We start from the raw sequence: 115,343 nt of genomic DNA, 5'->3' as shown, positions 1-115,343 counted from the left end.
CACCAGATACTTCATAAGCCTTTTATTATTGGCTTCCGGTTTGAGTGTGCAAGCCCAGGAAAAGAGAGCGATGACATTCGACGAAATGGTTGGATGGGAACGCATATCCGAACAGCGTATTTCCGATAACGGCAAATGGGTCTTCTGCAAAATGGAACCCTGGCGGGGAGATGCCGCCATTCGGTTATACAACGGCAAAGGAGAAGAGAAAGCAACTTTCAAACCTGCTTCGACAGCTCAGTTCAGCGCTTCATCCGAATATCTGCTGGTAACAAAAGTTCCTCCCTTGGAAATGGTAGAAGCCGAGAAACTAAAGAAAACCGGCAAGGATAAAATGCCGATGAACAGCCTTGTCATCTTCCGGCTGACAGGCGGAGAAGAAACGGTAGACTCGCTCAAGACATACAAACTTTCGGAAACGGCCGATTGGCTGGCTTATCAGCGCGGAAGCAAAAAAGACTCCATCCTCTACATCCGTTCGCTCGACGGGATGCAAAAAGATTCGTTTCCGGCAGTAAGCGATTTCGGATTTGCCCCAAAAGGGAATGTATTGTATTTCGTATCCGATTCGGTCTTATACACCTATATGCCGAAGAAAGGAAACAGCCGGATATCCGCGGGAAAAGGAGTATTCAAAAAGATCGCATTCGATGAAACGGGCAGCAAGCTCGCTTATCTTTTTTGTACAGACAAAGATTCCGCCTCGACCCAGAGCAGCCTGTATCTGGCAGAGAACAATGCTCCCGGCAAACGGATCGCGGAACGGGGAGACAAAGCCTTCCCCACTTCGTGGATAATCAGTGAAAACGGCACTCTCCTTTTTTCCGAAAATGCCAACCGCCTGTTCTTCGGTACTGCTCCGGAGCCCCGTCAAAAAGACACGACCATACTGGCCGAAAACCGGCCCGACATACAAGTGTGGAGTTGGGACGAAAAGATACAATACACACAACAGTCTTTCAACAAGGCTGCCGACCTGAAACGGTCTTACACGGCGGTTTACAACATCGGTTCCGGACGCCTTTTCCAACTGGCGACCGAAGAACTCCCCTCTCTGCAAACCGCCGATGAAGGAAATGCTTCACTGGCTCTTCTTTCGACTTTCAAACCATATGGGACACAAAGCATGTGGACGGCCAAAAACTTTTATGACATATACACGGTTGACCTGGAAACCGGAGAACGGCGGCAGATCAAGGGAAAAAGCCCTTCTTACATGCGTTTCTCCCCGAAAGGGAAATACACATACTGGTATCAGGAACAAGACAGCTCCTGGTACACCCGTTCCATGGCCGACGGGAAAGAATTCCGCCTGACTACACCGGAAACATTCACCGGCTGGAACGAGGATAACGATGTCCCGGACTACCCTTCCCCATACGGAATCGCAGGTTGGACGGACGACGACCGGACAATCCTGATCCGGGACCGCTACGATATCTGGGAATTCAGCCCGACCGCTTCCTCTTCTCCTGTCAACCTGACCGTAAACGGCCGGAAAGAGAAGATATCCTATTCGTTGATTCAACTGGATCGGGAAAAAAGATCGTATAACCTGAGCGAAAACCAGTATCTCAACGGCTTCAACGAAGCCACCAAAGGTTTCGGGTATTATGCCGCCCGCCTGAACAAACCGGCTGCCCCCAAAGCGTTGCTGGCCGGCGACTTCAAACTGGCAGCTCTGTCGAAAGCTAAAAACGCGGATGCCGTAATCTATACGCAGGAGACGTATGAACAATATCCGGACATCCTGTTGTCCGACCTCGGCTTCAAGAAATCCATCCGGCTGACGGACGGTATCCGCCAGCAAGATTCGATCATCTGGGGAACAGCCGAGCTCACCACCTGGCTCTCTCTGGACGGCCGGCCATTGGAGGGCGTCATCTACAAACCGGCCGATTTCGATCCGAACAAAAAATATCCGGTAATCATCAATTTCTACGAGCGTAATGCCAATACGCTCTACAGCTACCATATGCCCAGTCCACATCGTTCCACGATCGACTACCCGTTCTACCTGAGCCACGGCTTTGTCATCTTCAACCCCGATGTTCGTTTTATAGACGGCTATCCGGGCGAAAGTTGCTACAATTGCGTAATGCCGGGAATCACTTCCCTGATAGCGAAAGGGTATGTCGACGAAAAAGCGATCGGCGCACAAGGCCATAGCTGGGGAGGTTATCAGGTTGCTTACTTAGCGACCCGTACCCGTCTCTTTGCAGCAATCGAATCGGGTGCTCCGGTTGTCAATATGCTGAGCGCTTACGGGGGAATCCGTTGGGGATCGGGGTTAAACCGTTCCATGCAATATGAACACGGACAAAGCCGTATCGGAGGAAATATTTGGGAAATGCCTCTGCAATACATCGAAAACTCTCCTCTGTTCAACATGGACAAAGTGACTACTCCGATTCTGATCATGCACAACGATGCAGACGGACATGTGCCTTGGTACCAAGGAATCGAATACTTTATCGCCCTCAAACGTTTGCAGAAGCCGGCCTGGTTGCTCAATTACACCGGTGAGCCGCATTGGCCGACGCGTTTGGCAAACCGCATCGATTTCCAGAAACGAATGTTCCAGTTCTTCTGCCACTACCTGCAAGGCGCCCCCATGCCCCAATGGATGAGCGAAGGGGTTCCGGCGGTAGACCGGGATTTCGAGTTGGGATATTAGAGACATTAATTATGACAAAACAGCAAAAAGACATAGAAAAAATACGAATCTGGCGTTTATTTACGAATAAATAGTAATAAACTTGCTTTTAATAAACTAAATTGCTTTATTTGCATCAGACAATTTAATTGAAAGACAACAATTAATCTGGTGTATATGAACAAGACAATGACTTTTTTAGGAAGTTTGCTTATTGCAACGATAGCAACATCCTGCGGAACCGGGAGCAAAGACCTGGCCGAAAACACAAACGATCCTTTGGCCAACAGCCCGATAGTCGGTCAATATGTACAGGTAGGGACTGACAAAGTAATGGCATGCGACCAGAAACTACTGGCCGATACCGTACGCATACCGCTCAGCTTCTTTACGGAAGAAATGGAACTCGTAAAACTGGACAACCGGGACGAGGCCTTGGTCGGGCAAACCGGAGTGACGGTTTCAGACAATTACATTCTGGTATATGGCAGCCGGCAAAACCCATTCAAACTATTCGACCGCAAGGGTAAATTCCTGACCAACATCGGTGCGATCGGACAAGGGCCCGGCGAATATCAAATGGTGTATGATGCCAAACTGGACGAAGCGAACAACCGTATCTATATCCTACCCTGGAACGCATCGCAACTATTGGTGTACGACTTGCAAGGAAACGTCTTGGACCCGATCCCGCTTTGCTTGCGTTGTCCGAAAGCTAAATTCAATGTCGATCTTTCCGGAGGCAAGGTTTCGGTAGTCCTGCTGCCTTTCAAAGGTTATCCGGCCGTAGCCTGGACACAGGATTTGGAAGGGAAAAGAATCGATTTCATAGAACCGGGACATTTGGAAGCGCCCCAGGACTTCAGCAATGAAGTGACAGCCGGGTTCAATATTCCCGGTGTGTTCGATGTCAATATTTTATGCATAATGCCGACCCGTGTCGATTCGCTCTACCGATACGCCAGTGACAAAAACCGCTTGATCCCGACATTTACACTCAATTTTGCCAATACGGACAAAATACCCTGGCATGGATACGGAGAATACCCGCACCATTTCGTAGGTAATTTTTCAGAACCACCGGTTGAAGTCTCTCCCGGATCATGGACCAACGGACAAACTTTCCATTACATCGTGGACAAAGAGACAGGGAAAGGTTCATTCTTTACACTCTATAACGACTATTTCGGCAATCTGGAAATCGGCTATCCCAGTTCTGCATTCTTCAATGGCTATTACATCCGAAACATTGAACCGGGCAACCTCATGACCGACATCGAGAACGCATTGAAGAACCAGGATATCACCGCAGAAATGCGTAAAAAGCTGACCGACCTGCAGGCCTCTATCGACGAAAACGACAACAACTACGTCATGATCGCACAATTAAAGCGATAGACATCATGAACAAACTGTTACTTCTCATCCTGTTACCGGCACTCCTGTCGGCAACAGGATGTAAACAACAAAAGGTGTCTGAAACGGAAGGAACGACCAGTAAGATCGAGGCTCACCAACCGCTTCCGCCGAAATATACGGCACGTTATGACAAGTCCGTCACGCCCGTCCGTATCGATATTGAAAGGGCGACTGCCGACTCCGTCCCGGTCAACCTGAGCAAAGTGGCTTCGTCCATCGAATATTTCATGGTCGGAGACGACAAATACCCAATCACGGACGTGGTTGCGACAAACGAAGGATTCATCGCCCTGAACCAGCCTAAGCTATACCTCTACCGCAAAGGGATGAAACGGAAACGGGTAGGGTTGAAAACAACATACGGGAACTGGATCAATGTACCAGGGACTAAAATCAGTTTTGATACGGTCACGACCCGTCTGTATGCTCATCTGAAACGGATCAACCAGGAAACCGGTTATGGAGAAGAGTATATCGCGGAACTTCCTCCATTAGACTCCGTTTTGGCTAGAGTTTACTACCTGTATCCCGATTCACTGCCTGATCGCTACTTCCTCCCTTCAAAAAAATCTTTCCTCCGTTATTTATCACCTGGTAAATATGTGACTCAAAAGGAAAATAAAGATGGTCAGGATGAAGGCGTCACGCTCTTTCACCTGAATGGAGACACGATTTGTACGTTCATCGCCGGTATAGACCCCACTACCAAGAGAGGCCAGTATTTATACCAACCTCCCTTCTTCGACAAGATATACAGGCATGGCGATCAAATAACGTTCCGCCTGTCTTTCTGCGATACCATCTACCGGATCCGGGACGAACAGACCTATTATCCGGCATACGTGACCGATTTCGGAAAGCTGCGCCTGACCGCAATCGAAAACATTCAAGGGAAAGAGCGGAAAAACAAAGCCTGGATGACCGCACTCGAAGAAAACGCAAAAGCTCTCTTTATCCAGACATACAAAGAAGGTAAAAGCACACAGAGCGGTTGGCTGGATGGCAATCGTGAACCTGATATGCCATCGGAAGAACGTCAAATCGTCTATCTGAAATCCGACAAACAAACTTTCGCCTTACCCGTTAAAGCCCAAGGGCTGACAAATGACCTGGACGGCGGACTTCCCTTCTGGCCGGACGGACAAACGGACGGTTATCTTTACATGATCCGCCCCGCCAAAGAATTGAAAGCAAAGATCAAGCTGACGGGATCACCCAAACAAAAAGAACTGAAAGCATTTTTAGATAGCATGGATGAGAAGCAGAATGTGATGATCGTTGTCAAATAAAAAAATAAATCATTACATTCGCTACAAATACAAATTCAAGATGGAAAAGCACCTTTTTACCGTAAGTTTCCTGTCCGTTTTACTGTTAGCAACAGGATGCAAGCAGGCAGAAGAAAAGACACGACACATCCCGGCCGCCCCACAGATGGAAGCTCGGATAGACCGCTCCAAGCCTGTTAGGATCGTGGATGTGGAACAAGCCTCTGAAAATCCCGCTCCGCTGAAATTGAGCCAGATCGCTACCGAGATCGAATACTATACCGTCGGGGATGGACGGTTCACCGTCACCCAGGCAATCGAGTTGCCGGATAGCAATGCCTTTATCACATTCAACAACCCACGCATCTATTACCGCAAGCAAGGCGTTCCGAGTAAACGGTATGGCTTCAAAGCATTGGCCTATAAATGGAACAACGAGATGAACGGGCAGAACCTGTTTTACGATAAGAAAACCACCCGTATGTATGTCGCCCTCAGCGGGAAGACGCAGGAAACGCGGAGGACCGGGACAGACAGCATCCCCTTCATCGGCGTCTTGCCACCATTGGACACGATGCTGACGATCCAAAGCTACCTCTTCCCTGAAAGCCCCATCGAGAAATATCCGCTCGGCCGGCGCGACGACAAGCTACTCGGTTTCTCTTCCACCGGCTACACCTTATGCAACCAAAGCGAGGCGGCAGGAGAGCCGGACGGGATCACGACATTCAACCTTCAGGGCGATACGCTCTGCCAGTTCCGCTTGAAAGAGGGAAAGTCGGCTCCGCGCACGATGACCGACAACATTCCGTTTTTCCAGACATTTTATTGGAACACCGGACAGGACCGGATGACCTTTATGATGCCCTATTGCGACACCGTCTACCAACTGCGTGATCCGCAAACAGTCGCCCCGCTCTACGCTATCCGTTACGGGAAACAAGGGCTTAACCTGAAAGAGATGAAGGACGCTGAAATCCCGAATGGCAAAATGTGGCTGAAAACCTTCTACGAGAATCCCAAAGGGTTGTTCATGGGCCTTTACCAGAAAGGAGGACGGATAATCGCAAACTGGATTGGTTGGGAATACGACTATAAACCGAACTTGACCCATCAGGCGGTCTACCTGAAAGAAGAAGGACGAACGGTCATGTTGCCGGCTGACAATAACCGGGGCTTTATCAACGACCTGGACGACGGGATGCCTTTCTGGCCGGACGGACAAACGGACGATTGCCTCTATATGCTCCGCACCGTCACCGAAATGCGCGAACTGGTGAAACGCACCGGCTCGCCCAAGCAAAAGAAGCTGATCGAACTGCTGGACAACCCGAAGGTGCATGAACGGGATTATGTGATGATTGTCGTACGATAAGCAAACTTCCGGCTACAGAGGCGTATTCCCTCAAAATTCAAAGCACACACCGGCCCCGACGCCTATCAGTGTCATGTTCTCGGTGCGATAACTCACCGGCTGGTTGTTATCGAAGTAGTAAGAATAGCGCGGTTCCAGATACAGGCTCCAATCCTTGTAGAAACGGTAAGAGACACCGACAGACAGGTTCAACGACCATTGCAGCCCGTCTATACCGGAGCGGTATGTGGCAGATTTATGCTCATCGAAGTTATATGCCTCCACCTGATAGATGGACCGCAATCCCTTCTCCAGCATGAACCCACCGGAGACATACACATTCCAATTCGAGCTGTTCCACAGTTTCACCACCAGATTGACCGGAATGCCTAAATAGTGAAGCCCCAATGTCGCCCGGCGACTGACCTTCCGGCTTTCGTTCATCTTCGAATACAAATAGGTATAAACAAGTCCGCTTTCCAAGCCGATACGGTCGTTCAGGTTCTTTCTGACGGTTAACCCGAACGACAAAGGCGGCGCACAGTCCACATGCGAGAATGTCTCCGGGCCTCCACTCGGATTCAAGTCCGGCCTTTCAACCGGAGGAAGAGGCCCGTCAGGACCTGTCGGGTTATCGTACACGCCATCCTGGGAAGTGTCATCCACCCGCATCATATCCAACGAGAAATGTCCACTTGTTCCCATATTGGCTCCGATCTGCCATTTGCCGCCCTTCGTCTCCGGCTTATCCGCACTTGCCAATAATTTTTGAGTCCGGTGTCTTTCCGGTTCCGGTCCCAGATGCCGTACGGCAGAAACCGGGGTTGCCGGATGTGTAACCTCCGCTTTTGGAGGAAGCTCGATTTCTTCTTCTCCAATCATTTCTTCCCAGGCGACCGTATCGGCAGGAATGGGAACGACCGCCCTCTTTTGTACGGCATAGGCAACCACCCGTTCCTGCGTATCCGTTTTCTCTGGATTCGTCTTTCCGGCAATCGGTTCCTCCTTCTGCGATCCCGCGTCAAGCGTGGGAACGGGGACGGTCGGGTTCAGGCGGATCAGAAACAACAAGGCAAGAACAGCAGCGGCAAGAGTTGCCCAGCCACCGATCCGCCAGACGGAAAGACGCGGGCGTCCGCCCACTTTCGCCTCGATCTGTTCCCAGCATTCCACATCGACGGGCAGCCGGTGATCTTCCAGTTTCTGCTTTACCTTCAAGCTGAACAGGTCTAAATGCTCATTATGTTCTGTTTCTGTTGACATTGTCCTGCGCTATTAAAGATTGAACCATTTCCTGTAATGCCTTCCTTGCCCGTGCGAACTGGGAGCGGGAAGTGATCTCTTGGATATGAAGCATAGCCGCTATTTCCTTATGCGTATATCCTTCGATAGCATACAGGTTGAAGACGGTCCGGTAACCATCGGGCAACCGGGAGATGCATTCCAGTAAATCGTCGGCCGACAGACGATCCAGTACGGAAGCATCCGCATCTTCAACCTGTTCTCCATATTCATCAATCGAAGCACTCGACCGGAGAGCATCGTATTTACGGAGATATTCGAGTGCCGTCGTCACAAAAACCCTTCGTATCCAGGCGCCAAACGGACCTGTCGCCGAATAGGTCTGTATTTTGGTGAATACTTTGATAAATCCATCCTGAAGCAAGTCGCGGGCCGTCTCCCTGTCACGGACGTAACGGGCGCATACGCTCATCATGGCAGGTGCGTACAGCTCGTATAATTCCTTACGAGCCGATGCTTCGCCACGCTTACATCCGTCGATTAACAGTTGTTCGTCCATAAATACTTGCTACTCTCTGATTATATGATGAAACAGGTTTCCGAATAGTTGCACCTATCTCCATTATTTATACACAAATATCTAAATTTATTTTTACCTTCGCAGAAATTAAAGAGTTGTTGTATGAAGCGGGGAATTAGTTTAATCACATTGTTATTGTGCGCATTATGCCTGCAAGCGCAATCCGACCTGACCTGGGTCAGAACCGGAGAAGGAAGAATGGTGGCAGTGCCCAAACGGGCGGTTTTCGACTTGAACCTGCCCAAGTTCGCCTATAAAAGCTTCACACCATCGGACAGGCAACTGATCGAAGCCAAATTGCGCGAGTTCACCCCCAACTTCCCGGCTCAATCCGCATACGAACAGGAACGCCCGATGGACATGATCATTTCATCGGCCGCCTATCAGCCTTTCTTCAACCCGTACACGCCGATGATAAGACGTGTCTCGCCGATGGCATTGGATTTCCACGAAGTGTCAATCGTCCCCGTCAGCGAACAAGTCTCCTTTATCACAAGCGGGCAACAATACACATGGCCCGGTGTCGGCGGCCTTACCCGGATCAATACGGAACTGCTGTGGACACACGACCGGTTCTCACTGTCGGGAGGCGCTTTCGGCGGACGCTATTTCACGCCATTCAATCCTTCCCCCCAATTTATGGGCGGGTTCAATGCAATGGCCGGCTATGACGTGACCGATTGGATGACAGTGAGAGGATGGGGACAATATACGTTTTACGACCACAACGAGAGAAACAACCCGCATATGCTGATGAACCCGTTCTACAACCATACAAACGTAGGCGGAGCATTCGAATTCAAGGTGAATGACAGCGGCTTCAAGGTCGGCGTGGGGATCAACTACGAATACAATCCGATCCGCGGGAAGATGGAACGCCAGTTCATGTTCTACCCGGCTGGCAAGATCGGGACGTTCCGGATCGGCAACTGAACTTCGGCTGAAAGAAGCACAGATACCGAACAGGAAACACAAGGGATTTCAGACCATTATCCGATCAGCATAGACCAGGTCAGTCACTTGTAAACTCTCTGAACTCCAAACAACCACCTCCTAAGATACCGGTTCCACCTTCCACATTCGAGTAGATGCGGACCGGTTCGGCAAAGCCTATTTCCGCCAGATTGCCAACAAAGCCACTCTCATACAAATCATTCATGGTTTTCATATAGTTATAATAGGAGCGAGAAACGGAATACAGATAACAACGGTATTTGTAGGGAGTATAATCGACACTCTGAGTATAGCTAAGACTTATTTTCCAAGGGATCTTAAACTGATAGCTTTTCCCGTCGAACAACTCGTCCGAAAAAGCGAGTCCGTTATAACCACCCACACCATCATATCCGAAAATCTGATCTAAAGCCGAATTTTGAACAGCAAATACCGGTTCACTACCATAATCAGGTCTAAAAGAATACCAGGAATAAACGGTATCGTTTTCTCCTCCCCAAATATTTCCCTGACGGAAATAAATCAGATAATAATTATCTTCGCCCGGTTCGTCGTGAAGAGTGAAGCACACGGTATTATTTTGAGCCAAATGTATATATGCATCATCAAACCATTCAGTAGTATCTCTTACACTCTCCTGTTGAAGTTCGAAACCCGAGACAGAACAGGGGCGCGGGACTTCCGTCACGGCCTCCACCTCCTTAAAATCATCCCGAGAAGCCACAAGGCGTATCCGATCGCCTGCCACAGGTATATAAGATGAAGATTTGTAACGAACAGCATCGATATCAAGCTCTTCATACTTTACGGTCACTTCGGACAATGATTCCCGGAACACATCGTTCACATAAAGTCTCACATCCGCACCAGACACAAAAATATCTTTGACCTTATTATCCGCATAAAACCAGGTACGGGAAAGTTCTACCGATAGTGTATCACCTTGTACGGCCAGACAATTCAACACCAGTTTGGGTTCAGGACGCATATGTTCCAAATTTATCTCTTTCTCGCAACCGGACAAGACAAACAACAACAAAACCAATATACAAATATTATATCTCATCTTTTTCCTCCTTCAAAATTTATATGTATATGAAACCGACGGTATGATCGGAAAAATACCGATAGACTTGAATGCATTCCGATAGGTGACATTCGGATTCCCATAATCGTCTGATCCAGCCTCCTCTTTGACATCTCCTTTATAAACCAGGATAGGATTCATCCGGCTATACACGTTATAAATACTAATATTCCAAATACCCATACGCCCCTTCTTTTTAGGACGATATATATTAATGCCCACATCCAAACGATGGTAGGCAGGAAGTTGATAATTATTACGTTGGTCATAATAATCTTCACCAGCCCCATTCCCCCAGAAAGGTCTTTCTCCCGGTTGGTGCAGATGGTCACTCGAATAATAATTTTCCAGTGACAATGTTGTATAATTACCAGACGAATAAGTCCAGGCAGCCGACAACTCTACTTTCTTGGAGAGTTTATGCATGACAACAATATTCAATTTATGCCGATTGTCGTAACGGGAAGGATAGCGCCGTCCTTTATTTATTTCGTCAAACTGGCGATCCGCCCACGCCAGCGCATACCCGACCCATCCGGTGGTTTTTCCTGTTTGCTTACGAACCATAAACTCCACTCCGTAAGCACGCCCTTCACCGGAAGCCATCTTATTTTCCCATGAAACGGATGAAGGAATCAGACTATAACCATCCTTATATTCCAACAAGTTGTTCATCCGTTTATAATAACCTTCAACAGAAAAATCCAATAACTGATTCCAATTGTAATAACCACCCAAAGAAATCTGGTCACTGACAAGCGGCTTCAACTTATTAGTCACCGGCATCCAAGAATCAGTCGGCAAATCCATAAAGCTGTTACTGATCAAATGTACATACTGATTCATACGGGAGTAAGAAGCTTTCAAACTAACATCCGGTGAAAGCAACCAGCGCAGAGAAGCACGCGGTTCAATGCCGGTATACGTCCTGTTATCAATATTAAACAGGCTGAAACGAAGTCCGACATTTAAACGAAAAGCATCGGAAATCGACCAATCATCTTCAGCATAGGCAGCCAATTCATGTGCCCACAACTTGTCGTCGGAAAAAGTTTTAGTAACCTGCATAGAATCCGGCAGACTATTGTCCAATGCTTTCATCCGGTTATACTCCGGTTGAAAATAATGAATCAGGTAATCACCGCCAAAACGGATATGGTGTGCCGCCACTGGTCGATAATCAAACGAGGTACGAACACCAAAATCCGTGATTCCTGTCACATTGGTCGTCTCGTCCAAAGAATACTTATATCCGGAATCACCTTCCTTACCGGAAACATCTTCCTCTTTATATCTGATTTTAGAACGATATCGCGTATAGAAACCGGACAATTTTCCGAACAACTTACTACTGAACGCATACGTCCAGCCAGCAGAAGCGACCAAATTCCCCCAACGCATATAGGCGTCGATCGTATTACGATATTCGCTTGTATATTCGGAATAAGCAAAATCTTCACTTCCTACTTTCAAAACATCATTCCCGTTATAGAGGCTCAAATACATCCTACTCCGGTCGCTGAAACGATGGTCGATACGAGCATTCAAATCATGGAAAGCATAACGGACATTAATACGTTCCCCGTTCTTTTTATTTTTCTGATTCACAATCGCCAGTGTCGGGGCTGTCAGCACATCCAACCAAGTACGTCTGAGCGCAATATTAAAAGACGTGCGGCCCTTCCAGATCGGCCCTTCTAAGTTCAAGTTACCGGAAACCAGCCCTAAGGAAGCACTTCCATGAAACTCTTTCATATTCCCCTCTTTGGTATGTACATCCACCACTGAAGAAAGCCGCCCGCCATAACGGGCCGGAAAACCGGCTTTGAAGAAATTCATGCTTTTGATCGCTTCATTGTTGAACGCAGAGAAAAAGCCACCAATGTGATTCACCTGATAGACCGGATTACCGTCGATCAAGAAAAGATTTCCATCCGAATTGCCACCTCTGACATACAACCCCGAAATACCTTCCGTCCCGGCCGACACTCCGGGTATCAACTGCAAGGTACGAATAATATCGGCTTCTCCCAACAAGGTTGGCGTCGCGCGGATAGTAGCATGATTTATCTCCAAAGCTCCCATCTGCGTATTACGGACCGTTTGCCGGGTTGTTTCCGAAGCGGTCACCAGTACTTCTCCGATTGCAGCATTAGGCCGTAAATCGATTGCCAAAACCGTATCTTGTTGCAAGGTCGAAATGGTAAGCGAACGGCTCTCATAACCGATATAAGATACTTGCAAACGGACAGGAACGCCGTTACTACCCGGCGGCATTGACAACGAAAGACTAAAGAATCCGTATGCATTAGTTGCCACACCACTCAAGCTGTTCACATCATAGACAGAAGCCCCGACCAGGGATTCCGCGGAAGTTTTATCCCGCACGAAACCGCTGATCGTGACCTGCCTGGGTTTACGTTTCAAAACGACAATGTTTCCTGTCCTCTTGTACACGAGCGGATAGCCGTCAAAAAGTCGTGTCAGGCAATCGTCCAGTGCTGCATCTTCCACTTTGAAACTCGTCTTCTGAAACTCTTTCAACAAAGATGATTCATACGAAAAAGTCACTCCGGCCTGCTTCTCTATCTCTGTCAGGATCTCTTTCAAAGAAACGTTCCGCATATTCAATGTAACCGTTCGAACCTCATCTCCACCGTTTACCTCTGCCGACAACTTCTCCGGGATCAAAAAACAACTCAAACACACAAGTGCACAGGTAAACCATCCTCTCAACATTAACTTTTCCATCCTATCTTTATTGACTATTCATCCATAAGACAGGAAAAACAAAAAAACCCCTATCCGGTCCGGATTTTTTTAGAATCAATCATGGACGGCAAACGGAATCCAGCCGGATTCCTTATCGCCGAAAGGCATTGTGAAGCGGCGATGGGCCAATTGGCAACCGGCTACGATCCCGAAACCGCCTTCGACATTCGTATAAGTGGCGGTAGGTTCCACCAAACCGTCCAAATAAGCATCGCCCAACGAGATAGAGAAATTACGGATAACGACCAGATACCGGTAATATTCTTCCGAAATAGCCACCAGCCGGACATCATAATGCACCGTTGTCGTCACCGAACCGCCCTTAAAGGAATTCTCGACCGGCCAGAAAGAAGAGCGGACCGTATAGTCTTCGCCATCGAACATATCATCCGTAAACGTGCCCCGGCAAGTCGTCCCGTCCAACTGTTCGATAACCGGATTCGTCACCGTCGAGCGAAATACCGGATCTTCATACACCACGCTCAACCAATCCGTACAACCCGATTCCGACCGGTACATCGAACTGCAGGTGATCACACTGTCTCCTTTCTGGAACTCCGTCAGTTTCTCGATTATCAAGCGATAATAATTTCGTCTATCCGGCTTGTCACGAAACCGGACATACAGCCGCATGGAAGGATATTCATATCCGCCATAACCAAAGCGAGTAAAACGGACCGTATCGACAGACAACACCTCCACCGGATCCGGGATAACCGTCTCTCCTCCTACCGGATCGAAACCATCCGCTTCGGCTTCCAGCCGCAAACGATCGCCGGCCCTCACTCGGCATCCGGGCAATACATAGCGTCCCGTAAACCGGCTATCGGGAATGGGTTGCATACGTCCTTGCGAACGGTCGTTTACAAACACTTGTATGTTGCCGTTCCTCACCCCGTCGTCCGTGACCGTGTCCAGGACAAACCAGCTTTTGGACAAAAAAGCCGTCACATCCGTATCCGGCGAGACGGAAGCGTTCAGCACCAGGCGTGGCGGAACGGGCGGCAGGACCAGCACCACGTCGCGGGTACAGGAGGCAGACAAAAGCAGGCACAAGGCAAAAAGCATCTTTTTCATCGCCATCAGAATTTATATGTATAAGAGGCAGAGGGGACGAAAAGGAACAACAAGGTCTGTTCCAACACGACCTCCCGGCCTCTTTCCGTTTGATAATAAACAGGCCGGACCGAGAAAGGATTCGCCTTAAAATAAGCATTGCAAAGGCTCAGATTCCAGATCCCCATGCGCCCGTTCTTTTTATGCCGGAAGATATTAACGCCTAAATCAAGCCGGTGGTAAGCCGGGAGCTGGTAATTATTGCGCGAACTTGCGTTCTGTCCGTATCCCCATTCAAGCCCTTCCCGGTAGCCATGTTCCGTCAGTTCCGGCAACGGGCGGTATTGCACGTCCTGAATCGTCAGGTGATTGCCGGACTTATACATCCAGGCTGCCGTCAGCTCCACCTTCTTAGAGAGTTTGTAGGAAGCGACGATATCGACCTTATGCCGGTTGTCATATTTGGAGGGGAAACGACGTCCATTGTTGACCGCCCCGTCCGGAAACCAGCGGTCCGACCAGGAGAGCGTATAGCCGATCCATCCGTTAAACCGACCGGTCTTTTTCTGTACCATCAGTTCCAAGCCGTAAGCACGCCCCTTGCCCGCTCCGACCCGGTCTTCCCAACCTGCAAAAGAGGGAAGAACCGGACCGTTATCCTTATATTCCACCAGATTATTCATTCGTTTGTAATAGCCTTCAGCCGAGAAATCCAATTCTTTATAATGCCAAAACAGGCCACCCGTCACCTGGTGCGCATGCATCGGGCGGATATTCCCGGTAACCGGCACCCAGATATCCGTCGGCTGGCTGATATAGCTGTTGGACAATAAATGGATATATTGGTTCATCTTCGTATAGGAGACTTTTGCCGACAGGTTCCGCCCTAACAGGTAGCGGGCGGAAAAACGGGGTTGGAACGACTGGTACGTCTCTCCCTGCACGTGGAAAAGGGTAAAGCGCAGCCCGGCATTCACCCGCAGCCGGTCGGTCAGCGACATTTCGTCTTCGGCATACAGGGAAACCTCGTGGCCATGAATCCGGGAATGCGAAAAGACCGTATTATTCATTTGTGAAACAACCGAATCCTTATACCAGGAACTCATATTGCTCTGTTCGGGACGAAAAAGATGAAACAGGTAATCGCTTCCCATCCGGATCCGGTGGTCGACATTCGGGCGATAGTCGAAAGAGGCTCTCAGGCTCACATCTTCCATAGCCGAACGATAATGCCCTTCCTGAAAATAGACCTGCCCGCTCTTATCCGGCGAAGAGACAAAAGCATTCTGCTTCTGGATTATATGCGAACGATAGCGGGTATACCCTCCGGTGAAAGAGGCAAACAGTTTCCGGTTGATCAGGTAGTTCCATCCGGCAGACCCGATCAGGTTACCCCAACGCCAGCGGAAGTCCCGGTCCTCGCCATGTATGTCTTTCGAGTCTTCACCGTTGCGGTAACTGTCGCTTCCCATGTAAAAACTCAGATAGGCACGGCTGCGGTCCGTAAACGAATAATCGACTTTGGCATTCATATCGTAGAAATGGTATCCGCCTTTCACGTCGATATCGGCCTTCTTATTCACAGCCGTCATGGCCGGCCAGGTAATCAGTTCCATCCAGGTACGCCTTACCGAGACGTTGAAGGAAGAGCGGTCCTTGATGATCGGCCCCTCGATATTGGCACGCGCCGCCAGCAAGCCGACCGAGATATTCCCGTGATATTCTTTCCGGTTCCCCTCATTCGTACGCACATCTATAACGGAAGAAAGCCTCCCGCCGTATTCCGCCGGAAAACTTCCTTTATAAAAAGTGGCATTCTTCACGGCATCCGGATTGAAAGCCGAAAAGAAACCTAACACATGGTCCGTATGATAGACCGGATTGCCATCGAGCAAAAACAGGTTGTCATCGCCATCGCCTCCCCGCACAAACAACCCGCTCATGCCTTCCGTCCCTCCGGCTACACCCGGAAGCCGTTGCAAGGTCTTGACAACATCTGTTTCACCCAACAGGGCCGGCAACGATTTCACCCGGCTCGCAGGGACATCCGACATCCCTATCCGGCTGTTCAACACATCCGACCGGGGTGAAATTCCTTTTACCACGATTTCCCCCAGCACGCCGGCAGGCGACAAGGAGAGATCGATCATCGTGTCGCAGGCCAACTCGAACGTGACGGAACAAGGCTCGTAGCCGACATAAGAGGAAGACAACACCACCTTCCCCGGAGACAGCGTCATACTGTAAAAACCATAATTATTGGAAACAGCCCCTTTCCCGGACGAGCGATCTACCACGGTTGCCGCAATCAGGCTCTCATAAGAAGCGGAATCCCGCACAAAACCACTGATGGTATATTGCCGGGGTTTCCGTTTCAATATCACATAGCGTCCCGTAATCCGGTAGACAAGAGGCAAAGGTTCGAACAACCGTTTCAGGCAATAGGATAGAGATTCGTCACGCGCCGACAACGAAACATGGCGGAATTCTTTCAACATCGACGATTCATAGGAAAAAAACAGGCCGGTCTGCCTTTCGATCTCCAGCAAAATATCCTGCAACGGAACCCGCTTCATATCCAACGTGACAGTAGGAATCGGATCTTCCAACAGGGGCAAAGGCTCTTTCGCTCTGATCAGCGGGCAACACATACAAATCCCGATGACAAACAGGTAAACACGATACATACTTTCTTTTTTTATTTATCTTCCCGTGGAACCAGCCGGATATCCAACGTCTGATTGATGACCATCAGGACTTCGTCAAGAGGCAGATCGTTGAATGTCGCGGTCAGCCTGGATCCCGGCGAATCCACCTTGTTGACGATCTCCACCCGGTAATATTCGTTCAGGTCCCTGATCACCTTTTCCAAAGGCGTATCATTAAACCTCAGCTGCTTCGTTTTCCAGGAAAGATTGTTCGGATTCTCTTCCTTCAGAATATCTATCTCCTCTTTTTCACTCGAATAAGAGGCCGACATTCCTGCTGTCAGGATAACCGGCTCAGCCATTTTCCCTCCCGCAAAACGCACTTTTCCCGTAACGACATCGACTTCCGTCATACCCGGTTGTTCGTTTATCTGGAAGCTGGTCCCTAAAACCGTCACTTCCGTCATGGCTGTATAAACGGAAAAAGGGCGTGCCTCGTTCCTCTTCACCTGGAAAAAAGCTTTTCCAGTCATCTCCACCACACGCCTTTCCTTTCCATATTTCTTCACATCATACCGGAGTGTCGAATTCCCGGCCATCGAGACCAGCGTACTATCCGGCATATAAACATCTTTCAACTGCCCCGATGCAGTAACAACAGATACCCATTCGGGATTATTCCGCTCTTTCAAATAAAAAGTACCGACACCGATAAGCAAGAGCATAACAGACGCTGCCGCGGCCATCCAGTAACGGCGGAAAACGACCGGACGGCGGATTCCCTGCCGGGCGGCAAACCGTTCCCAAGCCTTATCCTCATCCAAGCTCCCCTCTTTGTAGCACCGGGCTACAAAACGAAGACGTTTTTCAAATCTATCATCTTGCTCGTTGTTCATCTTTTCAATTGACAATAGACAATTATCATTACACTCTCCATTGTTTATTTCCCTAATTTGAATTTATATCCGACAGACAGACTGAAGGTATGGTATTTCAAGTCGACCGAATCATATCCATATTCCTTGCCCAAAGAGGCATCATATCCGATATTCATCACACAGGAACCGATTTCCAATCCTGCCTGAAACGAAAGTCCCCAGTCCCAAGGATTGTCGTGCGTCCAACTTTCATGGCCAAAACCTTGCCCAACCCATCCGCCGCCATACGAATAACTACCGTTACCTCTATAATAGAGATAGCCTAAACTTTCATGGCTGTCACTATTACCCGGCATATATTCATTATACTCAGCTACATTTTTATCTCCCATCGAATAAGCGATATAAGGACCGGCAGCCAGATTCAACCGTACATTATCCGCTAAACGGAATGACAAATTCGCCATCAACGGAACCTGCAAAAAATGACGCCTCACCTTATAATAGCTCTCACTAAAAGTGGACTTTGACTGTTCGTCCGTTGTCGGGTAAATGCTTCCGAACGAAATAGATTGTCTCGAACACCCCCGTTGAGTATAATACAATCCCGATTTCAATGAAAAACGGTCCGGTTTGACAGCAAACTCCACTCCAGCCCCGATTTTCCAACCGGCATTCCAAATGTACCCCGGTTCATCGATATAAGAAGGGCCACCTCTTTTGACAGCCGTCATCCCGACTTCCGGCATCAACGACCACCGCTGTGCGCTCACCGATAGCCCACTCATCATCAACATCACAAATAATACGAATTTCTTCATTTCTCTTTTTTGAATTAGCGATACATAAACATTTTAACCTTTCTATCACTAAGACAAAAAAATCCGAAAAACCCCTATTCTTTCAAGAAAAAAAGAAACAATAAATCCGTACGGCCGTATCCCGCAAAGCCTTTAATGCTTTTCCTATTTGGTTTTCAACCGTTTTAACGGATATATGCAATTCCTCCGCGATCTCCTGATATTTCAATCCGTCCCGTTTGGATAACAAAAATATCCTCTTCCGTTCGGTAGGCAGCTCGTCGATAGCCGCCCAGAGACGCGCATCCCGTTCCGACTGATATATCTGTTCCTCTTCCGACAGGTCCTCCATATCGGCAATGCATTCTGTTGCCTGTAACACATCGGATGATTGGGCGATTAGCGTAAGGGAACGGTTCCGTACCGCCTGGTAGAGATAGGATTTGAGGTTGGCAATTACCACATTATGGCTGTTTTTATCCCAAATATCGGCAAAAGCCTGCTGCACGACATCTTCGGCATCTTCCGTTTTTTCAGTAAAACGAAGTGCAAACAGGCACAGAGGCTTATAAAGCTCCTTAAAAATACGTTCAAATTCGCCCGCAGATATTGCTGCCATACATTTGTTGCTTGTCTCTATTCATGGCAAAGTAAAGCAGTTTTCCATTCAATAATCCGATTTTCAGATTCTTTATTATGATTTTAATAAATTATATCGCACAGTATCATCCTCATACACACATAAAAAAACGCGGATCACACAGACTGCACGGCATTAATTAATCCGTGAGTTTTGTGTAATCCGCGCCTCTATATTTTCGGGCCCGAATAGGCTTATCCCCTGAATCCGATGATCTCGCGCACTTCACGCAATGTCTTTGCAGCGCTCTCGCTTGCTTTCTCGGCTCCCATCCGGGCTACTTTCACCAAATAGTCTTCGTTGGAACGAATATCCAAGATGCGTTCGCGAATCGGTGCACAGAAATTATTGATATCTTCAGCCAGTTGCTTTTTCAAATCTCCGTAACGGATCTCGCAATTGTTATATTTTTCATTGAAGAAATCGAACGTGTCTTTTGAAGATACGATTTCCATCATTGTAAACAAGTTGGCAATCGGTTCGGGTTTCACGCTGTTCGGTTCCGTCGGACCCGCATCCGTCACTGCTTTCATCACCTTCTTCTTGATCGTCTTTTCATCATCGATCAGGTAGATCGCATTTCCTTCGCTCTTGCCCATCTTTCCGGATCCGTCCAGCCCGGGCACTTTGATCGCCTTACTGGAATAATAGAAAGAGGCGGGTTCCGGAAAACATTCGACTCCGTAAGTCGCGTTGAAACGGCGGGCAAAACGACGAGCCATTTCCATATTTTGCTCCTGGTCTTTTCCAACCGGCACTTTCACCGCCTTATGGATAATGATATCGGCAGCCATCAAGGTCGGATAGGTCAACAATCCGGCACTGACACTGTGTTTATTCCCCTCGTTGAATATTTCTCTCTCCACATCGCCTTCCGTGGTGTTGACACGGTCTATGTGCAACTGTTGGCGTGCCTTATCCTTGAATGAAGTAGTACGCATCAACTCACCGATTCCGGCGTTCATATTCAGGTATAAATACAATTCGGGGATTTCGCGCACATCGCTCTGAAGATAGATGGTCGCTTTCTCCGGATCGATACCGCAAGCCAGATATTCAGCCAGGATAGTCTTTACGCTGTTACGGATATTATCGGGATGAGGATGTGTAGTCAACGAGTGCCAGTCTGCAATAAAGAAAAAGCAATTATACTCATTTTGCATTTGCAAAAATCCTTTTACTGCTCCGAAGTAATTCCCCAGATGCAAATTACCCGTTGGGCGAATGCCGCTTACTACTGTTTCCATTTTCTTTCTTAAATTGTTAATATCAATGGTGGCAAAGATACAAAATTATTTTGACAGATTCCGAATATTCATCTTTTCGGATGGTCCAATTTCGAACCGCAATATTTACAATATCCGGCTTCCTCTTCATGTCCGGTCCGGTGGCAATGCGGACATTCCAACCTATTCCTTTTGCGTTGTTCCCCGACCATTGTTGCCGACACAATCCCCGTCGGGACGGCGATAATCGTATAGCCGATCAGCATCACGATCGCCGACAGGAAACGTCCGACGGGTGTCACCGGCGTTATATCGCCATAGCCGACGGTCGTCATCGTCACGATCGCCCAATAGATACTGTTCGGAATATTATCGAATTGCGTACCGGGCTGGTTCCCTTCTATCATGTACATGATCGTACCGATCGAAGTCACCAAAATCAGGACAAAAAAGAAAAACACGAATATCTTCGGTGCACTGATCCTAAGCGATTTCAACAGCATATTACCTTCTTTCAAGAAGTTAAACAGCTTAAAGACACGAAAAACGCGGATCAACCGAAACGCACGAATCACAAGCAGGTAGCGCGTGCCGGCAAAGAAAAAACTCAGATAGACCGGCAATGTCGACAACAGATCCACAACCCCGAAAAAGCTGAAAACATATTTTTTAGGATTTGGCGAGCAATAGATACGAACCAAGTATTCAAAAGTGAAGAAAGCCGTAAACACATACTCCAATATCCGTAGTCCCAACGTGTAATGGTATGAAAAAGACTGTATACTTTCCAATATTACCACCAACACGCTTGCGATAATAAATCCGATCAGACAGGTGTCGAACAGTTTCCCCATCGGAGTATCCGATTCAAATATAATAACATACAGCTTCTTCTTCAAACTCTCATCATGAAGAAGAGCATCCACACGCTCCCGTATTCTCGAAAAAAGCCTCATATCCAGAATCTTCAATTTACTAAAAACAGTTGAAGTTGATTATTGTTACAAAGATACATAAAACAGACATATCGTTGCATATCCGTCCGATTGGCTTGACTATGCAAAGAAACATTACTATCTTTGTTGTATTACAGACTGAATACACTGTTCAAACAGATAAAAAGAACATTATGAACAATAAAATTTATCCGATAGGCGTACAGAATTTTGAAAAACTTCGTACAGGCGGTTATTTCTATATCGATAAAACCGAACTTATTTACCGGATCATCAAAACCGGCAGCTACTATTTTCTGAGCCGCCCCCGCCGCTTCGGGAAAAGTTTGCTCATATCTACGATCGAAGCCTATTTCCAAGGCAAGAAAGAGTTGTTCGAAGGGCTTGCCATGGAAAAGTTGGAAAAAGACTGGATCGAGCATCCGATCCTGCACATGGACTTGAACATCGAGAAATACGATTGCCAGGAAAGCCTCGACAATATGCTTGAGAAAACATTGGCCGGTTGGGAAAGCCTTTATGGAGCCGATCCATCCGAACGTTCTTTCTCCCTCCGTTTTGCAGGAGTCATCGAACGAGCCTGCAAGCAGGCCGGACAGCGCGTCGTAATCCTTGTGGACGAATACGACAAACCTATGTTACAGGCCATCGGCAATGAGGAACTCCAACAATCATTCCGCAACACCCTGAAACCTTTCTACGGTGTTTTGAAAACAATGGACGGCAACATCAAATTCGCAATGCTGACGGGCGTGACAAAATTCGGAAAAATCAGCGTATTCAGCGACCTGAACAACCTGGATGATATTTCCATGCGCGAGCCCTATGTTAATCTATGTGGCGTGTCCGAGCAAGAGATACACGACAACCTGGAAGAAGAGCTCCATGAGTTGGCTAAACTCCAGAACATGACATACGAGGAAACCTGCGCCAAGCTCAAGGAGTATTACGACGGATACCATTTCGTTGAAAACACCATCGGCATATACAATCCGTTCAGCCTGCTACACACGTTCAAATACAATAAATTCGGGAGCTACTGGTTCGAGACCGGCACGCCGTCTTATTTGGTCGAACTGCTGAAACGAAGCCATTATGACCTGGAACGCATGGCAAACGAAGAAACCAATGCGGATGTGCTGAACAGTATCTATGCTGATTCCTTGAACCCGATCCCGGTAATCTATCAAAGCGGCTACCTGACTATTAAAAGTTATGACGAAGAATTCGGAATTTACCGGTTAGGGTTTCCCAATCGCGAAGTAGAAGAAGGCTTTGTTCGGTACCTGATGCCTTTCTATACAAATATAAACAAAGTAGAATCCCCCTTTGAAATACAGAAATTCGTCAGTGAAATCCGTAAGGGCCAACCCGACGCTTTCCTCCAGCGCCTGCAAAGTTTCTTTGCGGACACCCCATACGAACTGGCCCGCCAACTGGAATTGCATTACCAGAATGTACTCTTTATCGTTTTCAAATTGGCAGGCTTTTATACGCAAGTAGAATATCATACAAGCAGCGGGCGTGTCGATTTGGTTTTGAAAACGAGTGACTACATCTATGTGATGGAATTCAAATTGGAAGGGACTGCCCAGGAAGCATTGAAGCAGATTGACGAAAAGCGGTATGCACTCCCGTTTGCCGCCGACTCACGGAAATTATTCAAGATCGGGATAAATTTCAGCAACAAGTTACGGAATATTGAAGAGTGGATTATTGAAGAATGAATCTGATTTCCTATGCCTTATTGTAAATAAAATATTTTTTTACATTTTGGTGTATAAGGTGCAAGGAAGCTTCTCCTATAGGTAAAACGGCGCTTTTTTCATTGATTTACTACTTTTCCTCCGCGACGACCGTCTTCATCGCTATGACAAGGGACTTCATCGCCATGAAGACGGTCGTCACTACCTATGATCTCGGCAACTCACAGCAACGAAGACGGTCGTCGCGGGAAAGTTCTGCGCACCTCACGGGGGAAAAGTGGAAAAAGCTTTTTGGTATATACGGGATGCGAACCGACTTCGTTTGCAAATATTCGATTCTCTGAAAGTTAATCCTTTTCATATTGTCGTTGTTTTGCTGTTTAGGATGACAAAACAGAGTTGGAATATAGACGAACTGCCGGACACATGGTGCTTGCTGTCACCATAAAACAGATCGATTGCACAATGTGTCAGATTAAAATGAAACAATATTCCTGGTGAAATAGAAATAATGACAAAAAGGGGTTATTGTATTATTTTTCAATAATCCATTCTTCAATATTCCGCAACTTATTGCTGAAATTTATCCCGATCTTGAATAATCTATCTAAGCCCTCTTCTACTTCTCGATTTGGAAACCCTAACCGGTAAATTCCGAATTCTTCGTCATACCCCTTGATTGTCAGGTAGCCACTTTGGTAAATGAGTGGAATAGGATTCAAGTCTTCGTAAATACAGTTCAAGACATCCGAACTGGTAACTTCGTTTGCCATGCGCTCCAGGTCGTAATGGCTTCGTTTCAGCAGTTCGACCAAATAGGACGGCGTGCCGGTTTCGAACCAATAGCTACTGAACTTATTATATTTAAATGTATTAAGCAAACTGAACGGATTGTATATGCCGATGGTATTTTCCGCAAAATGATAACCGTCATAATACTCCTTGAGCTTGGCGCAGGTTTCCTCATATGTCATGTTCTGGATTTTTGCCAATTCATGAAGCTCTTCTTCCAAATTGTGGTGTATCTCTTGCTCGGACACACCACATAGATTAACATAGGGCTCACGCATGGAGATGTCATCCAAGTTATTCAGGTCGCTGAATACGCTTATTTTTCCAAACTTGGTCACACCTGTCAACATCGCAAACTGGATATAGCCATCCATTGATTTCAGAACTCCATAGAAAGCTTTTAGAATATTACGGTAAGCCTCCTGCAATTCCGCACACCCGATTGCCTGAAGCAATGGTTTGTCATATTCGTCCACAAGGACCACAACCCGCTGACCGGTCTTTTTATATGCATAGCGAATCACTTGGTAAAAACGCTCTTCCGGTTTACGGTCTCCATACGGACTGCCATACGTCTGTTCCCAAATCTCAAGATATTTGTTCAATTCTTCGTACAAAGACTCCGCCCTGTCGTATTGGCGAGCATTCAAATCCAAATGCAAGACCGGATATTGCGACCAGTCCTTCTCTAATCGCTCTATCGCCAAACCTTCGAATAGCTCTTTCTTTCCTTGAAAATAAGCTTCAATCGTAGATATGAGCAAACTTTTCCCGAAGCGGCGCGGCCGACTCAGGAAATAGTAACGTCCAGACTTGACAAGACGGTAGATAAACTCGGTTTTATCGATATAAAAATAACCGTCTTCTTTTCCTGACATGTTTCTCACAAAAACAAAAAACATACACAGAGCATTCGGCTACCCCTTATTGCCATTTCAACCCTTATTGTACAGTTTGCCTTAATACCCATTAGTCCAAATCGAAACTCTACCGCATCTATTTTGATTTTCTACCCCCTATTTTTCAAAATTCCCTATAGGGTAATATTTTTTAAGAAACAGCTATTTTGATAATTGGCTGGGGAATAGACACATACAGATTTAAGCGTAATTAGGGGAGGATATTGTATTTTCTGTAGTTTCGCTCCCTTGTATCAGTTCCTCTTTTCAGGTTATTATAATCAACCTAATACAGGGATGGTAAAAGGAGGGTACTATAACAAATATATCAAGAATATTTTCAATATCTCCGAATTTGTTGCCATCTGTTTCCAATTGTTGCCAAAATTGTTTCCAAAATTAATTGCATGGCTTAACACAAAGAACTACCTTTACCCAAAACAACGGCAAGCCCCCCTAAGAAAGGAGGTGCATGATGGTAATATAAACCGGACAAAACAGAATGATGCAAGTTCAGTACATCATTTGATTATCTAAAACTATGCGGTACATTTTTCTTATTTTACTTACGATGTCATTATCCTCCTGTTCAGAAAAAGGAAGGATAGTTGCAAATAGATATTTAACACCTGTCGATACTTTGAATGTGGAAATAGGAGCTCCCGGTCTAATAAAGATATTAGGTAATCAACTTTTTGTCGATTATTCATTTTCGGGGGAGTATAATATAGATGTGATAGATATTCAACATGATTCGGTCATGTATTCATTCGCAAAGAAAGGACAAGGTGTAAATGAATTTTTACAAATAATGAATTTGGATATTTTCCAAAGGGAAGGCAATTATTATTTAGGCCTATTCGATAATATGCAAAGAAAATACATCGCTTATTCCATTGATAGCCTCAATAGATGCAAAGAAAAGAGTGTTCCGGATTTCATCAATAAATTAGATTTGAACAGTCGATTTCTGGAGATATATGAAATTGGGCACAAATATGTCGCGACAGGAAGAACGGAGAAAAAATACACCTTGCTGAACGATGATTTGTCTTATAATAATTCATATTGCGATTATCTGACTTGTGAAGGAAGAAAAGATGATGCAATATTATTGTCAAAAGCGAATTATGGCCACTCTTATTTATCTGAAGATAGGAAATTGATGGCAAATGTAGTCTTTATGTCCGGTACAATATATGAATCCGATCCTCAAATCTTAGTATACAAACTATAATCGATAAGAAACGCCATCCAATGGAAAGCACTCCATAACCACCAACTAAATAAACAAGCCAGACTCACACAACTTAATATCATATAAATCTTTTGTTTCATACCAAAAATCCTCCTATTTTATCCTGACTACAGGCTGAGTTTTCTGACAATTTGCTGACATGCATACTATAGATCAGGACGTTACCTACAATTTATCGCCCGCCTTCCTAAAAGCACTTGCCCAAGTCTATTTTATATATACTTTTGCATCAACCTCCTATTGCTATTAAAGAGGTTTTATGAAACAAATATAGGGAAACTAATTTAACAAATAGAATAAACATGAAAAGAAAGACTATTCAATCAGGTATCGTTCTCCTTTGTTCACTGGGAGGTTTGTATTTCTAACCCATCCAGTCAGATAAATATGATTACCAATAATTTTAGTCCTTATTCTATATAAGTCATAATTTTAACAATTAATATATATGAAATATTTATACTATTTATTGATATTTTTTCAATTTTCTTGCCACTATCAAAAAACAGAAAACAAACAAGAAAAGGAATTAGAGGAAAACACAAACTTACTGCGTGCTGAAATATTCTATCCCAATGAAATATTTGATGTCATAAAGATAAGTTCTATTGGTGATTTTTTTGTTATTGCAAGTGTAAAAGCGGATACTTTGATCCATATTTATGGAGATAGTCCTTTAACTTTAAAATCAAGCTTTGGAAAAAAAGGAGAAGGCCCTTTGGATCTGATGTTACCAATTTTATGCAATACAACTTCAGACAAAGCAATCATCGGTGGTTTCGACCGGCTTTCTACGTTTATCACTTACACGTTTGATGGGAATAATTTCGTCTTGCATGAAAAATACAAAATACCACAAAATGGAAACCCCATGAATGATATTGCATTTATAGATTCAACCCGACTTATATTTAATGATATTTTTGATCTACAATTAAAGAGCCTTGATTTAAATAATAATAAGCAAAAACTTTTAAGGAAATTCGAAAAAGATGACCACCGTGAAAGTTTTTTTTATTCAAACAAAGGGCACTTGGCTGTTTCTTCAGAAAGTATGGCTTATGCCTATTCATATAAAGATCAAATAGATTTTATGGATTTAAACGGAAATGTTATTCATGTCGTAAAAAAGGATAACAGAAAACCAAGTATAACAATTGATCCAAATGCCGATAATAAGTATTATTATGCAAATATTTTTGCAACAAAGAATTTTTATTACGCCTTGTATCGCAATAAAACAACAAATGAATTTATCAAAGGGCAATATAAAGGGGATGTGATAGAAGTTTATAATAATGAAGGCACTTTGGTTCGGACTTATTCGTTTGATATTTCACCTATTATCTACGCCGTAGACCAAAACGATAAACGAATGGTCGGGTTTAATGCCCAAAAAGAAGCCCTATTGATATATGATTTACCATGAAATTATATCTAATCTTTTTAATCAATTTATTCAATTCATGTTCCATACCAAAGATTGACAAAATCAGTATAGAGCAAGCTTTGTCCATGTCTGGAGAAAACAGAGGAGAATTGGAAAATATACTGAAACATTATCAGAATAACCCAAAACAGCTAACAGCATCTCAATTTCTAATCAGAAATATGAAATCCTGTTTCTCAGGCTTTTTCAAGATGGTGTATCAGATTAGAAGTATTATTTTTTAACATTTAATCGATAGAATGAACCGGAGTCATTTTCGATTGAGAATTCAGGGAAGGCATTCAGGTCCTCTCGAAGGCGCTTTATAGTTTGTACCATAGATTTCTTTATTGCTCGGTTTAGCATCTTATTTTCCTCTGTCAATTCATCTTCTTCGTTCAGAGGCCGCTTCAACACCTCTTTACAAAAATTGAGATAACTGACAGTATGATCCGGTGCTTCTAAAAAGCAGATAAAAGCAAGTAAACGATTTTTTGTCAAGCAGACTTCACAATTCGGACCTTTTAATCTTCCCGTTTTCTTATTGAAAAAAACATTTGGTGCTATCTCTATCCCCTTCGAAACATCCGAAGAGATCATTACCGGTATGGGTGTAGCAGGATTAACGAATTCCTTATGATCCATCTTTTTGCGCCGTTGCCATATATACATTGAAACAATAATGCACCACAACAAAATCAACCCCCAGATCAAAGGCATCCGGCTAATCAAGTAGGAAGAAGAAAACAAAACATACGCCTGCAGTTCTATTCGTTTCGCATCATGTTTCGGCCCAAACACGACAGGATACAAGGCAATTCCTCTCCGGCATACCGCTTCATTTGAGCAACCGGCCAGGCTATCACCTTGTGAAAAACATACAGCAGTCCGGGCAATTATCCCTTCATCTCTTAATTGCTCTTGATAAATACTGTCGAGGGTAAAGGCGCGATTAGGATTTTTGTAAGTCATGAATAGTTGGAAGCTCCATTCTCTTTTATCAATCAAAGCAAGGCTGTCCGCCTGCTCATTTCTTTCATACAGAACTCTTCCTTTTTCAGTTTCAATAATAACAGAGTCCGACCGGAGCTCGGCTTTTGAATCTCCCCAAAATATTTGTTCGGGTTGCATAAGCGTCTCTTCTTCTTCCACAGACTGCTTAAACAGATAAAAAGCTCTTTGAACTTCTTCCTTTTTTACGTGTACGGCATATCGGTAAGACAAGAACACAATCAATATTGTCAAAAAAACGACAATCGAAAGTATAACGTTCAGTTTATTGATTTTCATTTTGCTTTATTTAATAAAGCAAAGATAATCAAAGGACTCGTTACAAACAATAGGTTAAGGAAATTTTCAATCGTTCAGAATTTGTTGCCAATTGTTGCCAACTGTTGCCAAATTTGTTGCAAAAATCAGTTGCATGGCTTAACACAAAAAACGACCTTTATCCCAACAATAAACAGATACGAAAATGAAAAGGGAAACACTTGTAAAACTTATCTTAGTAACAGGCTGCTTAATGGCAGCATACTGTCTTTCTGGCAACAGGGAAACAACAGATTTAAACAAACTGGCATTCCAGAATATAGAAGCTTTGGCCCAAGGCGAAAATGATGCGGATGCCAATTGCTTTGGTTGCGGTTCGGTCGATTGCCGAGGTCACAAAGTAGAATACAAAATATCAGGTTTAAGTTTAGAATAACCGTGAAATGTTTTGCATACATATTATTAATAGGTATCAGTGCGATAATCTCCTGTACCGATTCCCCCGGTACCCACTATCCCCGATATTCGACTTTTCCCAATGAAAAGGCAATAAGTGCGCGGGTTATCGAACTGGATACTGCTCTTTTCCGCTACCCATTCCGGGTAACGGTTAAAGACAGTATGGCTATTGTAATGGATTTGCATAATGCCGATTACTATTTTCATGCTTTCACATACCCTAATTGGAAACATATCGTTTCTTTCGGAAAACGGGGGGAAGGACCGGAAGAAATGCTTTCGGCCGAAACATTTCAGTTCAACTCCCTCGATTCCATATATGCACTCGATGCAAACAAGATGCAGATCTCACGCTGGGCGATTTCAGCAAAAGACCATTCAGCTACAAGACAGGAAGTGATACAATTAGATAAAAATCTAATCCGTTCATTAGATTTCTGTGCCACAGATTCTTGTTTTCTGATCCCGGACTATTTAGGAGAGTACCGATATTGGCAAGTTGACTACAGTGGTAAACCTATCAGAAGCATCGGTAAAATACCTACCGAAAAAGATTTGGCTTCGGAAATCCGTCCGGCATTAGCACAGGCATGGCGTAGTTTTATTGATTACAACCCGCACAATGGCATATTGGCAATGGTCACCCAATTAGGGGAATCCATTGAAATATACAATACCAAAGAGAATACCCATACCGTATTATACGGTCCGAACGGCGAACCCCGGTTTAAAAGCGTCAAAGGAGAAGGCGTCCCAACCGGAATTATGGGATTCAGTGATATTGTTATCACTGACGAACATATCTATAGCGTATTCCAAGGAATCCGGTTTAAAGACAAATTAGCCTCCTACCAACGAGGTGAAAAGCCGGAAGACGGCGGTCGTTACATTTATGTGTTCGATTTACAAGGAAACCCGTTACAAAAATACATCTTAGACAAACCCATATACGGAATCGATATAAACGAAAAAACAAAAACAATCATCGCCACATGTGTAGAAAGTGATGAACCGATCATGGAATTCAAACTATAACTAAAATATGAAACGATTACTATTCTATATATTATTCCTGTTCCTCTTATCCTCCGCTTGCCAAGATAAGAAGAAAGAACAATTTACCCGCCTGGTCCAGAAATGGCAGGGAAAAGAGATTGTCTTCCCGCAGGATATGGAGTTTACCCGCTTTGTCACAAATCCGGTAGAATACCGGATACCCGATGCTGAATATAAAGTGCTGATTTATGTCGATTCAACAGGTTGCACCAGTTGCAAATTGCAACTGCCGAAATGGAAAGAATTGATCGCCCATGTTGATTCGGCAACAAACAGCAACATTCCGTTTATCTTCGTCTTCCAATCAAAAGACGACCGAGAATTACGATATATCTTAAAACGTGACAACTTCGACCGACCTGTCTGCATTGATCGGGACAGCCGGTTGGACAAGTTGAACCAATTTCCACAAGATATCACTTTCCAGACATTCCTGCTTGACAGGGACAACAAAGTGAAAGTAATCGGCAATCCGGTGCATAACTTGGCGGTTAGGGATTTGTATCTAAAACAGATCACCGGCATACAGGACAAAAAGGTGTTGCCAACGACTCTACTTGAAGCCGAGAAGAGCGAATACGATTTGGGAACGGTTAAAGAAGGAACAACCAAGAAGCAGACGGTCACAGTCCGGAATACCGGGACAAGTGTCTTTAAGTTGAAAGGTATCACCACCTCTTGCGACTGCACCGAAGCGACTTGCGATTGGAAAGAACTGCAACCGGGAGAGAGCGGAACAATCACAATCAGTTATGAAGCGGAACAGCCGGGTGATTTTTACCGGACGGTAGACATTTATGGAAACATCCCGAACAACTCGCTGATGTTGAGTTTTATCGGGACAGTAGAATAAAGCTATTAACGGGAAAAAGAAAGGAGTCTCTGCCTACTGACTCACAAACGTTAGCAGAAACTCCCGGACTTTCCCTCATTCAATAACTAATAAAGAAGGAGGTAACGACAAAAGTAGTAAATTTAAAGTAAAGAACAAAAGGGTTGGGAATCACCTGTTTCGAGAAATGATACCGAACGAAAGAGCCACAATTAATAATAAATAATAAAATAATATCAAAATGGAGAAGAAATTTTTTACCGTAATCGCTTTTGTTACGATCAGCATAGCAGCAAGCTGGAACTACCAGCAGAACAAACAAGAAGTTGAACTGTCTGACTTGTCTTAAAAAAATATCGAGGCTTTAGCACTAGGAGAATGGGGACAAGGAGGAGTATGTTATCAAAATATCCAATACGACCATGTTTTTCCAAACGATTATATTCTATATTGTGGAGAATGTAGATATATTTTAGGCTTTTCATATTGGGATACAAGTTATTGCCTACAATTTTAAAGATAAAGAGTCATGAAGAAATTATTTTTATCAGCATTTATAATTGTTAGTTGTTTTATCAATTCTCACATAAACAAAGATAGATTAGACGACTTGACTTTAGCTAACATAGAAGCATTGGCTCAAGGGGAATCAGGGAATATTACCACGCACTGCTATAAATATATATCAAGTAGCGGATCTGGATTAGGTAATTACATAAGGTATTGTGGAGGATGCCAATTGCTTTATGCGACCAGCTGGAATAATGAAAGTATTTGTTTATAAAGCATTATATAGATAAGGATTATAGTATTGATTACCAATAATTTTAGTCCTTATTCTATATAAGTCATAATTTTAACAGTTAATATATATGAAATATTTATACTATTTATTGATATTTTTTCAATTTTCTTGCCACTATCAAAAAACAGAAAACAAACAAGAAAAGGAATTAGAGGGAAACACAAACTTACTGCGTGCTGAAATATTCTATCCCAATGAAATATTTGATGTCATAAAGATAAGTTCTATTGGTGATTTTTTTGTTATTGCAAGTGTAAAAGCGGATACTTTGATCCATATTTATGGAGATAGTCCTTTAACTTTAAAATCAAGCTTTGGAAAAAAAGGAGAAGGCCCTTTGGATCTGATGTTACCAATTTTATGCAATACAACTTCAGACAAAGCAATCATCGGTGGTTTCGACCGGCTTTCTACGTTTATCACTTACACGTTTGATGGGAATAATTTCGTCTTGCATGAAAAATACAAAATACCACAAAATGGAAACCCCATGAATGATATTGCATTTATAGATTCAACCCGACTTATATTTAATGATATTTTTGATCTACAATTAAAGAGCCTTGATTTAAATAATAATAAGCAAAAACTTTTAAGGAAATTCGAAAAAGATGACCACCGTGAAAGTTTTTTTTATTCAAACAAAGGGCACTTGGCTGTTTCTTCAGAAAGTATGGCTTATGCCTATTCATATAAAGATCAAATAGATTTTATGGATTTAAACGGAAATGTTATTCATGTCGTAAAAAAGGATAACAGAAAACCAAGTATAACAATTGGTCCAAATGCCGATAATAAGTATTATTATGCAAATATTTTTGCAACAAAGAATTTTTATTACGCCTTGTATCGCAATAAAACAACAAATGAATTTATCAAAGGGCAATATAAAGGGGATGTGATAGAAGTTTATAATAATGAAGGCACTTTGGTTCGGACTTATTCGTTTGATATTTCACCTATTATCTACGCCGTAGACCAAAATGATAAACGAATGGTCGGGTTTAATGCCCAAAAAGAAGCCCTATTGATATATGATTTGCCATGAAATTATATCTAATCTTTTTAATCAATTTATTCAATTCATAAAACTTCATGTGCTATGGTTGGGAATCACCTGTCTTGGAAAATGATACCGGGAGAAAGATTCAAAACAAATATAGTATAAACTCCCTAAAAATAAATGTAACATGGGAAAGAAAATTATCGGCGTAATCGCTTTTGCTGCAATCGCCGTAGCAGCAGGCTGGAACTATCAGCAGAACAAACAGAATGTTGAACTATCTGATTTGGCATTGGCCAACATAGAAGCTCTCGCAAGCGGAGAAGAATCTGGAACAGGGAAATGCTACAATTCCATTACGACACAGCCAGGTAGTAAAATTTTATATTGTTCAACTTGTACATATATAGCAGACTCTACCAATTCATGGTTCTCAGGTACAGGGGAGTGTAATTAATATTTTAACTCAAAACATAGGCGGAACAAATAAAAAATATTTGTAAAGAAATAAAGCTAATTACAATTCACTGATATTTATTGAAATACTCTTATTTACATTTTCTTATCATGAAAAAAATATTTTACTTATTCTTTGTTTTTACCATGCTGATAGGTTGCCATGAATCATCCAATCCATCTAAAATCATGGCTTTTGATAAAATCGAATATGTACATTCGTTCCCTAAATCATACACTTTGTCCAATGAAAAATTAGTGGATTGGGATTTGATCGGTATGAAACAATTTCGAATTGTTGATTCCCTCCTAATTGTAAGCACTAATGACAAAAATGGATTTTGGTCTTTCTTTTTAGCAGACGATTTATCCTTTAAAGGATCTTTCATCAAACAAGGGCAAGGACCAAATGAATTTATATATTCTCCCGATATAATAAACTCTTCATTCCAAAGAGAAAAGGATCTATTAATTGCATATATTTATGATTTTCAAACTGGCAGATTGTATAAAATGAATGTTGACGATTCATTTAGTACACAAGAAAACATATTGGAATTGACTAAAGACAACCTTCCTCCGTTTCTTTTTGACTTTGCAATAATAGACGATGGTATTTTTTATTGTAAAGAGATTGCAAACGAACAGACACAACAATTAAGATATATCCTGAATCATGGGGAAAAAGAAACTCCCATAAAGTTTGACCGATTAAACAAAGCTCAAGTAGCCAAAGGAGAGGATTTTAATATTATTTCTTCTATCACCGTTAAACACCCCAAGAAAGATATTATAGTTGAAGCTCCTATCACTTTGAACCAAATCAATCTTTTTTCTTGTATGGGTGAATTACAGAAAACCATTTGCGTTGGCGACAAATTGGATAATATCGGCTCCATAGAAAATAAAATACAATGGATGAGAATTTATACATACGGGGCTGTACGAACATATAATGATTTTTTTGCAGTCCTCCGTATTGGGGATGATAAAAAAACATTTCAAACGACAAGAAAATCACTCCCTATAATCCAACTGTTCAATTGGGAAGGCGAACCTATTGCTGAAATAAAAGTGAATCGTTTCATTACGTCATTCGATTTTGACTTAAGAAATAAATATCTATATACATTAGATGGTCCAACAGATGAATTTTATCGTTATAACATCAGTTCTATTCTAAACGATATAATTCCAAATCTTACAAAAAAGTAAATATTCATCATCTCAAAGAAAAAATGGATCAAAATAAGTTAGTAAGACTTCTTGCACCTCTGCTTTTTTTCCTGTCCTCTTGTAGCGGATACAAAGACCGGGCTTTAACTCATGCATTTAAATTTGCTGATAAAAATGAGCAGCAGTTAAAGTGTGTTTTGGATCAATATCAAGATGCCCCCCAAAAATTTACAGCCTCTTCTTTTCTTATTAAGAATATGCTTGGGAAGCAAACCGTAGATAAGAATTCCATAAAGAAGTCTCAACTTTATTTTGATGCTCTGGCTGATCACTTTGAAATATATGGATGCTACAAAAACAGTGTCCAATATACTATTTGTGATAGCATCGAACGTTTATATCCCAATAGGCAGTCACATCCCCAATATCAGTCAGACCTCCAGCATATATCTGCTGATTTTCTAATCCGCCACATCAACAATTGCTTCCATATATGGCAACAATATCAATGGTGTAAAGACATTGACTTTGAGACATTTTGCAAATACATCCTCCCTTATACAACAAACAACTGTTATTGGGAACAGGCTTCGGATTTCTTTGAACAGAAATATGCAATATTAAGAGATTCCGTTTGCCATAAATCTTATAAAGAGATCGGCAAAATTATTTCTGATGATATAGATAAGACATTCATCCAAAACTGGGGGCTTTTTTCACTAAAGCATAAAGGACTACTTCCCACAACCTTTGAAAATCTTGCAAAAGCGCAGATTGGGACCTGTCTGGAAGCTAATATTTATAAAATCGCAGCATTACGGGCAAACGGCATTCCGGCAGTTTTAAATACTTTCCCCAACTGGGGTAATGCCAATTCCCCCCATTTTTGGACGGAAATAATCGGAGATGAACACATTGAGATATTATACGATAATACCCAAAGGCCATATTTTTCTGATAGTGATATATTGGTCGACAATATATTTTGGAAAAACACCTATAGCCCGGCAGTAAAAGATACACTTTCCAATGTTTCCATACAATACTGTAGAACGATCCCAAAGGTATACAGGATTAATTATGAGATACAACAAAACAGCCTGGCTCTCAAGGCAAAAGAGGATATTCCTGATTTCTTTAAAAATCCAGGGATAGAGGACATTACAGACAAATACATCGTATGCAAGGACATCAAAATCCCTCTATGGAACGAGAAACACGAAAAAGAATATGTCTATTTATGCTGTTACGACAATGGCAATTGGATTCCGGTATGTTGGAGCATTCCAAGAAAAAAGCAGGCCTTATTTACAAAAGTCGGAGTGAATGTGCTTTACTTACCGGCTTATTACAAAAACGGAGTAATTTTTCCGGCAGGAGATGCTTTTATTATCAAAGAGAATGGAGAATTAAACTATTTTTCACAAGATACTGATAAAAAGAAAATGTCTGCAACTTTCTACTCAAAAATGCCATACCGCCAGCATACGGCATTGCAAGCTGCAGGGACAATCGGAACCCGTTTTTCTGTTTGCAATAATAAAGATTTATCTGACAGTCTACATGTATATACGATTGAGAAACTGCCTTTTTATGAAGACAGTTTCAAGATTCAGACAAACATGAAATACCGCTATTTGGTTTGTGATTTTCAAAATACGCCGGATTTTCAGGATTCCTATTCCATTGCAGAAATAAAAATATTCGGAGAGAACCGACAATTGCTGGAAGGTAAACTGACAGGAACAAAAGGAATAAGTGACAATAAACTCGAAAACGTTATCGATGGAGACAGAGTCACATTCTATCAACCTGATAGAGCGGAGAAACGACAATATATCGTTTTCGACTTCGGTAAACCTTATACAATTGAAAAAGTCGAGTTTTACCCAAGGAGCGATGACAATAGAATTGTTACGGGAGAATTATATGAATTATTCTATTGGGACAAGAAATGGATTTCATTAGGTCGGCAATATGGTAAAGAGAACAGACTGCTGTTTCATAGCATACCCCAAAATGCTTTATTCCGTATTCATAATCATACACGAGGAAAAGAGCATAGGCCATTTACTTATGAAAACGGCAAACAGGTGTGGTGGTAATTAATAAAGAAGGAGATAACGGTAAAAGTAATAAATTGGGAGTTAAAGAATAAAAAGGTTGGGAATCACCTGTTCCGACTCCCTAAAAATGATTGTTGCAACCCGGATATAATATATTGTAGATGGTGAAACGATGGATTGACATATTATTGACTCTATTTCTCGTCTTGGCGGGACTGGTTGTGCTTTGGGTTTTCGTCCAAGTCTTCCTCCTCGCCTCCTTCCGCATCCCCAGCGACTCAATGGAGCCGGAACTGACGGAAGGGGACTTTGTGGCGGTCTGGAAACCGACACTCGGCGCACGGCTGTTCGACCTCAACGCGACGTTGCGGCTGGAACAGACCGAGATACACCGCATGCCGGGATTCCGGAAAGTAAAGCGGGGCGATGTGCTGGTCTTCAACTTCCCGCATCCCAACGGTTGGGACAAGGTCGAGATGCACATCTTGAAATACTACATCAAACGGTGTATCGGATTGCCGGGCGACACGCTTTCCATACGAAACGGGAAGTTCCGGATAAACGGGATGGCGGAACCGCTCGGAAACACGGACTCGCAGGAACGGATCGGGCGGACGTTGCCGGGAGAGTTCCCGGACGGTGTCTATAAGGCGTTCCCGTTTGACTCGATCTTGAACTGGAATATTCGGAATTTCGGGCCGCTCTATATCCCGAAAGCCGGCGATCGGATCAAAATGAACCGCACAAACTATGCTTTATATCGCAAGTTGATCGCCTATGAACAAAAAACAGTAATAGAATACAGGGATTCAACGGTCTATCTGAATGGGAAACCGATGCAGGACTATTGTTTCCAAAAGAATTACTACTTCATGGCGGGCGACAAAGGCATGAACTCGCAGGATTCCCGGTATTGGGGCTTGTTGCCGGAAGAATATATTGTCGGCAAGGCGGCCTTTATCTGGAAGTCGGCCGACCCCTACACCGGACGGTTCCGATGGGATCGGTTCATGAAGAAAATCGAATAAAAAACGGATAAGCATGGAAATAAATTACACTGGCATGGAATTCAAACTACATCGGCATGGAATCCCGTTTGTACTGGCATCCGTTTTCGGGGCGATGCTGATCGCCACGCCGCTTGCCGGCGATAGCGGGTTGGCAAGCGGCATTGTGATGGGGAAAGTCTTCTGGTTCCACCTGTCGATGGCGCTGATGGCGGTTGGGGCGGTTGTGACGGTATGGTTCGGAGGGAGGAAAAGCATTTCGTTTGCGTTGCCGGACGTCTTGTTGCTCCTGTTTGCCGGGATCACGCTCGCGACATACAATTGGCCGCTCGATCCCGAACCCGAAAAACTGCTTTTCGGCGGGCAGTTGGTTGTGTTGTGGTTCTTGCTGCGCTATTTCCTTACGGAGGCTCCTTGCCTGAAGTTCTTCTTCTTGTTTGTGCTGATGCTCACCGGGCTGGCCGAAGCCGTTTGGGGCATGCAGCAATTGCATGGCTATGCCTATTCCAACCATTCGCTTTTCCGGCTGACGGGCTCTTTCTTTAATCCGGGTCCCTATTCCGGATATCTGGCGGTCGTGCTGCCGGTTTGCCTGTGGACGGCGTTGAAGTTTCAAAAGGGGATGCACTGTTTTGCCTGGATATGCGTCGGAGCTATCTTGATTGTCCTGCCCGCCGGGATGAGCCGGTCGGCGTGGATGGCGGCGGTCGTGGCTTGCGGATGGGTGTACTGGGCGGAACGGATCGGATGGGAAAAGGCGAAAGCTGTATATATAAGGTATAAGAATGCAGCAGTCCCTTTTATTGCGATTGCGGCGATATTGGCGGGATGCGCTGTTGCCAGGGTTTACGGGATGAAACGGGATTCGGCGGACGGGCGGTTGCTGATGTGGAAAGTGACAGGGAAAGCGATTGCCGGACAGCCGTTTGCAGGAACGGGATTAGGCGGATTCCCGGCGGCATACGCAGAGGCGCAAGGCGAGTATTTTGCAACAGGGACCGCGACAGAGCGGGAGAAACTGGTGGCGGGATGTCCCGAATATGCGTTCAATGAATACCTGCAGATCGGTCTGGAACAGGGGATCGGAGGATTGATTGTGTTCGTGGCGTGGTTGGGAAGCATGGTGTACTTGGGAATCCGGAACAGGCAGAACGGGGCTGCCGGTGGCATCTTGGCGTTAGCTGTGTTCGCGATGTCGTCCTATCCGTTGCAGTTGCCGTCGTTTTGGGTGGCGCTGGTGTTTTTGGGGGCGATATGCGTGACGGAAGAGGGCACGCAGGCACGATCATCCGCCCTGCCTGCATCACCGGCATGGCATATTTCTATGATCAGCCTGCTGTCGCTTGCTTCGGTCTGCCTGTTCATTTTGCAGGGAGGGCAATATGAAGCGTACAAACGGTGGGGACGGATGCAGACGATCTATCATAACAAGGCGTATGAATCGGTTGCGGAAGATTATAAAGACTTGCATGACAAGTTGAAGCATAAACCGGAATTTTTGTTCGAAGAGGCGCAATACCTTGGCAAGACGGGACAATACATGGAGGCGATACAGGCATTGGAACGGGCGAAGCGGTTGAGCGGAGATCCGATGATCCGGTACATGATCGCCAAGAACCGGCAGGCGGCCGGAGATTACCGGCAGGCGGAGAGGGAACTGCTCCGGGCTATCAGGATACTGCCGGAGAGGTTGTACCCTTACTATCTGTTAGCCAAGCTGTATGCTGAGCCGGAGTTCTACCAAGCGGATAAGTTGCGGGCTGCCGCCGAAACCGTGCTGGCAAAAGAACCGAAGGTCGAAACGACTGCAATCAGGGAGATGAGAGCGGAAATAAGAAAGATATTAGAAAAAAAATAATTACGAATTGATCGTAAATAAAATATATTTGTATATTTGCGAAACAACTTTGATAAAACAATGAAAATATGAAATACTACAAATTGTTTGCTATACTGATTTTGACCGGGATGATGTCTTGCTCCGGTGAAAAGAAAGAGAATGGTCTTGAAGAAAGTGTAGAAACGGCTCTACCGGACGAGACGAACGAGGTGACGGTAATGAAATTGAATGTTTCAGATTTCAACCACGAACTGATCAGTAACGGCAAATTGTCTGCCCGTAACTTTGTCGACCTGAAATTCGAATCGGCAGAACCGATCGCCAAGATATATGTGAAGAACGGCGACCGCGTGACGAAAGGGCAAAAGCTTGCGGAGCTCTCGACCTTCCGCCTTGCCAACAAGACGGCTCAGGCCAAGGATGCACTCGAACGCGCCAAACTGGAATTGCAGGACGTGCTGATCGGACAGGGCTACAAACTGGAAGACTCCACGAAAGTGCCGCCTGCAACCATGCAGTTGGTCAAGATAAAAAGCGGATACGACCAGGCGCTGATCTCCTGGCAACTTGCCGAATACGAACAACGCAACGCAGTCCTGACCGCCCCCTTCGACGGTATCGTTGCAAATCTGTTCGCCAAACAATTCAACACGGCTTCGATCGCAGATGTTTTCTGTTCCATCATCGACACCCGCACACTGGAAGCTGCTTTCACGGTTTTGGAGAGTGAATTGCCACTTATCAAAACAGGCGACCGTGTGGAGGTAGCCCCTTTTGCCTTGCCCGATGTCATGGCTGACGGCCGTATATCCGAAATTAACCCGTTGGTAGACAAAGACGGGATGGTACAGGTGAAAGCAGCCGTAAACGATAAAGGCAGGTTGTTCGAAGGAATGAATGTACGCGTAAGCATCCACCGTTCGTTGGGCAAACAACTGGTCGTTCCCAAAAGCGCCGTCGTGCTTCGCTCCGGCAAACAGGTCGTATTCACATTGGCGGACAATAAAGCAAACTGGAACTATGTACATACAGGCTTGGAAAATGCAGACAGCTACACGATCGTCGACGGTCTGAAAGAAGGGGATGTCGTGATCACAAGCGGCAACATCAATCTGGCTCACGAAGCACCGGTCAAGGTTATTGCCAATTGACAATTCACAAATCATAAATTATAAATCATAAATCATAGTTCTAATACATGATAAAGTTTCTACTACAACGCCCTATCGCGGTACTGATGGCTTTTACGGCCTGCTTTATCGTGGGACTGGTTACCTACTTCACCATTCCGGTGTCGTTGTTGCCGGATATTGCAATCCCGGAGATCACCGTACAGGTGTCCGGCCAGAACACTTCGGCACGCGAACTGGAAAACACGGTAGTAAAAACCATCCGCCAGCAACTGATGCAGGTTGCCAGCCTACGCGACATCCATAGCGAGACTCGCGACGGGGCTGCCATCATACGCCTCAACTTCGATTTCGGGACGAATACGGACCTGGCTTTCATCGAGGTCAATGAGAAGATAGATGCTGCCATGAACTACCTGCCGCGCGAAGTAGAACGTCCGCGGGTAATCAAAGCCAGTGCAACCGACATCCCGGTGTTCTGCCTGAACCTCACTTTAAAAGGTGAAAGTGGAAGCAACTCTCAACTTTCAACTTTCAACTCTCAACTAAAAAACGACGCTTTCCTCGATCTTTGCCAGTTTGCCGAAACAGTGATCAAACGCCGGATCGAACAGCTGCCCGAAGTGGCGATGGTTGATGTGACGGGAATATTGAAACGGCAATTGCAGATCGTCCCGGACATGAAGCTGCTGAAAATGTCGGAGATCACGCTCGACGACTTGGAAGCGGCACTGGTGTCCAACAACATCGAACCGGGCAGCATGACCGTACGCGACGGTTACTACGAGTACAACATCAAGTTTTCGACACTGCTGCGCACACCGGAGGACGTCGAGAATATTTATATCCGGAAAAACAACCATATCTTCCAACTGAAAGACCTGGCACGCATCTCCGTCGTACCGGAGAAAGAGACCGGGGCTTCCCTTTCCAACGGGAAGAGAGCCGTGACGCTGGCCGTAATCAAACAGGCGGATGAAAACATGGACAACATGAAGGAAGCGTTGCAGGAGGTTACCGACTATTTCGCTTCCGTCTACCCGGACATCGATTTCAGTATCAGCCGTAACCAGACGGAACTGTTGGATTATACCATCTCGAACTTGAAACAGAACTTGTCGTTGGGATTTCTTTTCATCTGTATCGTAGCCATCCTTTTCTTAGGAGACATCAAGAGCCCGGCTGTCATCGGGCTGAGCATGGTGGTGAGCTTGATCATCAGTTTCCTGTTTTTCTATCTCTGCAAGATGTCGCTGAACATCATCTCCATCTCCGGGCTGATCTTGGCTTTGGGCATGATGATCGACAGTTCGATCATCGTCACGGAAAACATCACCCAATACAGGGCACGCGGAGATTCGCTGGAAGAGGCTTGTAACAAAGGGACGACCGAAGTAATCACCCCGATGTTGAGTTCCACCTTTACGACGATCGCCGTGTTCGTCCCGCTGGTGTTCATGAGCGGGATAGCAGGAGCGATCTTCTTCGACCAAGCCTTTGCCGTCACCGTCGGACTGATGGTTTCTTATTTCACGGGAATCATGTTGCTTCCGGTACTTTACAAACTGGTATACAGCATTCCGGATATCAAACACAAGGGGTTCAACATGCGAATCAACAACCCGATAAAAGAACATACGCTGGACCGTTTCTATGACGCGGGAGTCGATTTCATATTCCGCCACAAGAAAGGGACTTTGATTTTTGTAGTTGTCACAATTCCACTATGCGCCTTCCTGTTCTACGAAATACCCAAAAGCCGTATGCCGGAGATCGACCAGAACGAACTGATCGCCCACGTGGAATGGAACGAGAACATCCATATAGATGAAAACCGGAACCGTGTCAGCCGGTTATTCTCTTCGGTCAGCGACCGGACGAAAGAATACACCGCCTATGTCGGCCAACAGCAATTCCTGTTGAACCGGGACCGCGAAATGTCGGTTTCCGAAAGCGAACTGTACTTCAAGACTGAGAAACCGGCCGAAATCGCTCCTTTGCAAAAAACGGTAGAGAAATGGATCAGGACGCATTACCCGATGGCAGTGATCTCCTTCTCGCCCCCCGAAACGGTGTTCGAAAAGCTGTTTGTGACGGGTGAAGCCGACATTGTCGCCGAACTGCACGCCCGCAATAAGACTGAAGCGCCGGAAGCCCCCGTCCTACACAAAATTGAGCGGCAAATAGAGGCGAAGACAGGCCTGACACCTGTCGGCATAACTTTCGACAACCAGTTGAACATCACGATAGACAGGCAGAAACTGCTGCTTTATAATGTCGACTACAACGAAGTATACCGATTGCTGAAAACAGCATTCAAAGAGAATGAAGTAGCGACGCTCCGTTCCTACCAACAATATCTGCCGATCGCATTGGCCGGAGAAGGACAAACGGTAAACGAAGTCTTGCAGAAGACATTGGTGCACACTGTTCCCGACACGGAAGGCAACGTACGGTATATCCCGTTGCAATCGTTGGTGCGTGTCACTCCGGGAGAAGACCTGAAAACGATCACGGCAGGAAAGAACGGAGAATACATCCCGTTCAGCTTCTACGACGTAAAAAAAGCCGAACAGCTGATGGCAGATGTAAAAAAGGAGGTCGAGACTGACTGGGACATCGACTTTTCGGGCAGTTTCTTCTCCAACCGGCAGATGCTGAACGAACTGGTCGTGATTCTGTTCATCTCGATCCTGCTGATGTATTTCATCCTGGCAGCCCAGTTCGAAAGTTTCCTCCAACCACTCATCGTGTTGCTTGAAATCCCGATCGACGTGGCAGCCTCCCTGCTGGTGTTGTGGATATGCGGCCATACCATGAACCTGATGAGCGCCATCGGCATCGTCGTGACCTGCGGTATCATCATCAACGACTCCATCCTGAAGCTGGATGCCATCAACGAACTCCGCAAAGAGGGAGTCCCGCTTATGGAAGCCATACATGAGGCCGGACGGCGACGCCTGCGTGCCATCATCATGACATCATTAACGACAATATTCGGAATGGTCCCGCTGCTTTTCACCTTCGACATGGGTAGCGAACTGCAAAAGCCGCTCTCCATCGCCATGATCTCGGCCATGCTGGTCGGAACGGCTGTCAGCCTTTTCGTCATACCACTGGTATATTGGTTCATTTATCGCAAACATGACGTTGGGAATTTGAAAATTGAAAGTTAAAATTGAAAATTGGAAGTTATGGACAGGAAATTCATTTATAGATATATCATCACGTTGTTGATGCTTGCATGCGTGTTCGGGGGAAAAGCACAGCTCACACTGACACTGGAACGGACCATCACGCTGGCGGCGGACAGTTCGCTGGATGCTTTCCGGTACAAAAACATGTATCTGGCCGGATACTGGGAATACCGGACCTACAAAGCCGGTCGTCTGCCAAGCCTGACCCTGAACCTGACACCGGCGCAATACCGCCGATATTTTACCCAGCGATACGACTCGGAAGCCGATATCGACGTGTACAGGAAGCAACAATCGTTTTACGCAGGCGGGCAATTGGAGATCCAACAAAATTTCGACCTCCTGGGCGGTACGTTCTATTTGGACACGAACCTGGATTATATGCGCTATTTCGGCGACCAGACTTATAACCAGTTCTCTTCGGTCCCGATCCGCCTCGGTTACCTGCAAAACCTATTGGGATATAATGCCTTTAAATGGGAACGGAAAATCGAACCGTTGAAATACGAGAAAGTAAAGAAAGAGCTTCTCTATAATGTAGAGCAGATGAGCGAACAGGCGACGACCTATTTCTTCGCTTTGGCAATGGCACAGGTGGAATATGACCTGGCCAAGGAAAATGTCGCCACGACCGACACGCTATACCGGACAGGACAAGAACGGCACAAGATCGCTTCTATCAGCCAAGCGGACCTGCTGACATTGAAACTGGATGCCGTAAACGCACGCAACACATTGAAGAATGCGGAAATCGCCCTGAAACGAGCCATGTTCAGCCTCGCCTCCTACCTGAACTTCGACAAGAACACGGAAATACGCCTGCGACTTCCGAGCCGCCCGCGCGACATGGAAATATCGATCGACAAAGCACTCGAACTGGCACGTGCAAACAACCCGACCTTCCTGGACTTGCGCCAACAAGTGCTGGAAGCCCAGCGACAGGTGGACAAGACCAAGAAAGAAGCGATGTTCAACGCGCAGATCAATGCCAGCGTCGGGTTCAACCAGGTATCCAAGAATATACAGGATGCCTACAAGAACCTGCAACAGCAGGAAATCGTCTCTTTGTCCGTTTCGATCCCGTTGGTGGACTGGGGCGTCCGAAAAGGGAAGCATAATGTCGCCAAGAACAACCTGGTTGTCACGGAAACATCCGCCAAACAAAAAGAGTTGACGGTCGAAGAAGATGTGATCATGACTGTCGGCGATTTCAATATCCAACAAGCCTTGATCGGGAGCGCCGAAGAAGCGGTAGACCTGGCAGAGACAGCCTACAGCGAGACCAAGCAGCGCTTCATGATCGGGAAGGCAGACATCAACAGCCTCACCCTTTCGTTGAACCGCCAACAGGAGGCGCAGCGAAACTATATTTCGGCTCTGCAAAACTACTGGCTGAGTTATTATAAGATCCGCAAACTGACGTTGCACGACTTCGAAACAGGCGTTTCCCTTTCGAACGAGTTCGAGTATAAGTACGGATTGTAACAAAGAACGAAAAGAATGAATAATGAGCGCATCTCCTAAAATATCCTCTTTCACCATCATCGTGACCTTCCTTTGCGTGGCGCTGGCGGGAATCGCCTTTATACCGCTGCTGCCGATCAAGCTGTCGCCATCGCGCACGCTGCCGCAGCTGACTATCAACTACAACATGCCGGGCAACTCGGCACGTGTGATAGAGATGGAGGTGACTTCGCGCCTCGAAGCGATGCTGGCACGTATCAAAGGGATCAAGGAGATCAAATCCACGTCCGGCAACGGATGGGGATACGTCACGCTCGAACTGGACAAGCACACCAATATCGACGCCGCCCGTTTCGAAGCGTCTACTATCATCCGCCAGACATGGCCCAGCCTGCCCGACGGGCTGAGCTACCCGGTTCTGGAAATGAGCCGGCCGGACGATAAGGAAGCACGGCCTTTCATGAGCTACACACTGAATGCGGCAGCTACTCCCATATTCATACAACGCTTTGCCGAAGACCAGATAAAACCCCGCCTTAGCGGGATTCCCGGTATCTACCGCATCGATGTCAGCGGTGCCACACCGATGGAATGGCGGCTGGAATATGACAACCGCCAACTGGTCACGTTGGGTATCGGCATCTCGGATATACAGAGAGCGATCAACCAATATTATAAAAAGGAATTCTTAGGAACCGGGAATGTGGAAACCCGGTTGGCAACTTCGGGCGAAGGAGAAGAAAGCAGCCAGTGGATACGTCTCGCTTTGGTTCCGGAAAATGAAAAAGACGGGGTCAACCCGTCGCTCATCACCGTCCTGAACAAAGACGGCAAGCTGATCCGCCTGGACCAACTGCTGAAAGTCACCCGCCAGGAAGAGGCGCCACAAAGCTATTACCGCATCAACGGGCTGAACTCCATCTATCTGTCCATCCGCGCCGAGGAGACTGCCAACCAGCTGGAACTTGCCAAACTGGTAAAAGCAGAAATGGAACAGATCCGCACCTTGCTCCCGCCCGGTTATGAAATACATACCAGCTATGACGCGACAGAATTCATCCAGGACGAGCTGAACAAGATTTACATCCGTACGGGGCTTACTATCCTGATCCTGCTGATTTTTGTCTTGCTGATCACACGCGAGCTAAAATACCTGTTGTTGATCGTCATCAGCCTTTCGATCAACCTCTGTATAGCGGTCATCCTTTATTATCTGTTAGGACTGGAAATGCAGCTTTATTCGTTGGCCGGCGTCACGATCTCGCTCAGCCTGGTGATCGACAACACGATCGTCATGACGGAACATATCCGGAACCGGCATAACCGGAAGGCAATCCTGTCCATACTGGCCGCCACCTTGACAACGATGGGGGCGCTGGTCATCATCTTCTTCCTGGATGAGAAGATACGCCTCAACCTGCAGGATTTCGCAGCTGTCGTCATCATCAATTTAGGTGTTTCCCTGTTGATCGCCCTTTTCCTGGTTCCCGCCCTGATCGACAAGATGAACCTGGAATGGAAGAAAAACGGGAAAAAGAAAACATCCGGAGAAAAGACGCAGCATACATGGAGAAGCCGGATCAGGAAAGGGACGAACCGTTTTCTCAAACGTTTCCCCGTCTATTACAACCGCTACTATCAAAGGCAGATCAACTTCCTTTGCGGATGGAAAAAACTGGCATGTTTCATTTTGCTGTTGGCTTTCGGCCTCCCGGTTTTCCTGTTGCCGGAAAAAATCGAATACGACACGAAAGATAAAAAGAAGGTCTACACCGCAACCGACTCCCTGCTGATCGAAAAGTATAATAAAATCGCCTCCAACGAGACGTATAAGGAGAAGATCAAACCCTTCGTCGATAAAGCGTTAGGGGGAACCCTGCGCCTGTTCGTCCAGAAAGTATATGAAGGAAGCTACTTCACCCGCAACGAAGAGACCGTCCTGTCTGTCAGCGCATCACTCCCGAACGGTACGACTTTGTCGCAAATGAACACGCTGATGAGCCGGATGGAAGCCTACCTCAGCACATTCAAGGAGATACGGCAGTTTCAGACAAACGTCTACAGCGCACGCCAGGCCGGTATCCGCATCTATTTCACGAAAGAGAGCGAGCGGAGCGGTTTTCCGTACACGCTGAAAGCAAAAATCATCAGCAAAGCGCTCGAACTGGGAGGAGGAAGCTGGCAAGTCTACGGCTTGCAGGACCAGGGGTTCAGCAACGATGTGCGCGAAGGGGCCGGTTCTTTCCGTATCGAGATGTACGGTTACAACTACGACGAGCTATACGAATGGGCCGAACGGCTGAAAGCCAAGTTGCTCACCCACCGCCGCATCAAGGAGGTGCTGATCAACTCGGAATTCTCGTGGTGGAAAGACGACTACCAGGAGTTCTACTTCAATCTCAACAAAGCCCGTCTGGCACAAGAGAACATACAGCCGATCGAGCTGTTCGCCACCATCAACCCCGTTTTCGGGAAAGACATTTATACCGGAACGATCGTCGTGAACGAAGAGACGGAGAAACTGAAACTCACCTCCCGCCAGTCACAGGACTACGATGTGTGGAGCATGCAATATGTTCCACAGACTATCGGCGGCAAGCCTTACAAGCTGGCTGAACTCGCCAGTGTCGAAAAAGGGCAGATGCCGCAAAAGGTCAGCAAGGTAAACCAGCAATACCGCCTCTGCCTGCAATACGAATATATCGGCGCCTCCAACCAAGGGAACAAGATACAGGAACGCGACCTGAAAGAAATCAACGACATACTGCCGATGGGCTATACGGCCAAATCGGAAAGCGCCTACTGGTACTGGAACAAAAAGGACAACACGCAATACCTTTTGCTATTGCTGATCATCGTCATTATCTTCTTTACCACCAGTATCCTGTTCAATTCGTTGAAACAACCGTTGGCCGTTATCTTCGTGATACCGATCTCCTACATCGGCGTATTCCTTACGTTCTATTGGTTCAAACTGAATTTCGACCAAGGCGGATTTGCCTCTTTCGTCCTGCTGTGCGGCATAACCGTCAACGCAAGTATCTACATCTTGAACGAATACAACCAAATCCGGCAGCGCAAACCGCTTATGTCGCCCTACAAGGCGTACCTGAAAGCCTGGAATGCGAAGATCACGCCCATTTTCCTAACGGTCGTTTCGACCATCTTGGGTTTCATCCCGTTCATGCTGGGTCCGGACAAGGAAGCATTTTGGTTCCCGCTGGCCGCCGGCACCATCGGCGGACTCGCCATGTCCATCTTGGGCATCTTCATCTATCTGCCTCTTTTCACATTGAAAAAGCAGCCTAAACCTTAACTTCCATATCGATCATCTCTTGCATGTTTGAAATATAAGCCTTATCTTTGCCGAAATTTTGGAGATAGAGTTCATGACACAGAAAGCACATAAGGATGATCCAGCGTACTTTTCCGGTTATATGTCGGACAATGAATCTCATTTCTTTATTTTAAAGGATTATCATTTGGTTATATAAGATGCGTTAGTTATTTTTACTAACGCATTTTTTTTGTGCCTTGTGATCTCGTTAGACAGTTATAACATTCTATAAAATCAATAAATTAAAACAACCCAAATTACTATGTCGAAAAGTGGTATCAAAAAGGTGATTGTTCTGGGCTCCGGTGCCCTGAAGATCGGACAGGCCGGAGAATTTGACTACTCCGGTTCACAAGCATTGAAGGCGCTGAAGGAAGAAGGAATCAGCACCGTATTGCTCAATCCGAACATTGCAACCATTCAAACATCAGAAGGGGTAGCCGACAAGGTGTATTTCCTGCCGATCACTCCTTACTTTGTTGAAGAAGTGATCAAAAAAGAACAACCGGACGGCATCCTGCTGGCTTTTGGCGGACAGACCGCCCTCAATTGCGGAACCGAACTGTATACCAGCGGGACACTGGCCAAATATGGTGTAAAGGTACTGGGAACTTCGGTCGAAGCGATCATGAACACGGAAGACCGCGACCTGTTTGTAAAGAAACTTGACGAGATAGAAGTTAAAACCCCGGTCAGCCACGCCGTAGAAAACCTGGAAGACGCAGTGAAAGCCGCCTACGAAATCGGTTTCCCTGTCATGATCCGTTCTGCATACGCATTAGGCGGCATGGGCAGCGGCATCTGCAAGGACGAAGCCGAACTACGCACGCTGGCAGAAAGCGCTTTCGCCTATTCTCCCCAAGTATTGGTAGAAGAATCGCTGAAAGGCTGGAAGGAAATCGAATTTGAAGTGATCCGCGACAAGAACGACCACTGCTTCACGGTCGTAAGCATGGAAAACGTGGACCCGTTAGGCGTACATACCGGTGAAAGTATCGTGGTCGCTCCCACCTGCTCTCTGACAGACAAGGAACTGGATCTGCTGAAAGCGCTTTCGATCAAGACAATCCGCCACTTGGGCATCGTCGGCGAATGTAACATCCAGTACGCATTCAATTCCGAAACATGCGACTACCGTGTGATCGAAGTAAACGCCCGCCTGAGCCGCTCTTCCGCACTCGCATCCAAAGCGAGCGGTTATCCGTTGGCATTCGTGGCAGCCAAACTGGCATTAGGCTACAGCCTCGACCAGATCGGTGAGATGGGAACTCCCAACTCCGCTTATAAAGCTCCTGAAGTAGATTATATAATCGTAAAAATCCCGCGTTGGGACTTGACCAAGTTCGTCGGTGTAAGCCGCCAGATCGGTTCGAGCATGAAGTCTGTCGGCGAAATCATGTCGATCGGCAAGAGCTTCGAGGAAATCATGCAGAAAGGCTTGCGTATGATCGGGCAAGGCATGCACGGCTTCGTCGGCAATAACGACGTGGAATTCGACAACCTGGACGATGCGCTTGCCAACCCGACCGACCTGCGTATCTTCGCCATAGCCAAAGCGCTGGAAGAAGGCTACACGGTAGACCGCATCTACGAGCTGTCCAAGATCACTCCGTGGTTTCTGGAAAAACTGAAAAACATCGTAGACTATACGAAAGTACTGTCTGCCTACAATAAGATCGAAGACCTGCCGGCTGATGTGCTCAATGAAGCAAAACGCCTGGGATTCTCCGACTTCCAGATTGCCCGTTACGTTGAAAACCCGGAAGGCAACATGGAAAAGGAAAACATCCGCGTACGCAACCTGCGTAAGAAGTTAGGCATCCTGCCGAGCGTTAAACGCATCAATACGATCGCATCGGAACATCCCGAACTGACGAACTACCTGTATATGACATACGACGGCAGCCAGCACGACATCTCTTACTATCCGAACGACAAGAGCGTCGTGATCTTAGGATCGGGCGCTTACCGCATCGGTTCTTCCGTAGAGTTCGACTGGTGTTCGGTAAATGCCGCACAGACAGCCCGCAAGTTAGGCTACAAATCCATCATGATCAACTACAACCCGGAAACGGTTTCTACCGATTATGACATGTGCGACCGCCTGTACTTCGACGAACTTTCGTTCGAACGCGTACTCGACGTGATAGACCTGGAACTCCCGAAGGGCGTAATCGTGTCCGTCGGTGGGCAGATCCCGAACAACCTCGCCATGAAGCTGTACCGCCAGAATGTGCCGGTATTGGGAACATCGCCGCTGTCGATCGACCGTGCCGAGAACCGTCATAAATTCTCCGCGATGCTGGATACGTTAGGTATCGACCAGCCGCGTTGGGCAGAGCTGACCAGCATGGAAGAGATCGACGCCTTTATCGCCAAGGTCGGTTTCCCGATCCTGATCCGTCCGTCTTACGTGCTTTCCGGCGCTGCCATGAACGTATGCCACAACAAGGAGCAGATGATCGAATTCCTGAACCTGGCAGCCAAGGTTTCCAAAGAATATCCGGTAGTCGTTTCCGAATTCCTGCAGGGAGCGAAAGAGATCGAATTCGACGCGGTAGCCATGAACGGCGAAGTGGTCGAATACGCCATCTCCGAACATATCGAGTTTGCCGGCGTCCACTCCGGTGACGCAACGCTGGTATTCCCGGCACAGAAGATATACTTCGAAACAGCCCGCCGCATCAAGAAAGTCAGCAAGATGATCGCCAAAGAGTTGAACATCAGCGGACCGTTCAACATTCAGTTCCTGGCCAAGAACAACGAAGTGAAGGTAATCGAATGTAACCTGCGTGCATCCCGCAGCTTCCCGTTCGTGTCAAAAGTACTGAAACGCAACTTCATCGAAACAGCTACCCGCATCATGCTCGACGCTCCTTATACCAAACCGGACAAGAGCGCGTTCGACATCGACTGGATCGGCGTGAAGGCTTCCCAGTTCTCATTCGCCCGTCTGCACAAGGCAGACCCCGTGCTGGGCGTGGATATGAGTTCCACAGGTGAAGTCGGCTGCATCGGCGACGACTTCGACGAAGCATTGCTTTCTGCCATGATCGCCGTAGGAAACAAAATACCGCAGAAGAACGTGCTGGTTTCTTCAGGTGCCGCCAAGAGCAAAGCCGAACTGCTGGAACCGTGCCATATGCTGGCTGCCAAAGGATACAACATCTACGGAACGGCCGGAACGGCTAAATTCCTGAATGAAAACGGCATACCGGCGACAGCCGTTTGCTGGCCGGACGAACAAGGCGACCTGAACATCTTGGATATGTTCAGCCAGCATGTGTTCGAACTGGTTGTCAACATACCGAAGGACCACAGCAAACGCGAGCTGACCAATGGCTACAAGATCCGCCGCGCCGCGATCGACCATAACATTCCATTGATCACCAACGCCCGCCTGGCAAGCGCCTTCATCAGCGCCTTCTGCAACATGGATGAAAAAGACATCCAGATTAAGAGCTGGCAGGAATACAAGTAAATAGGAATTTCATTATATTTGTAACCTCATTCGGAGGTGTGTCAAAATGCACGTGTCCCCGCGTTTGGCACACCTCCTTTATTCATCTATACTTATGTACAGACTACTGATCATCCTCATTCCGTTCCTGTTCACGACACATACCGTGCACGCGTCAGTAGCCATTCCCTATGTCTTTGTAAAAAACCATACGGTCGACGATTACAAGGCAAGTTGCCAGAACTGGAGCTTCTCGCTGACACCCGACGGCATGCTGTATGTCGCCAACAACTCCGGCCTGCTTGCTTTCGACGGCAATACATGGAAACTATATCCGCTGCCGGGAGAGGAAGAGGTGACCGGCGTAACGAACTACAACGACACGATCTACACCCGCAACGAGACGATGCTGGGAAGATGGACATACGACAAAGAAGGAACCCTCCACTACCATCCGCTGAACACGGTTCCGCCCGAAGTCCGTTTCACTCCCCCACCCGTCCAAATACCTTTTACCTTACCGAAAGAAATAGAGGACGCACAACCGAGCGCCTTCGCAACCAACGGTACATACTTTTTCATCGGCACACTGACACAAGGATTATACATCACGGACTCCGACGGGGCCATCCTCCAACATCTGTCCCTGCAGAACCAGCTGCAGGACAACATCGTCCGCTTTATCAGCGTACAGGACACCCGGCAAATCTGGGTGGCGCTCGACAACGGGCTATCGCAGATCTCCCTCGACCCTCCGATCACCTTGTTAGGGAAAAGAAGCGCGATCGGCAAACTGGCGAACGCCGGGCTGGATGGCGAAGTCCTGTACATCCAGACCAACCTCGGCTATTTCAAATGCCCGTTGGGAGCCACAAGCTCTTTCGTTCCCGTAACGGAAACCGAAGCACGACCTTATCTCAAGGCAGACACTTCCCCCGTACCGACCGTCAAACAGCTGTTCCGGGACACGGATGTACTGGGGATATTCGCCCAAGCCGAACTTGTCTATCCTGCCGGAGACGGCCTTTACTGGCTCTCTATCGGGAACGAAGCCGGATTGTTTCATGCGGCAGACGGCATCGGGACACTGAAATGCCGCCTGCTCTTCGACAACTACAACATGAACCTCGTGACAAGAGGCAGACGGGTCATTCCTTTAAACGATTCGCTGGTCCTGGTTTCCGTCATGCAAGGGACTTTATTGATCAACCTCAGGGAACTGATCGGGAACAGCCTCGGCAGCACACCGCTGAAAGTTTCGGGGCTTGAGTTTGCCGACGCATCCGGCGTCCATCGCCTACCGGCCGACATGCAGCAGATTTCCCTTCCACACGATTTCCGGGAATTCAACGCCTGGGTAGGAACCACGATATTCACCTCCAACCATCAGATCAGCTACAAGATCGAAGGGGTCTCTTCGGACTGGTCCGCCTGGCAACACGACGGGAAAATCACTTTCCTGCAATTGCCGGAAGGGAAGTATGAACTGAAAGTCCGCAAATATGTGATCAAAGGCCCCTACCCTGAGCTCACATTATCCATCGAGGTGCGCCCATCCTGGTACAACACCGTATGGGCCTGGCTGGCCTATATCGCACTCGCCTGGTTTCTTGTCCAAACCGTGCTCCGCTATAACCTGAAAAACCTCCATAAGGAAGAACAGGCAAAAGCCGAAGCCGAACGGCAGGCCGAACAACAGCAAATGCAGATACTGAAGAACCGGATGCTTGAAACCGAGTTGCAAAACAAAAACAACGAGCTGACCCTCCGGACCACGGCTCTTATCAAACGCAATCAGGCTGTCCAAAGTTTGTTGGAAGAACTGGAAAAGCAGAAAGAGGCACTGGGCGAACGTTATCCGAACAAACTCTACAACCGCATGAAGACATTGATGGAAGAGACCCTGGACAACCAAGCCGACTGGGTCCTGTTTGAAAGCTATTTCAACAGTACACACCAAAACTTCATGGACCGTCTCAGACAACAATACAGTGATCTTACGGCAGGCGATCTTCGTATCTGCTGCCTGCTCCGCATGAACCTCTCCACAAAGGAAATCGCATCCCTCATGAACGTCTCCGTACGGGCGATAGAACTGCGCCGATACCGTCTGAGGAAACGCTTGGAGCTGGAAGGAGATACGAATTTAGTTGATTTCCTAATGCGTTTCTGAAAATATTTTCTCAGAAATACGTATTACATACACATCTATATATCAGACTATTACACACACATCAAGAGAGCTTGAGAAAGCAATGTAGTAGTATTTCCTTCCTCCCAAAGCACTTGCGCAAGCCATGTAGTAGTACTTTCTTTGTATGCCTTCACGGATAATCCTTTCTTTGCATATAAAATCTAATTTTCAGACATGATGAAACACGAACTGGAAGATCAATTAAAGGCGTTTGAGAAGAAAGGAATCGACCGCCGTCACTTTTTTAAGCTAATGACAATGGCCGGTTTACTGACAGCTGCAAGTACACAAAAGGCAAAAGCTTTTTCAAGCAAAGCCAAAGGTAAAATCGTAATTATCGGAGGAGGTGCTGCCGGTATCAGTATGGCTGCTCGTTTAAAGAGCTGGCTGGACAAACCGGACATCACATTGATAGATCCCAGTGACCGCCAGTTTTATCAGCCGGGCTTCACCCTGATCGCTTCGGGTGTATACAAACCGGATGAAGTCTGGAGAAAGCAGGAAGACTGCATGCCCAGCGATATCAAATGGATAAAAGATTCTGTAGCCGCCGTCGATCCCGTATGGAACCAGGTAACGACTAAAAACAACGGAAAGATCGCTTACGACTTTCTGGTCCTGACCCCCGGAATCCAGATCAACTGGGAGAAAGTGGAAGGCATCACACAAGCAACGCTTGGACAAGGGAATGCCCACAGCATCTATGATTTCGAAGGTGCACAAAAAACGTGGAAAGCTCTGCAGGAATTCTCCAAGACAGGCGGACGTGGAATCTACACGGACACTTACACCAAGCACAAATGTGGTGGCGCTCCCAAGAAAATCTGCTTGTTGACAGAACATTATACCCGCAAACAGGGCACACGCGAAAATGTGGATCTGAATTTCTACACAGCCTCCAAAGAGCTGTATGACGTTCCGTTCTTTACCCCTCGCTTGTTGGAAATCTACAAGGAGCGCAACATTCCCATCAACCTGAATGTACGCGTGAAAGGCGTAGACACGGCAGCCAAACAGGTACATTTCGAGAAGATCGAAACAGTGGGCGACCAGAAAGTCTACACGCCATTTGTAGAAGACTATGACTTCCTGCATTTCACACCGCCGATGTCGGCTCCCGATTTCGTAAAAGAAGCCGGTCTCGGATGGACGGAAGGCAAACTGGCAGCCGACGGTTGGGTGATGGTAGACAAAGAGACACTGGTCCACAAGACATATCCGAACATCGTCTCCTTAGGAGACGTAGCCGGAATCCCGACCAGCAAGACATCCGCCGCCATCCGCAAGCAGGTGCCTATCGCAGCCAAGAACCTCATTTCGCTGATGGAAGGCAAAGAGCCGGCAGAGAAATACGACGGCTATGCCGCCTGTCCGATCGTAACGGACTACGGGCATGTTCTCCTGTGTGAGTTCAACTACAAGAAAGAGGCTGAAAACACGTTCCCGTTCACGCTGATGGACACTTCGAAGGAACTATGGGCTGCATGGCTGTTGAAAGTCTATTTCCTGAAACCCATGTATTTCTATGGAATGCTGAACGGCTGGGCATAAAAACTAAAAACAACTCCCTATAATAAAAATGCCAAACAAAGATCCCTCCGGCTCAAAACAAGAGTTCGGAGGGATTTTATTTCTTTTCGGCTCTATCTCCCATGCTTAACAACATCAACACGGTGTTTAACTTATCAACCAAGGCAGATAAACCGCTTCACACCCCTGTCCCGGCTTCACGGAGATCCGGGTCTTCACATCCCCCACATCCGGGTCTCCCATGTCACCACACCCGGGTCTGAAGAAGCTTCTCAAGTTGTTTTTGGCAAAAAAGCTGCTTGTCCTTATCAAAAAACAGGCTGTTTCAACGTATTTGAAACCTCTTTTTGCTGGTCTCTGTATGTACCTGCATGTGCATAATATTCAATAAGCAACTGATGAAAAGCGTATTACAAATTTCAACCTATGATAGTAATGATAGATAAATGACAGTTGAAAACAGGAACTATCATGGCGTAACACACTGGTTTATAACGCCATGAATTCAAACATGTCAGTATGATAGTTGTTTTCTGAAACTTGCATTGAAGATTTGCTCTTTGTGGTTCCGTTGCCGGTTAGTCCTGCATCTTCCGATAGTAACGAGGAGCGTAGCCGGGCAGCAATTCCTGATGGAATATCCAGATCAAGTCTTTCAGCAGGTAATCGGGATGTAAAGGGAATTCCTCATAATAAGGGACAAGCCCTGTATTACAGGAATAAATCCGGCGGTTCTTAAAGGCGTCGAAGTTTTCGTACGGTGTATATTCGGCACGCAGGTCACCATAGGTCATATCTTCGGAGCGGTTATATTTAACCAGCCACATATCGGCATGGATAGCCCGGTCGAGCACCGTCTCGAAAGCCAAAGGCGTACTGCCTGCTCCGGGAAGTTCCTTAAAAACATAATCGGCTCCGGCATCGGCATACATATTGGCGATATAACTATCTCCCGCCGGCATAAACCAGGAAGCGCCGAATTTCTTTTCAGAGATAACGGTAGGGCGAGGCATATCGGCCTTGACCAGCCGTTTCAGGTCGAGATAGTTTTTTTCTGTTTGCCTGAAAATAGAATCGGCCAACGCCTCCCTTCCGAACAGCATCCCGTAGAAACGAATCCATTCGGTACGTCCCAAAGGCAACGACTCCATATAGTCCGCCCCTTCGAGGATGGGAATCCCCAGTTTCTCGACAGGTCCGTAACTGCTATTCTGGAAAGGGGAAACGATCACAAGCTCGGCCCCTTTGTCGATCATCATCTCCACATTAGGGGCGGTCGCCTCTCCCATATCGGCAATCCGTCCGGCCTTCAGTCCTTCCTGAATGGCAGGAGTGTCCATATAGCGAGGTTCGCAAACGCCTATGATCCGTCCCGTCTCGCCCAACTGGTCGATAATAGCCGCATGCACGGATGTATAAACAACGATATTCCGAGCCGGAACCCGCACAACCGTCCCTTTCGGAAGATTTTCGGGAACAGGCCGTTCACGATCCACCAAAAGATACCGTTGCAACAAACGCGTACTATCCCACGGATCGCGCACTTCAACAGCCGTATAACCATCAAAATGATGCACGGTAAATCCTTGAGCGTAACGGATGGTGTCGGAAGAAAGGGAGTTTTCGGTATGAGAGCTCTGCCTCACATTACAACTTAACGTGAGACAGAGCAATAATAGAAAAGAAGCAAGCGACTTCATTTTTATTTATCGTTTTACAAATACAGCTTTAACTGGGTTCAAGCCAACCTCAAACTGGAATAACTTCTTACCACTCGCATCAAATGCATAAACATCACCATTCGTCTTATAATCAGAAGCCGTAATATAAATATAGCCAGTTATCGGATCAGCACCAATTTTATACGGTTTAGCAATAGTGGTTCCATCTGTAATGAAGTTATCCGAAATAATCTTTTCATTTATTGCATCATAAGAAATAAATGAAATAATCTGATTCCAGTTTGCATCATATTGTGAATAGATCATATAAAGTTTATCGCCGGTAGAAGCCATTTCCGTTGCATTTGTTTCCGTAATAACAGTAGCTTCATCTGTCTTGGTATCAATACGCTGGAATGTATTCGGTATAGCGCCGTAATCACCCATAGAAACCAAATAGACATCTCCCTGGCTGTCAGTCACCAAGTTTACAGGATTTGTTATCACTTCGATCTTCTTTGTCTCCTGGAAAGAAGCCAAGTCGATAACCGAGACTGTTTTATCATATCCAACCGGCGTATTATAGTCCAAACCTCCGGAATTTGCCACATATAATTTATTATTAGCAACAACCAATTGTTCCGGATTACGGCCAACTTTCACTTTCTGTTCGATTTCTAAAGAAGCTGTATCCAAACGGGCTACATAACCATCATACAAGGACACATAAACTTTCCCTTCGTTAGCTGTAAAGAAACGGGGTAATAAGGCATCGCCACTCGATTTGATCTGTTTGATGGATTTTCCACTCAAGTCTGCCACTTCAATAATGTTGGAATTATAAACGGCTATATACATTTTAGAACCATATACAATCATATCATTAGCCGTGTCTCCCAATCCTCTTTCATTCACGTTCATAAAAGTATCAACAGTCATCGTCAATGTATTCAGATTGAAACATGAAAGACTTGCATTGTTGCTACCCATCTTTCCACTATTCAAAAAATATATACCGCCATTATCTATAGGTTCAGGTTCTGGCTCTGGCTCTGGTGTGAGGTCTTGTATTTTCACACTTGCCAATGCCTCAGATTCTCCCTGTGCATTACATGTAACCACAACAATATATGTATCGGCAGTTATACTGGTCTCAATAGCATAGCTGTTTGTTCCAACTTCAACTTCACCCAATTTCATATCTCTACCCTTTCCATCGGCAGACAGATAAATAACATACTTCGTGATGTTGGAGACATCTTCCGGAGCGATCCATTCCAATATTCCTTTAATGAAACCTTCAGTCTGATCCGTATCAGAAAAGGTCACCCCAGTAACAACTTCAGTTGGAGCAGAAGGTAAATTTTCATCCTCATCCTCACATCCAGTAAAAACAAAAGACATCAGCACACATAGAGCTGAAACCCAAAAAAAATTTCTCTTTTTCATACTATTTCTATTTTATCTAATTAATATGTAATACTTAAACTAAATCTCCACGAACGTCCCGGCATCGGATAATACTGAATAATATCATATGTTCTATCTGTCAGATTTAAGATGTCCCCCTGGAGCCTGAACACACACTTTTTCAACGCAAAACTCCGGTTTACAGAAAGGCTATGTTCGATATATGAATCTATTTGATTTACCTCTATATTCTGAGGAAGGGCATAACGATCACCGGCAGTCACAAGAGTATAAGTCACATTCACCCAGGGATTCTCCAATGATACCGAAACAGATCCTGAATGCCGTGGGGTATAAGGTATCTGGTTCTTATAGTTTTTTTCTTGCGGATCAGTTACATCAATGGCATCTTGATAGCTATAAGCAGACGAGAGCAAGAGGGACAGCTCCTTATACAAAGGAATATTGGTACTTAGATTTACATCTATCCCTTTTATTTCCACTTCCCCCATATTCATCATCTTCCAAATGTACATATTCGGAATGGCAACAATCTTATCACTAACCTTATTATAATACCCATCAACGGAAACACTCAACAAACGTATAAAGGATCCGAGCTCGTCATTCCATGTCAGTCCTATGTTATATTGAGTTGCTTTTTCAGGTTTCAAATTGATATTCCCCATACGCAAGTAATACAGATCCGTAAAAGTCGGAACACGAAATATATCTTTATAAGAAGTTCGAATACGAAAAGACTGTTCCGGAAACGGACGCCAGGAAAGACTTACTGCCGGAGAAAGCCTTTTCTTATCTGCCGGATTGTCTCCATTCTCCACCTTGTCTGTTATATAGGTTCCCAACAAACTGGCCGTTACTGTCAACACCGGGCTTTTATATTGTGCGGCAAATGCGGTAAGCGAAGTCCAACGTTTAGGAGTCGGAGCATTAACAAAATTGTTTTCCAAAGTATTCCGTGCGATATCCGTATTCAACGAAAAAGAAACATAAGAAAAGGGTGAATACAAAATTCCGGCCGATCCATAATACTCGTTTTGGGTATTCAAATCTTCCTGTTTGCCTCCGGAATATTTATTGCTGATATCACGATACTTGCTGAATGAATAATTGTATTTGGCATTTGCTTGGAATTTCAAACGATCGAACCACTCGTTCTCATAATGAAGCTGGGTGAAAAAATTATTATCCCATACCCGTTCACGGGCATTATTGTTATAAAGAATTACCGAGCCGGGAAGTCCCCGTTCCGAATCGTAATAATAAATCTTGCCATTCAGTTTTCCTCCCTGTCCGAAATGACCATACACATTTCCCTCCAAACGAAGAGACTGAATATCGCTATTCTTACGAATTTCTTCTGTAACTTCTTTACCATTTGTGAGTGTAAAAGGATAATCTCCTTTTGCACTCAACCAATCTGCATGCAGAGAAGCAGACCAATAATTTCCCATCCTCTGTTCGTAACGAACTACCGGATTAAACAATCCAAACGATCCGCCTTTCAATTTCACATAAGCATTATAGGATTTATCCTTAAAATGAGGTGCCGCAGTCTTTATACTCAATGCCCCTGCCGAAGCATACATTCGTGCTGTCTGAAAAATGTCGTCGGCTTGGCCGATTGACAGGGAGATCATGTCGACATTGTCCAGAGAGAAACGGCTGATATCCACTTGGCCGCTCTGCGCATCCGTGACCGTCACCCCATCGTAGCTGACAGCCGTATGTTTGGCTCCGAGGCTGCGGACGGAAACGGTTTTCAAGCCTCCAATGCCTCCGTAATCCTGCACGGTCACACCGGAGAAACGCTTCACGGCTTCCGAAAGGTCCTGCACGCCGAGCCGTTCGATCCCTGCCTTGTCCATCACCTGAAGCGGCGTGCTCTCGCGGGTTGTGGAAGGACGTGCCTTTCCCACTACCTCGACACCCGAAAGCTGGTGATAGGTTGTCGTGTCCACCTGCGCATACAACGCAATGAACGGGAACAGCCAGGCACATAACAAACCCGACAAGCATTTCACAAATAAATTCTGCATACCTTTTTGATTCTTCAGTTCCTTTACCCGAGAAACCGGATACAGGATAATGGCAGGTTTTCTGGCTTGTTCTCCCCTATACAATTGATAATGGAAATTGGCAATTATCAACTAACGGCAGCCTTCCCGGCGTTCAAATTGTCAATTCTCAATTGTCAACCGAACCGCCAGTGGCAACAAGATTTGCCGGGGTTTCAGAACTTACAGCTACGGGTACAGCTCCGGACTTTCACCGGATTCCCTTTTACTAACCGCCTGCGGAAGCAAATACGGTTACACCATAATCCGTTACAAAGGTAGATAAAACAGATGAGTAATCCTTTTTATTTAACAAAGTAAAACATTTCATTCTTTTCCCGTCCGAAAAATACCCTATTTCGCTTAGAATCCTCTATCTATCCGATTTATAAAACAAGCTATTCCCTTCATTTTGGTTTATTTCAGAACTTAATTGGTTTATTTCAGAAGAGGTTGAATTTAGTTGAATATTTAACTAAGTACAAAAAGACTCAAAAAGTAATATTTCCGTTTTTGGAAAATTCATAATTTGTAATATTGCAGCCGAAGACTTGAATAGGTTTAAGGAAAAAAGAGATTGTATGGGAGAAATAAAAGGTTATATCTCACAGGTTATCGGTCCGGTCGTGGACATTCATTTCAATAATGACAAGGAAGAAAAGATTACACTTCCCCGTATCCACGACGCAATGGAGATAACACGCCCCAATGGAAAAATCCTGATTGTGGAAGTCCAACAACATATTGGGGAAAACACGGTCCGTACCGTAGCGATGGACACGACAGACGGACTGAAGAGAGGAATGGAAGCCGTTTCACACGGTACGCCCATCACGATGCCGGTCGGCGACCAGGTAAAAGGGCGTTTAATGAACGTAACGGGGAATCCTATCGACGGGATGACCGAACTCGACAAGAAAGGAGCCCTTCCGATCCATCGCGAACCGCCCAAGTTCGAGGACCTGACCACCAGCCGTGAAGTTTTGTACACCGGTATCAAGGTGATCGACCTGCTCGAACCCTATTCCAAAGGAGGCAAGATCGGTCTGTTCGGAGGAGCCGGCGTAGGGAAGACGGTCCTGATCATGGAACTGATCAACAACATCGCGAAGAAGAACAACGGATTTTCCGTCTTTGCCGGTGTGGGCGAACGTACACGTGAAGGAAACGACCTGCTGCGCGAGATGATCCAGTCCGGAGTCATCCGATATGGCGAAGAATTCAAGAAAAGCATGGAGGCAGGCCATTGGGACTTGTCCAAGATCGATTACGACGAACTGGCCAAGTCGCAAGCGACACTGGTGTTCGGGCAGATGAACGAACCGCCGGGAGCCCGTTCTTCGGTAGCCCTTTCGGGACTGACGATCGCCGAGTCTTTCCGTGACTTGGCGGCAGAAGGGGAAACGAAAGACATCCTTTTCTTTATCGACAATATCTTCCGGTTCACGCAGGCCGGTTCGGAGGTATCCGCCCTTTTGGGACGTATGCCGTCTGCTGTCGGTTACCAACCGACACTGGCGACCGAAATGGGAGCCATGCAGGAACGCATCACTTCCACCAAGAAAGGTTCCATCACATCCGTCCAAGCAGTTTATGTACCCGCAGACGACTTGACGGACCCGGCTCCGGCAACGACCTTTACGCACCTGGATGCCACCACGGTATTGAGCCGTAAGATCACCGAGCTCGGTATCTATCCGGCCGTCGACCCGCTGGAATCCACTTCGCGCATCCTGGACCCGTTGATCGTGGGCAAAGAGCATTACGAAACGGCACAGCGTGTGAAACAGATCCTTCAACGCAACAAGGAATTGCAGGACATCATCTCGATCCTCGGCATGGAAGAACTTTCCGACGAAGACCGTCTGACCGTCAACCGTGCCCGCCGCGTACAGCGTTTCCTCTCGCAGCCGTTCTCCGTGGCGGAACAGTTCACCGGCGTGCCGGGCGTCATGGTCTCCATCGAAGACACGATCCGGGGATTCAAGATGATCATGGACGGAGAAACAGACAACATCCCCGAACAGGCCTTCCTGAACGTAGGCACAATCGAGGACGTGATGGAAAAAGCAAAGCGATTGGCAGAACAAGCAAACTAAGCAGATATGAAACTGGAAATTGTATCACCGGACGGCGTTCTTTTCAAAGGCGAGGCAGCACGTGTTTCCCTTCCGGGAGCAGCCGGTTCATTTGATATCCTTCCCCAACACGCCCCGCTGATAGCCGCCCTCATCCAAGGAACCATCCGGTATGAGAACGATGGTAAAAGAGGCGAACAGGCTATCAAGAGCGGATTCGTGGAGGTAAAGGATGATTACATATCTGTTTGTATCGAATAAATAAAAGTATACGACATGACTGGGTGGTTAAAAATCAAGCTGATGGGACTGATTACATTTGTCAATGCTGCCATCGGCATAACGTTAGGAGGGCTATTGTACACGATCTGGCCGGATCATTATTTCAGATGGTATCCTTCCATTCCGATTTTTTATTGGGTGATGGCAATGGCAATGGCCTATGTACTCGACCGGATGAAAAGAAAAAACGGCGATGTGACGATTACCGCTTTCATGGTAGTCCGTTTCTGCAAATTCACTCTTGCCGTCATTTTCATGTGGCTCTATGCCGCACTGGTCAGAGAAAACCTGAAGATGTTCGGCTTCACCCTGATGCTTTTCTATTTTATCTACTTGGGGTTGGAAACGTATACGGTTTATCTGTTTGAGAAAAAAAGAATGAAAAGAGAGAAAAAGGAAAAAGATGAACAATATCAAAAATAACAAGTTGATATGGACAGTGTTGCTGATGTGGCTCTGCTTTCTGGCTCCGGCCCATGCAGAGTCCCAAAAGGAGGGTATCGATGTTCAGGATATTGTCTTTTCGCATATTCAGGATGCTTACACTTGGCATATTACCGAATGGAACGGTAAGGAGATCGCCATCTCCCTGCCTGTCTTGGTCAAGAGCGAAGAGCGCGGATGGGACATGTTCCTTTCCCATCATTTACACCACGGCAAGGTGCACCACAACTACTATATCGCATCCGAAGGCAAACACGCCGGCAAGGTGGTGGAAAAGAACAGCCGCGGAGAAGAGGTACGCCCGATCGACTTGTCGCTGACCAAGAATGTCTGCGGCCTGTTCCTGAGTTGCGGTATCCTGCTGTTCGTGGTTCTGCGGACCGCCCGTTGGTACAAGAAACATCCGAACCAGGTTCCGCGCGGGTTTACCGGCTTGATGGAAATGATTATATCCTACATACAGGACGGTGTCATCAAGGAATCGGTCGGCAAAGATGAGTACAAGCCATACTCATCTTATCTGCTGACGGTCTTCTTCTTTATCCTGATCAACAACCTGATCGGAATTATCCCGGTATTTCCGGGTGGTGCCAACATCACCGGCAACATCGCGGTCACGGCCGTCTTGGCGGGATGCACGTTTATCGCCGTCAATCTGTTTGCGACAAAGGAATACTGGAAAGATATATTTTGGCCCAAAGCGCCGATCTATCTGAAACTGCCGTTGCCGATCATGCCTTTTGTGGAGTTTTTCGGCGTATTCACCAAGCCGTTCGCCCTGATGATCCGTTTGTTTGCCAATATCATGGCGGGCCACACGATCATCCTCGCGCTCACCAGCCTGATCTTTATCACGGTATCGATGGGGCTGTTGGTGAATTTCGGAATGACGATCGTATCCGTGCTGTTTTGTGTGTTCATGAACTGCGTGGAATTGTTTGTGGCGTGTTTGCAGGCCTACATATTCACTTTGCTGTCGGCAAACTATATCGGGATGGCGAGAATAAAAGAGTGAAATTCGATCTGCCGGGCAAGGCAGAAGAAATAAACGTATTAATTAGGTTATAAATTTAAAATTAAAAACTATGTTATCAACAATTTTATTGCAAGCAGCCGCCGGAATGGGAATGGCTAAATTAGGAGCAACAATAGGAGCCGGATTTGCAGCTATCGGCGCAGGTTTAGGTATCGGGCTTATCGGTAAAGGAGCAGTAGAGTCGATCGGACGTCAGCCTTCCGCCGCCGGTGAAATCCGTACTTCCATGTTGATCATGGGAGCCTTGATCGAAGGTGTGGCACTGTTTGCCATTGTAGTATGTTTCCTGGCTTTGTTCCAATAAAAAAAGTAACAGGTTATGTCTTTATTAACACCGGATTCGGGACTTCTGTTCTGGATGATCGTTTCATTCGGGATTGTCTTTGCCATCCTTTCCAAATATGGGTTCCCTGTCATCATAAAGGCGGTTGAACAACGGAAAGCCTACATCGACAACTCTCTGGAAACGGCCCGCCAGGCGAATGAACAGCTTGCCAATATCCAGGCCGAAGGAGCCCGGATACTTGCCGAAGCAAAGGAAAAGCAGAATGCCATCCTGAAAGAAGCCTTTGCCGAAAAGGAACAAATCATCGACGAAGCTCACCGGAAAGCTGCCGCCGAAACCCGTTTGCAGGTGGAAGAGGCTACCCGGCGTATCCGCGAAGAGAAGGAAAAAGCAATCCGTGAAGTCCGTTCCGAGATTGCCGACCTTTCGATCGCCATAGCAGAGAAGGTGATGAAAGAAAAGATCAGCCGCGACAAGGAACAGCAACAAATCATCGACCGGCTGTTGGATGAGGTATCGTTTTGTAAATCGTAACGTATGGATATAGGAACAATCTCTTCCCGGTATGCGAAAGCCCTTTTCTCCCTTGCGAAGGAGAAAGGACTGGAAACACGGGTATACGATGACATGAAAATGCTGGCAGCCAGTTTTTCTCTCGAACCGGAGCTGCGGGTCGCCCTCGGCAACCCGATCATCCCGGCTGAAGAAAAGCTCAAACTGCTGACAGCGGCAGGCGGCATAGAGGTCTCGGACTTGTATGAGCGTTTTATGCGTCTCGTACTGAAGCACAAACGGGAAAATCTCCTGCTCTTCATGACACACATCTATATCCACCTGTACCGGAAAGACAAACGCATCACCCGCGTACAGTTCGACACTGCAGTTCCGGTAAGCGAGGAGGTGAAAGAGCATCTCCGCCACAAGCTGAAGGAAGAGACAGGTAGCACCATCGAATTTTCCGGTATCGTACAGCCGGAACTGATCGGAGGTTTCCGCCTGCGTATCGGTAACTACCGGATAGATGCCAGCTACGCGACACAGCTACGGGACATCCGTAGCCGGTTACTCGAAAACAGATAAAAAAGAAAGAAGTATGACAGATCAGATAAAAGTGAGTGAAGTTTCCGCCATCCTGCGCCAGCAGCTGGAAGGGATCAGTACCGGCATCCGGACGGAAGAAGTGGGTACGGTGCTCCAGGTGAGCGATGGTGTAGCCCGTATTTACGGCCTCGACAATGCCGAAGCGAACGAACTTCTGCAGTTCGACAACGGGATGGAAGCAATCGTGATGAACCTGGAAGAGGACAACGTGGGAGCCGTCCTGCTGGGACCGACAGACCAGGTGAAAGAGGGCGACACCGTCAAACGTACAGGACGTATCGCCTCCATCAATGTCAGCGAAGGAATGATCGGACGTGTGATCGACCCGCTTGGAAACCCTATCGACGGAAAAGGGGAAATCATGGGAGAGACCTGCGAGATGCCGCTCGAACGCAAGGCGCCGGGGGTTATTTTCCGCCAGCCGGTCAACGAACCGTTGCAGACCGGTATCAAGGCCGTCGATGCGATGATCCCAATCGGACGCGGACAGCGCGAACTGATCATCGGAGACAGGCAGACCGGAAAGACCTCCATCGCCATCGACACGATCATCAACCAGCGCAACAACTACGAAGCCGGCAATCCGGTCTACTGCATCTATGTGGCAATCGGACAAAAGGGATCTACCGTCGCTTCGCTTGTCAACACGTTGCAGGAAAAAGGGGCGATGGATTATACGATCGTTGTCAGCGCGACAGCTTCCGATCCGGCTGCCATGCAATATTTCGCTCCTTTTGCGGGTGCTGCCATCGGCGAATATTTCCGGGACAGCGGACGCCATGCTTTGGTTGTCTATGACGACCTTTCGAAACAGGCGGTAGCCTATCGCGAGGTATCCTTGATCCTGCGCCGTCCTTCCGGACGTGAGGCTTATCCGGGAGATATCTTTTATCTGCATTCCCGTTTGCTCGAACGGGCTGCCAAGATCATCAACCAACCCGAAGTGGCCCGACAGATGAACGACCTGCCGGACAGCATGAAGGACAAGGTGAAAGGTGGCGGTTCCCTGACTGCTCTGCCGATTATCGAAACCCAGGCAGGCGATGTCTCGGCCTACATCCCGACGAACGTCATCTCCATCACCGACGGACAGATATTCCTCGAAACCGACCTCTTCAACCAAGGAAACCGTCCGGCTATCAACGTCGGTATCTCGGTATCCCGTGTAGGTGGCAACGCTCAGCTGAAAGCGATGAAGAAAGTGGCGGGAACACTGAAAATAGATCAGGCACAGTTCCGCGAACTGGAATCGTTCTCCAAATTCGGCGGTGAGATGGATGCCGTAACGGCTTTCACAATCGACAAGGGACAAAAGAACACGCAACTGCTGATACAGCCTCAATACAGCCCGATGCCTGTCGAAGATCAGATCGCCATCCTTTATTGCGGAACACAAGGGTTGTTGAAAGAAGTCCCGTTGGATAAAGTGCACGAGTTCGAAAAGGAATTCTTGCGTGAGCTGCACACATCACACCAGCACGACGTACTGGACATCCTGAAAACCGGAACCATCGACGACGATATCCGGAAGAAACTGGAAGAAACAGCGAAACAATTGACTGCGAAACAATAGAAAATGGACAATTGACAATTGCGACAAGCGACACCTAATTGTCAATTAAAAAAGAAACTATGGCATCATTGAAAGAAATAAAAGTTCGGCTCGCGTCCATCCGGAGCACGCAGAAGATCACCGCAGCCATGAAAATGGTCTCTTCGGCGAAGCTCCATCATACTCAGGCGCTGACCGAACACACGCTTCTCTATGCGAACAAGCTTTCCGCCATCTTAAACGGTCTTTTAAGTGCGGAATGCGACATGGAATCGCCTTACACAGAAAAGCGTGAAGTGAAACAGGTAGCCATTGCTGTTTTCTCATCCAGCAGCGGACTATGCGGCACGTTCAATACCAACGTATGGAAAGGGCTCACCGCCCGCTTGCATGAATTAGAAGCACAGCAGATCGCCGTCCGCCTCTACCCCGTCGGGATTAAGATCGCCGACGAACTGCATAAGGCGGGTTATGTAACCGAGGATGATTTCCTGCATTTAGGGGAGAAACCGTCATACGAAGAGGCTGTCAGTTTTGCCGGAAAGCTGATGGAACTCTTTTCTTCAGGTAAGGCCGACCAAGTGGAACTGCTTTACCATCACTTCAAGAACATGGCGACACAGATATTGACTCACAAAGTCTACCTGCCGATCACCCTGCCGCAGGCTCCGGCTGAGGGTACTGCCCCGGCAATCGATTACATCCTGGAACCATCGCCGGAAGACCTTCAGGCATTGCTTTTCCCGAAGTTGCTCAACCTGACGGTCTACACGACGTTGCTCGACACGGCGACCTCCGAGCATGCCGCCCGCATGATGGCGATGCAAACGGCCAACGACAACGCCAATGACCTGATTCAGGATTTGACTTTGCAGTATAACAAAACCCGACAGCAGACCATCACTAACGAGCTATTGGATATTATGGGAGGACAGTAAAAAATGTCCGGCTGTCCGCAAAAAAACACGAAGCTCCGGCGAATCACTTCGACGGAGCTTCTTACTTTAAATTACTATTGAACAATATTCTAACAACAAATAACTATTATATTATGTATAGAAGAATAAAATCATCAATTGTGCCGTCAGTACCCGCAGAAACATCGTCAACGGGTAGACCGTCGCATAACTGACAGCCGGGGCATCATTTCCCGCCGTTGCATTCGCATACGCCAGTGCGGGCGGATCAGTCGTGCTTCCGGCAAGCAGGCCTATCAGTGTGAAATAATTCAGTTTGCAATAATAACGCCCGATCAACCCGATAACCAACAACGGCAGCATCGTGATGATAAAACCATAGCCGATCCAGGTAACCCCGCCTTTATTCACGATCGTATCAATAAAACCGCTTCCTGCATTCAGCCCGACACAAGCGAGGAATATCGTGATCCCGATCTCGCGCAACATCAGGTTGGCACTTTGCGTCGTATAGGTCACAAGCCGGTAACGATAACCGAAGCGGCTGATCAGGATCGCCACAATCAGCGGCCCTCCTGCCAGACCTAATTTGATCGGCTGCGGAATGCCCGGTACTGAAAACGGGATACTTCCTAAGATGATCCCCAACGCAATCCCGATAAAGATGGTGATCAGGTTCGGCTCGTTCAAACGCTTCATGGAATTACCTAAAATAGCGCTCACCTTGTCGACCGCCAGTTCACTCCCGACAACCGTCACCCGGTCGCCCACCTGCAATTGCAAATGCTGTGTCGCCACCAGTTCAAGTCCGGCACGGTTGACACGCGTCACGTTGATGCCATGCAGACGGCGCAACTGCAAATCTCCCAACCGACGTCCCGTCAGTTCCGGCCTTGTCACCAGGATGCGACGGCTGACGAACTGGCTCTCCGCCGGGATCCATTGCTTCCGGTCCATCTGGATTTCTTCTCCGATAAATGTTTTAATTGTTTCTGCGTCATGCTCGGTCGTGATGACGAAGATTTTATCGTCTTCCTGCAAAACAGTGTTTCCGGCTACGATTTCGACTTTATTGGTCGCTTTACGCCAAATACGCGAGATGACAAACTCGCGATGTTCCAACAATGCCGCCAACTCCATCACCTTTTTCTTAAACACTGCCGGGTTCTTGACAATCAACGAGACAGGAATGGCTTCCGCATGTGTGTCATTTTCAGCTTCCAGTTTCTTTGCCTCATCGTCAAAACCGACATGAAACACATAGCGGATAAACAGCATCGCCAAGATGATCCCGATCACGCCTAATGGATAGGCTACGGCATAACCCAACGCAATGCTTTCGTCCGCACTACCCGTCATATCCGTATAAGCCTGTTGAGCTGCACCGAGTCCCGGCGTATTGGTGACCGCTCCAGACAAGATTCCGACCATTGTCGGGATCGGAATACCTGCCACAAAATGTATCACCAAAGCCGTGGCTACGCCTAAAAAAACTATGCCGCAAGCCAACCCGTTCAGTGTCATTCCGCCTCGCTTGAACGAAGAGAAAAATCCCGGACCGACTTGCATTCCTACTGAATAAACAAATAAGATCAATCCAAATTCCTGAAAGAAATGAATAACGGCAGGATTGATACTGAAGCCGAAATGCCCGAGCATGATCCCGACAAACAATACCCACGTAACCCCCAGCGAGATACCGAAAACCTTGATTTTGCCTAACTGGATACCGGCCGCAACCGTAAACGCGAGCAACAGAAGGGAATGGCCTATCCCTTCGCCCCATAATAATTCCTTAATCCATTCCATGATATCCTATCGGTCTTTACGGTAAACAGGAGAAACATCGAAAGCATAGAACGTATCCCGGATATGCCCGATACATTCCGGACAAAGACAATTCTTATAACAAACCTTGATAAAGGTTTTCTGATACCGGTCCAAACCCGTAGCCGCAAAGTCACCCGACAACAAGTCTATATCGTCGGAGAACTTTGCACCACAACGCAGGCAAAGCTTTTCCATTTTTTTACACTTTATATTAGAAACTTTTTTCGAACCGCTTTCCTAACCCACGAGGAAAAACAGCCTTTAACGAACGGCAGGTCTTCTGACTGACTCCCATCCTGAAGCCTTCCCGGTTTATAACTTATAGACCAGTGGCAATAGTAAGTTTCAGAATGTTGAAATAGAGCTTCACAGCAGCGGGACTGTCCGGGATTTTCACCCGATTCCCTTTTAATCCGTATCATCCGATTTGATAATACAGAACCTATTCGGGGGCAAATTTAGACAAAAAAACAGAGTTTGTATCCCTTTCTCTTGTTATTTTTTTCACGTTAACATATCCTTTTTATACTTTTCCCGTTATATACAGAGAGTTATATGCATATCTACACTTTTGGAAAACTTAAAAACAGCTCAAAACAGAAAAGTTTTCCAAAAGCACAAAATTGATATCTGTATATCAGTAGATTGACATATTTTAACCACACAAAAGTTTTCCAAAAAGTTCACCATATCATTATACTCTATACTTTTGCAGGCATAAAAAAACACATAAATTTCTATAATAGAGCTATCATGATTCAGACTGTTATCAAACGCGACGGACGTATCGTCGGATTCAATGAAGAAAAAATAGCGACAGCTATCCGTAAAGCGATGTTACACACAGAAACCGGAGAAGACCGGGAGTTGATTCGCCAGATCACCGATCATATTTCTTTCAAAGGCGACACTCAAATGACCGTCGAAGCCATCCAGGACGCCGTCGAACTGGAACTGATGAACAGCAGCCGCAAGGACGTAGCGCAGAAATACATTGCTTACCGTAACCAGCGCAGTATTGCCCGCAAAGCCAAGACGCGCGATATGTTTCTGGAGATCATCAACATCAAATCCAACGACATCACCCGTGAAAATGCCAATATGAATGCAGATACCCCTGCCGGCATGATGATGAAATTCTCCAGCGAAACGACCAAACCGTTTGTCGACGACTACCTGTTGAGCGAAGAGGTCAAAGATGCGGTGGAAAACAACTACTTGCATATTCATGATAAAGACTATTATCCAACCAAGAGCCTCACGTGCGTACAACATCCGTTGGACCGCATTCTGAAATACGGATTTTCAGCCGGACACGGTGAATCACGTCCGGCAAAACGTATCGAAACGGCCAGCATTTTAGGTTGCATCTCGCTCGAAACAGCCCAGAACGAAATGCATGGCGGCCAGGCGATCCCTGCATTCGATTTCTACCTGGCTCCTTACGTACGCAATAGTTTCATCGAGGAAATCAAGAATCTGGAAGAGCTGAACGGACAAGATTATTCGCATCTCTACCAGCAGGAGCTGGACGACTATGTGAACCGTCCGCTCGAAGGATTGAGCGGCGACGAACGTATTGTCCAACACGCGGTCAACAAGACTGTCAGCCGCGTGCACCAGTCGATGGAAGCTTTTATCCACAATATGAACACCATCCATTCCCGTGGCGGCAACCAAGTGGTTTTCAGTTCCATCAATTATGGGACGGACACTTCGGCCGAAGGACGTTGCATCATTCGCGAAATATTGAAAAGCACATACCGCGGGGTCGGTAATGGCGAAACAGCCATCTTCCCGATCCAGATATGGAAGAAGAAACGCGGAGTGAGCTATCTGCCGGAAGACCGCAACTACGATCTTTACCAACTTGCCTGTAAAGTGACGGCCCGCCGCTTTTTCCCGAACTTCCTCAACCTCGACGCGACATTCAACCAGAGCGAAGACTGGCGTGCCGACGACCCGCAACGCTATATGCATGAGGTAGCGACCATGGGATGCCGCACACGGGTATTCGAGAACCGTTTCGGCCCGAAAACATCCATTGGGCGCGGAAACCTCTCTTTCTCGACAATCAATATCGTACGCCTTGCCATCGAATGCATGCATATCGAAAACAAAGAAGAACGGATCGCCCAATTCTTTGCCAAGCTCGACCACATGTTGGATATAACCGCCCGTCAACTGCACGAGCGTATGGAATTCCAGAAAACGGCATACGCCAAACAATTCCCGTTGCTGATGTCGTCACTTTGGCTGGGTTGCGAGAAATTGAAACCGAACGACACGATTGCCCCCGTTATCAACCAAGGCACATTAGGTATCGGCTTTATCGGTTTGGCCGAATGTCTGGTCGCCCTCACCGGCAAGCACCACGGCGAAGATGCAGCCTCGCAGGAATTAGGATTGAAGATTGTCCGATATATGCGTGACCGGGCCAATCAGTTTTCAGAAGAATATCAACACAACTATAGCATACTAGCAACGCCTGCCGAAGGTTTGTCGGGCAAGTTCACTCGCCGTGACCGTAAGAAATTCGGTTCGTTGCCCGGTATCACAGACCGTGACTACTATACGAACTCCAACCATGTCCCGGTCTACTACAAATGTAGCGCCCGCCACAAGGCGGAAGTGGAAGCTCCCTATCATGATCTGACACGCGGAGGCCATATCTTCTATGTCGAAATGGATGGAGATGCAACCCATAACCCGGAAGTGATCATGCAGGTCGTCGATATGATGGACCGTTACAATATCGGGTACGGTTCCGTCAACCACAACCGCAACCGTTGCCTCGATTGTGGTTACGAAAATGCGGTAGCCCATCTGGAAAAATGCCCGAAATGCGGCAGCACCCACCTCGATAAACTACAGCGTATCACCGGCTACCTGGTTGGCACGACTGACCGTTGGAACAATGCGAAATTGGCAGAACTGAACGATAGGGTCGTACACAATTGACAATGGACAATCATTAAAAGTTATATACAAGTGCTTTCCATCATTGATATAATAGAAGATACGACGGTCGACGGTCCGGGATTCCGGACCGCGATCTATGCGGCAGGTTGTCCGAACGCCTGTCCGGGCTGCCATAACCCCGAATCGTGGGATATAAAAAAGGGCAAACAAGTGCCGACGGAAGAAATCCTGGAAAAGGTCCTGGCTGATGATTTCGCCAATGTGACCTTCAGTGGAGGCGACCCCATGTTCCAGCCGGAAGGCTTCACCGAACTGGCACAGGCGATCAAAGAAAAAAGCCGGAAAAACATCTGGTGTTATACCGGCTATACCTTCGAGCGTCTCCTGAACAACCCGAAGCAGGCAGAACTGCTCAAATACATCGACGTGCTGGTAGACGGCAAATTCAAACAATCCCTACGCGACGAAAGTCTACTCTTCCGTGGCAGCAGCAACCAACGCCTGATAGATGTCAAAGCCTCCTTAAAGGCCCATAAAACAATTTGCCTGGAACTGAATTATGATTTATAAATTCTTTACCATTCGATGAATTTGCCACGTTGGCGGCGTTTCTCAAGTTCTTCCTCGAGATAACGTTGCCGATCCTTGGCAATGTAGCGGCGGGCGAAAATATTCGGGACGGCAACCCCCAAAGAGATACACAGAATAATCAAAGCCGAATTGATCCCGTTGGCGAAAGCATTGGTCACCTCGCCAATCACCCCATGCAGGTTGATAAACGCAAGCAACGAACGATACATCAAAACTCCCGGAATCATCGGGATTACAGACGGGATCGTCAGCACGTGGTTGGGGACATCGAACCAATGGACCGCCTTGACAGCAATCAAGCTCACGACAAAACTGCCCATAAACGAACCGATCACCGGACCGTATCCCAACTCGAAGTTCACGAAATTACGGGTACACACAGCAATGATTCCCCCTAAGGCTACTACCCACAGCAGGCGGCGCTGGATATTAAAGATCATCGAAAAACCCATGGCTGCGATGGCTGCCGCAATAGCATAAATATAATACGAGTCGTGCGGAACCATGCTCAATTCGCTGAACTTATGGTCGATCTCAACATCGTTCATCACCAGTACACGCATGGCAAAAGCGATCCCGAACGTCATCGCCCCGACCATCATCACCGTATTGGCCGCCCGAGTAATCCCGACAAGCAGATGATTATCGATCATATCATCCACAAAATTGATCAACGGTACCCCCGGAACGATAAACAAGGCACAAGCCAGCAACGGATGGTAGGGTGTGGACGACAGCCCTGAAAAAGAAGAAGCATACGCCAGACATGTCGAGACAAAGGCTGCAATCGCAATGCTCATATACACGTTAATCCCGAATTCGATACAACGCGCCCGGACACGGAATCCGACAAACGCACAAATAGAAGCAAACAAAAACGCGATCCAGTCACAGCCGAACAACTTACAGAACCCCCCACAAGCAAATCCGGCACCGATCGCAACCAGATAAGGCGTATAATTACGAGGTCTATGTGCAATCCGTTCAAGCTCTTCCTCATACTGGTCCAGCGAATAGTCCTGTTCGATCGCCTTCCACGACAAATGGCTGACTTCCGTAATGGTCGTCATGTTGATGCCATGCTTCTCACACTTCTGGAATTTGGAAAAGGAATGCGTCTCGTCACTCACATTCACCATAATCATCGTCCATCTGATATCTAGATGGAGTTTTTCTTCCGGGATCCCCATAAAAGCAGCCACACGCTTCATGTTCCGTTCGATGCGGTTCGTGTCGGCGGCACTCTCCATCAGTAATTTTCCCGTACGGAGCAACAAATCCAGTTTTCTCCGTAATAACAAAACCTCCCGGTCAGTCATAATCTCTTTTTCCATTCTTCTTGTCTTTCTCTATTAAATGCGGGTACAAAAGTAAGAAGGCCTACCTTCCCAAGCAAGCCTTCCGCTAATCAATTCTATTGATTCTGTCGAATAATTCTTTTGTTCACCATGTTAGTTATTTATAATATTTAAATCGACATTCTTGATTTACAACGGCATATTACCATGCTTCTTGGGCGGGTTGCTCTGGCTTTTATTTTTAGCCATTTCAAGTGCCTGTATCAACTTGTAGCGCGTCTGCCGAGGCATGATGATCTCGTCGATAAATCCCAATTCGGCAGCCCGATAAGGATTCGAGAACTGCTCGTTGTATGCCTCCATAGCCTGCACCTTCTCTTCTCCATTTGCTTTCCGGTACAGGATATTGACAGCCCCCTCAGCTCCCATCACAGCAATTTCCGCCATCGGGTAAGCCAAGTTAATGTCTGCCCCGGTCGGTTTGCTCGACATCACGATATAAGCTCCGCCATAAGCCTTCCGCGTAATCAACGTGATTTTAGGAACCGTAGCCTCGGCATAAGCGTAAACAATCTTCGCGCCGTGGCGAATAATCCCGTCATGCTCCTGCCTGCAACCGGGCAAGAAACCGGGCACATCCTCGAACGTCACCAGCGGAATATTGAAACAATCGCAAAAACGAATGAAGCGAGCCGCTTTGTCCGAAGCATCGATATCCAGCACGCCGGCCAGGAAAGCCGGCTGATTCGCTACTATACCAACCGACTGGCCTCCCAAGCGGGCAAAGCCGACCACCACATTCTTGGCAAAATGAGGCATCACCTCGAAAAAATAATGGTTATCAACCACCGGTTCGATCACATCCTTAATGTCATAGGGAATGTTCGGATCATCGGGAATCACCTCTTGTAACGCCTCCACTTCACGGCGGATATCATCGGAACATGGAACAGACGGCGCATCCTCCATATTGTTTGACGGCAGAAAACTCAATAACTCCCGGATACTCATCAACGTTTCCTCTTCCGTATCGCACATAAAATGCGCCACGCCGCTCTTGCTGCTATGTATATAGGCACCTCCCAATTCCTCTTTCTCCACCGTCTCGTGCGTAACGGCCTTCACTACATCCGGCCCGGTTATAAACATGTGGCTCTTCTCTTTCACCATAAAGATGAAATCGGTCAGAGCCGGCGAGTAACAAGCGCCACCGGCGCAAGGACCGAGAATAGCCGAAATCTGAGGCACCACCCCGGAAGCCATTGTATTTTGATAAAAAATCGACGCATAACCGGCCAGACTGCCAACCCCTTCCTGGATGCGTGCACCGCCTGAATCGTTCAAGGCAATCACCGGCGCACCGTTCTTAAGAGCCAATGTCTGGACTTTCACGATCTTGGCGGCATTGGTCGAACTGAGCGTTCCTCCGTAAGCGGTAAAATCATACGCGTAGACAAAAACCTGACGGCCTTCGATCTTTCCATATCCGGAAACGACGCCGTCTCCTGGAATCTTGTTTTTCTCCATACCGAAGTTCGTACACCGGTGTGTCACAAACTTATCCAGTTCCACAAACGAACCTTTGTCCAACAACATGTCGATACGTTCGCGAGCCGTCATGCGTCCCGCCTCATGTTGCTTATCAATACGAACAGTGCCACCTCCCAAAGTAGCGACCTTGTCCAATTCTTCGAATTTCTTATATATCTTTTCTTTCTGCATTTTCTTCCTGATTAATAACCTCCAATGTCATCAACACTTGATTCGCGTCCACCGTATCTCCTTCTTTCACCATAATTTCACGCACCCGGCAATCCGAACTGACCTTATAATTACTCTGCATCTTCATCGCTTCGAGCACCGCCACGATATCTCCGGCAGACAGGAAATCTCCCTCGCCCACAGGAATCTTCACAACCTTTCCGGGCATCGGCGAAACAACCTTGTCATCCTGCTTCTCTTCACTGTTTTTACGCATACGCAAGTATTTGGCTTTCGAATCGATTATGTCGACCGAATAAGAAGAGAAAAGCGTGTTAACCTGATAGTTCTTCCCTCCTTCCGAACGAATCAGTTCTGCATTATAAGAATACCCGTCATGCAAGATCGAACAAGCTCCATTTTCGGCCATCACGATATCCACTTCATAGGGTTGGCCATCTATGTCGAGCTGAACTTTGTTTCCATCCTTTCCAAGCAACGACACTTCCGCCACCCGGTTCCCAATATGTATTTCCATTATAAACAGTTTTTTAAATCCTTAACACGCCTTTCTGCAATCCGAACTCACGCCAGCGACTGATCGGCCGGTTATCTACTGAAGAACCCGAAGTATTCTCTTCCAGATTCATCAGGTAATCCATATAAGCAGCGATCATGGCGATATTCTCCGATTCATGCTCATCTTCGGGATTAACCGGACACTGCAGTTCTTCGCTATGCTTTTCGATAAACGACGTATCGTAAGATCCATGTACAAAATCAGGTATATCCATAATCCGCCTGAGATAACTGATATTCGTCTTCAGGCCGGTAATCTTATATTCATGCAATACGCGTCGCATCCGTTCTATCGCATATTCGCGGTTGGTAGCCCATACGATCAGCTTACCGATCATCGGGTCGTAATAGACCGGAATTTCATACCCCTCGTAGACATAGCTGTCGATCCGCACTCCGATCCCGTTCGGTTCAGTCAGTTGACGAATAACTCCTGGTGATGGCATAAAATTATTGCCCGTATCTTCGGCACAAATACGGCATTCGATGGCATGTCCACGCTGCGCGACATCTTCCTGCCGGATATGCAACGGTTGGTTGTCAGCTATACGGAGTTGCTCCTTTACCAAATCGAGCCCCAACACCTCCTCGGTGATCGGATGCTCTACCTGTAAACGGGTATTCATTTCGAGAAAATAAAAATTACGATGTTTATCGACCAGAAATTCGATCGTCCCGGCACCGGTATAGTTGACCGCTTTGGCTGCCGCTACCGCCTTCTCTCCCATCTCCTTCCGTAGTTCTGACGTGATGAACGGAGACGGGCTCTCTTCGACAATTTTCTGGTTACGTCGCTGAACGGAACATTCACGTTCACAAAGATGGATCACATTCCCGTAATTGTCACCCAAAATCTGAAATTCGATATGATGCGGCTCTTCCACGAATTTTTCCAGATAAACCGTATCATCGCCAAAAGAGGAGAGCGACTCCGAGCGAGCAGCATTGTAAGCCTCTTCCACCTCTTCTTCCTTGTGGATCAAGCGCATTCCTTTCCCGCCACCTCCCATCGAGGCTTTCAGCATGACCGGAAAACCGATCTCCCGGCAGATCCGGCGTGCTTCTCCGGCATCCTGCAAAGGTTGCTGCGTGCCGGGGACAACCGGTACACCGGCAGCTATCATCCGCTTGCGAGCGGATATTTTATCCCCCATAGCCTCCATCGTTTCGGCAGACGGGCCGATAAAGATGATTCCTTCTTCTTTGCATCGGCGGGCAAAATCCGCATTCTCAGACAGGAAACCATATCCGGGATGGATCGCATCGGCCTTATGCTGTTTGGTTGCCCGGATAATCTTTTCGATATCCAGGTAACTATCTTTTGACGCAGCCGGTCCTATCAGAGCCGCTTCATCTGCATAGAGAACATGACGGGCCGTCCGGTCTGCTTCCGAAAAAACAGCCACTGACCGTATTCCCATTTCGCGACAGGAGCGCATAACTCTCACAGCTATTTCGCCCCGATTCGCAATCAGAACTTTTCTTATCATATTTATTGTATTTACATTTTGCGCCCATAACCTAACCCACGAGGATATGAACCTTTAATTGAACGGCAGGTCTTCTGACTGACTCCCATCCTGAAGCCTTCCCGACTTATTATAACAAGCCAGTGGCAAAAGTAGTTCCAAGATGTTAAAACAGAGCTTCACAGCAGCGGGACTGTCCGGGATTTACACCCGATTCCCTTTTAATCCGCATTCCCGAACGGGAAATGCGAAACCTATTCGCTGGCAAATGTAACCTTTTTTCTTAATATATCCCGTTCCGAAAGAAATATTTTGTTTTCCCTCCAAAAAACAATTAATTAATGTTGTTTATTTTTTCAAACGAACAATTTACATACTTTTGCAATGGATTAAGGTGAACCGCCAGTGGAACAAGTGGCTTTTTCCAAATGGGGTTGCAAAACTTTTCAAATTACATATTATATTTATGTCTGCTATTCAATTCCTTCGTTGCAATAAATCAGCAGGATGGAAAGCCGGATTGGCACTTTTGTTGATACTCGGCTCATATGCTTTCTATAGTTTCCTGCTTTCGCCTACCCGTATCGCACTGGTGAACTTTCCGTCATATAAGGTATCCAATATCGTCTTGTCAACCGACAGCCGTCTGATACAAGTCGACGAAGTGACTGCCGAACAAGCATCGTCACTGAAAAATTATGACGCGATTCTTTTGTTCGGTCCGGGATTACGCCTGACAAACGAACAAATAAACAATATAGAAAAAGCAGGAAAGAAAGGAACTACCGTCTACACGTTCGGGTTCACATCCGGGCTAATCGCCAACCAGCATGTAGACAGCCTGCAACAAAAACAACTCGACACCTATTACAACAACCGCAGCAAGTCGAATTTCCGCAATATGCTATACTATATACGTAGCACATTCGATAAACATAAACTGTTCAAACCGGAAGTAAATGCCCCCCAGATCATTCCTTCCAATATTTTCTTCTATCTGGAAGACGGGGTATTTTACCAGACAGCAGATGAACTGACCGAATATCTACACACAAAAAACATATACAAAGAAGGAGCTCCCCGTATTGCTTTTGTCTCCGGCACGACCTCGCCTCTGGAGGGGAATCGCAGATATTTAGACAGCATGATCGTTCATTTATCAGCTGCCGGATTCAATGTTTATCCCCTCTCCTCTGCTACCAAACGACAAGAAATGATGGAAAGCGTACACCCTGATGCCGTCGTCTATTTGCCGATGGGACGGCTGGGAGGGGACAAGGCCGTTAAATGGCTGACCGAGAACAATATTCCACTATTCTGTCCGCTTACCATCATGCAAAGCAAGGAAGAATGGGAGGATGAAAGCAACAACAAAGGGGTTACGGGCGGTTATCTGGCTGCCCGCATCGTGTTGCCGGAGATAGACGGCTCCATCGACCCGTTGGTTATCTCCACACAAAACAAACATGAAAATGGCTATTTCATATTTGACGGGGAAACGGAACGGCTTGAGAACTTCGCACAAAATGTAAAAAACTACATGCAATTGCGAAAGATACCGAATAAAGATAAACGCATTGCTATCTGCTATTTCAAAGGGGCCGGACAAAGCGCTCTCGTTGCCGCCGGCCTGGAAGTGGCCCCCTCTTTATACGAGCTGTTGAAACGGCTGAGACAGGAAGGCTATTCGGTTACCGGCCTGCCGGATACGTTCGAAGCCTTCAACCGGCTGCTGCAACAACAGGCTCCGGTACTGGGCGCTTATGCCAAAGGCGCACAAGCCGACTTCATGCAAAACGGCAATCCTGTATGGATACCTAAATCCGATTACGAAAAATGGGCCGGAGAAGTAATCATGCCAAGCAAATACCAAGAAGTGGTCGATAAATACGGAGAGGCACCGGGTAATTATCTGAGTGAGGAACATGAGGGAGAACCTTCGATCGCCATCGCCTGCCTTCGCTTCGGCAATGTTGCCTTGTTCCCACAACCGCACGCAGCCGAGGGAGACAATGAATTCCAAATTGTACATGGAGCAAGCGTAGCGCCGCCTCACGCCTATATCGCCCCTTATCTATGGGTCCAAAAAGGGTTTAAAGCGGATGCTCTGATCCATTTCGGTACACACGGCAGTCTGGAATTTACACCTGGCAAACAGGTCGGATTGTCCAAAAAAGATTGGCCGGACTGTTTGATCGGCAGCCTTCCGCATTTCTACTACTATAGTATCGGGAATGTCGGCGAAGGGATCATAGCCAAACGGCGTACGCATGCAGCCCTGATCTCTTACCTGACGCCTCCTTTCATGGAAAGTCGGACACGTGGCCAATTCTCCGACTTGTTTAAAGAAATAGACAGCTGGCACAACGCACCGGAAGAACGGCAACCTGAACTTTCCAAAAAGATAAAAACAATCGCTCTCAATATGGGATTACATCGGGATTTGCAATTAGACAGCATCTCGAACCAGCCATTCACCGCTGAAGAAATCGAACGCATTGAGAACTATGCAGAAGAGATAGCCAACGAGAAAATGACCGGGCGACTTTATACCTCGGGACAATCATTCAGCCCGGAAGAGATCGAGTCGACCGTCATTGCCATGTGCGCAGATCCGATCGCCTACAGCCAGGCGCGTCTTGACGAGTCAAACAAAAAGATCACCCGAGAACAATTGGAGAGTAATGCTTTCATCTCCCGCCACTATCTGGCGCCGGTCAAGGAAAAGTTACATCGGCTGCTCACCTCGCCACAAGCAAACACAGACCATCTGCGACAAGAGATCGCATTCCTCAGCCGTGCCGGCCTTATGAAGGATCCTGCAGAAAGTTACGAAAATGTCCTGAACTATCGGAATCTCCTGGCTGCTTCTCCCAAAATGGAACAGCAAGCGATCCTTCATGCCTTGAATGGCGGTTATATCGCACCAACCCCTGGCGGAGATGTCGTTCTGGCTCCTAATACGTTGCCAACCGGACGTAACATGTATTCCATCAATGCAGAAGCGACCCCGAGCACACGTGCCTGGGATAATGGGAAAAACTTGGTGGAAATGACACTCCGGCAATATTTTGCCAAACATAACGCCTATCCGCGCAAAGTCAGCTATACTTTCTGGGCAGGTGAATTTATCGAAACAGAAGGAGCCACTTTCGCTCAAGCTCTCTATATGTTGGGAGTCGAGCCGGTGCGCGATGGCATGGGACGTGTCGTCGATCTACGCCTGATTCCTTCCAAAGAACTCGGACGGCCACGAATAGATATTGTCGTACAAACGTCCGGACAACTGCGCGACCTTGCCGCCTCACGTCTTGCTATGCTGACAAATGCGATCAAACTGGCTACCCAATCAGAAAATGACGAATTCGGCAATTATGTTGCCGAAGGGACAGTCGAATCGGAAAAATTATTGGTTGAAAAAGGTTTATCGCCTAAAGAAGCACGTGAACTATCTACCATGCGCATTTTTGGAGGAGTGAACGGTAGTTATGGCACCGGTATCATGGGGTTGGTGGAAAAAGGAGACGCCTGGGACAGTGAAAAACAAATTGCCGAAACCTATCTCAATAATATGGGAGCCATTTATGGTGACCCCGACAAGTGGGGGTCAATGGTGAAAGATCTCTTCGAAATAACTCTCCAACGAACGGATATTGTCATACAACCTCGACAAAGCAATACCTGGGGAGCTTTGAGCCTCGATCATATGTATGAATTTATGGGAGGTTTGACTCTTTCTGTCCGTAACGTTACGGGGAAAGAACCGGAAGCCTATCTTTCTGATTACCGGAACCGCCACAAAATACGGATGCAGAATCTAAAAGAGGCGATCGGCGTAGAAAGTCGTACGACACTGTTGAACCCGGAATATATAAAGGAGAAGATGAAAGGCGGTGCCACTTCAGCCGGGACATTCGCCAAAACACTCCGAAACACATACGGCTGGAACATCATGAAGCCTACAACAATCGACAAGGAACTGTGGGACGACCTTTACAAAGTTTACGTGAAAGACGAACTGCATCTGGGTATTCATTCTTTTTTCAAGAAGGAAAATCCGGCCGCCCTGCAGGAAATGACAGCCGTCATGCTTGAGACAGCACGCAAAGGGTACTGGAAAGCCACGAACGAACAGTTGAAAGACCTCGCGGCTTTACATATCGAACTGATCAAAGAGTTTCGTCCGGCTTGCTCCGGCTTTGTCTGTGACAATGGCAAACTGGAAGACTTTATCGCCGGTCATGCTGACGCACAGGCAACTGAGACGTATCGCCGTCAGATCAACACTGTGAAAGAGGCGCCGGTAGAGACAGGCAAATCTGTCGTTCTGAAAAAAGACCGCCTGGACCAAACACCGGAACAAGAGCAGAATGACCTCAATGGCTTTGTCGTGGCAGTCGCCGTTGTGGCTATTTTCTGTGGTATCGTATTGTTTATGAAGCGAAAAAAACGATAATCATGGAATATATTGCCGGTATATTGTTAGGATTCATCACACTAAGTTTTCTGCTGAAAATCGGATTTTATCCCTCATTCCGACAAATCGCATTGGCAGCAACAGCCTGTGCCGGATTCGTACTGCTGATCTGGAATCAGGCTGCTGAACAGTCTCGCACACAAATTGCTGACTTTCTCGCTTCTCCGAAACAGATGCAGGATGCAGCCGTATGGATCACCCTCGAGGCGATGATCATGATCGCCTTTTGCTTCGACAGTTTTGCCGGTTACCGCCACCATGACAATTTGTTCAAACGAAGTATTTCCTGTTTCTTGAATGTTTATCCGGGATTGTTGATCGGGGTCGTGCTGGGATATGCGCTTACACAAACGATCTTTGCTTTTCCGGGAACCGATTTCAGAATCGTCGCAGGCTGGTTTGCAGCCTCGGCCGGAACGGGAATCGCCTTGACCGCATGGCTTTTCCGAAAATATCTGGGCGACAAGGGTCTCAGGCTGGAATTGCTATTTACAACAAACCTGTTTATCCTGCTTATGGGTATTATAGCAACAGAAAACGGACAAACCTGTTATCAAAGTGTTTCCAATGTCGACTGGAAAACAACGGTTACCACACTTATTGTGTTTATTGCCGGCGCAGGCTTGGGACTTATATGGAAACTTATTCATAAAACAAAATTATGACATCGATATCAAATGCATTATTCTGGATTTCCAACGGATTGTTGGTACCCGTAGTCGTTCTTTTACTCTTCTTTTTCCTTCGTGCAGTCTTAATGATCGGAGGTTTCTTCGGTGAATTCTGGCAAAAGGCCAAGTTGCAACAACAGATGAATGATATACTGGAAAAACTGACTCCGGAAAATACCGAAGAGTTTTACAAGCAATTACCCGCGGATAAAAATATTCCGATCCTCCACTGCCTGCACAAACTCTATGACCACAGAGAGAACGATGCTTACTGCGAACGCTTGCTTGCCAATTACGAAGTCGACGCAGAAAAGGATTTGGGACGTTCCCGCTCTTTTGTCAAATTAGGTCCGATGCTTGGGCTGATGGGGACACTGATCCCGATGGGACCGGCTCTTGTCGGTCTTTCAACCGGAGACATTGCCTCTATGGCCTACAACATGCAAGTGGCTTTCGCCACGACTGTCGTCGGCATGGTGATAGCAGCAATCGGGGTTATCACGTTGCAAGTGAAACAACGCTGGTATGCCCGCGACATGAATGACCTGGAGTATATCTATAAAAACCTGCGCCATGAAAAGGAATAAATTGCTCCACAACGAGACGGATACAGATCCGATGGGTGTCGTTGCCAACCTTTTCGATGTGGCGATGGTTTTTGCTGTCGCTTTGATGGTGGCTCTTGTCACTCGTTTCAACATGACGGAACTCTTCTCCAAAGAGGATTTTTCCCTTGTCAAAAATCCGGGCAAAGAGAACATGGAAATTATCACGAAAGAAGGCGAGACCATCCATCGGTACACGCCTTCTGAACAACAGGAGAAATCCGGCAAGAAAGGGCGCAAAGTCGGAATCGCCTATGAACTGGAAAACGGTGAAATCATCTATGTCCCGGAATAGCCTTTTATCCGACAATCCATTTACCGCCCGGTATGAGTGAAATAATCTTGGTCGCCACAAAACAGCTAACGAATGTACATGCCGCAATGACGGGTATGGCTGCAACTGTAGGCAACGGCAAGACGGATTTGAACACCGTAACCCACAGGCCGAGCCAAAAGATATGCATCAAATACATCCCGTAGCTGAGTTTGGAGAGTTCCAACACGAAACGCGGAGTTTCGGAAAGTTCAATGCAACTGAACATCAGGAAGGTGCCCGCCGTGAGAAGCACGCAGTTGATGGTGCAGAAAGCCCATCCTATCTCCAGTACGGGTGTCGGAAGGATTTCTCCGGGTATGGCCTGGACATAGAACGAATAGATGGTCAAAGCTGCTCCGAGGACCATCGAAGCGGTTCCGACGATGAAACGTGTGGAGCGGTTCCAGGTCAGATGGACATGTATGTAATGTGCAAGCACGAGATAACCCAAGTAACCGGAAAAGTACCACAGCATATGGTATTCGTTCCAGAAACACTGTCCCCACACTTCTCCGAACCAACGGTTCAAGTACGGCATACAGGTCGACAACAGGAACAAACCGATGAAGAAACGTTCTTCTTTGGCCGTCGCCTTACTCAACCAGGGCGAGACGATAGGGATGAACAAGTAAATGCTGATCAAAGGATACATGAACCACAAGTGCCCCGCCAGCGTCGGGAAATTCAGAAATATCCGCGACAGGTCTTTGACCGAGGTCGCCCCATCGATCTGCCCCCACAACATCGGCAGGGTACTGTAGAGTATCATGAATATGAAAAAAGGCGGCAGGATGCGGATACAACGCCGGCGGTAGAATTGCCACATGGACTGTCCCTCCTTCATCGGCGCAAGGAGAAAGGCAGAGACGATTATAAACAACGGAACGGCCATACGCGAAAATCCATCGTACATAGACACCCACAGCCGGTCTGACTCATTTGCCAGAAAGGCTTGCGGCCCTACCATGTCTGTCGAACCGGGGGCACCGTAAAAATTCTCACTGGCATGGACGACCATGACAAGGAAACACGCAAATACGCGCACATAATCCAAAAAAACTATACGTTTCATTTTTTTGCTTGATTACTATGATTAATAAGAGATTTAATTCTTTGAGGCGAAGCATGTGCTTAATAAATGCCAAAGATAGGGAAAAAGCCGGGAATCCCCTCAAAAAGGTATGAGTAGCTTGTAAAATACATCTTTGTAGGTATTGTACGGTGAAGCGGAATGATGGATATTTGCCCTCGTTATCAATTAAAAACAAATTAAGAATGAAGACTATAGGAATCTTTTACGGTTCGTCGAACGGGACAACCGAAGGTGTTGCAAAACAGATTGCAGAAAAATTGGGCGTCAAATCATCGGATATTCATGATGTCAGCCAGGCCTCTCCTGCCGATTTCGCTCCTTATGAAGTGTTGTTGTTGGGTAGTTCCACCTGGGGAGCAGGCGATCTCCAGGACGACTGGTATGATTTTCTCCCGAAAATCAAGAAATTAGATTTATCCGGCAAGCTGGTCGGACTGTTCGGTTGTGGCGATTCTTCTTCTTTCAGCGATACTTTCTGCGACGCGATCGGGACAATCTACAACGACCTGAAAGCCTCCGGTTGCAAATTCGTCGGCAGCATGGATGCCTCCGGCTACACCTACGACGATTCGACCGCTGTCATCGATGGCAAATTCGTCGGTCTCGCACTTGATGAAATGAACGAAGACGACCAGACCCCGGCACGTATAGATGCCTGGATCGAAAGCTTGAAAAACGACGGAGTGGAATAACATATCCACCTATAAACCAATCAATCCGATTTTATAGCAATAAAAAGGGCCTCTCTCACAAGAGGCCCTTTTCCGATTTTAGTTCCGTTATCTATGCAAATTAGCAATTATGATTAAATCTGATTATTTTATTCTTTTATATCCGTAAACTGCCAGATCGCCCAGTTCCTCTTCGATACGAAGCAACTGGTTGTACTTGGCCATACGATCTGAACGGCTCAAAGAACCTGTCTTGATCTGCCCGCTGTTGGTAGCGACGGCGATATCGGCAATCGTAGCATCTTCCGTTTCGCCGGAGCGGTGGGAAGTGACGGTCGTATAGCCGTGGCGATGTGCCATTTCGATTGCATCGAGTGTTTCTGTCAGCGATCCGATCTGGTTCACCTTGATCAGGATGGAGTTGGCACAACCTTCCTGAATTCCTTTGGAGAGGAAGTCCACATTTGTAACGAACAGGTCGTCGCCCACCAACTGGCAGCGGTTACCGATCCGTTCTGTCAACTTCTTCCAGCCTTCCCAGTCATTTTCGCTCATACCGTCTTCGATAGAGTCGATCGGATATTCGTCGATCAGTTTTTCCAGATAGGCAATCTGTTCGTCTGCCGTACGTTTAACGCCTTTCGCACCTTCAAACTTAGTATAGTCGTAGACACCGTTCACATAAAATTCAGAAGAAGCACAGTCCATACCGATCTTCACATCCTGTCCGGGTACATAGCCGGCTGCTTTGATGGCAGCGATGATCGAGTTCAGAGCATCTTCCGTCCCTTCCAGGTTCGGCGCAAAACCGCCCTCATCACCTACAGCCGTGCTCAGGCCACGGTCTTTCAACACTTTTTTCAACGCATGGAACACTTCCGCCCCCATCCGCAGACCTTCTTTGAAAGAAGAAGCGCCAACCGGACGAATCATGAATTCCTGGAAAGCGATCGGAGCATCGCTGTGAGAACCTCCATTGATGATATTCATCATCGGCACAGGCATTACATAGGTGTTTGTCCCTCCGATATAACGGTACAACGGGATGTCCAGATAATTGGCTGCCGCCTTTGCCACTGCAAGAGAAACACCCAAGATCGCGTTGGCTCCTAAGTTGGATTTGGTTTTTGTTCCATCGAGTTTCAACATTGCATGGTCGATAGCCCGCTGGTTCAAAGCCGACATTCCCACTAAGGCCGGGGCAATCGTTTTATTGACGTTTTCAACCGCTTTTTGCACGCCTTTACCGCCATAACGGTTCTTATCGCCGTCACGCAATTCCAGCGCCTCATGTTCTCCGGTCGAAGCTCCCGACGGAACGGAAGCACGCCCCATTACACCTGATTCCAACCAAACATCTACTTCAACGGTAGGATTTCCTCTCGAATCGAGGATTTCACGTCCTGTAATCTTTTCTATTCTCATTTGTTTGCTATTTTAAAGTGAGGCAAAGATAGAGGACGAAAAAGGAATATAAAATCACCATAAATGACTATTTAGCAGGCCGAAAATACCTACTAATAGGTAACTTCATATTCCTTTCTTTACTGCAAGCAGAGCGGTGGTCAGCCTTTCAGCTTCGACAAAAATTTCGTTCTGTCGACGATATAGCGGATATGCGTCCCTTCGCCGATCACATCCGCCGAATCTCTGGCGACCAGCGAAAAGGTCAACTTCCGCCCGTCCACCTCGACCAGTGTCGCTTCCGCACTCACCTCCTCGCCTTCACCGGAAGGACGGACATGCGTCATGTCCATTTTAGCCCCTACGGTGGTCGAACCTTCGGGGAGTCCAGCCGCAACAGCGAGCATCGCCGCGTTTTCCATCAATGCCACCAAAGCCGGCGTTGCCAACACGGGCAGGTCTCCCGACCCCATCGCCGATGCGAAATTTTCCGGCTGTACGACAGTCCGGCTGGTATGTTTCAATCCTTTTTCCAACATAGTCACTTCTTTTTAATGGTTCTACATTCTATTGCTTTTTCACGGATTCTGACGAAATCCGCCGCCAAAAATAATGATTTTGTTTTTCAATCCGCCTTTTGTACGGACAGACTTTTTTCTTACCTTTGCCACAGTTTTGGTTTCGCGGCTCCCAATTGCTACGGGAGTGCGATAAAAAGGGAATCAGGTGCGAATCCTGAACAGACCCGCTGCTGTAAGTTCCTCCCCAAATCTTTGAATACATCGCAAGCCACTGTCCGTCACCGGATGGGAAGGCATTCAAAGACGGAACAAGTCAGAAGACCTGCCAAAAACAAACACAGTTTTAATGCTTTCGGGAAACAAAGCGGTAAAACATCGAGTCTGGTCATTCTTTATCCCCTTTTACATAAAGAAATCATTTCTCCTTGTGCGCATTTCCATAAGCAAGTCATGAATCGCTATATCAAGGATTAAAATGAAAGTCTTTGTACATGTTTTTCTTTTGTTTGTCTGCCTGTCACAATTGAGCCTGACGGCACAAAACACAATTACGCTCAAAGGGAAAGTCACCGACCAGCAAAATATGCCCCTGTCGCTGGTAACGATCGCCATCGAAAATACGACCTCCGGCACTTATACGGATGACAACGGGTATTACTCCCTGAAAGTATCTCCCGGCAAACATACGTTTGTCGTCTCCTCCCTGGGATATCAAACAATCAAAACAACACTCGACCTCCAACGCGACAAAACCCTCGATTTCAAACTGGAAGAGAGTGCCGTAAACCTGAACTCGGTGGAGGTGTACGGAAAAACACAATCGCAGCAGGCCAGAGAAAGCGCTCTTTCGGTCAATGCGCTCGATGTCAAGCCTGTCATTAATTCGCTTAACAACCTGAATGAATTAGTGAATCGGACAAGCGGTGTCAAAGTACGCGAAGAAGGAGGCGTAGGTTCCGATTTCGACTTGTCGATCAACGGGCTGTCAGGTAATTCCGTCCGCTATTTCATCGACGGCGTTCCTTTGGACAGCAAGGGAAGCAATGTGACGCTTGCCAATCTGCCTGTCAACCTGATCGACCGGGTGGAGATATATAAAGGCGTAGTACCGGCCTCATTAGGTACGGACGCATTAGGCGGTGCCGTCAATATTATCACTCAGCCGAAAAAGAAAAACTTCGTAGACGCTTCCTACAGTATCGGTTCGTTCCACACACACCGTGCCGACCTGAACGCACAGTTTGTGGAACGCCACACAGGACTGATCGTACGTCCTACCATCGGCATCAACTATTCGAAAAACGACTACCGGATGAAAGACGTGCAGATGCGCAACGAGACTGGCGACCAATTTATCTACGGCAATCCCAAACGTTTCCATGACGGCTATTTTTCACTTTTGACACAGATAGAAGCCGGAATCACCGGCAAGCGCTGGGCTGACGAATTTTTCGTCTCCGCCTCCTACTCAAAAACGGACAAGGAATTGCAGACCGGTTCCGTACAGACCAAAGTCTATGGTATGGCCGAACGCAATTCGGATGCATGGAACGTTTCGGCACGTTATAACAAACAGAACTTCATAACCGAAGGCTTGACACTGAAAGCGACTTTGTCGCACACATGGGACCATTCCATTACGATCGATACGGCCTATCGGAAATATTATTGGGACGGAGGCTACATCGTGAGCCAACGCAACGAAATCAGAGGCAATGAGCCTTCCATACGCCACTATAAACGTCCTCTGACCATCGCACGGGCCAATTTGGATTACCGCCTGGGCGAACATCACGGCCTTAACCTGAATTATCATATGAACCGGACGGGAAACGACCGCTATGATGATTTGGACCAGAGCTTCGAACCATCAAATGACGCCGTGACCAAACATATTATCGGGTTGACCTACAGCCAATCGTTTTTTGACGGAAAGATGCAGAATGTATTCTTTGCCAAAGATTATGTGAACCATCCGAATATCCGGCAGACCGACCAGTCTTCTGTAACGGGATCGGACAAGGTGAAGGGTTCCACCACCAAAAACTATTTCGGCTACGGGACCGGACTGCGCTACATGTTCTTCGAACCGTTGGCGGTAAAGATTTCCTATGAACACAGTGTGCGCCTTCCTATCGCCCGCGAACTGTTGGGCAACGGAACCACCATCTATGCAAATGTGGCACTGGAACCGGAAAAGAGTAACAATGTCAATTTCGCCCTGTTCGGCACATGGCATCCTGCAGGCAGACATACCATTTATTACGAGGCAAACGGATTCCTGCGCTACGTGGACAATTACATACAGACTTCCGTTATTGAAAAAGAAGGTATGATGCAGTATGTCAACGACCCTGCCGTCCATATCAAAGGAGTGGAAGGAGAAGTTCGCTATGATTGGGACGGCCGTTTGCAACTCATGGCCAATGTCAGTTACCAGGATGCCCGCGACCAGCAAAAATACAAAGAGGACGGCAAACCTTCCGCCACATACGAAAACCACGTGCCCAATCGTCCCTGGCTGTTCGGCAGCGCAGAGGTGAGCTATACGTTCCGCAACCTTCTGCAGCAGGACAACAAACTGCGTTTAGGTTGTACGTTCCAATGGGTACATTGGTATTTCCTGACATGGGAAGCCTACGGCAACCGCGATACCAAAGCCCGTATTCCCTCGCAGCATATCTGTAATGCCAATATCACCTATTCTTGGAAGCAAGACCGTTATAACATCGCATTGGAATGTTCGAATTTCCTCGATGAAACAGCTTATGACAACTACAAGCTGCAAAAACCCGGACGCGCTTTCTTCGCAAAGTTCAGAGTCTTTATCAATTAACACTCATATTAAAAACAAAAGAGTATGAAAAAGTTCAAATTCACATTGCTAACCTTCATCACAGCCCTGATCTCACTTGGTTTTACGGCTTGTTCTGATGATGATGATCTAAAAGACGTTTCCGTGACCGGTGTCACAATCACTCCGTCCACATTAACCTTGAAAACGGGAACCACCGGGACACTGACCGCGACTGTTGTCCCTGAAAATGCTACTGTAACGACTGTTTCCTGGAACAGTTCGGACACAAATGTCGCAACAGTAGAAAAAGGCGTTGTAACAGCTGTTTCCGAAGGATCGACCACGATCACGGTAATAACGGACGACGGCGGATTCACGGCCACTTGCGAAGTAACCGTAACCCGTGATGCGCCGGCTTTCGACGAAAGCAAATATCACTTCGACCTTTTCCTGACCGTAGGAAAACATGGCGGCATGAGCAGCAAGAACACGACTGTTGTCAACAACGTCGACAAACTGACGGCCGACATGGGGACTATCACTATCAAAGGGGAAGGAACCGAATTAGGAGATTATTCCATGGAAAGCATCTCGAAGGGGAAATATTATTACCAGATTCCTTCAAGCAGCGACCGTTTCGTGAAATATCAGATCAAAGACAGCAAGGTGATAGAAAAAGCTTCATCACCCTTTAAGACAAATACCTACAAAGTGCGTTCCTACACCCATGCTTGGACTGACGACAACACGCTCGTCATCATGGCTGCCAGCGGCGATGCAAGTAAGATTATCTGGAGCAAGCTGAATGCCGACGATATGTCGATTATTGAAGAAGGCACCCTGGATATCCCGCTGCCGGAATCAGAAATAAAAGGAGAAGAGACGAAGAAATTCTCTACATCAGGTATCCTCACCTACAATGAAAAGGCCGGCAAATTATACTATTTCTATTACGGGAAAAACGGCGTATCCGGAAGAGGTGGCAAAACAACTACCAAATTTTACACGGCAGTCCTCGATCCATCCAGCTTGGCCGTGGAAAGCAATAAGCGCAACTCGCTTGCCGATGAAATGGCAGGAAGCGCATACGGAGAATTGATGCAAGACTGCGTAACATACGATGAAGCCGGCAACCTCTATCTGGCCGCAGCCGTTGTCAAAGACAATATAGAAGAAGGACACCTGTTGCGCATCAAGAACGGGGAAACGGATTTCGATCCCGATTACGAAGGCTATCCGAATGCAGACGGCAAACTACTCACTATCCAAAACATGGGTAACGGCAAGGCACTTGCTTATGCACGTAACGATGCTGCCGGTACGGCAATCGACAATTACAGCCACTATTACTCCATCATCGATCTTGCCACAGGCGAAAGGACACGTCTGAGCTACGATGGCAAAGAACTCGCTTACAGCGGAGGCCGCTTCTCGCAGCGTTCCGTTGTCTTCAACGAGAAAGCCTACATCGGCGTGAACACCGAAGCTGATGCCAATGCCATCATCTACATCTACGACACAAAGACCGGAACTATAGAGAAAGGTGCTGAAGTAGCCGGTGAATTCTACTTCGACATGATACGTGTGATAGAAAACGATTAATTCCGGCCCGTCGGGATCAATCGTTTCCAACAAGAAAGGGAGTGCGTCAAAAACACTCCCTTTCCTTTTTTATACAGGTAGAACGTTTGTAAGAAAAAGCTCTCTATTTTTGTCCGAAATTGACAATATCCCCTCAAAAACAGCCGTATCCGAGAAACAGCTGATTGTTAGTAAGATAAAGAAAATACAGTTTGTTAAAAAATATTACCCTTAGGGGTAATTTGAATTATATGGGGTATAAAATCAAATTTTATGCGGTAGTAGTTTCGATTTGAACCAATGGGTATTAAGGCAAACTGTACAATAAGGGTTGAAATGGCAATAAGGGGGAAGGAAGCTTGACAAAGCGGTCCGGTAAAGAAATCTTCCGCCACTCCTACCTAAAAATAGGTAGGAAACTCTTTTATTATACCTACAACTCGGTATTTACAGGACTTTGCAGATATCAGAACTTTGTATTTTGAATTCTAACGTTGAAATAATAAATTACAAAAATGGATCTGTCCGACCAGAAGGTACATGCAGAAACAATGCCTGACAAACAAACCGACAAAGTATTGATGCCGGAAAACCTTTCTACCCTGACTCTTATGCTGATCAGCCTCTTTTGGATAGCTGTCATATTTATCCCGATCGTTCTGATTAGAAGAAGAGTCGTCAAAAAAGATTGGAGAAGAAGATAACAGGATTAATGTGAACAAAACCGGTTCCGGGCAGTTATTATTACCATTTTATCGATATTACTTCTTTGTTTTCGATTTATTCCCTATTTTTGTTAACGGGATGTCAAACAAAACACCCCCTTTAACCGTTATGATTATAACGAAAACACACAATAAGGACAAATGAGACGTTGGATGAAGCGAATAGGGGTCATATGCCTGATACCGGTGGTATTGGTCATCCTGATTTCAATTCTTTTATATATACCTTCTTTCCAGAACTTCGCTGTACGGTTAGCCACCCAATATGCCAGTGAGGCTACCGGTATGAATATCGGGATCGGACAGATACGTCTTTCTTTCCCGCTAAACCTGACAGTCCGGAACGTGAAGGTCATAGCCCCTCCCGACACGTTATTGTCACTCGAAAGTTTCCAGGTCAACATCCGCCCGCTGCCGTTGCTGAAAAAAGAGGTTCTGGTGGATGCAATCGACCTGCGCGGCGTGAAAGCCAATACAGGCAACCTGATCGAGGGCATGGAGATCAAAGGAACGTTAGGAAAGCTCTATGCCAAAGCAGACCGTATAGACCTCGGGAAAGAGATTGCGCGGTTGAACAAAATCGACCTTTCGGACACAGCCGTCACCCTTCTGATGAACGACACGACAACAAACAAGGATACGACATCGACGGCGGTCAACTGGAAATTGGTGTTGGAGCGGATCGACTTGAACCGGGTAGCGTTCGCCATGCAGATGCCGGACGATTCGTTGCGCCTTTCGACCTATATCGACAAGGCGGGACTGACCGACGGGATGGTCGACCTCGGATCGGCACGCTACAGTGCAGCCCGTTTCCTTCTGTCCGGTTCTTCCTTGGGTTACGACGGCAACAACAGTGATCCGACACCGGGTTTCGATCCGGCACATATTGCCTTGAGTGATGTGAACATCCGGATCGATTCGCTTCTGTACGGAGGCCGGGACATCGGCGCACGGATCAAAGAGTTTTCCGCCAATGACCGTTCGGGGCTGACACTAAGTTCGCTGACCGGAGACATCAGCAGCGACAGCACGACGATACAGGTGCCGGGGCTTCTGTTGAAAACACCTTACTCGGAGCTCCGCCTGTTGGCAACCGTTCCTTGGAGTTCGTTCGACAATACGCCAAGCGGAACGCTCCGCAGCCTGCTGACCGCCTCGGTAGGAAAAGAGGATGTATTCATCTTTGCCGGCACTCTCCCCGATGAGTTCAAACAAGCCTATCCTCAAAAAGAAATCAGCCTGACGGCCGGAATAGAAGGGAACCTGGCTGCTTTACGGTTGCGCCAGCTGAAAAGCGAGCTGCCCGGTGTCTTCAATATGAATATCACAGGAGAGATGAAAGCCGTGGCAGACAGTATCCGCCGTTCGGGTAAATTCGAGCTGGACGCACAGACCGGGAACCTCGATTTCGTCCTTTGCATGTTGCCCGCATCCGAACGTTCGCGCTATAACCTTCCGGTAATGGAGCTGAAAGGAGAAGCGACTTTGCAGAGCCAAGAATACCGCGCCGACCTTTTGCTCACACAAGGCGAAGGCAAGGTCGGACTGACGGCACGCTATAACCCCGCACAAGAGTCTTACCAGGCCGACCTGGAGGTCGACAGCTTGAAACCAACCGACTTTCTGCCCCAAGACTCCCTTTACCACCTGACAGCTTCGATCCGTGCCGAAGGGAAAGGGTACGACCCGTTTCACGCATCCACCTGGGCCAAATTAGACGGAAAGATCACGAATATCCAGTATGGGACATACGCCGTATCCGATGTGAAACTGGACGGTTCACTGGAAAAGAACCTGTTGAAATTCGACCTGCTCAGCCATTATCCGCTTGCGAAGATGGACTTGTCGCTGAATGCGACCCTCCTCCAGAAGAAAGTGAACGCGATGCTGATCGCCGACGTGCAAAACCTGGACCTGTACGGCATGCACTTCATGAACGACTCACTGGCTACCTCCTTCCAGCTCTTTGCCGAGGCGGAAACGGACATGGGGAAGAACAATCAGGTAGATATAACCCTTGGTAACTGGGAACTGATAAACCCGACCGGCAAGTTTCGTCCGAAAACATTGACTCTACACGCTCACAGCGATAAAGACACGACTCGCGTTTCTTTCCACGCCGGAGACCTCGGAATCGTCCTGACCGGTAATGCGGATATCGAGACGATGGCCGATAAATTCACGAATATAAACGAAGGACTCACCCGGCAGCTGGAACGCGATTCGATGATCAACATACCGGCGTTCCGTCCGCTCCTTCCGGACATGGACCTGAAGGTCACGGCCGGCAAGGATAACCCGATCTACAACATCCTGCAACAGTATTATATCACCTTTGACAACCTGGATATCGAAGCCCGCACTTCACCTGAAGAGGGTTTCTTCCTCGATGCCGATCTCTTCAACCTGATGCAGGACACGACACGGATCGACACGATCTGCCTCATCGTCCGGCAAGATTCGCTCGGCTTGCTGTACGACACGAAAGTCATCAAGACAAAATACAGAAAACAGCAACCTTTTACCGCCGGCTTGCAAGGAAAAATCCGTAATACCTTTACCGATGCCGAACTGAAATATACCGACGGCCAGGGTAAAACCGGCATCCGTTTAGGGGCTCGTGTCGACAAGGAAAAAGAAGGATTGCGCCTGCATCTCTTCCCGGAAGATCCGATACTGGCTTTCCGTACATTTAAGTTGAATGCCGACAATTATATCCTGTACCGAAATATAAAAGATATTGCCGCCGATGTCCGGCTGACCGGCGAGAACAATGCTTCGCTCTGGATTCATTCGCTTGCCGGAGGGGAAGGGATGGAAGAAATCCATGCCGAACTGAGCCAGATAGACCTGGATGCGATCACGAAGGGGTTTCCGGACCTTCCTGCCATGCGGGGAATGTTGAGCGCCGACTTGCAGTATGCCCCTTCGGACAGCAGCTTCATGGTGGTGGCAGACGCTCATATCGACAGCCTGTTCTACGAAGGAGGACGTGTCGGCGAACTGATGTTCAACACTGTTTATCTGCCGCTTAGCGACAAGGAACATCAGGTCGACATGCACCTTTTCCGCGACCGTAACGAGGTCGCGGCGATCAACGCCTATTACAAAATGGGGCAAACGGATTATCTGGACGGGAATATGAATATCACCGACTTGCCACTGGAGATGGTAAACCCGTTCATTCCTGACAATATGGCCAAACTGACAGGAGCCTTGCAAGGCGAGTTGGCGATAAGCGGGACCGCGTCGGCGCCTGACGTCAACGGGTATGTGAGGATGGACAGTTCGGCGGTATATGTCACGGCGGTCGGCTCTTCCTTCCGTTTCGACAAGCAAGACATCAGGATCAAGGATAATCTGATCCGTTTCGACAAATACAACATCTACGCTTCGGGAACCAATCCGTTTATAATCGACGGGACGGTCGACATTCACAATCCTTCCCGGATGATGGCAAACCTGAAGCTGACAGCCCAAAACATGCAACTGCTGAACGTGAAGCGCAACAAGGAGAGCATGGTTTACGGCAAACTGCTTGTCAACCTCAACTCGACTGTCAAAGGACCGCTCGATGCCTTGGTCATGCGAGGAGATTTACAACTGTTGGGCGGGACGAATGTCACTTACGTGATGCAGGACTCACCGCTCACGGCTCAAGACCGCCTGGCAGACCTTGTGACCTTTACCGACTTCTCCGACACGCTGATGACTCGCCGACACCGCCCGGAAGCTCCGCTGCCCATCGGCGGACTGGACATGCTGATAACCATCCGGATCGACCAGGCCGTGCGTCTGAACGCAGACATCACCCCCGACCAATCGAGCCGCGTGGAACTGGAGGGAGGTGGCGACTTGTCGTTCCAGTACACGACACAGGGTGAAATGATCCTGAACGGACGTTATACGCTCTCGGGAGGGATGGTAAAATATGCCATGCCAATTATTCCGCTCAAAGAGTTTACGATACAGGACGGAAGCTATGTCCAATGGAGCGGCAACCCGATGGACCCGATGCTGAACTTGACGGCTACCGAACGAATGCGGGCCTCCGTCACGCAGGACGACGGCAGCTCACGGTTGGTCACATTCAATGTCGGCGTGGCTATCAAACAGACGCTGGAGAACCTGCAACTGCAATTCATTCTTTCCGCACCGGAAGATCAATCCATGCAGCAGGAGCTGGAAAAGATGGGCGAAGGGCAACGGTCGCAGATAGCCGTCACGATGCTTGTCACGGGAATGTACCTCAACATGAGCGATGTCGGCGGCGGGAAGAAACCGAGTCTCGACATGGGGGCCGCCCTGAACAGCTTCCTTCAAAGCGAGATCAACAATATCGCGGGCAGCGCCTTGAAGTCCGTGGATATCACATTGGGCATGGAGCAGTATGACCAGAACGGCACAGGAGCTGGTGGGGAACGGACAGACTTCTCCTTCCGCTTCGCCAAGCGGTTCTACAACGACCGGATCAGCATCATACTGGGCGGACGTGTTTCGACCGGGCAGGATGTCAACGCCGGGCAGTCGCAGCAATTCATCGACAACGTATCGATCGAATACCGTCTCGACGGCAGCGGGACCCGCTACATCAAGCTCTTCCACGACAAGAACTACGAGAGCCTGCTGGAAGGCGAGATCACAGAAACAGGTGCCGGTATCGTCCTGCGCAGAAAGATGCTTCACCTCCGTGAACTCTTCATCTTTAAGAAGAACAAACCCAAGCCGGTAACGGACGACAAACAAACAGAAGAGAAAAAATGAAACACATCAAATATATTGCATATATTTCGTTATTCCTGCTTGCTTCCTGCTCCACGACGAAGAATTTGCCGGAGGGGGAAGTTTTATATATGGGGATCAAGAAGATTGAGGTGACGAACGAGGATAAAAGCAAGGAAGGGGAAGAAGCACTGACGGAAGTAGAGGCCGCCCTTGCCTACCCACCCAATAACGCCTTGCTCGGGAGTTCGTCCGTCCGTATCCCTTTCCCGTTCGGACTGTGGGTGTACAATGCGTTCGTGAACAGAAAGGGGAAAGTGGGTAAATGGATTTTCAATAAACTGGCGTCCAAACCTGTTTTCATCAACACGGTCAATCCGGAAGTCCGAACAAAAGTAGCCTATAACCTGCTTCGCGAATACGGCTACTTCAACGGGGCTACTTCCTATGAAGTGGAACCGGACCCCAAGAATCCGAAAAAGGCAAAGATCAACTACAAGGTGGAGATGAACAATGCCTACACATACGACAGCATCGCTTATGTCCGGCTACGGCATCGCATCGACACGCTCGTACAACGTAACATCGGCGACCGGCTTCTGCACGACGGGGATAATTTCAATGTCGTACAGCTCGAAGCCGAACGCCAACGTATCTCTTCCCTGCTCCGCAACAACGGGTATTACTATTTCCGTCCCGAATTTATCAGTTACCAGGCCGATACGATCATGAATCCGGGAAAGGTGGCGCTCCGTATCTCCACAAAGCCCGGCCTGCCCCGCACCGTGCTGCGCCCCTGGAGAATAGGCGACATATCAGTCTTTCTGAACGGCTACAACAACGAGCCGCCGACAGATTCCATCCGATATAAAGATATGACCATCTTTTATGAAGGAAAGCTACGTGTCCGTCCGAAGGTGTTGTACGACCGGCTGAAATTCCACACCGGCGACCTCTATTCGCAGCAACAACAGGAAAAGACGCAGACCGGCTTCTCCCGTCTCGGCATTTTCCGCTATTCGGAAATGCAATATATCCCCAAGGATACCGCCCGCCGTTGCGATACGTTGAACTTGCAGATCAACACCGTTTACGATCTTCCTCTGGATGGCGAGCTGGAACTGAACGTGACCACCAAGAGCAATGACCAGACAGGGCCGGGGGCCATTTTCAGCGTGACCAAACGTAATGTATTCGGAGGAGGAGAGACATTCGGCGTCAGTATGCGCGGTTCCTACGAATGGCAGACCGGCAAACGGGTTTCAGGCAGCAGTTCGACGATCAACAGCTGGGAGTTCGGCATCAGCGGCACGCTGACTTTTCCGCAGGTACTTTTTCCCAGCCTGATAAAAAACGATACGAAATATCCTTCCAGTACCTCTTTCCGTATCTATGCGGACCAGTTGAACCGTGCCAAATTTTTCAAGATGCTGGCTTTCGGCGGAAGCGCCTCGTATGAGTTCCAGCCTTCGGCGACCAGCCACCATTCGGTGATGCCTTTCAAGCTGACCTACTCGCTGTTGCAACACCGGACACCTGAATTCGACTCTATCGTAGGTGTCAACAAAGCATTAGGGCGAAGCCTCGAAGACCAGTTCATCCCTTCTATGGGATACACCTATACGTACGACGATTCTCCTATCACTACCAAAAAGAACCACCTTTGGTGGCAATCTTCCTTCACGCAGGCAGGGCTTATCCTCGACGCGGCTTATGCAATCGCCGGGAAGGACTTCAACAAAAGAGATAAGAAACTGTTTGGGAATAAGTTCGCCCAGTTTGCCAAACTGACGAGCGAAATACGGTACAACTATTCTCTCGGAAAGGAACAACACCTGGTCGGGCGCCTGATGGCCGGAGTCGCATACAGCTATGGCAATTCAATCACGACACCTTACAGCGAACAGTTCTATATCGGTGGCGCCAACAGTATCCGGGCTTTCACGATCCGAAGCATCGGGCCGGGCAGCTACCGTCCTACCGACTCAAAATACGGCTATCTGGACCAGACCGGCGACATCAAGTTCGAAGCCAATCTGGAATACCGTTTTCCTATCTTAGGCGACCTGCACGGAGCGACCTTCCTCGATGCCGGCAATGTCTGGCTGCTACGCTACGATGAAAGCCGCCCCGGCGGACAGTTGAAATGGGGCCGTTTCCTGAAAGACTTGGCTTTAGGCACAGGTGTCGGACTACGCTACGACCTGACCTTCCTCGTCATCCGCCTGGATTGGGGAATCGGCCTGCACGTTCCGTACGACACGGGGAAAAAAGGCTATTACAATATTCCGGACTTCAAAGACGGCATGGGTGTGCACTTGGCAATTGGATATCCGTTCTGATAATCAGACAATATTCTATTTTTATCTCCGTTATAAAAATATCAATAATCTAAAGAGAGTTATGAATACAAGGAAGGTTTTTTTATCCATCATTTTTGCACTTCTCCTTATTCCCCTTCAAGCACAATGGTTAATTGGTGGGAAAATTGGATTAAATGCAGCAACTATGAATTTACCAGGAGAAGGCAAAAACCCTTCTTATGGCCATATCGGTGTAACCGGAGGTTTTATCAGTGAATATCAATTCAATACGCACTTCAGTTTGTTATCTGAACTACTATACATGAAGCAGGGATTTAGTGACAAGATCATGATATATGAAACACCAAATGATATTAACTCATTAAAATATGACATGTCTTTCCATTGTCTTGAAATTCCTATCTTAGCTAAGTTCAAACACAAAACAGGACTGAATTTTCAAGTTGGACCACAAATCGGATTGTTATTCAAACAAAAAATAGAGTTGGACAAGGAAACTCAAATCCAGTCCGGAAACAAACGCCCCGTTAATGTAAGCATGGTCGTGGGAATAGGATATGACACCGCATACAATTTATCATTTGATTTGAGATACCAATTGGGATTAACAAGTATGTATAAAGAAAACAATGGATTCCAATGTCGCTCTTTTTATTTTGGAGTTGGTTATAAATTCAAATTATAAAAAAGGCGCATCCGAATGGAACTTCGGACACGCCTTCCTGCTATTACAGCATGACAATATATTTGATCTTGAGAATTAAAAAGGCTTTTGGTTTATTACTGCGTTTATGTTATTTATCAGTCTTTAATGCTACCGGTTTGAATAAGAAGACAAAAAGGATCAATAATATGAACGAGAACAAGGTCGAGATGGCAAAGACGACAGGCCAGTCACATTTATCTCCGTCACGGAAAAGGCCGATCAGCCATCCGTTCCAAAGCGTCCCGATCAAGAAGCCGATACCCCATACCAGGAAAAAGAGCAGGCCTTGTGCCTGTGCCTTCATTTCTTTGGGTGCCACATTATCTGTATAAACCTGGCCACCGACAAAGAAAAGGCCGAAGATCAACCCGTGTACGATAATTCCGATATAATAGAACCATTGCAGGCCCGTTTCCGCACCGATATAGAACGAAGTATACCGGACCACGAGGGCTATCATACCGAAGATCAAGGTATTCTTGATCCCGGACTTTATCAGAATCGAAGTGGTGATAACCAGGAAAAACATTTCGGCCAACTGTCCGAGGTTCAGCGTCACCGTTATATTCTGCACATGCTCGTCGGCAAGAATCATCGACCCGTATACATGATACAGGTTGAACGGGATAATAGCCAAGAACGTCAGGATCATAAAAACCCGGTAGTTCTTATCCTTCATCAGGGAGAAAGCGCTGAAGCCTGTTATATCCATCACCGAGATGCCGGCTTTCTTATCTACAGAAGGCGGCGTGTGCGGCAATCGCAAGTTCAGAAGTGCAGCCACGAAACAGACGGCGGCGCCACAATACATCGGCAGGTTCGTATCGTCGAATGCAGACAAATGCATCACATGAAGGGCGATCACACTAAAGATGCCGGAAGCGACCCATCCCACCGAACCGAACATACGGATACGCGGGAACTGTTCAGAAGGCGTATGGCTCATGGCGATCGTACTGGTCAGGCTCTGTGTTGGCATATGGCAAAGCATCGCCAACACGACACATGTCATAAGCGGGACAAATGAAGTCTGCTGAGCTGCCAGGAGCAAAAAGGCACCTGTCAGTATATTCAATACGGCCAATATCTTTTCGGCAGCAAAATAGCGGTCGGCAATCGCACCGATAAAAGAGGATGCCATCGCACCGATAGCCATCGCACTCAACACCAGTGAGACCTGATACACTTCCAATTTAAGCGTATGGGAAAGATAAGCGGCTAAAGGAACCCACCAGACTGCACTCAGCATATACTGCATAAACATCATGGTGCAAAGTTGAACATTCGTTCCGATTCCTTGTTTTCTTGTTGTAAGAGTGTTCATATTATAATTAGAATAAAAGGTTTTTATTACCTGTGTTTCACATGGTGCAAAAGTATCGATTCCCTGATGCCGGTTTGTTCGACCTTGTTGCAATCTTTCCCGTATTCTTCTCATTCTCTGCTGTTATCACCCTTATTGAGATGATTTATGAAATCCGTGATACAATAAAAGGAAATCCATAATGCATTTTTCAGTATCTTTCGCCCATAATAGCAAAGTCATATATGAAACATCTGAAGTTGATCTTATCCATCCTATTCATATTTTGTCTCACCCGGGCATATGCTGACGACAGCAATTACCTTTTCCGACACTACCAGGTCGAAAACGGGCTCAGCGACAACATGGCCACTTGTTGCGTGCAGGACAAGAAAGGATATATATGGATCGGGACGCGAGACGGTCTGAACCGCTTCGACGGCTATACGTTCAAAGTGTTCCGCAACGACCCCGACGAAGCCGAAACATTGGGAAGCAACTGGATCACATGCCTGGGCAGCGACATGAACGGCGACCTATGGGTCGGGACGCTTTCGGGGTTATACCAGTATGACGACGAAAAGGAATCGTTCCGGCACATTCCTTTCACGGCCGATAAAGGAATCGAGATTTTCCAGTTCGACAAAGAAAACAAACTATGGATACTGATGGACGGCAACCTGATCCGGTTCAATACGGAGGACAGCCAATTCCGCATCTTTGCTCCGGAAGAGAACCAGAACTATACCTCTTTTTGCATTACCCGCGAAAACGACATCTGGATCGGGAGTTCTGATGGAATGATCTCTTTGCTGAATCCGGAAGACGGGACAACGGAATCCTATAATGTATTCGCCCATTCATCATCGAACAGCCCGCGGAAGCTCTCCATGTTGTACCCTTCTCCCACGACCGACCGCATTTACATCGCTTTCGAGCATGATGACGTGAAGATATTCGATCCGGCGACACGCGACTACCAGGATCTGAACATCCAAAAGCTCAACCAGCTTACGATCCTGATCAACAGCTTCCTCGAAAAAGACAAGGACGAACTGTGGATCGGGACGGATTCCGGGTTGTTTATCTATCAGATCAACACCGCCGAATGTATCCGTATCCGGCAAGACCCGTTGGACCCGTATGCCTTATCGAGCCATTTTATCTCGGCATTCTGCCGGGACAGGGAAAACGGCATCTGGATTTGTTTCCACCAGAACGGACTCAACTACTATTCTCCTTTCCGCCCTTTCCATGTGCATTATCCCTGGGACGGGCAGCATTCGATGAAAGGAGAAGTGATCCGCGATATCTGCACCGATATATACGGTAATATATGGGTCGGGACGGAAGATGCGGGTATCAACTGTCTGGAAAAGAAAACCGGGACATTCACCAACTACCAACCGGTTCCGGGAGAAAACGGCTTGTCGCACACCAATATCCGAGGCTTGGCTGCATCAGGCGACCGGCTTTGGATCGGCCATGTCATCCACGGCATCGACCTGATGGATATCAAAACGAGGAAAGTGATCAAACATTATAACCTGCTGAAAGATTCGCTGACGGTAAAGAACAGCACTGTCCGCTGCATCAAGGTATTGCAGGAGGGACAAGTCTATGTCGGGACCGACGACGGTATCTACAAATATGACTTCCTGAACGATCGTTTCCTATATGCTCCGCAATTTCCCCCTTTCGCGGTGAACTGCATCTACGAGGACCGCCTGGGAAGAATCTGGACCGGCATGTTCAACCGCAGTTTCTATTACAATCCGATCAGCAATACCGGCATGTATCTGCCGTACGACAAGCTGAACACCCAACGTCACAATTTTGTCAACGACGCTTGCGAGGACAAAGACGGCAATATGTGGTTCGCTACCGTAGAAGGGGTTATCAAATATGACTTCCAGACCGGCGAGTCCCTGCATTACACCGTAAAAAACGGCATGCCGAGCAACGTTGCCTTCCGCATCTTGCCCGACGAAAACGAAAACTTGTGGATCAGCACAGCCAACGGGCTGGTCAGCCTGGAGACCGGAACGGGTAAGATCACGACCTACACGGAATCCCACGGGCTTATCACCCGCCAGTTCAACGACAACTCCGCCTTCAAAGATAATGAAGGGACTTTCTATTTCGGTTCGGTCAAGGGCTTTATCCATTTCAAACCATCCGAAGTTATCCCGACAGCCGAAAAGATGAACGTTCACTTAGGAAGCCTCGAAATCCAGAACGAGGCCGGAGAGAAACGCATCATCAACTGCTCGGCCGAATCGGAGACGAAAAAGCTCACGTTGACCTACAAGCAATCCACATTCAGCATCAACTTTTCCGCGCTCAACTTCATCGCCCCCAAATCTGTCCAGTATGCATACAGGATGGGGAATATGGACAAAGAATGGATTTCGATCGGAGAGCGTAATACGGTCTATTTCACTGAACTACATCCGGGCGATTACACCTTCGAGGTACGTGCCGCCAACCTGTCGAACAATTGGAGTGACACCCCGACACGGCTGAACATCACCGTTTTGCCACCTTGGTGGGCCTCGGACACGGCGTATGCTTCTTATATCGTCGCCATTCTCGCCATCATCGCCGGTTCATTCTGGTCCTGGCGGCAGAAAACCAAACGGGCGATGGCCTACAACATGCAGTTGTTCGAAGACCAGAAAGAGAAGGAGCTGTATCAGGCCAAAATTGATTTCTTCATCAATATCGCCCATGAGATCCGGACACCGCTCACCCTGATCAAGAACCCGCTCGAACACCTCCTGAAATCCGATAAGATCGGAGAAAAAGAGAATAAATCGCTTACGCTGATGGATAAAAACGTATCCCGCCTCCTGTCGCTGGTCAACCAATTGCTGGATTTCCGCAAAACGGAGATAGAAGGATACCGCCTCAGCTTCGTCCGGACGGAGATCGTCTCGCTCTTGACCGACACGGCCAAACGGTTCCAGGAATCGGCAACGGCACATAATCTGCTACTGAACCTCGACTTGTCGCTGCCGGAGTTGTACGTGTTCGTGGATAAAGAAGCGATCACGAAGATATTCAGCAACCTGTTTACAAACGCGATCAAATATGCATCCGGCAGTATCATCATACGCCTGCAACTTTCTCCCGATTACGAGACATTCACGATCGACTTTATCAACGATGGCACTCCTATCCCTGTAGAATTAAAGGAAAAAATATTCGAACCTTTCTACCGGGTGGAAGGCGACGCCATGGGTAAACCGGGGACAGGGCTTGGATTACCCTTGGCGCGTTCACTGGCTGAGATGCACCACGGCAGCTTGCTGTTGGAGACTTTTGCCGACAGCCCGTCCATGACTATGTTCCGCCTGACCTTGCCCGTCAAGCTACCCGAATCCATCAAGCAAACAGAAGAAGAGGCTATGGCACAGGCCGTACCTCAGAAAACAGAGTTCGTCCACGATGAATCGCGCCCGACGATCCTGATTGTCGAAGACAACAAGGAAATGGCCGTTTTCATTGCCGATGAAGTCAACCAGTTATATAATGTAGAGATAGCCGGAAACGGAGCCGAAGCAATCACGCTGTTAAAGAAACGCAGCTTTCAACTGATCATCAGCGACGTGATGATGCCTGTCATGGACGGCTTCGCTCTTTTGAAAGAGGTGAAGACGGAGATCGAATTCAGCCATATCCCGGTCATCCTGCTAACGGCCAAAAACACCATGCAGTCACGTCTGGAAGGTCTGGAATTAGGAGCCGACGCTTATCTGGACAAACCCTTCTCCACCAACTTGCTGATGGCGCAGATTTCCAACCTGATCTCCAACCGCGACAATATACGCAAATTCTATTTCAACTCTCCGATAGCGAATATGAAATCGATGGCCTATACCAAAGCTGACGAAGGTTTTCTGGAAAAGCTGAACGAGATCATCAACGAGCATATCGGTAATCCGGCCTTAGATGTAAACATGATCGCAGACCTGATGCACTTGAGCCGACCGACCTTGTACCGGAAGATTCGTGCCATCTCCGATCTGACCCCTAACGAACTGATCAAGATAAGCCGCCTGAAAAAGGCAGCCGAGTTATTGATACAGGGTAATATGAAGATATACGAGATTTCGGAAGCCTGTGGTTTCAGCTCCCAGTCCTATTTCTGGTCCGCCTTCATCAAGCAGTTCGGCATGAGCCCGTCGAATTATGCGAAAGAAAATAAATAAGCCCCGGCAATATACCTATATTTATCTCGTTATAAGATAAATATATACAATCACATTCCTCTTCATGCCTGTGAAGGAACCAGGTATGAAAAAAGCCGCCTCAACCTTCGGGAAATCGAGGCGGGACGGCTGTACAATGTATATTTGAAGCAAAATCTGTTTACTTACCTTCTGCCAAAAGATGGTTTTTCAATGGATTCGTATACATTTCCAGGATTTTCGTACGCAAAAAAGCCTCATCCTTGTTCGGTAATACGATCTTATCCAACTGGCCTTGCAAATAATCTTCAAACTGCTTTTTATCTTTCAGCCCGTAATGTTCGCTGAAACGGCGTGTGCCAGTCAGCATATCATAGGCAACATAGTTGCACGGGTAGAAACGGTAGTGCATGTAAATTTCCTTATCAATAATGGAAGCGATAGTGGCAATCAACTCATTCTTCTCCATATTCGGGTCCAGTTTTGCCAACTTGTCATTAATCGGGGAAGTCAGGGTGAAATGAACACGCCCCTTGTTATTCAGGATACCGGTTTCCATGCTCAACAGGTCGTCACGCTGGCTCTTCACAAAGTTCGGATCATCACGTTTCTGCTGGAATTCCTTTGCTTTCAAGAAATCGCACGGATCGAACTCATACGAGATTGCAACCGGGAAAATATTCAGTTCCATCAGGTTTGACAGGATATCCTTGTCGCCGCTCATGTTCAGCATCTTCAGGATACTGCCCTGCGTACGGTCGTCCGAATCTTTGGCACGCCCTTCACGCTGCGCGATCCAGATGGATTCTTTCGTCTCCGTGATCGTATGGCGGATATAGGCGGAAAGGACTTTGCTCACTTCCAACATCTGGCGTACGGGGACATTACGTTTCACGATGAAGCTATTGTTCAGACGGACCAGTGTTTCGATCCACGGACGGATCAGCAGGTTATTGCCAATAGCCACTTGCGTCATTCCATACCCTACATCATACAGCATGATGTTCAAGAAAGAGGCATCCAGTACAATGTCGCGGTGATTAGAAATAAAGGTACAAGGTTTCTTGTCTTTCGGCAAACGGCTACGGCCGGAAACCGTCAGGGAGAAAGTGGTTTTGTTTGCCACCATCATTACAGCTTCATACGCCAACTTTGCCTTGAAATCCTCCTTTGTCTTGAAGGAACGCATGGTTTCTGAAAACTCTTTCCAATCCACATCCGGCTTTATATACCGAAAAGCCCGCTCAAAATCTTCGTTGGCAATCAGCGATTCGATCGCGTCTTCCACCTCATCGTTATTCAGCGGGCGAATATCGTCAAAATCATTAATAGGAACTTCCATATCTTTTATAATTGACAATTGACAACGGACAATTGACAATTGGCAACCGACAATTCGTTTCTCAAATAATCGTCAATTGTCAATTATTCTTTGTCAATCAGTTAAACTCGTTTTCTATAATATCTGTCATCACCTCTTTTATATCCAGACCGGCAGCCCGTACTTGCTGCGGGATAAAACTGGTCGCCGTCATGCCGGGAGTCGTATTTATTTCGAGCAGTTTCGGCTCTCCGTCTGCCGGAATGATATAGTCCACACGGATCAACCCTTTCGCTCCCAATATGTCGTAAATCCTCGATGTCTCGCGTTGTACCTTTTCCGTCAGTTCGGCAGAAATACGAGCGGGCGTAATTTCCTGTACCTGTCCGTTATACTTGGCGTCGAAATCGAAAAACTCGTTATCCGTAACGACTTCGGTGAGCGGGAATACCACTTCCTTTTCGGCTGTCTTATAGCAACCGCATGTCACCTCGGTCCCTTCGATGAAACTTTCAATGACCACTTCCCTGCCTTCTCCGAAAGCTTTGGCTATTGCCGGCTGGATAGCCGAAGCCTCTTTCACTTTCGTTACCCCGAAGCTGCTACCGCCATCGTTCGGCTTCACAAAAACCGGAAGCCCCAAACGGCTGACTACTTCTTCGTCTGTTACAGTCTGTCCTTTAAACAAGTGTATGGAATGAGCGATATTGACACCAAATCCTTTCAGATAATGATTGCAGGCATATTTGTTAAATGTAAGTGCACTGACAAACATGCCACAAGAAGAATACGGCATTCCGATCATATCGAAGTATCCTTGCAAACGTCCGTCTTCTCCCGGAGTGCCATGGATTGTGATATAGACAAAATCAAAATGTCTGACCTCGCCGTTCTCACGGAAACTAAAATCATTCTTGTCTATTGGTGCATGTTCCCCGCCGGGAAGTTTCACCGCCCATTCATCTCTTTTTACGATGGCAATATATACATTATATTTGTCTTTATCAAGAAAAGAGAAGATTCCTTCCGCACTTTTTAATGAAATAACGATTTCGGAAGAATCACCTCCGGCCACAATAGCAATGTTCTTTTTCATCATCTATAGTTCTTTAGTATTTGCATATACACGCCATTTGTCGATCAACGCAGTCATGTCGGCTGGTATTTCGGAATCAAAAAACATTTCTTCGCCCGTTGTCGGGTGAACGAAGCCCAATGTCTTGGCATGGAGCGCCTGTCGCGGGCAAATGGCAAAACAGTTATCCACAAACTGTTTATATTTAGAAGAGGTTGTTCCTTTCAGAATCTCGTTTCCACCATAACGCTCATCGTTGAACAGCGTATGCCCGATATATTTCATATGGACACGTATCTGATGCGTACGCCCGGTTTCGAGGCGGCATTTCACCAATGTGACATAACCCAGACGTTCCAAAACGGAATAGTGGGTGACCGCCGTCTTGCCTTGATCTCCTTCGGGGAAAACCGTCATCTGCATGCGGTCACGAGGATTACGGCCGATATTGCCTTCGATCCGTCCTTCGTCGTCGCGTACGATACCCCATACGAGCGCCCGGTATTCACGTTTGGTCGTTTTGTGGAAAAATTGCAAACTGAGGTTTGCTTTAGCTTCCGGCTTTTTAGCGACAACCAGCAGGCCGGAAGTATCTTTATCGATACGATGAACGAGTCCGAGGGCGGGATCGTTAGGATCGTATGCAGGATCATCTTTCAAATACCAGGCAAGGGCATTCACCAATGTGCCGGTATAGTTCCCATGTCCGGGGTGTACGACCAATCCGGCAGGCTTATCGACCACCAGCAGATCGTCATCTTCGTATACGATTTTTATAGGAATATTTTCAGGGAGAATCTCGAATGTCCGTGGTGGCCGTGTCATCATAATCGTCACGACATCCTCCGGTTTCACCCGGTAATTACTTTTCACCGGTTTGCCGTTTGCCATGATACAACCGGCATCGGCTGCCGACTGTATCCGGTTGCGGGTAGCGCCGAACATCCGGTCGACCAAGAATTTATCCACACGCAACAACGACTGTCCGCGGTCGGCAACGAAGCGGAAGTGTTCATACAGTTGAGGGGTCTTATCTTCGCCCTCTACCGGTTGCAACAGGTCGTCTACCTGTTCATCATCCATTTCGTCCAAAAACTCATCCATAGTTAAAACCAGTTTTCTTCTTCACTATCCAACGATTCGACCGGCATGCTGTCATCCGGAAGTCCGAGCGAGTCTGCCGGCATTTCTGCTTCACCACTGCTGACCTTCAAGACTAAAGGAGCGACAAGCGGGACATGCTCGCCTTTCTGCAAGGCACGTCCATGCAACTCGACGCCAAGAGCGAGGTCTTTAAAATCACCGGGGACATATTCGATCTCAATCTTCTCAAAACCGCGAGCACGGAGAATGGCATAAGCCTGCCGGAACGAGAGGTCTTCCACTTCCGGAATTGTCGCCATCTGGGAGGTGAGCGCATTTACGGTGACGAACACGATACGTCCCTCCTTCACCTTCGAACCGGCCATCGGGACCAGTTCGACAATTGCACCAGGTTTCACGTCTTTTGAAAAGACGGAGTCAATCACGTTATAGCGTAGATTACTATTCTTGAAAAATTCGGCGGCTTCTTCCATTCCCAATCCTTTGACATCCGGCACCACCACAGCCTCATTATGTCGGGTGTATGAGTCGAGCCACTTCAATGTTCCGAACACCAAAGCACATGCGACGACCACAGCCAGCAACAAATTTAAGACGTACGGATTCTTTATCACTTTAACCAAAAAGTCTTTCATTTCTATCTTGTATTTGTAGGCGGATCAAAAGTAGAAAACAAAGCCGTTAAAACAAAGAAAGTAAAGGCTTTTTAGTAAAAACCTCTACTTTCTTTATAAAAAATTTCAAACGGAAGAAATTATCCGTTGTATTCGTCAGAAACTGTTAATTTAGCTCTTCCTTTAGCACGACGAGAAGCTAATACTCTACGGCCATTAGCAGTAGCCATTCTTGAACGGAAACCGTGCTTGTTCTTTCTTTTCCGGTTGGAAGGTTGAAATGTTCTTTTCATCTTTCTATATATTATTTATTATTATCTTATTCTCATACCAATTTGGGCTGCAAAGATAGAGGCTTTTTTTTAATAAACAAAGAGTTGCAAGAAAAACTTTATCCATATCGGGTCTCTTTTAATCACAAATAGAATATTCTATCAAAGTCCCTTTTCCTTAAAGAGAGGCTCCCTTATTGTAAAAAACAGATTATTTCACATTTGCGCGTTTAAGTTACCCCGTCTTCGTCTCCCCGACGAAAAAGCGGAACTTTTTCCCCTTTACCGTTCTTTTCTCGCCGACGACCGTCTTCATTGCCCTGAGAAGGGACTTCATCGCCATGAAGACGGTCGTCATTACCGGTGGTTCCGGCACCTCACGACAATGAAGACGGTCGTCAGCGAAATGAACTGCGCACCTCACAGAAGAAACCCCGAAAAATTCGTTTGCCATAAAAGAGTCGGGCCTCGACTTTGTTCGGAAATACTCGATTCTCCGGGAGTTGAACTTTTCCACATTGTCACCGTTCAACGGTTCAAAGCAACCAAACGAAACCGGAAGATGGACGAACCGCCGACCTCGTAGCATTCGCCATCACCGTAAACCTGCATAATCGTACAAAGTGTCGATTCATAACAAACCCGAATTTCAATCGAAATAGAAAAGAGGTGAAAATAGGGTTATTGTTCTATTTAACAGTTTGTCCACCCTACTTTTAACAGGCATGACGCACCTTCCAGCGTTATTAAGATAGTCCGGGTAACATTTTCCGAAATAAGTGATTCCAACCTTTTGCCGTTTGCTTCAAATTTCTTATTTTTGCTGTCACTTCTTTATTAGTTATAGAATGGAGGAAAATTCGGGAGTTTCTGCTAATGTTTGTGAGGCGATAGGCAGAGACTCCTTTCTTTTTCCCGTTAATTGCTTTATTCTACTGTCCCGATAAAACCCACCATTAGTGAGTTTTATCGGGATGTTTCCATTTTTGTTTTCGTACAGCCAAAACAAGCTAATATAATAAGAAAAAACAATGTTAGTTTTACATAATTCCATTTTATGATAATGCGTTTAAATGATACACTATTAAATGATCTTCTGGTTCTCCATTTTCTCCTGCTCCATAGAGTACGGAATTTTCCTCATCGACAGCAAAATACACGGGACGCCTTCCTTTTAAGTGATATTTTGCTTTAGGGTTTCCATTCAAGTCGAATACTTCTAAAATAGTTCCACATGTAGAATTAGCCCTATTTTCATTCCAAGAAGTACCTAAAAACAGCGCATATAAATACTTTTTCCCTAAATAAGCATAGACATAACAAATTTTCTCATCTCCTTGTCCTTCCGATGTGTTCTTTATCTGTGAAACAGAATTATCAAAGTTCAATCTTTTTATTAAATTGAAATTTATATCCATAAAGTCTATTTGCTTTTTGTAGCCATAGCAAAAAACAATGCGATTCTCATTTGCATATACATTTCCCATATTGGGATCTGCCATATAGTCAAGGATATTAGAATTCCTATAGCACCATGTTTTCAGTGGAATTTCGATATCAATATTCAACAATTGAATGTTTGGGCCTGTATATTTATCATCAATAATGAATAAAGAATCGTTAATGAAAGCTGCGTCATTTATACCATTGATATATTTTGCATTTTTACTATTTTGCAGTAAAAATCCTTTATCTATGTTGTAGTAATTAATTTGTCTTTTTCCTATATCACCTATTAAAACATTAGATGTTTGGGTTTGGAATAGCCAAGGCGCAGCATATTCTTTAGGACCTTGCCCTTTTGTTCCAAATGCACAGACTAACTTTTGATCACTTAAATTGTAAACATGAAATAAACTGTCTTGTAGTTTCATGTTTTGTAGTATTAAATATGGGTATTTTATATCTACTCTTATTGGATTTGTAATTCCTTGTAATGACATTAGTTGTTGATCCAAGGATGTCTCATGAGGGAATTTGATTGTTTTTGGACAACACCCTGCCATTATTAGCAGGCACAAGATAACTATAACATAGAGTTTATTCATTTTGACAAAGTTTATTAGTTCACATCAAACTATCCTTTTTGTTCCTATGTATTACTTTTGCAGGCAACCACTGCGATTGCGACTAAAAGTGCTGCTCCAAATATACGCTTTTTATTTTTACTTTGACAGGACTTGCTGTGTTACATTTGAGCATGACGATTTCATCGAAGAAGCCTGTATCTTTCGGTGTCATCCTGACTTCTATACGAAGCCGCTCTCCCGGCTTCGCTGGGCGTTTGTCATAGTTTGCAGTCGTACAACCGCAAGTGGTACTGACTAAATATCCACTTACAATTCATACTGTTTTACAAATTCAATGTAACAATGGGGTTATCCGTATCCGTTGTCGTACATGTGACAATCCCGTCTTTTTCATTTACAGACAACCCGAACACCGAGCGGTTCAGACGGAAGCTCCGAACCGGATTTCCCTGCAAGTTGAAAATATACAGGTATTGTCCTCCGTCAAGCCCTTTTTCACCGGTTTCGTATTGGCGATATTTTTCCTTGAAAGCAATACCGTCGAATGTGACATATATATGCTTATCCGTGACTTGCACATCATTATACCCCTTAATGCCTTTCGGAAACGCCTCGCTGCCTTGCGAAGAGAATGCAGGTTCTCCACCGGGGCCGTAGAGGACGGTATGAAATCCGGTTTTCAGATTGTGGATCTCAATCACTTCACCCAGCTGAGTTGCGATAACCAGCGTTCCGCTCTGCGGATCATAATCCATGAAACTGCGCCAAGCCTGTGCCAACGCCATCGGATTCTTCCGCTTCTCCTCATCTTCGGTCGGGATCGTTCCCATACTGCTGATAATCCGCCCGTCCATCCCGATTTCATGAAAACGATATTCCCCCGTGTAGTCGTCAACTAAAAAACCATTGGTTGTCTTACAGAAATCAAGTGTGCGTAGCAACCGTTTGTCCAAAGAAACGGTTTCGACACGTGAGACTTGCCGATTCGCCACATCGACCGCCCAGCGTGTGATTTGCATCCGATTGGCATCCAACACCCAGACAGAATCCGACGAACACAACCGTACCCGGTCTGCCGAAAGCAGTTCCTCCGGTCCTTCTCCACGTTTTCCGAAAGAAGCAACAGGTTGCCAATCAGGATAAGTAAAAGCATACAGATAATGACTATCGTTGTGCAAATCCAACAAGACGGCCAGCCCGTTTCCGATCTCTACCCGGTAAGGATAGCGAAAGTAAACGGAATCCAAAGCGTTTTCAATGACTGTCACCTCACTCGTTTCCGGAAAAGCACCATAACGCGAATAACCGGAAGGATTGGAAGGAGAGCAGGAGGCTACTACGACTAATAAAATTCCTACATAAAATATGTATAGGAAATTTTTCATCGAATTCCGTCAAAACGTTTTTTCACCTTTATCCCTTTACAGTCGATATCACCTTCTCCAAAGCAGTAAAGATTAGTGTTCTCTCCTTGCGCCAACGCTTCAATATTGTCCAATGCCAAATCCGTCAGATTCTCCTTTTCGGTTTGAACATAAAAATATGCCCCCAAAAGAGAAATGATACCGACTAAAAATTTTAATAATGTTCGTTTCATTGTTTTATCTAAAATAGAAGTTTATATTTGTAAACCCTTTAGGAGCATAGTTCCTTTGAAGGTTACCTTGCAAAGGTATGGT

Annotated in this window: 82 protein-coding genes, 3 pseudogenes and 4 riboswitches (1 of these 89 only partly in view); of the genes and pseudogenes, 49 read left to right on the top strand and 36 right to left on the bottom strand. The window is 46.8% G+C overall.

From position 1 onward, the window contains the following. The 4 genes from BQ9893_RS10105 to BQ9893_RS10090 all read left to right on the top strand — a co-directional run. Positions 1-2,677, top strand: the 3' portion of a protein-coding gene (locus tag BQ9893_RS10105; protein WP_075966104.1) for a S9 family peptidase. Its footprint begins 8 nt before the window's first position; only the last 2,677 of its 2,685 coding nucleotides appear in the window; the start codon falls outside the window, past its left edge; the stop codon is at positions 2,675-2,677. Positions 2,678-2,833: 156 nt separating this feature from the next. Continuing rightward, a complete protein-coding gene (locus BQ9893_RS10100; protein WP_075965913.1) occupies positions 2,834-4,054 on the top strand; it encodes a 6-bladed beta-propeller in 1,221 nt (406 codons plus the stop codon). A 5-nt stretch (positions 4,055-4,059) separates the two neighbouring features. Beyond that, positions 4,060-5,364 carry a DUF4933 domain-containing protein gene (locus tag BQ9893_RS10095; protein ID WP_075965912.1) on the top strand — a complete coding sequence of 435 codons (1,305 nt, stop codon included), beginning with the start codon at positions 4,060-4,062 and terminating at the stop codon, positions 5,362-5,364. A gap of 40 nt (positions 5,365-5,404) precedes the next feature. Then, positions 5,405-6,718, top strand: coding sequence for a DUF4933 domain-containing protein (locus tag BQ9893_RS10090; RefSeq protein ID WP_075965911.1), 1,314 nt, complete (start codon positions 5,405-5,407; stop codon positions 6,716-6,718). 30 nt (positions 6,719-6,748) lie between these two features. Here the strand turns inward: BQ9893_RS10090 and BQ9893_RS10085 are convergent, their stop codons facing one another. Beyond that, positions 6,749-7,960, bottom strand: a complete 1,212-nt coding sequence (locus BQ9893_RS10085) for a porin family protein (RefSeq protein ID WP_075965910.1) — start codon at positions 7,958-7,960, stop codon at positions 6,749-6,751. Next, complete coding sequence (locus BQ9893_RS10080; RefSeq protein ID WP_075965909.1) at positions 7,938-8,498, bottom strand: RNA polymerase sigma factor; 561 nt, start codon at positions 8,496-8,498, stop codon at positions 7,938-7,940. The genes BQ9893_RS10085 and BQ9893_RS10080 overlap by 23 nt, the downstream gene beginning before the upstream one ends. A gap of 123 nt (positions 8,499-8,621) precedes the next feature. On the opposite strand from BQ9893_RS10080, the gene BQ9893_RS10075 reads away from it, so the two are divergent. Next, on the top strand, positions 8,622-9,452 hold the full coding sequence (locus BQ9893_RS10075; protein ID WP_075965908.1) for a hypothetical protein: 831 nt from the start codon (positions 8,622-8,624) through the stop codon (positions 9,450-9,452). Positions 9,453-9,531: 79 nt separating this feature from the next. Here BQ9893_RS10075 and BQ9893_RS10070 read toward each other — a convergent pair whose 3' ends face one another. The 9 genes from BQ9893_RS10070 to BQ9893_RS10030 form a co-directional block, all read right to left on the bottom strand. Then, positions 9,532-10,539, bottom strand: a complete 1,008-nt coding sequence (locus BQ9893_RS10070; RefSeq protein WP_075965907.1) for a DUF4249 domain-containing protein — start codon at positions 10,537-10,539, stop codon at positions 9,532-9,534. A 12-nt stretch (positions 10,540-10,551) separates the two neighbouring features. Then, a complete protein-coding gene (locus BQ9893_RS10065; protein WP_075965906.1) occupies positions 10,552-13,311 on the bottom strand; it encodes a TonB-dependent receptor in 2,760 nt (919 codons plus the stop codon). Between the two features lie 75 nt (positions 13,312-13,386). Then, positions 13,387-14,409 carry a DUF4249 domain-containing protein gene (locus BQ9893_RS10060; protein ID WP_075966103.1) on the bottom strand — a complete coding sequence of 341 codons (1,023 nt, stop codon included), beginning with the start codon at positions 14,407-14,409 and terminating at the stop codon, positions 13,387-13,389. Between the two features lie 5 nt (positions 14,410-14,414). Then, complete coding sequence (locus BQ9893_RS10055; RefSeq protein ID WP_075965905.1) at positions 14,415-17,075, bottom strand: TonB-dependent receptor; 2,661 nt, start codon at positions 17,073-17,075, stop codon at positions 14,415-14,417. Positions 17,076-17,086: 11 nt separating this feature from the next. Next, positions 17,087-17,932 carry a FecR family protein gene (locus BQ9893_RS10050; protein WP_075965904.1) on the bottom strand — a complete coding sequence of 282 codons (846 nt, stop codon included), beginning with the start codon at positions 17,930-17,932 and terminating at the stop codon, positions 17,087-17,089. Positions 17,933-17,976: 44 nt separating this feature from the next. Further along, positions 17,977-18,735, bottom strand: coding sequence for a porin family protein (locus BQ9893_RS10045; RefSeq protein WP_075965903.1), 759 nt, complete (start codon positions 18,733-18,735; stop codon positions 17,977-17,979). Positions 18,736-18,817: 82 nt separating this feature from the next. After that, a complete protein-coding gene (locus BQ9893_RS10040; protein WP_075965902.1) occupies positions 18,818-19,333 on the bottom strand; it encodes an RNA polymerase sigma-70 factor in 516 nt (171 codons plus the stop codon). A 215-nt stretch (positions 19,334-19,548) separates the two neighbouring features. Next, positions 19,549-20,601: a tryptophan--tRNA ligase gene (gene trpS / locus BQ9893_RS10035; RefSeq protein ID WP_075965901.1), complete on the bottom strand. Its 1,053-nt coding sequence runs from the start codon at positions 20,599-20,601 to the stop codon at positions 19,549-19,551. A 68-nt stretch (positions 20,602-20,669) separates the two neighbouring features. Next, positions 20,670-21,536: an ion transporter gene (locus tag BQ9893_RS10030; RefSeq protein ID WP_075966102.1), complete on the bottom strand. Its 867-nt coding sequence runs from the start codon at positions 21,534-21,536 to the stop codon at positions 20,670-20,672. Between the two features lie 173 nt (positions 21,537-21,709). Between BQ9893_RS10030 and BQ9893_RS10025 the strand changes: the two genes are divergently transcribed. Next, complete coding sequence (locus tag BQ9893_RS10025; RefSeq protein WP_075966101.1) at positions 21,710-23,263, top strand: ATP-binding protein; 1,554 nt, start codon at positions 21,710-21,712, stop codon at positions 23,261-23,263. A gap of 581 nt (positions 23,264-23,844) precedes the next feature. Here BQ9893_RS10025 and BQ9893_RS10020 read toward each other — a convergent pair. After that, a pseudogene (locus BQ9893_RS10020) lies at positions 23,845-24,936 on the bottom strand (ATP-binding protein); the annotation flags it as partial. Between the two features lie 568 nt (positions 24,937-25,504). Here BQ9893_RS10020 and BQ9893_RS10010 point away from each other — a divergent pair. Both BQ9893_RS10010 and BQ9893_RS10005 read left to right on the top strand, forming a co-directional pair. Continuing rightward, complete coding sequence (locus BQ9893_RS10010) at positions 25,505-26,170, top strand: 6-bladed beta-propeller (RefSeq protein WP_208610809.1); 666 nt, start codon at positions 25,505-25,507, stop codon at positions 26,168-26,170. A gap of 469 nt (positions 26,171-26,639) precedes the next feature. Beyond that, positions 26,640-27,620 (top strand): TolB-like 6-bladed beta-propeller domain-containing protein, encoded by a 981-nt coding sequence (locus BQ9893_RS10005; protein ID WP_075965898.1) that lies wholly within the window; start codon positions 26,640-26,642, stop codon positions 27,618-27,620. A gap of 234 nt (positions 27,621-27,854) precedes the next feature. Here BQ9893_RS10005 and BQ9893_RS09995 read toward each other — a convergent pair whose 3' ends face one another. After that, the gene (locus tag BQ9893_RS09995; protein WP_075965896.1) at positions 27,855-28,910 is read right to left on the bottom strand and encodes a hypothetical protein; all 1,056 of its coding nucleotides are present in this window, start codon (positions 28,908-28,910) and stop codon (positions 27,855-27,857) included. A gap of 184 nt (positions 28,911-29,094) precedes the next feature. On the opposite strand from BQ9893_RS09995, the gene BQ9893_RS09990 reads away from it, so the two are divergent. The 18 genes and pseudogenes from BQ9893_RS09990 to BQ9893_RS09905 all read left to right on the top strand — a co-directional run bounded on the left by BQ9893_RS09990 (position 29,095) and on the right by BQ9893_RS09905 (position 55,922). Continuing rightward, positions 29,095-29,325: an NVEALA domain-containing protein gene (locus BQ9893_RS09990; RefSeq protein WP_075965895.1), complete on the top strand. Its 231-nt coding sequence runs from the start codon at positions 29,095-29,097 to the stop codon at positions 29,323-29,325. Positions 29,326-29,327: 2 nt separating this feature from the next. Continuing rightward, complete coding sequence (locus BQ9893_RS09985) at positions 29,328-30,383, top strand: BF3164 family lipoprotein (RefSeq protein ID WP_075965894.1); 1,056 nt, start codon at positions 29,328-29,330, stop codon at positions 30,381-30,383. Between the two features lie 7 nt (positions 30,384-30,390). Further along, a complete protein-coding gene (locus tag BQ9893_RS09980) occupies positions 30,391-31,257 on the top strand; it encodes a DUF1573 domain-containing protein (protein ID WP_075965893.1) in 867 nt (288 codons plus the stop codon). 220 nt (positions 31,258-31,477) lie between these two features. Continuing rightward, positions 31,478-31,582: pseudogene (locus tag BQ9893_RS22610) on the top strand (NVEALA domain-containing protein); the annotation flags it as partial. 183 nt (positions 31,583-31,765) lie between these two features. Beyond that, the gene (locus tag BQ9893_RS09970) at positions 31,766-32,020 is read left to right on the top strand and encodes an NVEALA domain-containing protein (RefSeq protein WP_075965891.1); all 255 of its coding nucleotides are present in this window, start codon (positions 31,766-31,768) and stop codon (positions 32,018-32,020) included. A gap of 88 nt (positions 32,021-32,108) precedes the next feature. Beyond that, entirely contained in the window at positions 32,109-33,089 is a 981-nt protein-coding gene (locus tag BQ9893_RS09965; RefSeq protein ID WP_139322594.1) for a TolB-like 6-bladed beta-propeller domain-containing protein, read from the top strand. Positions 33,090-33,231: 142 nt separating this feature from the next. Then, positions 33,232-33,501, top strand: a complete 270-nt coding sequence (locus tag BQ9893_RS09960; protein ID WP_081415423.1) for an NVEALA domain-containing protein — start codon at positions 33,232-33,234, stop codon at positions 33,499-33,501. A 110-nt stretch (positions 33,502-33,611) separates the two neighbouring features. Further along, positions 33,612-34,715, top strand: a complete 1,104-nt coding sequence (locus BQ9893_RS09955; RefSeq protein WP_139322593.1) for a hypothetical protein — start codon at positions 33,612-33,614, stop codon at positions 34,713-34,715. 23 nt (positions 34,716-34,738) lie between these two features. Next, positions 34,739-36,781 carry a discoidin domain-containing protein gene (locus BQ9893_RS09950; protein ID WP_075965888.1) on the top strand — a complete coding sequence of 681 codons (2,043 nt, stop codon included), beginning with the start codon at positions 34,739-34,741 and terminating at the stop codon, positions 36,779-36,781. A 122-nt stretch (positions 36,782-36,903) separates the two neighbouring features. After that, on the top strand, positions 36,904-37,770 hold the full coding sequence (gene lepB, locus BQ9893_RS09945; protein ID WP_075965887.1) for a signal peptidase I: 867 nt from the start codon (positions 36,904-36,906) through the stop codon (positions 37,768-37,770). Positions 37,771-37,783: 13 nt separating this feature from the next. After that, a complete protein-coding gene (locus BQ9893_RS09940) occupies positions 37,784-39,607 on the top strand; it encodes an O-antigen ligase family protein (protein WP_075965886.1) in 1,824 nt (607 codons plus the stop codon). A gap of 68 nt (positions 39,608-39,675) precedes the next feature. After that, on the top strand, positions 39,676-40,740 hold the full coding sequence (locus BQ9893_RS09935; RefSeq protein WP_075965885.1) for an efflux RND transporter periplasmic adaptor subunit: 1,065 nt from the start codon (positions 39,676-39,678) through the stop codon (positions 40,738-40,740). Positions 40,741-40,787: 47 nt separating this feature from the next. Beyond that, positions 40,788-43,895: an efflux RND transporter permease subunit gene (locus BQ9893_RS09930; protein ID WP_075965884.1), complete on the top strand. Its 3,108-nt coding sequence runs from the start codon at positions 40,788-40,790 to the stop codon at positions 43,893-43,895. 60 nt (positions 43,896-43,955) lie between these two features. After that, the gene (locus BQ9893_RS09925) at positions 43,956-45,401 is read left to right on the top strand and encodes a TolC family protein (RefSeq protein ID WP_244155117.1); all 1,446 of its coding nucleotides are present in this window, start codon (positions 43,956-43,958) and stop codon (positions 45,399-45,401) included. 22 nt (positions 45,402-45,423) lie between these two features. Next, positions 45,424-48,696 (top strand): efflux RND transporter permease subunit, encoded by a 3,273-nt coding sequence (locus BQ9893_RS09920; protein ID WP_075965882.1) that lies wholly within the window; start codon positions 45,424-45,426, stop codon positions 48,694-48,696. 283 nt (positions 48,697-48,979) lie between these two features. Beyond that, entirely contained in the window at positions 48,980-52,198 is a 3,219-nt protein-coding gene (gene carB, locus BQ9893_RS09915) for a carbamoyl-phosphate synthase (glutamine-hydrolyzing) large subunit (RefSeq protein WP_075965881.1), read from the top strand. 94 nt (positions 52,199-52,292) lie between these two features. Then, a complete protein-coding gene (locus BQ9893_RS09910; RefSeq protein WP_075965880.1) occupies positions 52,293-54,350 on the top strand; it encodes a triple tyrosine motif-containing protein in 2,058 nt (685 codons plus the stop codon). Positions 54,351-54,545: 195 nt separating this feature from the next. Then, positions 54,546-55,922: an NAD(P)/FAD-dependent oxidoreductase gene (locus tag BQ9893_RS09905; protein ID WP_075965879.1), complete on the top strand. Its 1,377-nt coding sequence runs from the start codon at positions 54,546-54,548 to the stop codon at positions 55,920-55,922. Between the two features lie 557 nt (positions 55,923-56,479). On the opposite strand, the gene BQ9893_RS09900 is transcribed toward BQ9893_RS09905, so the two are convergent. Genes BQ9893_RS09900 through BQ9893_RS09890 form a run of 3 tightly spaced genes read right to left on the bottom strand, consistent with a single transcriptional unit; the run spans position 56,480 to position 61,032 of the window. Next, the gene (locus tag BQ9893_RS09900; protein WP_075965878.1) at positions 56,480-57,601 is read right to left on the bottom strand and encodes an ABC transporter substrate-binding protein; all 1,122 of its coding nucleotides are present in this window, start codon (positions 57,599-57,601) and stop codon (positions 56,480-56,482) included. 6 nt (positions 57,602-57,607) lie between these two features. Then, a complete protein-coding gene (locus BQ9893_RS09895; protein ID WP_075965877.1) occupies positions 57,608-59,011 on the bottom strand; it encodes a DUF5074 domain-containing protein in 1,404 nt (467 codons plus the stop codon). A 20-nt stretch (positions 59,012-59,031) separates the two neighbouring features. Then, positions 59,032-61,032 (bottom strand): TonB-dependent receptor, encoded by a 2,001-nt coding sequence (locus tag BQ9893_RS09890; protein ID WP_075966100.1) that lies wholly within the window; start codon positions 61,030-61,032, stop codon positions 59,032-59,034. A gap of 34 nt (positions 61,033-61,066) precedes the next feature. Then, positions 61,067-61,330, bottom strand: a riboswitch (cobalamin riboswitch). A 301-nt stretch (positions 61,331-61,631) separates the two neighbouring features. On the opposite strand from BQ9893_RS09890, the gene atpD reads away from it, so the two are divergent. The 9 genes from atpD (at position 61,632) to BQ9893_RS09845 (ending at position 68,767) form a co-directional block, all read left to right on the top strand. Further along, entirely contained in the window at positions 61,632-63,149 is a 1,518-nt protein-coding gene (gene atpD / locus BQ9893_RS09885) for a F0F1 ATP synthase subunit beta (RefSeq protein WP_075965876.1), read from the top strand. A gap of 6 nt (positions 63,150-63,155) precedes the next feature. Continuing rightward, a complete protein-coding gene (locus BQ9893_RS09880; protein WP_075965875.1) occupies positions 63,156-63,389 on the top strand; it encodes a F0F1 ATP synthase subunit delta/epsilon in 234 nt (77 codons plus the stop codon). A gap of 15 nt (positions 63,390-63,404) precedes the next feature. Then, a complete protein-coding gene (locus BQ9893_RS09875; protein ID WP_075965874.1) occupies positions 63,405-63,833 on the top strand; it encodes a hypothetical protein in 429 nt (142 codons plus the stop codon). After that, a complete protein-coding gene (atpB, locus tag BQ9893_RS09870; RefSeq protein ID WP_075965873.1) occupies positions 63,814-64,869 on the top strand; it encodes a F0F1 ATP synthase subunit A in 1,056 nt (351 codons plus the stop codon). The genes BQ9893_RS09875 and atpB overlap by 20 nt, the downstream gene beginning before the upstream one ends. A gap of 70 nt (positions 64,870-64,939) precedes the next feature. Then, positions 64,940-65,194: an ATP synthase F0 subunit C gene (atpE, locus tag BQ9893_RS09865; RefSeq protein WP_075965872.1), complete on the top strand. Its 255-nt coding sequence runs from the start codon at positions 64,940-64,942 to the stop codon at positions 65,192-65,194. 15 nt (positions 65,195-65,209) lie between these two features. Further along, positions 65,210-65,710, top strand: coding sequence for a F0F1 ATP synthase subunit B (atpF, locus tag BQ9893_RS09860; protein ID WP_075965871.1), 501 nt, complete (start codon positions 65,210-65,212; stop codon positions 65,708-65,710). 3 nt (positions 65,711-65,713) lie between these two features. Further along, positions 65,714-66,256, top strand: a complete 543-nt coding sequence (locus tag BQ9893_RS09855; protein ID WP_075965870.1) for a F0F1 ATP synthase subunit delta — start codon at positions 65,714-65,716, stop codon at positions 66,254-66,256. A 13-nt stretch (positions 66,257-66,269) separates the two neighbouring features. Continuing rightward, positions 66,270-67,850 carry a F0F1 ATP synthase subunit alpha gene (gene atpA, locus BQ9893_RS09850; protein WP_075965869.1) on the top strand — a complete coding sequence of 527 codons (1,581 nt, stop codon included), beginning with the start codon at positions 66,270-66,272 and terminating at the stop codon, positions 67,848-67,850. A gap of 59 nt (positions 67,851-67,909) precedes the next feature. Then, complete coding sequence (locus tag BQ9893_RS09845) at positions 67,910-68,767, top strand: F0F1 ATP synthase subunit gamma (RefSeq protein WP_075965868.1); 858 nt, start codon at positions 67,910-67,912, stop codon at positions 68,765-68,767. A 111-nt stretch (positions 68,768-68,878) separates the two neighbouring features. Here the strand turns inward: BQ9893_RS09845 and BQ9893_RS09840 are convergent, their stop codons facing one another. Continuing rightward, positions 68,879-70,555: a putative transporter gene (locus tag BQ9893_RS09840; protein WP_075965867.1), complete on the bottom strand. Its 1,677-nt coding sequence runs from the start codon at positions 70,553-70,555 to the stop codon at positions 68,879-68,881. 6 nt (positions 70,556-70,561) lie between these two features. Further along, entirely contained in the window at positions 70,562-70,771 is a 210-nt protein-coding gene (locus tag BQ9893_RS09835) for a hypothetical protein (protein WP_075965866.1), read from the bottom strand. A 58-nt stretch (positions 70,772-70,829) separates the two neighbouring features. Further along, positions 70,830-71,038, bottom strand: a riboswitch (cobalamin riboswitch). 291 nt (positions 71,039-71,329) lie between these two features. Here BQ9893_RS09835 and BQ9893_RS09830 point away from each other — a divergent pair. After that, positions 71,330-73,537, top strand: a complete 2,208-nt coding sequence (locus tag BQ9893_RS09830) for an anaerobic ribonucleoside triphosphate reductase (RefSeq protein WP_075965865.1) — start codon at positions 71,330-71,332, stop codon at positions 73,535-73,537. 30 nt (positions 73,538-73,567) lie between these two features. Further along, complete coding sequence (nrdG, locus tag BQ9893_RS09825) at positions 73,568-74,068, top strand: anaerobic ribonucleoside-triphosphate reductase activating protein (protein WP_075965864.1); 501 nt, start codon at positions 73,568-73,570, stop codon at positions 74,066-74,068. Positions 74,069-74,073: 5 nt separating this feature from the next. Here the strand turns inward: nrdG and BQ9893_RS09820 are convergent, their stop codons facing one another. The 4 genes from BQ9893_RS09820 to accC form a co-directional block, all read right to left on the bottom strand. Beyond that, complete coding sequence (locus BQ9893_RS09820) at positions 74,074-75,423, bottom strand: threonine/serine exporter family protein (RefSeq protein WP_075965863.1); 1,350 nt, start codon at positions 75,421-75,423, stop codon at positions 74,074-74,076. A gap of 153 nt (positions 75,424-75,576) precedes the next feature. Then, entirely contained in the window at positions 75,577-77,109 is a 1,533-nt protein-coding gene (locus BQ9893_RS09815; protein WP_075965862.1) for an acyl-CoA carboxylase subunit beta, read from the bottom strand. After that, a complete protein-coding gene (locus tag BQ9893_RS09810; RefSeq protein WP_075965861.1) occupies positions 77,087-77,626 on the bottom strand; it encodes an acyl-CoA carboxylase biotin carboxyl carrier protein subunit in 540 nt (179 codons plus the stop codon). The genes BQ9893_RS09815 and BQ9893_RS09810 overlap by 23 nt, the downstream gene beginning before the upstream one ends. Before the next feature lie 13 nt (positions 77,627-77,639). After that, entirely contained in the window at positions 77,640-79,157 is a 1,518-nt protein-coding gene (gene accC, locus BQ9893_RS09805) for an acetyl-CoA carboxylase biotin carboxylase subunit (protein WP_075965860.1), read from the bottom strand. Between the two features lie 47 nt (positions 79,158-79,204). Then, positions 79,205-79,409, bottom strand: a riboswitch (cobalamin riboswitch). Between the two features lie 193 nt (positions 79,410-79,602). On the opposite strand from accC, the gene BQ9893_RS09800 reads away from it, so the two are divergent. The 4 genes from BQ9893_RS09800 to BQ9893_RS09785 are packed head-to-tail and all read left to right on the top strand — an operon-like array spanning position 79,603 to position 85,184. Continuing rightward, on the top strand, positions 79,603-83,592 hold the full coding sequence (locus tag BQ9893_RS09800) for a cobaltochelatase subunit CobN (protein ID WP_075965859.1): 3,990 nt from the start codon (positions 79,603-79,605) through the stop codon (positions 83,590-83,592). Positions 83,593-83,594: 2 nt separating this feature from the next. Next, the gene (locus tag BQ9893_RS09795) at positions 83,595-84,278 is read left to right on the top strand and encodes a hypothetical protein (protein ID WP_075965858.1); all 684 of its coding nucleotides are present in this window, start codon (positions 83,595-83,597) and stop codon (positions 84,276-84,278) included. Beyond that, entirely contained in the window at positions 84,275-84,871 is a 597-nt protein-coding gene (locus tag BQ9893_RS09790; RefSeq protein WP_075965857.1) for a MotA/TolQ/ExbB proton channel family protein, read from the top strand. Before BQ9893_RS09795 ends, BQ9893_RS09790 begins: the two co-directional genes overlap by 4 nt. Further along, entirely contained in the window at positions 84,858-85,184 is a 327-nt protein-coding gene (locus tag BQ9893_RS09785; RefSeq protein WP_075965856.1) for a DUF2149 domain-containing protein, read from the top strand. Before BQ9893_RS09790 ends, BQ9893_RS09785 begins: the two co-directional genes overlap by 14 nt. Positions 85,185-85,188: 4 nt before the next feature. On the opposite strand, the gene BQ9893_RS09780 is transcribed toward BQ9893_RS09785, so the two are convergent. Beyond that, the gene (locus tag BQ9893_RS09780; protein ID WP_075965855.1) at positions 85,189-86,277 is read right to left on the bottom strand and encodes an acyltransferase; all 1,089 of its coding nucleotides are present in this window, start codon (positions 86,275-86,277) and stop codon (positions 85,189-85,191) included. 203 nt (positions 86,278-86,480) lie between these two features. Here BQ9893_RS09780 and fldA point away from each other — a divergent pair, with 203 nt between their 5' ends. After that, complete coding sequence (gene fldA, locus BQ9893_RS09775; RefSeq protein WP_075965854.1) at positions 86,481-86,990, top strand: flavodoxin FldA; 510 nt, start codon at positions 86,481-86,483, stop codon at positions 86,988-86,990. A 123-nt stretch (positions 86,991-87,113) separates the two neighbouring features. On the opposite strand, the gene eno is transcribed toward fldA, so the two are convergent. Then, the gene (gene eno, locus BQ9893_RS09770; protein ID WP_075965853.1) at positions 87,114-88,394 is read right to left on the bottom strand and encodes a phosphopyruvate hydratase; all 1,281 of its coding nucleotides are present in this window, start codon (positions 88,392-88,394) and stop codon (positions 87,114-87,116) included. A gap of 140 nt (positions 88,395-88,534) precedes the next feature. Continuing rightward, entirely contained in the window at positions 88,535-88,912 is a 378-nt protein-coding gene (locus tag BQ9893_RS09765; protein ID WP_075965852.1) for a thioesterase family protein, read from the bottom strand. Positions 88,913-89,032: 120 nt separating this feature from the next. Beyond that, positions 89,033-89,238, top strand: a riboswitch (cobalamin riboswitch). 131 nt (positions 89,239-89,369) lie between these two features. Here BQ9893_RS09765 and BQ9893_RS09760 point away from each other — a divergent pair. From BQ9893_RS09760 to BQ9893_RS09735, 6 genes are all read left to right on the top strand, one after another. Continuing rightward, the gene (locus BQ9893_RS09760; RefSeq protein ID WP_075965851.1) at positions 89,370-91,730 is read left to right on the top strand and encodes a TonB-dependent receptor; all 2,361 of its coding nucleotides are present in this window, start codon (positions 89,370-89,372) and stop codon (positions 91,728-91,730) included. A gap of 24 nt (positions 91,731-91,754) precedes the next feature. Further along, positions 91,755-93,293 carry an Ig-like domain-containing protein gene (locus BQ9893_RS09755; RefSeq protein ID WP_075965850.1) on the top strand — a complete coding sequence of 513 codons (1,539 nt, stop codon included), beginning with the start codon at positions 91,755-91,757 and terminating at the stop codon, positions 93,291-93,293. A gap of 494 nt (positions 93,294-93,787) precedes the next feature. After that, the gene (locus tag BQ9893_RS09750; RefSeq protein WP_075965849.1) at positions 93,788-93,976 is read left to right on the top strand and encodes a hypothetical protein; all 189 of its coding nucleotides are present in this window, start codon (positions 93,788-93,790) and stop codon (positions 93,974-93,976) included. 162 nt (positions 93,977-94,138) lie between these two features. Beyond that, positions 94,139-98,764 carry a translocation/assembly module TamB domain-containing protein gene (locus BQ9893_RS09745; RefSeq protein WP_075965848.1) on the top strand — a complete coding sequence of 1,542 codons (4,626 nt, stop codon included), beginning with the start codon at positions 94,139-94,141 and terminating at the stop codon, positions 98,762-98,764. Further along, on the top strand, positions 98,761-101,064 hold the full coding sequence (gene tamL / locus BQ9893_RS09740; RefSeq protein ID WP_075965847.1) for a translocation and assembly module lipoprotein TamL: 2,304 nt from the start codon (positions 98,761-98,763) through the stop codon (positions 101,062-101,064). The genes BQ9893_RS09745 and tamL overlap by 4 nt, the downstream gene beginning before the upstream one ends. Before the next feature lie 61 nt (positions 101,065-101,125). Further along, positions 101,126-101,731 (top strand): porin family protein, encoded by a 606-nt coding sequence (locus BQ9893_RS09735; protein ID WP_075965846.1) that lies wholly within the window; start codon positions 101,126-101,128, stop codon positions 101,729-101,731. Between the two features lie 109 nt (positions 101,732-101,840). On the opposite strand, the gene BQ9893_RS09730 is transcribed toward BQ9893_RS09735, so the two are convergent. Beyond that, the gene (locus BQ9893_RS09730) at positions 101,841-103,076 is read right to left on the bottom strand and encodes an MFS transporter (RefSeq protein WP_075965845.1); all 1,236 of its coding nucleotides are present in this window, start codon (positions 103,074-103,076) and stop codon (positions 101,841-101,843) included. Positions 103,077-103,300: 224 nt separating this feature from the next. Between BQ9893_RS09730 and BQ9893_RS09725 the strand changes: the two genes are divergently transcribed. Further along, positions 103,301-107,269, top strand: coding sequence for a hybrid sensor histidine kinase/response regulator transcription factor (locus tag BQ9893_RS09725; protein WP_075965844.1), 3,969 nt, complete (start codon positions 103,301-103,303; stop codon positions 107,267-107,269). Between the two features lie 160 nt (positions 107,270-107,429). On the opposite strand, the gene BQ9893_RS09720 is transcribed toward BQ9893_RS09725, so the two are convergent. From BQ9893_RS09720 to BQ9893_RS09670, 10 genes and pseudogenes are all read right to left on the bottom strand, one after another. Beyond that, positions 107,430-108,590, bottom strand: coding sequence for a 1-acyl-sn-glycerol-3-phosphate acyltransferase (locus BQ9893_RS09720; protein ID WP_075965843.1), 1,161 nt, complete (start codon positions 108,588-108,590; stop codon positions 107,430-107,432). Between the two features lie 97 nt (positions 108,591-108,687). Next, the gene (locus BQ9893_RS09715; RefSeq protein ID WP_075966099.1) at positions 108,688-109,665 is read right to left on the bottom strand and encodes a D-alanine--D-alanine ligase; all 978 of its coding nucleotides are present in this window, start codon (positions 109,663-109,665) and stop codon (positions 108,688-108,690) included. A 3-nt stretch (positions 109,666-109,668) separates the two neighbouring features. After that, positions 109,669-110,748 (bottom strand): RluA family pseudouridine synthase, encoded by a 1,080-nt coding sequence (locus tag BQ9893_RS09710; protein ID WP_075965842.1) that lies wholly within the window; start codon positions 110,746-110,748, stop codon positions 109,669-109,671. A 2-nt stretch (positions 110,749-110,750) separates the two neighbouring features. Continuing rightward, the gene (locus tag BQ9893_RS09705) at positions 110,751-111,383 is read right to left on the bottom strand and encodes a PASTA domain-containing protein (protein WP_075965841.1); all 633 of its coding nucleotides are present in this window, start codon (positions 111,381-111,383) and stop codon (positions 110,751-110,753) included. 119 nt (positions 111,384-111,502) lie between these two features. Next, positions 111,503-111,655 carry a 50S ribosomal protein L34 gene (gene rpmH / locus BQ9893_RS09700; RefSeq protein WP_005633099.1) on the bottom strand — a complete coding sequence of 51 codons (153 nt, stop codon included), beginning with the start codon at positions 111,653-111,655 and terminating at the stop codon, positions 111,503-111,505. 214 nt (positions 111,656-111,869) lie between these two features. Continuing rightward, complete coding sequence (locus BQ9893_RS21370) at positions 111,870-112,223, bottom strand: hypothetical protein (protein ID WP_139322592.1); 354 nt, start codon at positions 112,221-112,223, stop codon at positions 111,870-111,872. Positions 112,224-112,689: 466 nt separating this feature from the next. Further along, a complete protein-coding gene (locus BQ9893_RS09685; RefSeq protein ID WP_075965838.1) occupies positions 112,690-113,682 on the bottom strand; it encodes a BF3164 family lipoprotein in 993 nt (330 codons plus the stop codon). Between the two features lie 82 nt (positions 113,683-113,764). Next, positions 113,765-113,959, bottom strand: a pseudogene (locus tag BQ9893_RS09680) (DUF1573 domain-containing protein); the annotation flags it as partial. A gap of 28 nt (positions 113,960-113,987) precedes the next feature. Beyond that, positions 113,988-115,049, bottom strand: a complete 1,062-nt coding sequence (locus BQ9893_RS09675; protein ID WP_075965837.1) for a BF3164 family lipoprotein — start codon at positions 115,047-115,049, stop codon at positions 113,988-113,990. Then, positions 115,046-115,261, bottom strand: coding sequence for an NVEALA domain-containing protein (locus BQ9893_RS09670; protein WP_075965836.1), 216 nt, complete (start codon positions 115,259-115,261; stop codon positions 115,046-115,048). Before BQ9893_RS09670 ends, BQ9893_RS09675 begins: the two co-directional genes overlap by 4 nt. Positions 115,262-115,343 lie beyond the last annotated feature (82 nt).

This window comes from Parabacteroides massiliensis (assembly GCF_900155425.1).
Taxonomy (GTDB): Bacteria; Bacteroidota; Bacteroidia; order Bacteroidales; family Tannerellaceae; genus Parabacteroides; species Parabacteroides massiliensis.
Note: the sequence above shows the minus strand (reverse complement) of the source record. Positions and strands in the feature narration are given on the sequence as shown.

What these genes read in the sequence shown, in the direction of transcription:
- BQ9893_RS10100 (WP_075965913.1), top strand. Translation starts at nt 2,834, where the DNA reads ATGAACAAGACAATGACTTTTTTAGGAAGTTTGCTTATTGCAACGATA.
- BQ9893_RS10095 (WP_075965912.1), top strand. Translation starts at nt 4,060, where the DNA reads ATGAACAAACTGTTACTTCTCATCCTGTTACCGGCACTCCTGTCGGCA.
- BQ9893_RS10090 (WP_075965911.1), top strand. Translation starts at nt 5,405, where the DNA reads ATGGAAAAGCACCTTTTTACCGTAAGTTTCCTGTCCGTTTTACTGTTA.
- BQ9893_RS10085 (WP_075965910.1), bottom strand. Translation starts at nt 7,960, where the DNA reads ATGTCAACAGAAACAGAACATAATGAGCATTTAGACCTGTTCAGCTTG.
- BQ9893_RS10080 (WP_075965909.1), bottom strand. Translation starts at nt 8,498, where the DNA reads ATGGACGAACAACTGTTAATCGACGGATGTAAGCGTGGCGAAGCATCG.
- BQ9893_RS10075 (WP_075965908.1), top strand. Translation starts at nt 8,622, where the DNA reads ATGAAGCGGGGAATTAGTTTAATCACATTGTTATTGTGCGCATTATGC.
- BQ9893_RS10070 (WP_075965907.1), bottom strand. Translation starts at nt 10,539, where the DNA reads ATGAGATATAATATTTGTATATTGGTTTTGTTGTTGTTTGTCTTGTCC.
- BQ9893_RS10065 (WP_075965906.1), bottom strand. Translation starts at nt 13,311, where the DNA reads ATGGAAAAGTTAATGTTGAGAGGATGGTTTACCTGTGCACTTGTGTGT.
- BQ9893_RS10060 (WP_075966103.1), bottom strand. Translation starts at nt 14,409, where the DNA reads ATGAAAAAGATGCTTTTTGCCTTGTGCCTGCTTTTGTCTGCCTCCTGT.
- BQ9893_RS10055 (WP_075965905.1), bottom strand. Translation starts at nt 17,075, where the DNA reads ATGTATCGTGTTTACCTGTTTGTCATCGGGATTTGTATGTGTTGCCCG.
- BQ9893_RS10050 (WP_075965904.1), bottom strand. Translation starts at nt 17,932, where the DNA reads ATGAACAACGAGCAAGATGATAGATTTGAAAAACGTCTTCGTTTTGTA.
- BQ9893_RS10045 (WP_075965903.1), bottom strand. Translation starts at nt 18,735, where the DNA reads ATGAAGAAATTCGTATTATTTGTGATGTTGATGATGAGTGGGCTATCG.
- BQ9893_RS10040 (WP_075965902.1), bottom strand. Translation starts at nt 19,333, where the DNA reads ATGGCAGCAATATCTGCGGGCGAATTTGAACGTATTTTTAAGGAGCTT.
- trpS (WP_075965901.1), bottom strand. Translation starts at nt 20,601, where the DNA reads ATGGAAACAGTAGTAAGCGGCATTCGCCCAACGGGTAATTTGCATCTG.
- BQ9893_RS10030 (WP_075966102.1), bottom strand. Translation starts at nt 21,536, where the DNA reads ATGAGGCTTTTTTCGAGAATACGGGAGCGTGTGGATGCTCTTCTTCAT.
- BQ9893_RS10025 (WP_075966101.1), top strand. Translation starts at nt 21,710, where the DNA reads ATGAACAATAAAATTTATCCGATAGGCGTACAGAATTTTGAAAAACTT.
- BQ9893_RS10010 (WP_208610809.1), top strand. Translation starts at nt 25,505, where the DNA reads ATGTCATTATCCTCCTGTTCAGAAAAAGGAAGGATAGTTGCAAATAGA.
- BQ9893_RS10005 (WP_075965898.1), top strand. Translation starts at nt 26,640, where the DNA reads ATGAAATATTTATACTATTTATTGATATTTTTTCAATTTTCTTGCCAC.
- BQ9893_RS09995 (WP_075965896.1), bottom strand. Translation starts at nt 28,910, where the DNA reads ATGAAAATCAATAAACTGAACGTTATACTTTCGATTGTCGTTTTTTTG.
- BQ9893_RS09990 (WP_075965895.1), top strand. Translation starts at nt 29,095, where the DNA reads ATGAAAAGGGAAACACTTGTAAAACTTATCTTAGTAACAGGCTGCTTA.
- BQ9893_RS09980 (WP_075965893.1), top strand. Translation starts at nt 30,391, where the DNA reads ATGAAACGATTACTATTCTATATATTATTCCTGTTCCTCTTATCCTCC.
- BQ9893_RS09970 (WP_075965891.1), top strand. Translation starts at nt 31,766, where the DNA reads ATGAAGAAATTATTTTTATCAGCATTTATAATTGTTAGTTGTTTTATC.
- BQ9893_RS09965 (WP_139322594.1), top strand. Translation starts at nt 32,109, where the DNA reads ATGAAATATTTATACTATTTATTGATATTTTTTCAATTTTCTTGCCAC.
- BQ9893_RS09960 (WP_081415423.1), top strand. Translation starts at nt 33,232, where the DNA reads ATGGGAAAGAAAATTATCGGCGTAATCGCTTTTGCTGCAATCGCCGTA.
- BQ9893_RS09955 (WP_139322593.1), top strand. Translation starts at nt 33,612, where the DNA reads ATGAAAAAAATATTTTACTTATTCTTTGTTTTTACCATGCTGATAGGT.
- BQ9893_RS09950 (WP_075965888.1), top strand. Translation starts at nt 34,739, where the DNA reads ATGGATCAAAATAAGTTAGTAAGACTTCTTGCACCTCTGCTTTTTTTC.
- lepB (WP_075965887.1), top strand. Translation starts at nt 36,904, where the DNA reads ATGGTGAAACGATGGATTGACATATTATTGACTCTATTTCTCGTCTTG.
- BQ9893_RS09940 (WP_075965886.1), top strand. Translation starts at nt 37,784, where the DNA reads ATGGAAATAAATTACACTGGCATGGAATTCAAACTACATCGGCATGGA.
- BQ9893_RS09935 (WP_075965885.1), top strand. Translation starts at nt 39,676, where the DNA reads ATGAAATACTACAAATTGTTTGCTATACTGATTTTGACCGGGATGATG.
- BQ9893_RS09930 (WP_075965884.1), top strand. Translation starts at nt 40,788, where the DNA reads ATGATAAAGTTTCTACTACAACGCCCTATCGCGGTACTGATGGCTTTT.
- BQ9893_RS09925 (WP_244155117.1), top strand. Translation starts at nt 43,956, where the DNA reads ATGCTTGCATGCGTGTTCGGGGGAAAAGCACAGCTCACACTGACACTG.
- BQ9893_RS09920 (WP_075965882.1), top strand. Translation starts at nt 45,424, where the DNA reads ATGAGCGCATCTCCTAAAATATCCTCTTTCACCATCATCGTGACCTTC.
- carB (WP_075965881.1), top strand. Translation starts at nt 48,980, where the DNA reads ATGTCGAAAAGTGGTATCAAAAAGGTGATTGTTCTGGGCTCCGGTGCC.
- BQ9893_RS09910 (WP_075965880.1), top strand. Translation starts at nt 52,293, where the DNA reads ATGTACAGACTACTGATCATCCTCATTCCGTTCCTGTTCACGACACAT.
- BQ9893_RS09905 (WP_075965879.1), top strand. Translation starts at nt 54,546, where the DNA reads ATGATGAAACACGAACTGGAAGATCAATTAAAGGCGTTTGAGAAGAAA.
- BQ9893_RS09900 (WP_075965878.1), bottom strand. Translation starts at nt 57,601, where the DNA reads ATGAAGTCGCTTGCTTCTTTTCTATTATTGCTCTGTCTCACGTTAAGT.
- BQ9893_RS09895 (WP_075965877.1), bottom strand. Translation starts at nt 59,011, where the DNA reads ATGAAAAAGAGAAATTTTTTTTGGGTTTCAGCTCTATGTGTGCTGATG.
- BQ9893_RS09890 (WP_075966100.1), bottom strand. Translation starts at nt 61,032, where the DNA reads ATGCAGAATTTATTTGTGAAATGCTTGTCGGGTTTGTTATGTGCCTGG.
- atpD (WP_075965876.1), top strand. Translation starts at nt 61,632, where the DNA reads ATGGGAGAAATAAAAGGTTATATCTCACAGGTTATCGGTCCGGTCGTG.
- BQ9893_RS09880 (WP_075965875.1), top strand. Translation starts at nt 63,156, where the DNA reads ATGAAACTGGAAATTGTATCACCGGACGGCGTTCTTTTCAAAGGCGAG.
- BQ9893_RS09875 (WP_075965874.1), top strand. Translation starts at nt 63,405, where the DNA reads ATGACTGGGTGGTTAAAAATCAAGCTGATGGGACTGATTACATTTGTC.
- atpB (WP_075965873.1), top strand. Translation starts at nt 63,814, where the DNA reads ATGAACAATATCAAAAATAACAAGTTGATATGGACAGTGTTGCTGATG.
- atpE (WP_075965872.1), top strand. Translation starts at nt 64,940, where the DNA reads ATGTTATCAACAATTTTATTGCAAGCAGCCGCCGGAATGGGAATGGCT.
- atpF (WP_075965871.1), top strand. Translation starts at nt 65,210, where the DNA reads ATGTCTTTATTAACACCGGATTCGGGACTTCTGTTCTGGATGATCGTT.
- BQ9893_RS09855 (WP_075965870.1), top strand. Translation starts at nt 65,714, where the DNA reads ATGGATATAGGAACAATCTCTTCCCGGTATGCGAAAGCCCTTTTCTCC.
- atpA (WP_075965869.1), top strand. Translation starts at nt 66,270, where the DNA reads ATGACAGATCAGATAAAAGTGAGTGAAGTTTCCGCCATCCTGCGCCAG.
- BQ9893_RS09845 (WP_075965868.1), top strand. Translation starts at nt 67,910, where the DNA reads ATGGCATCATTGAAAGAAATAAAAGTTCGGCTCGCGTCCATCCGGAGC.
- BQ9893_RS09840 (WP_075965867.1), bottom strand. Translation starts at nt 70,555, where the DNA reads ATGGAATGGATTAAGGAATTATTATGGGGCGAAGGGATAGGCCATTCC.
- BQ9893_RS09835 (WP_075965866.1), bottom strand. Translation starts at nt 70,771, where the DNA reads ATGGAAAAGCTTTGCCTGCGTTGTGGTGCAAAGTTCTCCGACGATATA.
- BQ9893_RS09830 (WP_075965865.1), top strand. Translation starts at nt 71,330, where the DNA reads ATGATTCAGACTGTTATCAAACGCGACGGACGTATCGTCGGATTCAAT.
- BQ9893_RS09820 (WP_075965863.1), bottom strand. Translation starts at nt 75,423, where the DNA reads ATGGAAAAAGAGATTATGACTGACCGGGAGGTTTTGTTATTACGGAGA.
- BQ9893_RS09815 (WP_075965862.1), bottom strand. Translation starts at nt 77,109, where the DNA reads ATGCAGAAAGAAAAGATATATAAGAAATTCGAAGAATTGGACAAGGTC.
- BQ9893_RS09810 (WP_075965861.1), bottom strand. Translation starts at nt 77,626, where the DNA reads ATGGAAATACATATTGGGAACCGGGTGGCGGAAGTGTCGTTGCTTGGA.
- accC (WP_075965860.1), bottom strand. Translation starts at nt 79,157, where the DNA reads ATGATAAGAAAAGTTCTGATTGCGAATCGGGGCGAAATAGCTGTGAGA.
- BQ9893_RS09800 (WP_075965859.1), top strand. Translation starts at nt 79,603, where the DNA reads ATGTCTGCTATTCAATTCCTTCGTTGCAATAAATCAGCAGGATGGAAA.
- BQ9893_RS09795 (WP_075965858.1), top strand. Translation starts at nt 83,595, where the DNA reads ATGGAATATATTGCCGGTATATTGTTAGGATTCATCACACTAAGTTTT.
- BQ9893_RS09790 (WP_075965857.1), top strand. Translation starts at nt 84,275, where the DNA reads ATGACATCGATATCAAATGCATTATTCTGGATTTCCAACGGATTGTTG.
- BQ9893_RS09785 (WP_075965856.1), top strand. Translation starts at nt 84,858, where the DNA reads ATGAAAAGGAATAAATTGCTCCACAACGAGACGGATACAGATCCGATG.
- BQ9893_RS09780 (WP_075965855.1), bottom strand. Translation starts at nt 86,277, where the DNA reads ATGAAACGTATAGTTTTTTTGGATTATGTGCGCGTATTTGCGTGTTTC.
- fldA (WP_075965854.1), top strand. Translation starts at nt 86,481, where the DNA reads ATGAAGACTATAGGAATCTTTTACGGTTCGTCGAACGGGACAACCGAA.
- eno (WP_075965853.1), bottom strand. Translation starts at nt 88,394, where the DNA reads ATGAGAATAGAAAAGATTACAGGACGTGAAATCCTCGATTCGAGAGGA.
- BQ9893_RS09765 (WP_075965852.1), bottom strand. Translation starts at nt 88,912, where the DNA reads ATGTTGGAAAAAGGATTGAAACATACCAGCCGGACTGTCGTACAGCCG.
- BQ9893_RS09760 (WP_075965851.1), top strand. Translation starts at nt 89,370, where the DNA reads ATGAAAGTCTTTGTACATGTTTTTCTTTTGTTTGTCTGCCTGTCACAA.
- BQ9893_RS09755 (WP_075965850.1), top strand. Translation starts at nt 91,755, where the DNA reads ATGAAAAAGTTCAAATTCACATTGCTAACCTTCATCACAGCCCTGATC.
- BQ9893_RS09750 (WP_075965849.1), top strand. Translation starts at nt 93,788, where the DNA reads ATGGATCTGTCCGACCAGAAGGTACATGCAGAAACAATGCCTGACAAA.
- BQ9893_RS09745 (WP_075965848.1), top strand. Translation starts at nt 94,139, where the DNA reads ATGAGACGTTGGATGAAGCGAATAGGGGTCATATGCCTGATACCGGTG.
- tamL (WP_075965847.1), top strand. Translation starts at nt 98,761, where the DNA reads ATGAAACACATCAAATATATTGCATATATTTCGTTATTCCTGCTTGCT.
- BQ9893_RS09735 (WP_075965846.1), top strand. Translation starts at nt 101,126, where the DNA reads ATGAATACAAGGAAGGTTTTTTTATCCATCATTTTTGCACTTCTCCTT.
- BQ9893_RS09730 (WP_075965845.1), bottom strand. Translation starts at nt 103,076, where the DNA reads ATGAACACTCTTACAACAAGAAAACAAGGAATCGGAACGAATGTTCAA.
- BQ9893_RS09725 (WP_075965844.1), top strand. Translation starts at nt 103,301, where the DNA reads ATGAAACATCTGAAGTTGATCTTATCCATCCTATTCATATTTTGTCTC.
- BQ9893_RS09720 (WP_075965843.1), bottom strand. Translation starts at nt 108,590, where the DNA reads ATGGAAGTTCCTATTAATGATTTTGACGATATTCGCCCGCTGAATAAC.
- BQ9893_RS09715 (WP_075966099.1), bottom strand. Translation starts at nt 109,665, where the DNA reads ATGAAAAAGAACATTGCTATTGTGGCCGGAGGTGATTCTTCCGAAATC.
- BQ9893_RS09710 (WP_075965842.1), bottom strand. Translation starts at nt 110,748, where the DNA reads ATGGATGAGTTTTTGGACGAAATGGATGATGAACAGGTAGACGACCTG.
- BQ9893_RS09705 (WP_075965841.1), bottom strand. Translation starts at nt 111,383, where the DNA reads ATGAAAGACTTTTTGGTTAAAGTGATAAAGAATCCGTACGTCTTAAAT.
- rpmH (WP_005633099.1), bottom strand. Translation starts at nt 111,655, where the DNA reads ATGAAAAGAACATTTCAACCTTCCAACCGGAAAAGAAAGAACAAGCAC.
- BQ9893_RS21370 (WP_139322592.1), bottom strand. Translation starts at nt 112,223, where the DNA reads ATGCTACGAGGTCGGCGGTTCGTCCATCTTCCGGTTTCGTTTGGTTGC.
- BQ9893_RS09685 (WP_075965838.1), bottom strand. Translation starts at nt 113,682, where the DNA reads ATGAATAAACTCTATGTTATAGTTATCTTGTGCCTGCTAATAATGGCA.
- BQ9893_RS09675 (WP_075965837.1), bottom strand. Translation starts at nt 115,049, where the DNA reads ATGAAAAATTTCCTATACATATTTTATGTAGGAATTTTATTAGTCGTA.
- BQ9893_RS09670 (WP_075965836.1), bottom strand. Translation starts at nt 115,261, where the DNA reads ATGAAACGAACATTATTAAAATTTTTAGTCGGTATCATTTCTCTTTTG.